We start from the raw sequence: 114124 nt of genomic DNA, 5'->3' as shown, positions 1-114124 counted from the left end.
GCGCCCGCCGCGTGCCGAAGCGAGCGCGGAAGCGAGATGGCGATAGGGGCGAAGACCAGAGGCATGGACGCAAGAGGACATCATGCGCCGGGGCGCTGTCAAGCGCCGCGTGTGCGACCGCAGCATCGGCGCTGCGGCCCTGGCAAACGGTTGCAAAAGTGACTATCGCGCCAAGCCAGGAAACACCACGTTAAGGCCACCAAGCAGGGTGCGCCGAGCGACACGCAACGCCGTCCATGCAGGCCTGCGCGATCGGCGCGCAGGGAACGCGCGACGCCGCCGGCGCCGCGCGTTTTGCGCAACCCTTACTGCTGCTTCTGATCGGTCGGCGGCGGCTGCTGCGGATCCGGGTTGGCAGGATCCTGGGGGGTAGTCGGGCTGGTCGGAGACGTCGTGGTCGGCGGTACGCCCTGCGACGCGTCCTGGCCCTGCATCGTGCCCTGCCCGGTCGCGGTGCCGCTGGCATCGCCGCTGGTGGTGCCAGCCGGGGCGGTGCTGCCGCCTGCCGGGCTGCCGTCGGCCGCTGCGGGCGGGTTGGCCGCATTCGGATCGGTGGCCGGTTGGTCGCCGTCGCGCTTGCAAGCCGCAAGCGCAGCCAGCATCGAACCGACCAGGACCATCTTCATTGCTGTTTTCATCTGTGACTCCTGCTTCGCATAGGGGTGGGAATCGCTGCGGGCGTGCCGGCAAGCCGGCGATCACGCCAGGCCCGAGGCGATCAGGACCGCCGATGCGCGGCGGCGATCGTCCCGCCGCACGGAGTTGCGGTCGGGACGCTTGTGGCGGACGTGGCGGAGGCGACTCCGTCCTCGTCGTCCATCGGCACTGCAATACGTAGAGTTCGCGGCGCGAATCGCCGCCAAGCGCAGTGGCCGACGGACGCAGCCTACGCAGGACGATGCTCAGGCCGCGTCGGCACAAGGTGTAGAGGACGTTATGCAGACAGATCGGACACCGCGCGATTCACCATCGCGGCCGCTGCGCAGGATGGATGGGCAGGCAACGCGATGGCCGCTGGCGGCGCCGCGGCCGCGGCGGACGGCATGCACGAAATGGTGACCCCGGCGCGATTCGAACGCACGACCTGTCCCTTAGGAGGGGACCGCTCTATCCAGCTGAGCTACGGGGCCATTGGCCTGGCGGGGATTCTACGGCATGCCAATGCGTTTTTTTGCGCTCGCCAGCCGCCCCCGCCAGCGGCGGCGGCCGGATGCGTCCGGTCTGCTAAAATTGGCGGCTTCGCGTCCCGCGTCCCCCGCCTGCGGTCGCCTTCCCTGTCGCAACGAACCCAGGAGATTCCATGTCCGCTGACCTGCTCAAGGCGCTCGGCCTCGCCGCTACCAACTCCGGCACCTATCTCGGCAATGGCGAGTGGTCCAGCGCCACCGGCGCCGGCGTGCTGCAGCCGCTCAACCCGTCGAGCAACGACATCATCGCCGACGTCCAGGCCACCACCGAGCAGGACTACGAAACGGTGATCGCCCGCGCCCAGGCCGCGTTCAAGGTCTGGCGCACCACCCCGGCGCCGCGCCGCGGCGAAGCGGTGCGGCTGTGCGGCGAAGCGCTGCGCAAGCACAAGGACGCACTGGGCTCGCTGGTCGCGCTGGAAATGGGCAAGAGCAAGCCGGAAGGCGACGGCGAAGTGCAGGAGATGATCGACATCGCCGACTTCGCGGTCGGCCAGAGCCGCATGCTGTACGGCTACACCCTGCATTCGGAGCGCCCCGGCCACCGCATGTACGAGCAGTACCAGCCGCTGGGCCTGGTCGGCATCATCAGCGCGTTCAACTTCCCGGTCGCGGTGTGGAGCTGGAACGCGTTCCTGGCGGCGATCTGCGGCGACATCTGCATCTGGAAGCCGTCCAACAAGACCCCGCTGACCGCGATCGCGTCGATGAAGATCTGCAACGAGGCGCTGCGCGACGCCGGCTTCCCGGACATCTTCTTCCTGATCAACGACGCCGGCGTGGCCCTGTCCGAGCGCCTGGTCGAGGACACCCGCGTCCCGCTGATCAGCTTCACCGGCTCCACCCAGGTCGGCCGCGTCGTCGCCGAGAAGTGCGCGCGCCGGCTGGGCCGCTGCCTGCTGGAGCTGGGCGGCAACAACGCGATCATCCTCGACGAGAGCGCCGACCTGAAGCTGGCGGTGCCCGGCATCGTGTTCGGCGCCGTCGGCACCGCCGGCCAGCGCTGCACCACCACGCGCCGGCTGATCGTGCACGAATCGATCTACGACACCGTGCTGGCCACCCTGGTCAAGGCCTACAAGCAGGTCGAAGGCAAGATCGGCGACCCCACCGACCCGGCCAACCTGATGGGCCCGCTGAACAGCCGCGGCGCGGTCGAGCAGTTCCTGGACTCGATCGCCAAGGCCAAGGCCGCCGGCGGCACCATCGAGACCGGCGGCACCGCGCTGGACCGCCCGGGCAACTTCGTGCTGCCGGCCATCGTCACCGGCCTGAAGAACAGCGATGAAGTGGTCCAGCACGAAACCTTCGCGCCGATCCTGTACGTGATGAAGTACAGCACCCTGGACGAGGCCATCGACATGCAAAACGGCGTGCCGCAGGGCCTGTCCTCGTCGATCTTCACCCAGAACCTGAAGGCGGCGGAGAAGTTCCTGTCCGCGGCCGGCAGCGACTGCGGCATCGCCAACGTCAACATCGGCACCTCCGGCGCCGAGATCGGCGGCGCCTTCGGCGGCGAGAAGGACACCGGCGGCGGCCGCGAATCCGGCTCGGACGCGTGGAAGGTGTACATGCGCCGGCAGACCAACACGATCAACTACTCCGATTCGCTGCCGCTGGCGCAGGGCATCAAGTTCGATCTGTAACGCGGCGAACGCGGCGGCCCGCACCCTGCGGCCGCCGCCCCTTTCCTTCTGCAAGGAGCGACAGCGATGAGTCAGGTGCGCGAGACCAATTCCCTGGCGGTGGTCAGCCTGGTCGCCGGGATCCTCGGCTGGACCCTGATGCCGGTACTGGGCAGCCTCGGCGCGATCATCACCGGGCATCTGGCCCGGGCGGAGATCCGCCGCCAGCCGCAGCGCTTCCAGGGCGATGGCCTGGCGGTGGGCGGGCTGATCCTGGGCTGGGCAGCGGTGGTGCTGGCCGTGCTGGCGGTACTGGCCTTCGTGCTGTTCTTCGGCGGGCTGGCCTGGTTCGCCAGCACCCAGTCGTGAGCCGGGACGCCGCCGCGCCGCGGGAACGCTTCAGCGACCGCGTCGCCGATTACGTGCGCTACCGCCCCAGCTATCCGGCGGCGCTGCTGGACTGGGTGCACGGCGAGCTGGGCGTGGCGCACGATGCGCTGGTCGCCGACATCGGCGCCGGCACCGGCATTTCCACGCGCCTGTTCCTGCAGGCCGGGCATCCGACCCTGGCCGTGGAGCCGAACGCGGCGATGCGCGAGGCCGCAGTGGCGCTGCTGCGGGACTTGCCGGGCTTCCGCGCCATCGACGGCAGCGCCGAGGCCACCACCCTGGCCGATGCCAGCGTCGACCTGGTCAGCGCCGCGCAGGCCTTCCACTGGTTCGACCTGGAGGCGGTGCGTCGCGAATGGGCACGCGTGCTGCGTCCGGGCGGGTTGGCGCTGGTGTACTGGAACTCGCGCCTGCTCGACGCCACGCCGTTCCTGGAAGACTACGAGCAGTTGCTGCTGGAGTACGGCACCGACTACAGCGCGGTGGCCGAGCGCTACCACGACGATGCCACCATGCAGCGCTGGTTCGGCGCCGGCCTGCGCGGCACCGCGCAGTTCCCCAACGCGCAGCGCATGGATTTCGAGGCGCTGCGCGGACGCCTGCTGTCCTCCTCCTACGCGCCGCTGCCCGGCCACCCGCAGCATGCGCCGATGCTGGACGCGTTGCGCGCGCTGTTCGACCGGCACCAGCGCGACGGCGTCGTCGCGTTCCACTACCGCACCCGCGCCTTCGCCGGGACGCTGAACTGAGCCACGCCATGTACTCCCTCGCCCGACCGTTCCTGTTCGCCTTCGACGCCGAGCGCGCGCATGCCCTGGGCCTGCGCGCGATCGAGCTGGCCTACCGCACCGGCACCAATCCGCTGCTGGCGCGCACGATCGCGCCGATGCCCACGCGCGCCTTCGGTCTGGATTTCCCCAACCCGGTCGGGCTGGCTGCGGGCCTGGACAAGAACGGCGAGCACATCGACGCGTTGCTGGCGCTGGGCTTCGGCTTCGTCGAGATCGGCACGGTCACCCCGCGCGCGCAGGCCGGCAATCCGCAGCCGCGCATGTTCCGGCTGCCGCGGCAGCAGGCGGTGATCAATCGCATGGGCTTCAACAACCTGGGCGTGGACGCGCTGGTGCGCAACGTCGAGCGCGCGCGGCGCCGGCGCGGCCTGCTCGGCATCAACATCGGCAAGAACAAGGACACCCCGAACGAGGACGCCGCGTCCGACTACCTGCATTGCCTGGAAAAGGTCTATGCGCTGTCCGACTACGTCACCGTCAACATCTCCTCGCCCAACACCGCCGGCCTGCGCGAGCTGCAGGAGGAACAGGCGCTGCGGCAGCTGATCGCGCGCCTGCGCGAGGCGCAGGAAGCGCTGGCGGCGCGCCACGGCAAGCGCGTGCCGATGCTGGTCAAGGTGGCGCCGGACCTGAGCGACAGCGACATCGACGCGGCGGCGCGGGTGCTGTCGGACCTGCAGGTGGACGGGGTGATCGCCACCAATACCACCGTCGCCCGCCCCGGCCTGGAACACGAACCGCTGGGTGGCGAAAGCGGCGGCCTGTCCGGCGCGCCGCTGCTGGGCCAGTCCACCCTGGTGCTGCGCCGGCTGCGCGCGCGCCTGCCCGAGAGCATCCCGCTGATCGGCGTCGGCGGCATCCTCTCCGGTGCCGATGCGGTGGCGAAGATGGCCGCCGGGGCCGCCCTGGTGCAGTGCTACAGCGGGCTGGTGTTCCGCGGGCCGGAACTGATCGGCGAGTGCGTGGAGGCGATGCGCCGGCGCCGCGAAGCGCCCAGCCGCGGGGACGTGGTCGTTTCATGAGCACGACGGCCTGGTCGCTCACCGCGCAGGCGCCGCTGCAGGCGCTCAACACCTTCCACGTCGCCGCGCAGGCGCCGTGGCTGCTGCAGATCTTCGCGCCCGAGGCGCTGCCCGAGGCGCTGCTGGCGCCGGAGCTGGCCGGCGCCGCGCTGCTGCCGCTGGGCAGCGGCAGCAACATGTTGTTCGCCGGCGACGCGCCCGGGGTGGTGCTGTGCTTCGCCAACCGCAGCATCGACACCCTGGAGCACCGCGCCGACTACGCGATCGTCCGCGCCGGCGCCGGCGTAGGCTGGCACGAGCTGGTGATGTGGTCGCTGGCGCAGGGCCTGTCCGGCCTGGAGAACCTGGCGCTGATCCCCGGCACGGTCGGCGCCGCGCCGATCCAGAACATCGGCGCCTACGGCGCGCAGATGGGCGAGTTCGTGCACGTGGTCGAGGCCTACGACCGCGCCGATGCGCGCTTCGTGCGGCTGGACGCGGCCGCCTGCGAGTTCGGCTACCGCGACAGCGTGTTCAAGCGCCAGCCCGACCGCTACCTGATCGCCGCGGTGGAGTTCAACCTGCCGCGGCTGCACGCGCTGCGCCTGGACTACGCCGGCATCGGCGAGGAACTGCAGGCGATGGGCATCGCCACCCCCGGCGCACCCGACGTGGCCCAGGCGGTGATCAACATCCGCCGGCGCAAGCTGCCCGACCCGGACGTGCTCGGCAACGCCGGCAGCTTCTTCAAGAACCCGCTGCTGCCGCTAGAACAGGCACTGGCGCTGCAGCACGAACACCCGGCACTGCCGGTGTTTCCCGGCGACGACGACAGCCAGCGCAAGCTGTCGGCGGCGTGGCTGATCGAGGCCTGCGGCTGGAAAGGCTACCGCGACGGCGACGCCGGCGTGTCCGCCGCGCACGCGCTGGTGCTGGTCAACCACGGCCAAGCCAGCGGTGCCGAGCTGCTGGAACTAGCGCGGCGCATCACCGCTTCGGTGAGCGAGCGCTTCGGCGTCATCCTTGAGCCGGAGCCGCGCATCGTCGGCGCACAGTGGTAGCCGCGCCCACGCCGCTGCGCGCGGCGCTGCTGATGTCAGAGCGTGTTATGCCCTTCGAGCCGAGATGCGTTGGTCGTCCGCGGTGCGGAGATGGTGTCGCGTGGTGCGGCCTTGGCTGGCGCCAAGGCAAACCGCGCGGCGCCGGCTCCGCGCCGCGGACGGCCAACCCGTAGGGAAGCGGCCTGTGGCACGCCGAGACTGCGTTGCGCGCCTTGCCCAGGCGGCTAGCCTGGGCCACGGCGCACGCCTTGTCTCAACGCGCCACAGTCCGCTTCGCACTCGGCTCGAAGGGCATAACACGCTCTACCAGCACCATGGCCTTCGGACTGATGGTGGTCGCGATCCGGCTGGCGTCCGCGCAGCTGTCCACGCTGCAGATCGCCTTCTTCCGCAACCTGTTCGGCCTGCTGTTCCTGTTGCCGATGCTGCTGCGGCCGGGCCGGCCGTGGCCGCGCACCGCGCAACTGCCGCGTTACCTGCTGCGCACCGCGATCGGCCTGGTGTCGATGCTGGCCGGGTTCTGGGCGATCGGGCATCTGCCGCTGTCGCAGGCGATCGCGCTGTCCTACTCCACCCCGCTGTTCGCGACCCTGGCCGCCGCCCTGTGGCTGGGCGAGACGGTGCGCCTGCGGCGCTGGCTGGCGGTGCTGTGCGGCTTCGTCGGGGTACTGCTGATCGTGCGTCCCGGCGCCGCCGCGTTCAGCCCCGGCACCCTGGTGGCGGTACTGGCCGCGGTGATGAGCGCCCTGGTCGCGATCCAGATCAAGCAACTGGCGCGGGTCGACGCCGCCAACACGGTGGTGTTCTACACCTATGCGTTCTGGGTGCCGATGTCGCTGCTGCCGGCGCTGTTCGTGTGGCGCTGGCCGCACGGCATCGACTGGCTGTGGCTGCTGGCCACCGGCCTGTTCGGCACCCTCGGCCAGTTGCTGTGGACGCATGCGCTGCGCCTCGGCGAGGTCTCCGCACTGACTCCGATCAGCTTCACCCAGCTGCCGCTGGTGGCGCTGTTCGGCTGGTGGCTGTTCGACGAGACGCCGGACGGCGGTACCGTGCTGGGCGCGCTGGTGATCCTCGGCGCCAACGCCTACATCGCCCACCGCGAGGCGGTGCTGGCACGGCGCGCAGCGTGCGCCGGGGCCGGCACGCCGCCGACCCTGGACGCCTAGCGGTGCGCGTGACGCCGCGTCGCGCCGCGGCGTCCCGACGATCGCCGACACAGGCACAGCGCGCGGTCGCCGCACGCGACCGATGCCGCTACCATCCTTGCGCACTCGACATGGCGGCAAGCGACGCACGATGAAGACGATCGGCATGATCGGCGGCATGAGCTGGGAATCCACCCTGCCCTACTACCGGCACATCAACGAGACGGTGCGCGCACAGTTGGGCGGACTGCACTCGGCCAAGCTGCTGCTGCACAGCGTGGACTTCCACGAGATCGCGCAGTACCAGCGCGACGGCGACTGGAATGCGGCCGGGGCCGCACTGGCAGCCTCGGCGCGCGCGCTGCAGGCCGGCGGCGCCGATTTCCTGGTGCTGTGCACCAACACCATGCACTGCGTCGCCGACGCGATCGCCGCCGCGGTCCCGTTGCCGCTGCTGCACATCGCCGATGCCACCGCCGATGCGTTGCAGACCGCCGGCATCGTCCGCGTCGGCCTGCTCGGCACGCGCTTCACCATGGAGCAGGCGTTCTACCGCGAACGGCTGCAACGGCGCGGCTTCGACGTGCTGATCCCGGATGCGCCGGCGCGCGAGGACGTGCACCGCATCATCTACGAGGAACTGTGCCAGGGCGTGGTGCAGGCGCCGTCGCGGCTGCGCTACCGCGAGGTGATCGCAGGGCTGCAGGCGCAAGGCGCGGAGGCGGTGATCCTGGGCTGCACCGAGATCGGATTGCTGGTCGGCCCTGCCGACGCGGCGGTGCCGCTGTTCGACACGACCGCGCTGCACGCGCGAGCCGCCGCCCTGTACAGCCTGGCCTAGCGATGCGCAGCCAGGCCGCACATGCCGCCGCCAGCGTTCCGCGCGGCTGGACGCCGTTCCGGCTGAGCGCCCTGCTGGTGCTGGCGTTGCTGCTGTGGCCGGCGCTCGGCCGCTGCGCCGTCGCCATTCCGCCCTACACGCCGAACGTGGTCGACCCCGCCGGCACGCTCAGTGCGGACGACACCCAGCGGATCAACGCGGCACTGCAGCGCCTGCGCGAACGCCAGCACATCTGGGGCGCGGTCTACATCGTGCCGTCGCTGCAGGACGAACCGATCGAGGCTCTGGCCGAGCGCGCCTTCCGCACTTGGCGGCTCGGCCGGCAAGGCAGCGACAACGGCCTGCTGCTGGTGCTGGCGATGCAGGACCGACGTTCGCGCTTCGAAGTCGGCTACGGCCTGGAGGGCGCGCTGCCCGACGTGGTCGCCCGGCACGCGCTGGACGATTACCTGGCGCCGCGCCTGCGCCAGGGCGATACCGCCGACGCGATCGTCGCCGCGTTCGACTTCATGGGCCGCGCCGCCGCGCAGGATCCCGCCGCCGTCGCCGAACTGGCGCAAGCGGCCGACGACGGCATGCACTGGCAGCGCGGCGCCGTCGCCTGGGCGGGCCTGCTGGCGCTGGTGTGGCTGCTGCTGCCGCTGCGCCAGGCCTGGACCGGCTATCTGCGCAGGCGTCTGCTTCGGCGGCATCCGCGCCTGTCGGACAAGCCCGAGGAACTGGTCCAGGACACCGCGCGCGGCGGTTTCTGGGCGTGGTTCATCCGCCTGTTCCTGAGCGCCAATCCCGGCATCTTCGTGGTGCTGCTGTCGGCCAGGTCGATGACGATGACGGTGATCTTCCTGGCGCTGGAACTGCTGATCCTGGTGTTGACCCTGGCCATCGCCGCGCAGCGCTACCGCTCGCCGCAGCGCTACAGCCGCTTCCTGCAGGCGCTCGCACGGCGGCGCAATGCGCTGATCCGCAAGGGCCATATCGCCGAGACCGCGCCCGGCGTGTTCGCCTACACCGCCAGCTACCATGCCGCTCAAGCCGCCAGGGAACGCGCCGCGGCCGAGTCCGCGGCATCGTCCTCATCCTCCTCGTCCTCCAGTTCCAGCAGCGACTCCTCCTCCGGCGGCGGCAGTTCCGGCGGCGGCGGCGCCAGTTCGAGCTGGTAGCGGAGACTGCAGCGAACGCTCGAGCAACATCAGCAGAGGAAATACTTCTCCCGTTTTACAAATAGTGAGTGGACCGCTTTGCACTTACATAAAGCGCTGCCCGCACCATGAGGCGGAAGAAATCAATTCTCTCCATTGGACGGACGTTCGCGAACAGCAGCTTCGAACCTTTCAGGCTGAGGATTGCCATGCGCGAGCCAGTCACATCCGAAAACCGCCATTTGCGCCCTACCCAACTCTTCTGCAGTGGCCCCAATAAAGCCGCTTCCCGGCAAACCCGACTCCTGCTGTACGACTATCGCTGTGAGCGGGGGCAGCTGATTTAGCAAGCAATACGACTGAATAGGCTCAAGTAGCTGACCGAGACCCGCGCGATGTGCGCCCGTGAGTGCGGCCAACTGGGAGTAGGTTAAAGACTGGCGATGGCGTGCCGCCCACGCCAGCACTGCCCAAATCTGACACGCTCGCTCGGATCTGGTCATGTGTTCATCCTTCGCAGGTTTTGGAGGCGACGGCACAGCGAGCGCCAGCAGTGTGGATTGGCGGCGTACTGAAAATCATGCCAACGCGCGCCGCGCGCGCCAGCGCGGCCGGCGCTCGCCGCGGAACAGCAGCAAGTACAGCCCCACCACCCACACCAGCGCCGCGCTCCAGCCGCCGAGGATGTCCGAGGGGTAATGCACGCCCAGGTACACCCGCGACACCCCGACCAGCAGGGTGAAGCTGCCGGCCAGCCACAGTACCGGCCAGCGCCAGCGGGTACGCCAGCTCAGCGCGATCAGCACCGCCGCCAGCGTCATCGAGCCCATCGCGTGCCCGCTGGGGAAACTGAAGGTGTGGTGTTCCGGCGCGATCGACTCCCACAGGCTGGGCCGGTCGCGCTGGAAGAACTGCTTGGCGCCCATGTTCAGCAGCGCCGAGCCAATGAAGGACAACGCGGCGAACAGCGCCTCGCGCCAGCGGCGCAGGCCCAGCAGCACCAGCACGATCAGCGTGTCCAGCGGGATCACGCCGTACTGATAGCCGGCCTCGGTGACCACGGTGAAGAAGCGGTCCCAACCCGGGCTGGTCAGGCCGCGCATGCTCCACAGCAGCGGCTCGTCGAAATACAGGTCTTCCAGCGCATGCACTTCGTCGGCCAGGGCCACGAACACGCCCAATGGCAGCAGGACTCCGGCGAACAGCAGCAACACGCGCCAGGCATTGAGCCGCAGCCAGCGGCGCAGGCCGGCTGCCTCGGCGGCGGACTCACCCGGTGCGGCGGACATAGGTGCGTTCGACGTACTCGTCGATCAACGCCACGAACTCATGGGCGATGTTCTCGCCACGCAGGGTCACCTTCTTCTCGCCATCGATGAACACCGGCGCGGCCGGCGCTTCGCCGGTGCCCGGCAGCGAGATGCCGATGTTGGCGTGGCGCGACTCGCCCGGCCCGTTGACCACGCAGCCCATCACCGCCAGGGTCATGCTCTCGGCGCCGGGATGGGTCACCTTCCACTCCGGCATCTTCGCGCGGACGTGGTTCTGCACCACCTTGGCCAGCTCCTGGAAGAACTCGGAGGTGGTGCGGCCACAGCCCGGGCAGGCGGTGACCAGCGGAGTGAAGGCGCGCTGGCCGGTGGTCTGCAGCAGTTCCTGGGCGACGATCACTTCCTGCGTGCGCGACTGCCCCGGCTCCGGGGTCAGCGAGATGCGGATGGTGTCGCCGATGCCTTCCTGCAGCAGCACCGCCAGCGCCGCGCTGGAGGCGACGATGCCCTTGCTGCCGATGCCGGCCTCGGTCAGGCCCAGGTGCAGGGCGAAGTCCGAACGCTGCGCCAGGTCGCGGTACACCGCGATCAGCTCCTGCACGCCGCTGACCTTGCAGCTGAGCACGATGCGGTCCCGGCCCAGGCCCAGCTCCACCGCGCGCTCGGCCGAGTCCAGCGCCGAGCGGATCAGCGCCTCGCGCAGCACCCGGCCGGCATCCCACGGCACCTCGCGCCGCGAGTTCTCGTCCATCAGCTGCGCCGCCAGGGCCTGGTCCAGCGAACCCCAGTTGGCGCCGATGCGCACCGGCTTGTCGTACTTCAGCGCGAACTCGATCAGCTGCGCGAACTGGGTGTCCTTCTTCTTGCCGAAACCGACGTTGCCGGGATTGATCCGGTACTTGGCCAGCGCCTCGGCACAGGCCGGCTCCGCCGCCAGCAGTTGGTGGCCGTTGTAGTGGAAGTCGCCGATCAGCGGCACCTCGATGCCCATCATCCGCAGCTTGTCGACGATGCGCGGGATCGCCGCGGCCGACTCGGGATTGTTGACGGTCAGGCGCACCAGTTCCGAGCCGGCGCGCCACAATTCGGCCACCTGCTTGACCGAGGAGGCGACGTCGGCGGTGTCGGTATTGGTCATCGACTGCACCACCACCGGCTTGCCGCCGCCCATGGTGACGCCGCCGATGCGGACCGGCTGGGTGAGACGGCGCGCCCAGGGCGCGGCATCGGCGGGAGGCGTGGGGCGGCTGACGGCATCGTACATGCGCCCATTTTAGCCTGCGCGGCCGCTCCTGCCGCACGCGCCGGCACCGCCGATTCAGCCAGGCGGCACCGCTGCGACGGTTTGTCGCAGGCAGCCCCCGGGTCCAGCGCATACGATGCGCAGCATGGATTCCACCGACGCCTCCTTCCTGCGCACCCTGTGCAGCCTGCGCTGGCTGGCCACCGCCGGCCAGGCCGCGACGATCCTGGTGGCGACCTGGCCGCTGCAGTTGCCGCTGCCGCAGGCGCCATTGTGGGCCGGCGTGGCGGTGCTGGCGCTGTTCAACCTGTACGCGCAGCTGCGCCTGCGCCATGCCGACTCGGCCGCGCCGGCCACCGCCTTCGGCCACATCCTGGTCGACGTGACCGTGCTGACCTGGATGGTCGGCTGGAGCGGCGGCATCGGCAACGCCTTCGGCTCGCTGTTCCTGGTGCTGATCGCGCTGGCGGTGCTGGCCCTGCCGCTGCGCTGGGCGCTGGCGGTGGCGCTGGCCTGCGTGGCCGGCTATGCGGTCAGCGCGCTGTTCGGCCTGCCGCTGCCGCACGGCCCCTACCAGGCGCTGGACCTGCAGCGCTGGGGCATGGCCGCCAACTTCCTGCTGTCCACGGTGGTGGTGCTGGTGTTCTCCACCCGCCTGGCGATGGCCATGCGCGAACGCGAACGCGAGCTGGCGCTGCTGCGGGAGCGCTTCACCCGCAACGAGGGCATCGTCGCCCTGGCCACCCATGCCGCGTCGGTGGCGCACGAGCTGAACACACCGTTGGCGACGATGACCCTGCTCACCGACGACATCGCCGAACAGAGTACCCAGCCGGAGTTGCGCGAGGACCTGGACACCCTGCGCGAACTGCTGGTGCAGTGCCGCGAACGGGTGCTGGCGCTGGCCGCACCGGCGCAGCGCGCCGGCGGGCAGACGGTGTCGCTGGCGCAGGTACTGCACCAGTGGCAGCTGGTGCGGCCGACCGTGCGGCTGCGCCGCAACGACGACGCGCCGCTGCAGTTGCGGATGGAAAGCGCCATCGGCCATCTGCTGCAGGTCTTGCTGAACAACGCCGCCGACGCCGGCGAACGCGCCGGCCACCCGCAGGTGGACCTGAACGTGCGGGTCACCGGCAGCGAACTGGTCGGCGAGGTGCGCGACTACGGCGGCGGCTTCGACGCCAACCAGGTCGGCCTGCCGGCCACTCTGTTCCGCAGCGGCAAGCCCGAGAGCATGGGCGTGGGCCTGGCGCTGTCGCATGCGACCATCGAACGCCTGGGCGGCGAGTTGTGGACCGAGCCGGCGCCGGACCACGGCGCCCGGGTCGGCTTCCGCCTGCCGCTGCTCGCCCTGGAGACCTCCGCATGAACACCGACACCCCGCTGGGCCTGCTGGTCGACGACGATCCGCTGTACCTGCGCACCCTGCAACGCACCCTCGCCCGCCGCGGCCTGGAGACGCGCACCGCCGACAGCGCCGCCGCCGCACTGGCGCTGGCCGCCGAGGCGCCGCCGGACTACGCGCTGATCGACCTCAAGCTCGGCGATGAATCCGGCCTGGCGCTGATCCAGCCGCTGCGCGCGATCCGCGCCGACATGCGCATCCTGCTGGTCACCGGCTACGCCAGCATCGCCACCGCGGTGGAGGCGATCAAGCTCGGCGCCGACGACTACCTGCCCAAGCCGGCGACCGTGCCGATGATCCTGCGCGCGATCGGCCTGGAAGCCGAGGAAGAGGAGGACGAGGACGGCAGCGACGTGCCGGACGCGATGACCCCGCTCAGCCGCCTGCAGTGGGAGCACATCCAGCAGGCCATGCACGAGACCGGCGGCAACGTCTCCGCCGCCGCGCGCCTGCTCGGCATGCACCGCCGCTCGCTGCAGCGCAAGCTGGCCAAGCGGCCCAGCCCGCAGCGCGACCCGCCGCGCTGAGCGTGCGTCGGGGCGCCGCGGCAGCCTGAACCGCCCTTCCGACCGGCGCTCAAGTCCCCTGGTACCGGGCCGATAACCCGGCATGCTGAAGTCTCCCCCACCCGCCTTGCTGGACGAGCCGCAACGGCTCAGCGCCCTGCGCCAGATGTGTCTGCTGGACACGCCGGCCGACCAGGTCTTCGATCTGGTCACACAGTTGGCGTCCCGCTACCTGCGGGTGCCGATCGCGCTGGTCTCGCTGATCGACGAACAGCGCCAGTGGTTCAAGTCCCGGGTCGGCCTGGAGGTTCCGCAGACGCCGCGCAGCCAGGCGTTCTGCGCCTACGCGATCCACAGCCCGGAACTGATGGTGGTGCCCGATGCCCGCCAGGATCCGCGTTTCCGCGACAACCCGCTGGTCACCGGCCCGCCGTTCATCCGCTTCTACGCCGGCGCGCCGCTGCTGATGGCCGATGGCGCCAGCCTGGGTACGCTGTGCGTGATCGACAGCGAGCCGCGCCACGAGTTCGACGAGGTCGCGCGCCGCACCCTGCAGGACCTGCGCGACCTGCTGATGGTGCGCATCGACACCTTGCGCAACAGCGGCTTCGTCGACGCGCTGACCGGCCTGCCCAACCGCAGCCGCTTCAACGACGACCTGACCATGTGGCTGTCGCTGCAGACCGCCGACCACCACGACACCGCGGTGGCGATCGACGTGTGCGGCATCGACTATTTCCGCGACATGGTCAAGGCGCTGGGCTGGGAGTACGCCGAGGGCTACCTGCTGGCCACCCGCGACCGCCTGCGCAAGGCGCTGGGCAACCTGCCGCTGTACCGCATCGACACCACCACCTTCGTGTTCATCATGGAAGGCAGCGACACCGCGCATCTGGAGTACTGGTGCGAGCACCTCTGCGACGCCTTCGCCGCGGCGATCGACCACCAGGGCATTCCGCATGCGGCCAGCCCCTCGCTGGGCGCGGTGCGTCTGGACGGGGCGCTGAGCGCCAATCACACGGTGCGCTCGCTGACCACCGCGGTGGACATGGCGCGCCAGCGTGGGCAGCGCTGGAGCCTGTACGAGCGCAACCACGACGCCAACCAGCGCAATGCCTTCCGGATCCTGGCCGCCTTGCCCGAAGCGCTGGAGGCGCGCGGCCAGCTGAGCCTGCACTACCAGCCACGGGTGAGCCTGCGCAGCGGCGAATGCGTGGGCGTGGAAGCGCTGCTGCGCTGGCAGCATCCGCTGCTGGGCACGGTGGCGCCGAACGACTTCATCCCGCTGGCGGAAAAGACCGCACTGATGAGCCGCATCACCGCCTGGGTGCTGCGCGCCGGCATCGCCCAGGCGGCGCTGTGGCAGCAGCGCGGCTATACCTTCAGCGTGTCGCTGAACGTGTCGGCGGTGGACCTGGAACAGGCCGACTTCATCGCCCGGCTGCAGGCGCTGCTGCAGCAGCATGCGCTGGCGCCCGGCGCGTTGGAGATCGAATTCACCGAGAGCGCGATGATCCGCGATCCGCAGCGGGTGGCCGAACAGCTGCAGCAGATCAGCGCGCTCGGGGTGAAGATCGCCATCGACGACTTCGGCACCGGCTACAGCAACCTCGGCTATCTCAAGAACATCCCGGCCAGCGCGCTGAAGATCGACCAGTCGTTCATCCGCGCCCTGCCCGGCAGCCGCAGCGACGGCATGCTGGTGCCGTCGATGATCCATCTCGGCCACGACTTCGGCCAACAGGTGGTGGCCGAGGGCATCGAGAGCGCAACCGTGTACCGGATGCTGCGCGACTGGGGCTGCGACGAAGGCCAGGGCTACTGGATCGCGCGGCCGATGCCGGCCGAGGCGCTCGACGCCTGGCTGGCCGAGCCGTGGCAGGGCGACGACGCCTGAGCGTGCCGCGCCACGGCCCGCCCGTGGCTCACCAGAACACCGCGTACAACGCCACCAGGATCGCGATCACCGCCGCGGCGCCGAGCTTGAAGCCCAGCGTGGTGCCGTAGCGCACGTCGTCGGTGCGGATCAGGTCGCGCGCCGGCGCCTGCGGGGTCAGCAGCGACACCAGCACCGCCGCCACCAGCGACAGCACGAACACCAGCCCGATGCGGTCCATGAACGGCAGTTCCGGCCACAGCTTCTTCAGCGCGAACGACAGCAGCACCGAGCCGATCGCCGCGGTCAGCGCGCCGGCCTCGTTGGCGCGCTTCCAGAACAGGCCGAGCATGAAGATCACCACCACGCCCGGAGTGAAGAAGCCGGTGAATTCCTGGATGAACTGGAAGCCCTGGTCGAAATTGCCCAGCAGCGGCCGCGCGGTGAGGATGCCGATCAGCACCGAGGTTACCGCGGCCACGCGGCCGACTCGCACCAGCTGCGGCTGGTCGGCCTGCGGGCGGAACTTGGCGTAGAAGTCCAGGGTGAAGATGGTCGCCACCGAATTGATCTTGGATGCCAGCGAGGCCACGATCGCCGCCACCAGCGCGGCGAACACCAGGCCGAGGATGCCGCTGGGCAGCAGCTGCATCATGGTCGGATAGGCCTGGTCGGGCTTGGCCAGGTCCGGCGCCAGCACCACCGCGGCGATGCCCGGCACCACCACCACCACCGGCATCAGCAGCTTCAGGAACGCGGCGAACACCATGCCCTTCTGCGCCTCGCCGATGTTCTTGGCCGCCAGCGCGCGCTGGATGATGTACTGGTTGAAGCCCCAGTAGCTGATGTTCATCACCCACAGGCCGCCGAGCAGCACGCTCAGGCCCGGCAGATCCTTGTAGAACGGGTTGTCCTTGGACAGGATCATGTGGAAGTGCTCGGGGTGCGCGTTCCACAGGTGGCGGAAGCCGGCGAGCACGCCGGCGCCGTCGCCGATCCGCGAGAGGGTCAGTCCAGCGACCAGCAGGCCGCCCAGCACCAGCAGGGTGACCTGGACGATGTCGGTCAGCGCCACCGCCTTCAGCCCGCCGTACAGCTGGTACACCAGCGCGAACACGCCGATCAGCGCCAGCGCCAGGGTCTGGTCCATGCCGGTGACCTGGCTCACCGCGATCGAGCCCAACCACAGGATCGAGGTCAGGTTGACGAACACGTACAGCAGCAGCCAGAACACCGCCATCAGCGTGCGGATCCACTTGCCGTAGCGCTGCTCCAGGAACTGCGGCATGGTGTAGATGCCGTTGCGCAGGAAGATCGGCAGGAAGAACTTGCCGACGATCAGCAGGGTCAGCGCCGCCATCCACTCATAGGAGGCGATCGCCAGACCGATCGCGTAGCCGGAACCGGCCATGCCGATGATCTGCTCGGCGGAAATGTTCGCCGCGATCAGCGAGGCGCCGATCGCCCACCACGGCAGGGTCTTGCTGGCCAGGAAGTAGTCCTCGGCACTCTTGCGGTGCCCGGCCTTCTCCCGCGACACCCATTGCGCGAGCAGGAAGATGCCCGCCAGGTAGACCACCACGATCGCCACATCCAACGTCGCCAACCCCACTGCCTTCTCCTACGGGCCGCAGCCCTGTCGCACCGTTGTCCATGACGCCGCCCGCGTGGGCGGCGCCGCTCTTTCAAGAAAACCGTTCGTCGCCGCTCAATGCAGCGGGCAGTCGACCACGCTCTGCGCGTCATTACTGCTACCCAGCGCGATCCGCGACAGCGACAGATCCAGTGCGCCGTCGCTCTCGATCTCCGGCAGACGCTCCAGCCGGGTCAGGTCGGCGCCGGCCGCCGCGAAGCACTTCAACGGCACGCCCAGCGTGCGCCACTCGCCCTTGGGCAGCGCGGCCAAGGCCTTGCCCAGGTCCACGCGCGCGCCGCAGTCGTGGCCGCAGGCCACGCCGATGCGCGCGGCGGCGCCGGGCGCCGCATCCACCTTGACGGTCAGGATCAATTGCACGTCGCCATTGCTCTCGCGCGACACGTCCAGCGGCTTGGGCAACACCAGCGCCAACCCGGACGTGCCGCTGCCGGACCAGACGAAGCGTCGCGCATCCTCCTGCGCCTTGTGGTCGATCGCGGTGACCTTCAGCGATCCGTCGGCCAGTGCCGCCGGGAAGGTCGCCGCCGGCAGATTGGCCTGCGTGCCGCCGAACAGGATCAGGTTGATGCCCGCCGCCGGCTTGCCGCGGTCCAGGTACACCCCGCCCACCGCCTGCGCACCGGACACGCCCGACACCTCGGACAGCCGGCTCAGATCGCCCTTGTCCTCGTAGGTGAGGCCATAGCCGAAGGCGAACTGCGGGCTGTAGTTCTTCTGCCCGACGTTGTTGGCGAACTGCACCGCGGTGCGCGGCCAGGAAAAGCTCAGCTTGCCGTGGAAGTCGTACTGCACGCTGCCGTCCGCCTTGCGCAGCAGCACGTCGGCGATGCCGGCGCCTTCCGAACCCGGCAACCAGGCCGCGACGAAGGCGTCGGCGGCGTTGATCTCGCGGTTCACCCACAGCGGCCGCCCGCTCAGGAATACCGCCACCACCGGAATGCCCTGGGCCTTGAGCGACTTGATGAGTTCCAGGTCGCTGTCGTCGCCGGGCTTGTACAGCAGCGTGGCGATGTCGCCCTGGAACTCGGCGTAGGGATGCTCGCCGAACACCACCACCGCCACGTCCGGCTTGGTCGCGAACTTGCCGTCCACCGCCAGCTCGGGGCTGCCGCCGGCGGCGCCGACCTGCTGCTGCAGGCCTTCCCAGATGGTGGTGCCGTTGGGGTAGTCGGCGCGCTTGGTGCCGGTGCCCTGCCAGTTGAGGGTCCAGCCGCCGGCCTGCTTGCCCATGTCGTTGGCGCCGTCGCCGGCCACCAGCAGCTTGAGCTGCGGCTTCAGCGGCAACAGCTGCCCCTGGTTCTTCAGCAGCACCAGCGATTCGCGCACCGCCTGCCGCGCCACCGCGCGGTGTTCGGGCGCGCCGAGCAGCTCGAACTTGCCGCCGAGCGGACGCTGCGACGGCTTGCCGGCCTCGAACAGGCCCAGGCGCAGCTTCACCCGCAGGATGCGCCGCACCGCATCGTCCAGCCGCGCCATCGGGATCTGCCCCGACTTCACCGCCTTCAGCGCGTTCTCGTAGACGCCCTTCCAGCTGTCCGGCGCCATCAGCATGTCGACGCCGGCGTTGAACGCGGCCGGGCAATCGTCGTTGCGGCAGCCGGGGACCTGGGCATGGCCGTTCCAGTCGCCGACCACGAAGCCGCCGAAATGCATCTGCCCCTTCAGCACGTCGGTCAGCATGACCGTGTTGCCGTGCATCTTGACCCCGTTGACGCTGTTGAACGAGGCCATCACCGTTTGCGCCCCCGCCGCGATCGCTGGCGGATAGCCGGCGCCGTGGATGTCGCGCAGCTGCTGCTCGCTGATCCGGGTATCGCCCTGGTCCTTGCCGTCGGTGGTGCCGCCATCGCCGAGGAAGTGCTTGACCGAGGAGATCACGTGCGACCCGTCCAGGAAACCCGGCATGCCGGGCACGCCCTGCAGCCCCTCGACCACCTTGCCGGCGAAGCTGGCCACCACCTCGGGCGACTCCGAATAGCCTTCGTAAGTGCGGCCCCAGCGGTCGTCCTGCGGTACCGCCACGGTCGGGGCGAAGGTCCACTCCATGCCGGTGGTACGCGTCTCGGCGGCGGTGATCTCGCCGATCTTGCGCATCAGCTCCGGGTCGCGGGTCGCGCCCAGGCCGATGTTGTGCGGGAACAGGGTGGCGCCGACGATGTTGCTCTGCCCGTGCACCGCGTCGATGCCGAAGATGATCGGGATCGCAGGTCCGGCACCGTCGGTCTGCATCGACGCCGTGTAGTAGGCATCGGCCAGCGCCAGCCACTGCGCCGGGCTGGCATCGTACTTGCCACCGGGATCGGAATTGCCGCCGGCCAGCACCGAGCCGATGTGGTACTTGCGCACGTCCTCCGGGGTCATGCTGCCGATGTCGCCCTGCACAGTCTGCCCGACCTTCTGCTCCACCGACATCTGCGCCATCAGCTTGGTGATGCGCGCTTCCAGCGCCGGATCCTCCTGCAGCGGCCAGGCCGGCGACGGCCACCGGTCCGGGTGGATCGGCGGCGGCGGCGCGGCCGCCGGTGCGACCGGCACGGAGCGACCGGGAACGGCGGCGGCCAAGGCGAGCAGGCCCAGCGCCGCGGCAGCGGCCAGCGCAGTGCGAAGCGGCGCGCGCGCGCCAGCAGGCTGTGTATGCAAGAGACTCCCTCCCAGGAACGGCGAACGCATGCCATGTCGCGGCCGGACCGCCCACGCCGAGGTGCGGCCGGCGCCTACGCTTCCCGAATCGCCCCAAGCCTGTCAACCGCGGCGCGAGGTATGCCCCGATGTCGGCGGGATATCGGCTGACGCTATAGCGATGGAATACCGGGTTTGCTTGTGCGGGGCTGCGTCCGGGTCGTCGACCGCGCTCCCCCGCGGCATCGGCAGCCGCCGCGTTTGCTGCGCCGCAATATCGCCCGACATGCGCACTGCGCAAGGGCGGCACCGCATTTGGCGCAGTGGCTGCCGGCCGCGACCGCTCGCAGGTTTCAAACGAATGTCACCAAGCGCGCCTAGGTTGGACCGCGCCGGCACGAGGGGGAGTGACCGGTATCCCGTCCGTTCTGGAGAGTCCCCCGATGTCGCATCTCCCCGATTCCGGTCGCCGCCGCGCCCTGCGTCTGCTGGCCGGCACCTCCCTGCTGCCGCTTGGCAGCCTTTCCTCTGCCGCGTTGGCGAGCGACCCCGCGGCCGCGCGTCTGCCGCCTCCGCCTCCGCCGCGGCCAGGCCGCCCGCCACGGCCGCGCGTGCGCGCGGTCAGCTTCGACGGCATGGAGGCGCCTTCGCTGGCCGAGCCGGCGGCGATGGCCACCACCAGCGTGCGCTCGCATGTCGAGGTGATCCTGCACGATGGCAGCCGCCAGCGGTACGCCCTGGCCTACCGCCCGTTCTTCCTGACCGGCGACCAAGTCCCCGACGGCGCCGGCGGCAGCGTGCTGGCCGGCGGCTACTACGACATCCACAACCGGCCGATCCTGGACCGCTCGGTCCCCGGCAGCGAACGGCCGTTCTTCTCGGATTGTCCCGACGGCTCGTCGCTGCTGACCCTGCCGCACGCGCACGTGCCCGGCGTACGCGGCAATACGGTGTTCGCGGTGGTGCAGTTCGAGTACACCACGCGCGATCTGGCCGGCAACGGCACCTATCGCCAGTTGCCGGCGCCGATCGCGGTGCTGACCCTGGACCAGGACCCGCGCAGCGGCCACCTGCGTCTGGTCAAGTACCACAACGTCGACACCTCGGCGGTGCACGGCCTGTGGACCACCTGCGGCGCCAGCCTCTCGCCCTGGAACACGCACCTGTCCAGCGAGGAATACGAACCCGATGCCGCCAGCATCGCCGGCAACACCCAGTTCCAGCGCTTCAGCGAACACCTCTACGGCGATCCCACGCGCGCCAATCCGTATCACTACGGGCACCTGCCGGAAGTGACCGTGCACGCCGACGGCAGCGGCAGCACCCGCAAGCACTACTGCCTGGGCCGCATCTCGCACGAACTGGTGCAGGTGATGCCGGACCGGCGCACCGTGCTGATGGGCGACGACGCCAGCAACGGCGGCCTGTTCCTGTTCGTCGCCGACCGCGAGTGCGACCTGTCCAGCGGCACTCTGTACGTGGCGAAGTGGCGGCAACGCTCGGCCATCGGCCCCGGCGCGGCCACCCTGGACTGGATCCGCCTGGGCCACGCCAGCAGCGACGAGATCGAAGCGATGGCCGACGTGCTGCGCATCGGCGACATCATGGACGTGGCCACGCGCGATCCGGGCGACCCCGGCTACACCCGCATTCCCTACAGCGGCGGCTTCAACTGGGTGCGGCTGCGCCCGGGCATGGAACAGGCCGCCGCCTTCCTGGAAACCCACCGCTACGCCGCGCTGGTCGGCGGCAGCCTGGGCTTCACCAAGATGGAAGGCACCACGGTCGACACGCGCGATCGCATCGCCTACTCGGCGATGTCCTACATCCAGGGCAGCATGCTCGATGGCTCCGGCGACATCCGCGTGGAAGGCCCGACCGCCGGCGCGATCTATGCGCTGCCATTGCGCGACGGCCAGCGCGACCATCTCGGCCAGCCGATCCGCAGCGAGTGGGTGCCGGTGTCGATGAGCGCCCCGCCCGCGCTGACCGGCCGCGACCTGCCGGCGGCCGACGCGCTGGGCAATCTGGCCGACCCGGAGCGCATCGCCAATCCGGACAACATCAAGTTCTCGCAACGCCTGCGCACACTGTTCATCGGCGAGGACAGCGCCATGCACGTGAACAACTTCCTGTGGGCCTACAACGTCGACACCGGCAAGCTGTCGCGTCTGCTGTCGGTGCCGGCCGGGGCTGAATCCACCGGCCTGCACGCGGTCGACGAGATCCACGGCTGGACCTACGTGATGAGCAACTTCCAGCATCCCGGCGACTGGGAAAGCCCGTTGCACGACAAGGTCAAGGCGCAGCTGGATCCGCTGGTCCGCGCCAACTACAAGGACCGCTACGGCGCCGCGGTGGGCTATCTCACTGGCGACCCGGTCGGATTGCGCCTGGACGAAGTCTGAGCGCAGCGTCCAGCATCACTGACCAATCGCGCGAGCCAGCCAGGCTCGCGCGATCGGAGGCTGCTTCGCTCAGCCCTGCAACCGCCCCAGCACCGCGCGCGTCACCGGGTCGGCGATCTCGGTGGACTGGCCCTGCAGCGCCGGCAGCAACTGGCTCGCCAGCTGCTTGCCCAGTTCCACGCCGAACTGGTCGAAGGCGTTGATGCCCCAGACCACCGACTGCACGTACACGCTGTGCTCGTACATCGCGATCAGCGCGCCCAGCGCCTGCGGGGTCAGCGCGTCGAGCAGGATCAGCGTGCTCGGGCGGCCGCCAGGATAGTCGCGGGCCGGATCGTCGCTGCCCTGCCCGTTCGCCAGCGCTTCGGTCTGCGCCAGCAGGTTGGCCAGCAGCGCCTGGTGGTTGACGGTGTACGGGTCGTCGTTGCGGATGCAGCCGATGAAGTCGGCCGGCACGATGCTGGTGCCCTGGTGCAGCGCCTGGAAGAAGCTGTGCTGCACGTCGGTGCCGGCGCCGCCCCACCACACCGGCACGGTGTCGGCCTCGACCGGGCTGCCGTCCAGACGCACGCGCTTGCCCAGGCTCTCCATCACCAACTGCTGCAGGTAGGCCGGCAGCAGCGCCAGGCGCTGGTCGTAGGTCATCACCGCCTGCGTCGCATAGCCGAGCAGGTTGCGGTTCCACAGCGTGGTCAGGCCATGCAGCACGGCCACGTTGCGCTCCAGCGGCGCGTTCAGGGCGTGGTCGTCGAACTGCGCGGCGCCCTCCAGCAGCTGTTCGAAGGCGTTGGCGCCGATCGCCAGCGCGATCGGGAAGCCCACCGCCGACCACAGCGAATAGCGGCCACCGACCCAGTCCCACATCGGCAGCACGCGGCCGGCGGCGATGTCGAAGGCCTTGGCGGCGCGCTCGGGGTTGGCGCTGACCGCGTACAGGCGCTCGCTGCCGCCCAGCCAGTCGCGCAGGATCTGGCCGTTGAGCAGGGTTTCCTGGGTGCCGAAGGTCTTGGAGATCAGCACGCCGGCGGTACGCGCCGGGTCCAGCGTGGCCAGGGTGCGCTGCATCGCTGCGCCGTCCACGTTGGAGACGAAGTGCACGCGGAAGCGCGCGCCGGTGACCGGACGCAGCGCGTCGGCGACCAGGCGCGGGCCGAGATCGGAGCCGCCGATGCCGACGCTGACGATGTCGGTGACCTCGGTCTGCGCCAGGGCGTCGATCAGCGCGCGCATGCGCTGCTGCACCTCGCGCGCGCTGGCGTGGGCCTGGCTGGCCACCGGTGCGTCGGTGAGGTTGCCGCGCAGCGCGGTGTGCAGCGCGGCGCGGCCTTCGGTGACGTTGACCGTCTCGCCCCGGAACAGACGCTGGAAGGCGCCGGCCAGGTCGTGGTCGGCAGCCAGCGCCAGCAGCGCGTCGAGCGCGGCGCGGTCGTATTTCTGCCGGGCGAAATTGAAGTACAGCGGTCCGACCTGCAACGCCAACGTCTCGGCACGGCCGGGTTCGGCCGCCAGCAGGTCGGGAAGGCGCGCCCCGCGCAGGCGCTGGGCGTGGGAATGCAGTGCGTCGAAACCGGTGGACTGTGTCATGCGGCCTGCTTTGGGATGGTGGTGTTGGTGTGGGTGATTTTGTTGGCGCCGTCCACGTAGACCAGGGTCGGCTGGAAACGCGCGGCTTCCTCTTCGCTCATGCCGGCGAAGGCGGCAATGATGATCAGGTCGCCGACCTGCACGTGGCGCGCGGCGCCGCCGTTGAGCGAGATGATGCCGCTGCCCTCGTCGGCGCGGATCGCGTAGGTGCTGAAGCGCGCGCCGTTGGTGACGTCCCAGATGTGCACCTGCTCGAATTCGCGGATGCCGGTCGCGTCCAGCAGCAGCCCGTCGATGGCGATCGAGCCTTCGTAGTTCAGCTCGGAATGGGTGACGGTGGCGCGGTGGATCTTGGTCTTCAACAGGCTCAGTTGCATGGCACGGGACTGCGGTCAGGAAAGACGCGCAGTTTAGCAGCCGAGGGTTAGGTGGCGGTGGTGAGGGGCGGCCTCAAACCGTCGCAGGAGCGGCTTCAGCCGCGACCGGCGATCACGGGAAAGCCCGGTCGCGGCTGAAGCCGCTGCTACGACGACGGTACCGCGGCCTGCCGCGCTCAGAATTCCAGGTTGTCGATCAGACGGGTGCGGCCCAGGCGCGCGGCGATCAGCGCCACGCGTGGGCCAGCGCCGTCCTGCGGCTCGCTCAGGTCGGGCATGCGCAGCACGCTGTAGTCGACCTCGAAGCCGGCCGCCTGCAGCTGCGCGGTCGCCGCCGCCTCCACCTCGGCGCGCGGGCGCCCGGCCAGGTGGGCCTCGCGCATCGCCAGCAAGGTGCGGTGGATCTGCGTGGCACGCGGCCGCTCCTCGGCCGACAGGTACTGGTTGCGCGAACTCATCGCCAGGCCGTCGGCCTCGCGCACGATGCCGCCGCCCAGGATCTCGATCGGGAACGCCAGGTCGGCGACCATCTGCCGGATCACCGCCAGTTGCTGGTAATCCTTCTTGCCGAACGCGGCCAGGTCCGGCTGCACCTGGTTGAACAGGCGCGCGACCACGGTGCACACGCCATCGAAATGGCCGGGCCGGCAGGCGCCTTCCAGCACCTCGCTGACGCCCGGGGTGTGCATGCGCAGCGCCAGCTCCACGCCCAGCGGATACATGCTCTCCACCGTCGGCAGCCACAGCACGTCGCAACCGGCGCCTTCCAGGCCGCTGGTGTCGGCCTCGGGCGTGCGCGGGTAGCGGGTGAAGTCCTCGTTCGGGCCGAACTGGGTCGGGTTGACGAAGACGCTGGAGACCACGCGGTCGGCGTACTGCCGCGCCAGCATCACCAGCGAGAAATGCCCGGCGTGCAGGTTGCCCATGGTCGGAACGAAGGCCACGCGCAGGCCCTGCCGCTTCCAGCCGGAAACGATGGCGCGCAGTCGCGCCAGGTCGGTGACGGTCTCGATCATTTGGCGTAGGCGTGTTCGGCGTCGGGGAAGGTGCCGGCGCGGACCGCGTCGGCGTAGGCGCGGGCGGCACCGGCGATGGAACCGCCTTCGGCCAGGAAATCCTTGACGAAGCGCGGGCGGCGGTGGCCGCTGTCCAGGCCGAGGAAGTCGTGCATCACCAGCACCTGGCCGTCGCAGTCCGGACCGGCGCCGATGCCGATGGTGGGGATATCGATCTCGGCGGTGATGCGCGCGGCCAGCGGCGACGGCACGCATTCCAGTACCAGCAGCGCGGCGCCGGCCGCGGCGACCGCCTTGGCGTCGGCGAGCAGTTTGGCCGCGGCGGCTTCTTCGCGGCCCTGGATCTTGTAGCCGCCGAAGGTCAGCACCGACTGCGGGGTCAGGCCCAGGTGCGAGCACACCGGGATGTCGCGTTCGCTGAGGAAGCGGATCACCTCCAGCTTGTGCCCGGCGCCCTCCAGCTTGACCATCTCCGCACCGGCCTGCAGCAACCGGGTCGACGCGTCCAAGGCGCGCTCGGGGGTGGCATCGGACTGGAACGGCAGGTCGGCCACCAGCAGCGCGCGCTGCAGCACCCGCGCCACCGCGGCGGTGTGATAGGCGATGTCGTCCACGCTCACCGGCAGGGTCGAGTCGTGGCCCTGCACCACCATGCCCAGCGAATCGCCGATCAGGATCAGATCCACGCCGTTGGCGTCGAAGGTCCGCGCGAAGCCGGCGTCGTAGGCGGTCAGCATCACCAGCTTCTGCTGGCGGCGCTTGGCCTCGGCCAGGGCGGGAACGGTCCAGGGCTTGCTGTCGGCGTGACTGCTCATAAGCTCATGTGCTGCGGTAATGAGCCGAGCATTATCTACCGATTGGCACGATCCCGCCGGTTTCGATGCGGTCGCGTACGTCACGCACCGTTCCATGGCCCGGAATGACCGCGTCGGCGGCGATCTCGGCCAGCGGCAGCAGCACGAACGCACGCTGGTGCAGGAACGGGTGCGGCACCTGCAACCCCGGCAGATCGATCACCGCGTCGGCATACAGCAGCAGGTCCAGGTCCAGCGTACGCGGGCCCCAACGCTCGCCGGGCAGGCGCTGGCGGCCGTGGCGGTGTTCCAGGTCCAGCAGCGCCTGCAGCAGGTCCGGCGCCGACAAGGTGGTGGTCACCAGCGCCGCGGCGTTGATGAAGTCCGGCTGGTCCTCGCGGCCCCAGGCCGGACTGCGGTACAGCTGCGAGGCACGCAGCAGGCGGGTCTGCGGCAGCGTGTCGAGCGCGGCCAGGGCCGCGCGCAGGATCGCCGCGGCGTCGCCAAGGTTGCCGCCCAGGCCGATGCAGGCCTGGACCGGGGCCGGTGTCGCGGCGCTCACTCGACGGGCGTGGCGGCGTCCGGGCGGCGGCGCCGGCGCCGACGGCGCTTGGGGGTCTCTTCGCTGTCGGCCGGCGGCGCGAACGCCAGCTCGTCGCCGGCGTAGTCCACCTCCGGATCGAAGCCGCGCGGCGGCGGCGCGTAGCCGGGCTGCTGCTGCAGTTCGCGCCAGTAGGCGATGTCGGCCGCATGCTCGTCCGACGCGGACTGGCGCACGATCAGGAAATCGAACGCAGCGCGGAAGCGCGGATGCGACAGCGTGCGCACTACCCGCTTGCGCTGGCGCGAGGTGAAGCGCGACTGCAGCAGCCAGATCTCCTGCATCGGCAGCGAGAAACGCCGCGGCAGCGCCACGGTGCTGAGTTGGTGCAAGGTCACCCGGTCGGCGGCGCGGCGTTGCGCCTCCTCCATCTGCATGCCCTGTTTCTGCAGGGTCATCAACGCGCGGCAGTAGGCCGGCCACAGCAGCAGCGCGAACAGGAACGCCGGCGACACCGGCTCGTCGTTGGCGACGCGGTTGTCGGTGTTGCGCAGGCCTTCGATCAGCATCCGCCGCAGCGCGCCGCTGCGGTTGGAGCGCAGCGCCGCCGCGCTCTCCGGGAACAGCGCGGCGAGCAGACCGTGCCGCTCCAGGCCCTCGAAGCTGGCCACGCCATGGCCGGACAGGAACAGCTTGAGCACTTCCTCAAACAACCGTGCCGGCGCGGCCTCGGCCAGCAACCCGGCCAGGCGCGGGATCGGCTCGGCGGTGCCGGCCTCGATCTCGAAATCGAGCTTGGCCGCCAGGCGCACCGCACGCAGCATGCGCACCGGGTCCTCGCGATAGCGCTGCTCGGGGTCGCCGATCAGCTTCATCAACCGCGCCTGCACATCCTCGAAGCCGCCGACATAGTCGCGCACCGAGAAGTCCTCGATGGCGTAGTACAAGGCGTTGCAGGTGAAGTCGCGGCGCACCGCATCGTCCTCGATGCTGCCGTAGACGTTGTCGCGGACCAGGCGGCCGTTGTCCACCTCGCGGTCGCCGCTGCCGTCGTCGACGTTGGCGCGGAAGGTGGCGACCTCGATGATCTCGCGGCCGTAGACCACGTGCGCCAGGCGGAAGCGGCGACCGATCAGGCGGCAGTTGCGGAACAACTGCTTGACCTGCTCGGGGGTGGCGTCGGTGGCGACGTCGAAATCCTTGGGCTGGACCTGGACCAGCAGATCGCGGACCGCGCCGCCGACCAGGTACGCGCCGAAGCCGGCCTCGCGCAGCCGGTACAGCACGCGCAGGGCGTTGGGGCTGATGTCCTTGCGCGAGATGGGATGCTGATCGCGCGGGATCGCGCGCAGGGTGAATGGCGATGGAACTGGCGGATTGATGATGGCGCTTCCGTATCGGGTTGCGGGATTGCCGAAGGGCGGCGAGACCCATATACTAGCGCGCTGCAATCGACGCGACCAAACGCTCCCTTCGTCTAGTGGTTAGGACGTGGCCCTCTCAAGGCTAAAACAGGGGTTCGAGTCCCCTAGGGAGCGCCATCCTCGCCTCGACTGCAGCGCGACACAGCAAAAACCCCGCCTTGGCGGGGTTTTTTGCGTTTCGGCGCCGGCCACGGCCCGACGCGTCTCATTCCTGGTTGCGCGGGTGTCGATCGCCCTCGGCCAGACGGCTGCAGACGCCGGCACGCCGACCCAAGCCTACCCGGAACGCCGAGGCGGCCCGGGCGACGTGCGCGATCCGGCCGGCATCAGTGCGCACATGCGGACCACCCGCAAGCCGGGGTCAGGCCTGCGCCAAGTCAGGGGCGGCCTCCCCGGCCATGACCGCCACCGGCGCCGATGCGGTCTCCGCCACCGCATCGTGCGCATGCAGGCTCTCCAGATGCCGCACCTGTACCTGCACCTCGGCGTAGCGCGCACCCAGCGCCTGTTGCAGGCGGCGCGCGGCGTCCTCCACGTACATCAGGTTCTCGCCGTTGCGGCGCGCGAACGCCTGTTCGTCGGCACGCCGCACCGCCGCCTGCACCGGCGTGGCCAGGGCCTGCTCGGCGAGCGCGATCACGCCCTCCGCGTCGAAGCGCACCGCCCGCGCCGACACGCCGACCCGCACCGAGGCCACGCTGCGCTGGCTATGCGGGGTGGCGTGACTGCCGTGCCGGAGCAGCCAGTCCGCCACCGCCTCCCGCGATAGCGAGGCCTGTTCCGGGTGCTGCTGCACGAAGGCCTCGCTGAGCAGTTGCCGCGCCAGCGCCGCCGAACACGGGCAGGTCGAGGAATACAGCAGATCCACGCCGAGTCCGAGCCGGACCACGCCGCCACGCAGTTCGGCGTCGATCCGCAGCGGATACGCCCGCCATCCAGCCAGCCCCGGGCTGCGCAGTGCCGGGCTGCGACGCAGCAGTTCCAGGCGCAGCGACACCCGCGCCGCGGTCGAGGCGCAGTCGGCATGGCTGTGCACCATCGCCCGCAGCAATTGCGACAGGCGCGACGGCGACAGCGGCTGCTGCGCGCTTTCGTCGAGGAGGCGGTACAGCCGCGACATATGAATGCCCTTGACCTGCGCAGACGGCAGATCGACGGCAAGCGCGGCCTGCGCCGGCACGGGTGTCGCAGGCGCGCCCTCGCCCATGTCCAGACTGATCGGCAGCGCGATGCCGTCCATGCCCACCCAGTTCAGGGGAGCGGCGATCTGCGAAGGTTCGTCGGCAGCGACATCGGGCAATGGCGAGGGGATCTGCAGGTTCATCGGAACGGCGGGAGCGGCAAGGGAGCGAGGGACGGCAAGCAAGGCGGAGTGACAATTGTTATAAAGTAACACAACAAGCGCACACCGATGGGACCATCGATCGCACACCTCAGCCGTTGGGAGTGCCCGGCACCATCGCCGGGAGGACATCAATGAACGTCTGTGGGCTGTGTGGACCTGCTCGCAAGGATTCGCCCGGACCCTCATCCGCACCCGCGGCGCACCTTCCCCCGAAAAGGGGGCATGGTCCCGGCGGGAGAAGGGAAAGTCCAAAGCCCCTCTCCCACCGGGAGAGGGGTTGGGGTGAGGGTACGACACGCGCAGCGCCACCACCGATCCGGCAATACCTTCAGCCGCTCGGCTACAGACACACCGATCCAGAGACGGCACGCGCGCCGCACCGCGTGCGCCTCAGCCTCAGCCCTGCATCTGTTCCAGTTCCTTGCCCTTGGTCTCGTACACGTAGCGCAGCACGAAGAACACCGACAGGAACGCGGCGACGGTGTAGATGCCGTAGGCGCCGGCCAGGCCGATGCTGCCGAGCAGGACCGGGAAGGTCACGGTGATGGCGAAGTTGGACATCCACTGCGCCGCACCGGCCACCGCCAGGCCGGAACCGCGGATCTGGTTGGGGAACATCTCGCCCAGCATCACCCACATCACCGGGCCCCAGGACATGTTGAAGAAGACCACGTAGACGTTGGCGGCGATCAACGCCAGCCGGCCCATGCCCGGCGACAGCGCCAGCTTGCCGGCCGCATCCAGCGAGGCGCTGGCGAAGGCGATGGTGACCAGGGCCAGCGACACCGCCATGCCGGCCGAGCCGATCCACAACAGCGGCTTGCGCCCGACCCGGTCGATCAACACCACGGTGATCAGGCAGGCACCGATGCTCAACGCACCGGACAGCACGTTGATCAACAACGCATCGCTCTCGGAGAAACCCACCGCCTGCCACAGCACCGCGCCGTAGTAGAACACCACGTTGATGCCGACCAGTTGCTGGAAGGTGGCCAGGCCGATGCCGATCCACACGATCGGGCGGATCTTGCCGGTGACCTTGCTGACCAGGTCCGACAGCCGCGGCGTGTGCTGGTCGGCCGACAGCGAGGCGGAGATTTCGGTCAGCTTGGTCTGCGCCGTGTTGGCGCCGTACAGCCGGGTCAGCACCGCCAGCGCCTGCTCGCGGCGGCCCTGCACCACCAGGAAGCGCGGGCTCTCCGGAATCGCCAGCAACAGCAGCAGGAACGCGGTGGACGGCAGCGCCTGCATCCAGAACATCCAGCGCCAGGCCGGCTGCCCCAGCCACAGCGCCTCGGTGGACGCGCCGGCGGCCTTGGCCAGCAGATAGTTGCTGAGGAAGGCGCAGAACAGCCCGCCGATGATGGCGATCTGCTGCACCGTGGCCAGGCGCCCGCGGTAGCGCGCCGAGGCGACCTCGGCGATGTAGGCCGGCGACATCACGCTGGCCGCGCCCACCGCGAAACCGCCCATCATCCGCGCCAGCACGAACACCGCCGAGTTGTGCGCCGCGCCGGCGCCCAACGCCGACAGCAGGAACAGCGCCGCCGAGACGATCAGCACCGTGCGCCGGCCCCAGCGGTCGGCGAGCGAGCCGGCCAGGAACGCGCCGATCGCGCAGCCCAGCAGCATCGAGGCGACCTCGAAGCCAGTGCCGGCGGAACTGGACTGGAAGGTCTGCTTGAGGCCATCGACGGTACCGTTGATGACGCCGCTGTCGAAGCCGAACAGGAAGCCGCCGATGGTGGCGACGCAGCTGATCAGGATGATGAGGCGGGTGTTCTCGCCGGCATCGGCATGGCGATCGATCGGAACACTGGACATGGGTTCACCTGGTGGCGTGCAAGAGGGAGACGGCCGGCGCGCGGGAAGAAGCGTGCGCGGCGGCGGCACCGGGCCGCCGCCGCGCACCGGTTCAGCGCAGCAGGTACTGGTTGATCAGGTTCTCGTAGGCTTCCTGGCGGCCGCTGCGCTGGGTCGGCTCGCCGGCCTGCGCGGCGTGCGCGGCCAGGTCGGCCAGCGTGCTCGTGCCGGCGGCGAAGGCCGCGCCGGCACCGCTGTCGAAGCTGGCGTAGCGCTCGCGGCGCCACTGCTCCAGCGGCGAGGCGGTGAGCAACGCGTGGGCGACTTCGAGGCCGCGCGCGAACGCGTCCATGCCGCCGATGTGGGCGATGAACAGGTCCTGCGGATCGGACGACTCGCGGCGCACCTTGGCGTCGAAGTTGAGCCCGCCCGGGGCCAGCCCGCCCTGCCGCAGCACCACCAGCATCGCGCCCACGGTGTCGTAGAGATCGACCGGGAACTGGTCGGTGTCCCAGCCGTTCTGCGGATTGCCGCGGTTGGCGTCGATGCTGCCGAGCAGGCCGGCGTCGCTGGCCACCTGCAGGTCGTGCTCGAAGCTGTGCCCGGACAGGGTGGCGTGGTTGGCCTCGATGTTGAGCTTGAAATCCTTGTCCAGCCCATGCTGGCGCAGGAAACCGACCACGGTGGCGCTGTCGAAGTCGTACTGGTGCTTCATCGGCTCCATCGGCTTGGGCTCGATCAGGAAATTGCCCTTGAAGCCGATGCTGCGCCCGTAATCGCGGGCCAGGGTCAGGAATCGCGCCAGATGCTCCTGCTCGCGCCGCATCTGCGTGTTGTGCAGGCAGGCGTAGCCTTCGCGGCCGCCCCAGAACACGTAGTTCTCGCCGCCCAGTTCCACCGTCGCCTCCAGCGCCGCCTTGACCTGCACCGCCGCACGCGCGACCACGTCGAAGTCCGGGTTGGTCGCCGCGCCGTTCATGTAGCGCGGGTGCGAGAACAGGTTGGCGGTGCCCCACAGCAGCTTGACCCCGGTGTCGGCCTGGCGCTGCCTGGCGATGCCGACCATGTGCTTGAGGTTCTTTTCGTACTGGCCGATGTCCTCGGCGTCCGGCGCCAGGTCCACGTCGTGGAAGCAGTAGTACGGCACGCCGAGCTTGGTGAAGAACTCGAACGCCGCATCGGCCTTGGCCTCGGCGCGGCCCAGCGCATCGCTGCCGGCATCCCAGGGATAGGCCCGCGTGCCCGGGCCGAACGGATCGGCGCCGTTGCCGCAGAAGCTGTGCCAGTAGGCCACGGCGAAGCGCAGGTGCTCGGCCATGGTCTTGTCGCCGATGCGCTTGCCGGCGTCGTAGACCTTGAACGCCAGCGGGTTGTCCGAGGCCTTGCCTTCGAACGGGATGCGGCCGATGCCCGGGAAAAATTCCTTGGCGCCGGTGTAGACGGAAGTGCTCATCACGAAGTCCTGGTGCGTTGCGGGGGAAAGGGAATCACGCGGCGTACAGCGGGCCGATGGCCTGCAGATGCCGCTGGAAGCTCTGGTAGTGCGCCTGGTACTGCGCGCCGCGCTGCGCATCCGGCTGCGCGGAGCGCGTCGCATCGTCCTGCTGGTGCTGCAGCACCACCTCGGCCAGGCTGGCGCGGTCGCCCTGCGCCCAGCCGTCGGCCCACAGCGCCTGCAGCGCGGCGCCGAATGCCGCGCCCTCGGCCTGCGCCGGCACGTGCACCGGAAGCCCGAACAAGTCGGCGATGAGCTGGCGCCAGCCGGCGCTGTTGCTGCCGCCGCCGGTGAGGGAGATGGCATCGAACTGCAGGCCGGCGTCGACGAAGGCGTCGAAACCGTTGCGCAGGCTGTAGCTGGCGCCCTCCATCGCCGCGCGATAGAAATGCGCCGGCGTCGTGTTGTGCAGGTCCATGCCGGTCAGGCAGCCGCGTGCGGCCGGCAAGTTCGGGGTGCGTTCGCCGTTGAAGAATGGCAGCAGCACCAATCCGTCCGCACCGGGCGCGGTGGCGGCGAGCAACGCCTCGCCCTGCCCGGTTTTGATGCCGAACAGACGCGCGATGGTCTCGGTGGCGACCGTGCAGTTCATGGTGCAGATCAGCGGCAACCAGCCGCCGCTGGAGGAGCAGAACGCGGCCCAGCGTGCGTCCGGGTCGACCACCGGGCGCTCGGCGTAGGCGAACAGCGTGCCGGAGGTACCCAGGCTCATGCTCAGGCGTCCCGGCACCACGTTGCCGGTGCCGATCGCCGCCATCATGTTGTCGCCACCGCCGGTGGCCACGCGGACCTCGCGCGGCAGGCCCAGCGTCTGCGCCGCCGCGGCGGACAGGACGAAACTGGTCTCGGTCGGCACCAGCGGCGGCAGCGCCGCGGCCAGGTCGCGCTGCGGATCGATCGCCTGCAGCAGCGGCGCCGACCATTGCCGGGTGCGCACGTCCAGCCAGCCGCTGCCGGATGCGTCGCCGACTTCGGCATAGCGCTCGCCGGTGAGCCAGAAGTTGACGTAGTCGTGCGGCAGCAGCACTGTCGTCATCGCCGCGTAGGCGTCGGGACGATGCTTGCGCGTCCATGGCAGCTTGGAGGCGGTGTAGCCGGCCAGGATCGGATTGCCGGCCAGTTCTACGCAGCGCTGCGCGCCGCCGACCGCCTCCATGATCTCCTCGCACTCGCGCTGGGTGCTGGTGTCGCACCACAGCTTCACCGGCGCGGTGACTTGGCCCTGGGCGTCGAGCGGCACGAAGCCGTGCTGCTGCCCGGACACCGCGATGGCCCGCACCTGCGCCCGCTGTTCGGCGCTGAGTGCGGCGAAGCAGGCGACGATGCCGTCGATCCACCACTGCGCCTGCTGCTCGCGGGTGCCGTCGTCGCGGCTGATCAGGTCCAGCGCGTGGCCGTGGGTGGCCACCACCTGCCGGCTGTCGGCATCGTAGGCGAGCAGCTTGACGCTCTGCGTGCCCACGTCCAGGCCGATGTACAGACTCATTGCCCTACCCGCCACATCGTGCACACACCCAGTTCCATCATCGCTCCAGAAGAAAGGCCGGCGTGCGGGGACCACCCGCCGTGTCGCCGAGTGTAGTGCGCACCGCACGCATCACGCAGCGAAGCATGATGACGCTGAGTGCCGCGCGCTGCCAGCGCGACCCAGGCGATGGCGTACGCACGCACCGGACCCAGCCACCCTGCAGCCAATTCACGGTCAACGCATGCAGAAGCGGGACAAGGATCGAGCCAACGGATGTCACTGCGCGCATTGATGGCCCGTCGCATCCGCGACACGATGGCGACTGGCGCGGTCTCGCCTCTGCGCAGGCTGTGTCTACACACGGCGCCATCTTGATGCGCTGCATCAAACCTGCGCGCAAGGCGGGAGCATGTTGCGGCGGAGCGCGTTCGATGCATCCCTTCTCCCCGCGGACCATGGTCCTCTTCGGGGGAAGTACCCCAGGGAGCGGATGAAGCGCTGCGCTCCGTACCCTCACCCCAACCCCTCTCCCGAGGGGAGAGGGGCTAAAGCGCGCCGCTGCCGCTTCTTTGCCGTCATCTGGGTCGTACCGTCGCTTGCGAACTCGCCTTCCTTCTCCCGTCGGGAGAAGGTGCCCCGCAGGGGCGTATGAGGGTACGGGCGTAGCGCGCATGTTTTGCTGCATCGCGCCCCAGTCGGCACGCCACGACCGCCAGCATGCGGCAACCGACGTTGGCAGCATCTCGCCTCCCGCCAGACTCATCCGGCCCGCGCCGCGACGGCATGGCCGGTCCGCTTGCGCGGTACCTCCAGGGGCTGGCCGCGATACTCGACGCTGGCGTCGGCCGCGGGTTCGAGCACGCCGGCATCGTCGCGCGGGCCATCGACAAAGCGCACATGGATGGTGCGCCGGTCCTGCATGCCCGGCCAGCGCCCCTCGCGCGCGCCGATGCGCAGCACGCCCCTGGCCTGGTCCCACTGCAGCGGGATACGGCTGAACTCGCCCTGCTCGTAGCCGTAGCCGGTGCCGTCGTCCTCGTACAGCGAGAAGCGACCGTCGGCGCCGGTATAGACCACCACGGTCAGCGGTGCGTCCGGGATCTGGTCGACGTACTGCTGCACTTGGGTCATCGGCACGATGGCGCCGGCGCGCACGAACAGCGGCATGCGCTGCAGCGGCGCGGCGGCGTCGATGGTCTGGCCGCCGGCGTGGCGCGCGCCACTGTTGAAGTCGATCCAGCTGGTGCCCGCCGGCAGGTAGACCTTGCGCGAGGTCGCGCCGAAGCGGGTCACCGGCGCCACCAGGAACGCCGGGCCGAACAGGTACTCGTCGTCGATGTCGGCGACCTTGGGGTCGTGCGGGAAGTCCATCGGCAGGCCGCGCATCATCACCCCGTCGTGGTGATAGGTGTCGCCGGCGAGCGTGTAGATGTAGGGCAGCAGCGCGTAGCGCAGGCGGCTGTAGTAGGCCATGCTGGCGTAGTACGGCGTGCCTTCCGGCGCGATGTTCCAGATCTCGCGGTACGGAAACTGGCCGTGCGAACGGAACAGCGGCACGAAGGCGCCGAACTGGAACCAGCGCGTGTTGAGTTCGCGCCACTCGGGCAGGTGCGCCGGGTCCTGGCGTTCGTAGCGCTTCTCCACGGCGAAGCCGCCGATGTCGAAGGTCCAGTTCGGCAGGCCCGACATCGACAGGTTGACGCCGGCGGAGATCTGCTCGCGCATGTCCTCCCAGCGCGAGGCGATGTCGCCGCTCCACACCGCCACGGCGTTGCGCTGGATGCCGGCGTAGCCCTTGCGCGAGAGGATGAACACGCGCTTGCCATCGGCGGCGCGATCGCCGGCGTAGACGCCGTGGGTGTGCGGCAACGGATAGGCATTGAAGAACTCGGTGGACGGCCCCAGCGCGGTCGGGGTGGTGCGCGCCTTGCGCTCGGCGATGTCCAGGTTGGAGTGCACGTCGGGTTCGTCGGCATCCAGCCACCAGGCATCGATGCCCTTGCGGTTGAGTTTTTCGTCGATCTGCCGCCAGTAGATCGCCTGCGCGTCGGCCGCGTACGGATCGTAGAAGGCGTTGGTGTAGCCCTTGCCGATCCAGTCCAGCTCGCCCACCTCGACGTTGCGCCGGTAGATGTGCCCGGCCGCGTCCAGTTCCTTGTAGTGGTCCGTGCTCGGGTAGAACTTCGGCCAGACCGAGATCATCAGCTGCGCGTGGCTGGCGTGCACCGTGTTGACCATGCCGTCCGGGTCGGGAAAGCGCGCGCGGTCGAAGGCGTGCGAGCCCCAGGCGTTCTCGGGCCAGTACGACCAGTCGAGCACGATGTTGTCGATGGGCAATTGCCGACGACGGTACTCGGCCAGCGCGCCGAGCAGCTCGTCCTGGGTCTTGTAGCGCTCGCGGCTCTGCCAGAAGCCGTAGGCCCACTTCGGCAGCAACACGGCCTTGCCGGTCAGCGTGCGGTAGCCGGCGATGACCTGGTCGGCGTTGTCGCCGGCGACGACGTAGTAGTCGATCATCTGCCCGGCTTCCGACCACAGCGACAGGTCGCCGGCTTCGGCCGCCGGCAGCGGGTCGCGATGCAGCAGTGCGATGTAGCTCGGGTCGATCAGATCCCACTCAACCTTCAGCGTATGCCGCTGGCCAGGCTGCAGCTGCAACGCGAACTCGTGGTGCCAGGGGTTCCAGTTCTGTCGCCAGCGGTCGACGAGCAGCTTGCCGTCGACCCATAGCCTAGAGTACTCACTGGCATACAGCGAAAAAGTATGCGTGCCGCCGCGTTCGGCCTCGATCTGGCCTTCCCAGCGCACCTGCATGCGGCGCTTGTCGCCGGGCTTGGCCGCGGCGGGGAATTTCGCCAGGTCCTTGATGTACTGATAGCCGATGTCGGCTTCGCGACGCTCCAGCACCGGCTTGCCGTCGATCGCGTAATGCGCGGTCAGCGCACCGGGCTTGCCGTGCGCGTCGTACAGGCGCAGCGTCGCCGGCAGCGGCTGCAGCCCGCGCGGATCGCCGAAGCGGGTGATCGCGTTGTTGTCCCACAGGATCCCGTAGTTGCGGCTGGACACGAGGTACGGCACCGCCATGTCGAGATTGCTCTGCAGCAGTTCGATATCGTGGCCCTTCTGGTTCATCCAGCCCTGCTGGTGCTGGCCGAACCCGTAAAAGGCCTCGTCGGGCGGCGAGACGAAGCGCTGGCGCAGGCTCAGATAGTGGCGGCCCTCGACCTGCAACGGCGCGAAGCTGCGCCCGCCCGCCACTTCCGCCAGCAGCGGCGTGCCCTGCGCATCGGTGAAGCCGACATGGCCGTCGACGGTGGACACCTGCGCGGTCATCCGCGCGGTCTTGAGCTGCACCGTGTCGCCGCGCTGCTCCAGCGTAAAGCCGGTGTCGCCCTGCACCGGCACCCGCATCAGGCTCGGTGTGCGCTGAAACGCGCCGGTGGGATCGGCGCTGACCCGGACGATGCCGCGGTCGATCACCTGCAGGCGTACCGGCGCCGCGCCCCTGGCGCTGGGATGCACGGTGACGCCCTCGGCATCGCGGGTCACCTGCTGCGCGGCGGCGGACGCGGCGACCGCGAGCAACGCCAGCGCCAACAGGCGTGGCAACGAAGGCGGCAGGCAACGGTTGGCGTGGTGCATGGTCACTCCCTTGGAAAGTCACGCGGCATGGCGCGTCTGGCGCCGCCGCATGGTCAATAAGTCGCCAGGGTGACGCGCAGCAACTGCGGCACGTCGGAGAAGTTGAGCCCGTAATCGGTCTGGTCGCCGTTCCAGTTGCGCCGGAAGCGCCATTGCTCGCCGTCGTACACGCCCTCTTCGACCCGGTCGTAGAGCATGTTGGCGGTCGCGGCGCTGGCCGGATGCAGGGTCACCCGCGCGTGCTGGGCGGTGATCAGGAAGGTGTCCGGGCCGAGTTCGGCGATCAGCGCCGCACCGATCGGCGCGGGATTGCCGGGCGGCTCGCCCTGGAACCAGAACTGCGGCACGCCATAGGTGACGGTGGCGCTCCAGCGCGCGTTGAGCGGCAGCTCGTGCACCGCCTGGCCCGGTGCCTCGGCGGTGCCGTGCAGCTTGCCGGCGGCCGCGGCGCGGGCGAACGCGCGCATGCCCATGCCCACCGCGCGATAGCCCAGCGCGAACGGCGCCAGTGCCTGTGCGTCCACGCGCTTGGCGCCGAGCGGATCGTTGGAGTAGCCGCTGTAGTCGATGCCGAAGGTCGACCAGCCGATGCCGTCGTGGCCCAGCGCCGGAAACAGGTAGCGCGCGTACTCGGGGCGGTTGCCGGTCTCGGCGACGAACAGCGCGTTGTCGGGGCGTGCGTAGCGCTGCAGCACCGTGGTGTACAGCGGGTACTCGGGCATGTAGATGTCCGGCGCCAGCAGGTCGATGTGCGGCGCCGCCGCCTTCCACACGTCGAGCACGTTGTCGGTGGGGCCGCCGCTGGCGTACTGCCCGGGCTGGCCCGGATTGAACGGGCCGCGCAACGCCGCATTGACGTAGATCGGCAAGGGATACGCGGCCTTGCCGGCCTCGGCGATACGGTCGATGAAGTGCGCGATGTGCCACGCATGGAAGATCTCGTCGGCATCGGCGCCGAACACCTGCGCCCAGCTGCCCGGCGGCTTGCCGAGCCGCTGCAGCAACGCCTGCGGCACCGGGCCGTCGAACACGCGCTGCGCCATCGGCGAGAAGTCGCGCGCACTACCGTAGGTGCCCGGCTCGTTCTCGGCCTGCACCATGATCACGGTGCGCTGAGGGTCGGCCTGGCGCAGATGCCGCATGAAGGCGACGAACGCTTTGCGATCGGCCTCCAGCGTGGCTGGCGCCAGCGGCGACAGCGAATCCAGGCGCCGTCCGTCGCGCGCGACCACGCGCGGGAAGCGCGCATCGTCGGTCTTGACCCAGTGCGGCGCGTAGTTGGGGCCGTTGTTCTTCCAGGTGCCGAACCACAGCAGCACCAGCCGCACCCGCTGCGTGCGCGCCTGCGCCAAAAGAGTGTCGACGAAGGAGAAATCGAAGCGACCCTCTTCCGGTTCCACCTGTTCCCAGGCGATCGGCACCTGCACGGTGTTCGGCCCCATCGCGTGGATCGCCGGCCACACCTGCGCCAGCGCCGCCGGATAGTTGCTGGAGTTGTTGACCTGCGCGCCGAGCATCAGGAACGGTGCGCCGTCGACCAACAAGGCATGCCGACCGTCGCTGCTCACCAGGCGCGGGATCGGTGCCTGGGTCGGCGCCGATGTCGCGGCAGCGGGCGTGTGCGCACCAACCGACGGTGCATCCGGCGCGGCCTGGCAGCCGCTCAGCAGCAGCGACAGCAGGACAGGCAGCCGCCATGCGGTGCGCAACGCGCGCGACGGCGATCCGATTCTCCGCACGTGGCCGGCGCCCAGCCTCACCAGTCGTCGCTGCGGAACGGGCCCACCGGCAACTGCTCGCGGTTGACCAGGTTGGCGTCCTCGGGGTTTTCGCTCCAGGCGTAGCGCAGCGCCTGCGGCTGCGGCACCGCATCGCTGCGGACCACCACCTGGTCGCCCTCGATGCGTGCCTGCGCCGGATGGAAGCGCCGATCGGCACCGGCCAGGGCGAAGCCGTGCACCACGCTGCCGCCGCCGCGCACCGCCAGGGTGCTGCCCATCAGGTCGAACATCACCCGCGCCTGGCCATCGGCGAACATGGCGCGCGCGAACACCGGCGCGCTGTAGACCAGGGTTTCGCCGTAGGCGACGTGGCGTGCGACCAGCGCCAGGCGATGGCCGACATCCTGCTTGTTGGGGGGATGGATGTTGTCCGGCGTGCCGATGTCGATGGTCACCGCCTGCCCGGTGGCCGGCAGCGCCAGCGTCCTGGTCTGCGATTCGCGCAGTTGCGCCCACGGACTCAGGTCGCCCTGGTCGTTGCCGGCCTTCCAGTTGGCCAGTTGCACCCACAGGAACGGCAGCTGGGGCTGTGCGCGCTCCTGCCGCCAGCGCCCGATCAGCGACGCGAACTGCTCGCGGTAGCGCAGCGCACCATACGGGTAGGCGTTGCTCTCGCCCTGGTACCAGATCACGCCCTTGACCGGGAACGGCTGCAAGGGATGGATCATCGCGTTGTACAGCAGCGTCGGCACCTGGTTCTTGTCGTCGTTGGCGGCCAGCGTGACCTTGGCCGGGCGGAACCGCCAGTCGCCGGCCAGCGAGCGCGGCTGGCCGCCGTCGGGCTGCACGAAGAACGCCGCCGCATCGCCGGGAATGCCGCCGAAGCCGCCGGTATCCAGGATGCGGATCGCGATGTGGTTGACGCCGGCGCGCAGCGCTGCCGGCGGCACGCGGTAGCGGCGCGGTTCGGTGTAGCGCCCTTCGGTATGGCCGACCTCCACGCCATTGACGTAGGTGGTGTCGGCATCGTCCGCCGGGCCGATGCCCACGAAGGCGCCGGCCTTGGCTTCGGCTGCACTGAGGGTGAAAGTGCTGCGATACCAGGCGACGCCGTCCATGCCGACGTAGCCATGCTGTTCCCACAGCCCCGGCAGCGGCTGGCGGTCCCAGTCGCGGTCGTCCAGATCGGCAGCGGCCCAGCCGGCATCCGCATCCGCGGTGGTCGGCTGTGGCCAGCGCGCCAGGCGCCGCCGGGTCTCGCCAAGGTCCTGTGCGTCCTTGGCCTGCATCTGCGCGATGCGCGTACGTACCTGCGCCGCGTCCACGCCCGGCGAGGCCGCGTCCATCCAGGCCTCGATCGCGCTGCCACCCCAGGTGCTGTCGATGATGCCGATCGGCACGCCGGTGTGCTGGCGCAGGTCGCGCGCGAAGAAATACGCCACCGCCGAGAATGCGCCGGCGGTGGCGGGCGTGGCCGCAACCCAACTGCCGCCGGGCAGCCGCGGCTGCGGCTGCGCCGACCAGGCCTTGGGCACCTTGAAGTCGCGCAGTTGCGGATCCGTCGCCGCCGCCACTTCGCGCGCGCCGTCGCGCGCCTGCGCCAGCGGCCACTCCATGTTGGACTGGCCGCTGGCCAGCCACACGTCGCCGATCAGCACGTCGCCGATACGGCGCTGGCTGCCGTCGCCCTGCACCTCCAGCACGTACGGGCCACCGGCCGCATGCGCCGGCAACTGCAGTTGCCAGCGGCCATCGCGGCCTGCGACCGCACTGGCGCTGGCACCGTCCAGGCGCGCCTGGATGCGTGCGCCAGGCGTGGCCCAGCCCCAGACCGGAATCGGTGCATCGCGCTGCAGGACGGCGCCGTCGGCGAACAGCAACGGCAGTTGCAGTTCCGCCGCGGCCGGCCATGACGCGAACGCCAGCGCCAGCAGCGCCAGGCGAACGGTGGGATGCAGCGGTCTTGCCATGAGCGGTTCCTGCGTCGGGAGGAAAAACCGGCGGCAGCCACCCGCCTCGCCGCAGGCGGACCGCGCGCCGGAGACGGCTGCGCGCCTACCAGTTGGCGCGCAGCACCAGTGAGTAACGACGATCGTTGACGAACCAGCTGCGCGTGTACAGGTGCCGGTCGACCTCGCCATCGCTGTAGGAGGTCGGCCCCATCAGCACCTTGGTCTCCGCGTTGGTGATGTTGTTGGCCTGGATGCCCAGTTGCAGGTGCGGCGAGAACCGATAGAACACCGAGCCGTCGAGCTGGCCGTAGTCGTCCGACCAGGTCGGCAGCTTGGTTGACACGTCGCTGGCGGTCAGCAGATAGCGCGAACGCCAGTTGTAGGCCAGGCGCACCGACAGCGGACCCTTCTCGTAAATGCCGGCGAAGTTGTAGCTGCGCCGCGACAGGCCTTCCAGCGGCAGCGCCACGCCAGTGACGGTGGTCTTGGTGTAGGGATCGGTGGCCGTATTCACGCCGCCGCTGCTGTCGACGAAGGTGAAGTTGGCATTGACGCCGAAGCCGCTCATCCAGCCCGGTAGCGAATCGAAGAACTGGGTGTAGCCGTACTCGAAGCCGCGGATGCGGCCCTTGTCCATGTTGTACGGACGCGTCACCAGGAAATCCTGGCCGCCATAGTTCTCGGTGACGGTCTGGTTGGAGAAGTAGTCCTTGACGCTCTTGTAGAACAGCGTCACGTACATCATGTCGCTGCTGTCGAAGTACCACTCCAGCGCGGCGTCGTACTGGTCGGCCTTCATCGGCTTGAGGTTGGGGTTGCCGGCGGAGCCGGTCCAGTCCTTCAGCGAGCCGTCGTCGTTGACGGTGGCGGTGAGCAGCAGATACGGCTGCAACTGGGTGTAGTCCGGCCGCGCCATCGCCTTGGACGCGGCCAGGCGCAGTTGCAGCGCATCGGAGAACTTGAAGCGCAGGTTCAGGCTCGGCAGCACGTCGGTGTAGCTGCCGCGCGCGTCGTTCGGGAAGTACTGTCCGTAGTACTGGGCCTTGAGCGCATCCGAGGCCGAGGTGGCGGACAGGTCCGGATACTGGCCGTAGCCCGAGGCCTCGGTCCTGGTCTGTACCACGCGCACGCCGATATTGCCGTCCACCGGCACGCCCAGCGCGGTGTCGTTGCCGAAGTACATCACCATGTACGCGGCCTGGGTGCGTTCGAACTGGCGGTTGGTGTCCTGCAACTGGTACTGATCCGGCGCCCAGCCATAACCGCGCAGTGCGACGATCTGCTCGATCAGCGCCGAGGTGCCGGCGTAGTCCTTGACCGCGCTGTTGCGCGGGAAATACAGGTTGTTGGGCACGCGCACCTTGCCGCGCAGCAGGTTCGAAAAGGAATACAGCGACGAGGACGCGGTCATGTAGCTGGCCAGGTCGGCCAGGCCGGTGGCGGTGCCGGGGATGGTCGCCCAGTTGTCGCTGATCACGCCCCAGTTGTAGCCGGAATTCTTGTTGGTCTGGGTGCGGTCGGTGGCGCGGATGCCGGCACGGAAGGTGCGCAGCCACGGGTTGTCGTCGTAGCTGTATTCCAGGTCGAAGCGCGTGGCCAGTTCGCGGCCGCGGTTCTTCGCCAGGTGATCCATCGCCGCGCTCCAGAAGTAATTGGAGGGGTCGGCGGTGTAGCTCGGGTCGGCCAGGGTCACCGCAGGGTACTTGCCGCTGAGGTCGAAGGTCAGGCCCGGCAGATAGATCGAACTGAACAAGGTGAAGTCCAGGGTGTCGCTCTGCGACTGCACCAGTTGCATGTCGCCGCGCACGGTCAGCCGGTCGGTCAGGCGATGGGTGAAGCCGCCGGACAGGTCGGAGGTGGTGGTGCTCTGCCGGGCGTAGCGGTTGTCGGTGTAGAAGCGCACGCCGTCGTTGCCGGTGACGTTGCCGCGCCAGGAACTGGACGCCGGCGACCCGCTGACGAAACGGCCTGCATCGTCGTAGGTGAAGGTGGTGCCCGGCGCCGGCGCGATGGCGTTGGTGTCGTCGTTGAAGAACGCCGCGCGCTCCTGCCAATTCATGTCGTAGGACGAACGCAGGTATTGCACGTAGAGGTCGGTGGCATCGCTGGGCCGCCACTGGAAGGCGGCCGCCACGCCCTTGCGCTTGCGTTCGAACTCCAGCTGCCGCCAGTTGACGCCACCGGGCACGTAGACCTTGTCGAAGCTGGTGCCGGCCAGCAAAGCGGGACCCGTGCGGCGCACGAACGGTTCGACCTGGATGCCGTCGCTGCGCGTGGCCAGTTCCGAGTGCGCGACATCGAGCATGAAGCCCATTTCGCCCAGGCCGGTGTTCCAGCGATCGCTGAACAGGAACGAGCCCGACGGCTTGTAGGTCTTGCTCAGGTCGCCGTAGTTGACGTCGGCGGTGAAGCCGACGACCCGGCCCGGCTGGTCGAACGGCATGCGCGTGCGCAGGTTGACCGTGCCGCCGAGGCCGCCTTCGATGATCTCCGCCGAGGGATTCTTGTACACGTCCACGCCGGCCATCAGTTCGGCCGGCACGTCCTCGAAGCTGAGCCCGCGTCCGCTGGCGGCGCTGAAGCTGTCGCGGCCGTTGAGTTCGCCGCGCACCTGAGTCATGCCGCGGATCATCACTCCGCTGCCTTCGGCCGAGAAGTGGTCCGGATCGTTGCGCGCCATGAAGTGATCGATGGTCACGCCGCTGACCCGCTGCAGGGTCTCGGTGACGCTGCGGTCCGGCAGCGCGCCGATGTCCTCGGCGCTGACCGAATCGACGATCTGCTCGGCATCGTGCTTGATCGACTGCGACTTGATCAGGCTGCCGCGCACGCCCTTGACCTCGACCGCGTCGAGCTGGGTCACCGGGTCGCCCTTCTTGCGCGCGGCAGGCGGTGCGCTCGCAGACTCCGCCTCCTGCGCCAGCGCCTGTGCGCTGAGCAGCAGGCCGATGCTCAGCGCGATGAGCGAACGCGGCAAAACACGGGGACGACGTGACGCTGCGGTCGGCAGAGCCGGACCACAAGAATGCTGCGATGCCATGCGGTTTCCCTCCCAGGAGACATGCACACAGACACGGGCGACGGTCGCACCAGGGCGCCGTCCTGCGAGTTGTGACGGCGTCGGTCTCAGCCGCTGCCGTATCGGATGGCGCCGCTGCGCAGAGTGGCAGGTCGGTCGCTACCGCGATCGGCCGAGACTAGGAATGCACTTGGCGTGAAACAAATGAAAAATTCCCGTCAAGCTATGCGATTCCCGACTAGCGGGATGCGCACCACGGCATGTCTACGAAATCGTCCGTCTGCGACATGGCAGCGCCTGCGACGACATTCAAACGCTCGCCGCCCGCTCGGGATACAGCCGCTTGGCCGCATTGCGCAACGCCAGCAACACGCGTTCGGCGCCCGGCGGCAACAGATAGTCGCGGCGGCGCACGATGCCGAACGATTCCATGCGCACGCCCAGCGTGATCGGCAGTACCGTCAGCAGCTTGGCCTGTACATACGGCGCCACCGCCTCGGCCGGCAGCGCAGCGAGCAGGTCGCTGCCGCGCAGCAGGCTGGTCATCACCGGCAGCGACGAGGTCTCGATGACGTTCTGCGGCGCCGGCACCGCATGCTCCAGGAACATCGCGTCCAGGCGCGCGCGCAGCACGCTGTCGGCCGGCGGCAGCACCCAGCCGTAGCGGGCCAGGTCGGCATGGCGCAGGTCGGCGCGGGTGGACAGCGGGTGGCCGGCGCGGGCGATCACCGAGTGCGGCTCGTCGGCCAGCGGCTCGAACTCCAGCGCCTCGGCGCCGTAGGGGCCGAGGATGCGCCCGATCACGATGTCGAGCTGACCATCGAGCAGCTTGGCCACCAGCGGCCGGCTGTAGTCCATCTCCACCCGCACCAGGATGCCGGGAAACTCGCGCTTGACCTCGGCGATCGCCTGCGGCACCAGGTTGGTGCCCGGATTGACCACGGTGCCGATCGAGACCTGGCCCATGCGCCCTTCGCACAGTGCGGCGATCTCTTCCTGGGCACGGCCGATCTCCGACATCGCCGCGCGTGCGCGGCGGATCAGCACCTGCCCGTACCAGGTCGGTTCGACCCCGCGCGCGTGGCGCTCGAACAGCTTCACCCCCAGCAGGTCCTCCATTTCCGCCAGCAGCTTGGACGCCGCCGGCTGGGTCATGCTGGCCGCCTCGGCCGCGCGCAGCACCGAGCGATGCTCGTGCAACTGCAGCAGCAGCAACAGATGCCGGGTCTTCAGGCGCGCGGCATTGAACCAGGGATTGGCAGAGGCATTCATCGTGGGCAGGCGTCCTGGGGGAGCGGAGCCGCGTATTCGGCGGCGGAATAGAATATGCCTAAAATTTCATTTGCAGAGCATAGCTCACGCGCGCAGGCTACGGCCCATCGCGCCCCCGCTGGCGCCGTCGTCGTCGGGCACCGGCCCGCCGGCAGCGGAGGCTGTCGGGTGGAGCCAGCGCGCCGACGCATGGCGCGGACTGCAGCGGCCCCGCCGTCCGGTCCCGCCGCTGCGCCGCGCTGGCCCGGCGCTTCCGTCACCGTCGTTTCCGCCAGGTATCCCGATGTCCGCCGCTTCCCCGTTCCGACTCCCGCTGATCGCGATCCTGCGCGGTCTCACCCCCGAGGACGCGCTTGCGCACGTCGGGGCGCTGGCCGATGCCGGCTACGACGCGATCGAGATCCCGCTCAACTCGCCGCGCTGGGCCGATAGCATCGGCCCGGCCGCGCAGGCGTTCGGGCAGCGCTGCTGGATCGGCGGCGGCACCGTGCTGCAGATCGGCGACGTCGACGCCCTGGCCGATCTGGGCGCACGCTTCATCGTCACCCCCAACACGCGCCCGCCGGTGATCCGCCACGCGGTGGCGCGCGGCCTGCAGGTGGTGGCCGGCTTCGCCACCGCCACCGAGGCATTCGACGCGCTGGATGCCGGCGCGCAGATGCTCAAGCTGTTCCCCGCCGCCACCTACGGCCCCGGCCACGTGCGCGCCCTGCGCGCGGTGCTGCCGGCGCAGGTGCCGCTGTTCGTGGTCGGCGGCGTCAACACCGAGACCCTGCACGACTACCTCGGCGCCGGCGCGATCGGCGCCGGCATCGGCGGCGAGCTGTACCGCCCCGGCCAGTCGCTCGCACAGACCCAGGCGCATGCCGCCGCCTTCCGCCACGCCTATCTGGACCGCGCATGAAGATCGTCCGCCTCACCACCTACCACGCCGCGCCGCGCTGGCTGTTCCTGAAGATCGAGACCGACGAGGGCATCACCGGCTGGGGCGAGCCGGTCATCGAAGGCCGCGCGCGCAGCGTCGAGGCCGCGGTGCGCGAACTCGGCGACAGCCTGATCGGCAAGGACCCGGCACGGATCAACGACATCTGGCAGATGCTCTACCGCGGCGGCTTCTACCGCGGCGGCCCGATCCTGATGAGCGCCATCGCCGGCATCGACCAGGCGCTGTGGGACATCAAGGGCAAGGCACTGGGCGTGCCGGTGTACGAACTGCTCGGCGGGCGGGTGCGCGACCGCATGAAGACCTACCGCTGGGTCGGCGGCGACCGCCCGGCGGCGACCATCGCGCAGATCCAGGGCTACCGCGACCTCGGCTTCGACACCTTCAAGTTCAACGGCACCGAGGAAATGAAGCTGATCGACGGCCCGCGCGCGGTGGATGCCGCGGTGGCCAAGGTGGCGCAGATCCGCGAGGCGTTCGGCACCGCCATCGACTTCGGCATCGACTTCCACGGCCGCGTCGCCGCACCGATGGCGCGCGTGCTGCTGCGCGAACTGGAGCCGTTCAAGCCGCTGTTCGTCGAGGAACCGGTGCTGCCCGAGCAGGCCGAGTACTACCCGCGGCTGGCCGCGTCCACGCCGATCCCGCTGGCGGCCGGCGAGCGCATGTTCTCGCGCTTCGACTTCAAGCCGGTGCTGCAGGCCGGCGGCCTGTCGCTGCTGCAGCCGGATCTCTCGCACGCCGGCGGCATCACCGAATGCCTGAAGATCGCCAGCATGGCCGAGGCCTACGAGGTCGGCCTGGCGCCGCACTGCCCGCTCGGCCCGGTGGCGCTGGCCGCCTGCCTGCAGGTGGATTTCGTCTCGCACAACGCGGTGCTGCAGGAACAGAGCATCGGCATCCACTACAACGAAGGCGCCGACCTGCTCGACTACGTGCTCAACAAGGACGACTTCGCCTGCGACAATGGCGGCAGCATCGCCGCATTGCCCAAACCGGGCCTCGGCGTGGAAATCGACGAGGAGCGCCTGCGCCATGCCAACGCCAACCCACCCGACTGGCACAACCCCATCTGGCGTCACGCCGACGGCAGCATCGCCGAGTGGTGAGCCGATGAGCGTGTCCACTCCGCCCCGACACACCGCCACGCTGGCGGTGGACAGCCGCTGTGCGCATGGTGAGGGCATGCTGTGGTGCGAGCGCCGCGGCGTGCTGTTCTGGGTCGACATCAGCGGCCGCCGCCTGTGGCGCCACGATCCCGCCAGCAACGTCAGCCGGCATTGGGACCTGCCCGATCGTCCCGGCTGCCTGGGCCTGTTCGACGACGGCCGCCTGCTGCTGGCGCTGGCCAAGGGCGTGTACGCCGCCGATCCGGATGCCGCCGCCGAGGCCGACAGCGCGCTGCCGCTGCAGCACCTGGCGGACGTGGAACCGGAACGCGACGACACCCGCAGCAACGACGGCCGCGCCGACCGCCACGGCAACTTCGTGTTCGGCACCATGAGCGAGCGCGACGACCAGGCGCCGGTCGGCAGCTTCTACCAGTGGTCGGCGCGCCACGGCCTGCGCCGCCTGCCGTTGCCGGGCGTGGCCATTCCCAACGCGATCTGCTTCAGCGCCGACGGCTGCACCCTGTACTACTGCGACTCGGTGCAGCCGCGCATCCTGTGCTGCGACTACGACCCGGACAGCGCGCACACCGCCAACAGCCGCGTGTTCGCCGAACTGGACCATGCCGGCGCCGAGCCGGACGGCGCCATCGTCGACGCAGAAGGCCACCTGTGGAACGCGCAATGGCGCGCCTGGCAGGTGGTGCGCTACCGCCCCGACGGCAGCGTCGAGCGCCGCGTCGCCCTGCCGGTCAAGCATCCCACCTGCCCCGCCCTGGGCGGCGCCGACGGCGGCACGTTGTACCTGAGCACCTCGCGGCAGGACCACAGCGAGGACGAACTGGCGCGCACGCCGCAGGCCGGCGGCGTGTACGTGGCCGCGGTCGGCATCGCCGGCCTGCCCGAAGGACGCATCGCCAGCGCATGATCGTCGTCGATTGGGGGACCAGCAGCCTTCGCGGCTATCGGCTCGACGCCGACGGCGGCATTCTCGACCAGCGCCGCAGCGACCAGGGCATCGCCGCCTGCCAGGGCCGCTTCGCCGCGACCCTGGCCGCCCTGATCGACGGCTGGGACGGCGACATCGTCCTGTGCGGGATGATCGGCAGCCGCAACGGCTGGATCGAACTGCCGTACGCGCCCTGCCCGGCCGACGCCGCCGCCCTGGCCGCGGCGATGCAGCCACTACAGGATCCGGCGCTGCCCGGCCGCACGCTGTGGTTCGTGCCTGGCGTGGCCAGCGACGCCGACGCCGTGCCGGACGTGATGCGCGGCGAGGAGACGCAGCTGATCGGCCTGCTCGCGTTGCTCGCGCAGGAACCGCCGACGGCCGAGATCCACCACGTCTGCCTGCCCGGCACCCACAGCAAGTGGGTGACCCTGCAGGACGGGCGCATCGCCTCGCTGGCGACGATGATGACAGGAGAGCTGTACGCGCTGCTGCGCACGCACAGCCTGCTGGCGCGGCTGATGGACGCCGACGACGGCGTCTTCGATGCGGCCGCGTTCGACGCCGGCGTGCAGCGCAGCGGTGACCCTGGCGGGGTGTTGCACCATCTGTTCGGCGTGCGCAGCCTGGGCCTGTTCGAACGCCTGAGCGCCGCCGCGGCACCGTCCTACCTGTCCGGCCTGCTGATCGGCCACGAACTGCGCGCGAACCCAGTATTGCCGCCGGTAGTGCACCTGGTCGGCGGCAGCGGCCTGCTGGCGCGCTATGCGCATGCGCTGGCCGCACTCGGCAGCCGCGTGCGCACCCATCCGGAGGACCTGGCCGCACGCGGCCTGTATCGGCTGGCGCAGCAGCACGGCGGCCTCGCCGGCTGAGCCGCGCGCGCCGCCCGCCTCCTGCCCCGCACACACGGCGGCGGCGGCCGCTTTGCATTAGAATCACCGGGTTAATCGCCGGATCGAGCCATGCCTTTCGTCGTCACCGAAAACTGCATCAAGTGCAAATACACCGACTGCGTGGAAGTGTGCCCCGTGGATTGCTTCCACGCCGGCCCGAACTTCCTGGTGATCGATCCGGACGAGTGCATCGACTGCACGCTTTGCGAGCCGGAATGCCCGGCCAATGCCATCTATCCCGAGGATGACGTGCCCGCCGGCCAGGAAAGCTTCGTCGCGCTCAACGCGGAACTGGCCAAGGCCTGGCCGGTCCTGACCACGCGCCAGGAACCGCTGCCCGACGCCGCCGAGTGGGACGGCAAGCCGAACAAGCTGCCGCTGCTGCAGAAGTAATCCCGCCGCGGATTCTGCCCGGGTACTGCCCGCCGATCAGTCCATACAAGCGGCGGCTTCAGGGCGCCTCCAACTCGCTTTGCCTCAGTGCAACCGGACACGTGATTACACCCTGGTAGGACGCGAGGCTTCGCCCGTACCCTCATCCGCCCCTTCGGGGCACCTTCTCCCGGCGGGAGAAGGGAGAAGCCGAAGCCCCTCTCCCCTCGGGAGAGGGGTTGGGGTGAGGGTACGGCGCGCAGAAGCAAGGAGCGGCTCTTATTGCCTTGTTTGAATCAGACGCCACGCGCATCTCGCAGAGCCCATCGCGGCCAACGCCGCTCCTTGCATCCACAAAGACGCAGCGCAGTGTTCTTGCCGAACGAAAACGGGCGCACTGGGCGCCCGTTTCGCGTTCTGCAGCAGATCCGGCGCAGGCGCCGGACCACACCGGCTCGGCTCAATGACCCAGCTTGGCCTTCAACGCCGCGATCAGCTTGACCGGCGCTTCGCCGGTGGCCGGCAGGCCGCGCGGGTCCACCGCCGAGACGTAGACGCCGGCATCCACCGCCACCACGCGCACCAGGAAGTTGCTGCCTTCGTAGGCCACGTCGTAGGAGCCCAGCAGCTGCGCGCGGCTGGCGATGGTGACGCCTTCGATGCCGCCCAGCGCGTCGCCGACCTGGCCGAATACCTGGTCGCGCGTCCCCGGCACCACGAAGCCGCTGTTCGACGCCGCCGGGGCCTGGCCGGCCGGGGCCGCAGGACGCTGCGCCGAGGCCAGCGCCGGCACCTTCATCGCCGCCGAGGTATCGGGCGAGGTCAGATCCGGCGGTACTTCCAGCGGACGCATGTCGGGCGCCAGCGCGTAGTCGCCGCGCGGCTTGCCCTTGTGGAACCAGCTGCAACCGCTGGTGGCCGCGACCAGGGTGGTCGCCAGCACGGCGGCCGACAGCACGCGGACGTAGGGAACGGAAGCACGCATCAATCAATCTCCTGGAGTCAGGCCGCGAGCGTTTCGCGGCTGGATAGGTCTTCCAACGCGGCAGCGTCGGCGGCAAGTCGGTCGGCCGTGGCATGGTGCGCCGCGGACAGCGGCAGCAGCGGCAGCCGCAGGCCGTGGCCGATCCCGGCGCGCTGCAGCAGCGCTTTGACCGGAATCGGGTTGGATTCGATGCCGCAGAACGCATGGAACGGCTGCAACCGCGCGTCCCAGGCCTGCGCCGGCTCGGCCTGGCGCGCACGCGCCAGGTCGCAAAGGCGCCGGTAAGCGCGCGGCAAGGCATTGGAGGCGACCGAGATCAGCCCGTCATAGCCGGCCAGCATCGCCTGCGCGGCGCTGCCGTCGTCGCCGCTGAACACGGCAAAGCGATCGCTGCGCAGGGCGGCGAGCGCGGCGATGCGCTGCGGGTCGCTGCTGGCATCCTTGATGCCGACGATGTTCGGGTGCTGCGCCAGGTGCGCCACGGTCTCCGGCAGCAGGTCGCAACCGGTGCGGCCGGGCACGTTGTACAGCACCACCGGCAGGCCGCCCTGCTCGGCGACCGCGGTGTAATGCGCGACCAGCCCCGCCTGGGTCGGGCGCACGTACGGCGGCGTCACCACCAGCGCGTACTGCGCGCCACCGGCGGCGGCGCGCTGGGTCAGCGCCACGGTCTTGGCGGTGCCGGACAGGCCGGTCCCGGCCAGCACCGGTACGCGCCCGCCGATCGTCTGCACCGCCTCGCGCAGGATCCGGTCGTACTCCTCGTCCAGCAGCGTGGCCGCCTCGCCGGTCGATCCCGCCACCACCAGCCCCTGCACGCCGCCGTCGAGCTGGCGTTTGAGCAGCCGCTGCCAGGCGTCGAGGTCGAGGTCGCCATTGCCCTGGAAGGGCGTGGCCAGGGCGGTGATGATGCCGGAGAGGGACAAGATGCCGGGTGCTCGCTGGGAGAAGAGGGCCGCGCAGGCTGCGCGGACGGGTCGGCCCCGCACGCGGGGCAGGGTCGCCCCGCATGTTACTTGCGGCCCGAAAGCGCGGGCAAGTATGCTGCACACCATGCCGGGCGACCGCCCGGATGCCGTTCAGCCTTACGCAATGCCGGAAGCCCCTTTGACCGACACCACGCCCCGGCCCGCGCCGACCGAAAACCACCTCCTGATCAACGCCTACACGACGCATCCGGAGTCGCCCTTGTTGCCGGTGACGCGTCGCATCGCCGACAGCGGCTGCAATCTCGTCGATGCGCGCCTGGCCACGGTCGGCCGCGACGTGTCGGTGACCGCGCTGGCGACCGGCTCGTGGGATTCGGTGGCCAAGCTCGAAGCCATGCTCACCCGCCTCGACCGCGAGGAAGGCATGAAGCTGGTGTGGTACCGCACCGGCGCCAAGCAGGCGCAGTCCAATCTGCTGCCGTACATCGTCGAAGTCATCGCCGCCGACAAACCGGGCATCCTGTTCCAGCTTGCCGACTTCTTCGACCGCCAGGGCATCACCATCGAGAACCTGCAGAGCACGCGCTACCGCGCCATGCAGACCGGCGCGGAGATGTTCTCGGCGCAGGTGACGATCGGGGTGCCGGCGAACATGCACATCGCCGCGCTGCGCGACGACTTCCTCGAGTTCTGCGACCACCTCAACCTGGACGCGATCATGGATCCCATGAAGTTCTGAGTGCGCCGCGCTGGACACCGACGCAATCGAACGCAGATGATGGCGATGCACGCGGAGGACACCCCATGAAGGACGGCGACACCCTGGACCGCACCACGCTGGCCTTGCCGCTGGCGCTGTCCGGCGGCGCCAGCGCCACGCTCGGCGATTACGCCGGCCGCTGGCTGGTGCTGTATTTCTACCCGAAGGACAGCACGCCCGGCTGCACCACCGAGGGCATCGAGTTCAACGCACTGCTGCCGCAGTTCGAACAGGCCGGCGCCACCGTGCTCGGCGTGTCGCGCGACTCGGTGAAGTCGCACGACAACTTCTGCGCCAAGCAGGGCTTCCGCTTCGCACTGGTCAGCGATGCCGACGAGGCGCTGTGCCGCGCCTTCGACGTGATCAAGGAAAAGAACATGTACGGCCGCCAGGTGCTGGGCATCGAGCGCAGCACCTTCCTGCTCTCGCCGACCGGCCAGCTGGTCCGCAGCTGGCGCAAGGTCAAGGTTCCCGGCCACGCCCAGGCCGTGCTCGACGCGCTGCAGGCCGCCGCCCAGCAGTGATCACCGCCGTTTCCCGCACCCCGCATCGCCCTGCCCCGCAGGCAGCGATGGCGCGTCCCTGCTCCTCTTTCAGGAATCCATGATGACCCGAGGCAAGCGCATCTACGTGCTGGATACCAACGTGCTGATGCACGATCCGACCGCGCTGTTCAAGTTCGAGGAACACGACGTGTTCCTGCCGATGCAGGTGATCGAGGAACTGGACAATGCCAAGAAGGGCATGTCCGAAGTCAGCCGCAACGCGCGCCAGGTCAGCCGTTTCCTCAACGAGCTGATCGAGGGCGCCGGCGCCGAGCAGATCGAATCCGGCATTCCGCTCAGCCATCCGCAGGGCATCCAGCTCAAGAGCACCGGCGCCATCGGCCGGCTGTACTTCCAGGTGCGCCCGGTCGAGCCGGGGCGCAGCTTCGGCAGCGTGGCCCCGGACAACAAGATCCTTGCCGCGGTGCTGGCGCTGCGCGAGGAGCACCCGGAAATCCCGGTGATCCTGGTGTCCAAGGACATCAACCTACGGATCAAGGCGGCGATCAGCGGCCTGGTCGCCGAGGATTACGAGAACGACCGCGCGCTCGACGATTTCAGCCTGCTCTACACCGGCGCGATCGAACTGCCGGAGGATTTCTGGCAGAAGCACAACCAGGACCTGCGCAGTTGGAGCGACAAGGGCCGCACCTGCTACGAGATCGCCCTGGCCGCCGACGAGGACTGGTATCCGAACCAGTACCTGTACCTGCCGGGCGAGGACGAAGTGGAACTGCGCGTGGTCAAGGTCAACGCCGAGCGCAAGGCGACGCTGGCGCTGGTCGACGACTTCCGCAGCGGCCAGCACGCGGTGTGGGGCATCGCCGCGCGCAACCGCGAGCAGAACTTCGCGCTCAACGCGCTGATGGACCCGGAAATCGACTTCGTCACCCTGCTCGGCACCGCCGGCACCGGCAAGACCCTGCTGGCGCTGGCCGCGGGCCTGGCGCAGACCATGGACCAGCAGCGCTACCGCGAGATCATCATGACCCGCGCCACGGTCAGCGTCGGCGAGGACATCGGCTTTTTGCCCGGCACCGAGGAAGAGAAGATGACGCCGTGGATGGGCGCGCTCACCGACAACCTGGAAGTGCTCACCCACACCCAGGAAGGCGGCACCTGGGGCCGCCAGGCCACCAACGACCTGCTTGCCAGCCGCATCAAGATCCGCTCGATGAACTTCATGCGCGGGCGCACCTTCCTGTCGCGCTACCTGATTCTGGACGAGGCGCAGAACCTGACCCCGAAGCAGATGAAGACGCTGATCACCCGTGCCGGCCCCGGCACCAAGATCGTGTGCCTGGGCAACGTCGAACAGATCGACACGCCGTACCTGACCGAGACCACCTCCGGCCTGACCTACGCGGTGGACCGCTTCAAGGCCTGGCCGCACAGCGCACACATCACCCTGCGCCGCGGCGAGCGCTCGCGCCTGGCCGACTACGCCTCGGAGGTCCTGTGAACGCGGCGGCCGGCGTGCGCCTGGCAGGCATGGCGCTGGCCATGGCCCTGCTCGGCGCCTGCGCCACCGCGCGCGGGCCGGCCATGGTGCCGACCGCGGTCAAGGCCGGGCAGTCGTGGATCGTCACCCGCAACAGCACCGCGACGCAGGTGCTGGACACCTGCTCGCGCGACAGCCCGGCGCGCCAGGACGGCGCGGTCACCGGCTACTGGATTCCGACCCCGGAGCAGATCGCGCAACTGGAAGCGCACCTGGCGCAACTGCAGCCGCAGATCGCCGACCCCACCGCGTCCGATCGCCAGTACGTCGGCATCCTGTACCGCGGCAAGCAGGCGATCTACGTCAACGCCTTCGCGCCGGACGACAGCAGCGAGCGCGACCCCACGGTCGACGCGGTCAAGGCCTGCGGCGGCGGCAACCGTTTCTGGGGCGCGGTCTACGACCCGGCGAGCGCCCGCTTCTCCGAGATCGCGGTCAACGGCGCACGTTGAGATGGCTGCGGTCAGGTGCCACTGGCGGCGTGCCGGGGCGGCCGCGCACCGCGGTCGCCGCGCCGCGGCCGCATCGCGCGCGGCATGAACCTGGAACTGCCCCGCTGGGCCTGGGCCTTCGCCGGCACGCTGGCCGCGGTCGCCGGCATGGTCAACGTGGTCGGCTATCTCGGCTTCGAACATCAGGCGGTCACCCACCTCACCGGCACCACGACCCTGCTCGGCGCGGCGCTGGCCGATGGCGACGCCCGCGCGATCGCGCAACTGGTCGGCGTAGTGCTGGCGTTCCTCGGCGGATCGATGCTCGGCGGCTTCATCGTGCAGGACAGCCGCCTGCGCCTGGGCCGCCGCTACGGCGTGGCGCTGGCGCTGGAGGCGCTGCTGCTGCTGGCCGCGATGCAGGCGTTCAAGCAGCAGCAACTCGCCGGTGCCGTGCTCGCCGCGATCGCCTGCGGCCTGCAGAACGCCACCACCACCATCTACAGCGGCGCGGTGGTGCGCACCACCCACCTCACCGGCATGTTCACCGATCTGGGCATTGGCCTGGGCCAGGCGCTGCGCGGCCTGCCGCTGCCGCGCCGGCGCATCCGCCTGAGCCTGCTGATCATCGGCGGCTTTCTGTGCGGCGGCGTGCTCGGCGCCTGGGCCTATCGGCAGGTCGGCTTCGACGCACTGCTCGGCCCCGCCGTGCTGACCGGCACGGTCGGCACGCTGTACGCGCTGCAGGCGCACTACCGCAGCCGCGAGCGCTGAAGGCGCGGCCGAGTGCATAACCCGCGCCGGCCCTGCACAATCGGCGCATGAGCGAACCCACCGTCGTCTCCGCACTGAGCATCGCCGGCACCGATTCCGGCGGCGGCGCCGGCATCCAGGCCGACCTCAAGACCTTCGCCGCGCACCGCGTGCACGGGCTGGCGGCGGCCGCCGCGCTGACCGCGCAGCACACCCGCGGCGTCACCGCGGTGCACGTGCCGCCGCTGTCGTTCCTGCGCGCGCAGATCGATGCCTGCTTCGCCGACTTCGACATCGGCGCGGTCAAGCTCGGCATGCTCGCCAACGCCGAGGTGATCCACCTGGTCGCCGATGCGCTGCAAGAATATCGCCCACCGTGGGTGGTGCTGGACCCGGTGATGGTCGCCACCAGCGGCGCCAAGCTGCTGCAGGACGATGCCCTGGATGCGCTGCGCCAGCGCCTGCTGCCGCTGGCGACGCTGGTGACGCCGAACGTACCGGAAGCGCAGTTGCTGCTCGGCCGCCCGATCGACACCGCCGACGACGCCGAGCACGCCACCGCCGCGCTGCTCGAGGCCGGCGCGCAGGCGGTACTGCTCAAGGGCGGCCACCTGAAGGAAGGCCAGCGGGTGATCGACCGCTACGACGACGGCGTCAGCCGCAGCGAGTTCAGCCATGCGCGGCTGACGCTGGACGCGCACGGCACCGGCTGCACCCTGGCCGCGGCGATCGCCGCACAGCTGTGCCAGGGCCTGGCGCTGCCGGCCGCCTGCGAAGCGGCGATCGACTATGTGGCGCGCGCCCTGCGCGGCAGTTACCGGCCCGGCCGCAGCGACGTGGCAGTGCTGGATCACTTCGGCGCGGCGCGCGGCCCATGAGCGCAGCGCCCATCGCCGCGGCGGCGGTCGCCGAGCACGCCCTGCCCGTCGCCGCGGCCGACGGCCATCGCTGGAGCTTGCTGGCGCGCGTTCCCGACGCACCGCGGCAGGCGCTGCTGTGGCTGCCCGCGCTGGGCGTGGCCGCGCGCCACTACCTGCCGTTCGCCGAAGCACTGGCCGCACACGGCGTCGCGGTGTTCCTGCACGAATGGCGCGGCAACGGCAGCAGCACGCTGCGGCCGTCGCGGCAATGCGACTGGGGCTATCGCGCCCTGCTGCACCTGGACCTGCCCGCCAGCCAGGCGGCGATCGCCGGGTGCGGGATCGCGGCGCCGCTGCTCGTCGGCGGCCACAGCCTCGGTGGACAGCTCGCCTGCTGCTACGCCAGCCTGCAGCCGCAGGCCTTCGCCGCGCTGTGGCTGGTCGCCAGCGGCACGCCGTACTGGCGCCGTTTTCCCGCGCCGCGCGGCTATCTGCTGCCGTTGGCGTACCGCCTGCTGCCATGGCTGGCGCAGCGGCAAGGCGTGCTGCATGGACGCCGCCTGGGCTTTGGCGGCACCGAAGCGCGCGGCCTGATCGCCGATTGGGCGCGCGTGGGCCGTAGCGGCCGCTACGCCGCGGCCGGCCTGGCGATCGACCTGGAGGCGCAACTGGCGCATCTGACGCTGCCGGCGCGTGGCGTGGTACTGCAGGACGACTGGCTGGCGCCGGAGAGTTCGCTGCGCGGCCTGCTCGACAAGCTGGCCACGCCGGCGCCGCAGATCCGCTGCCTGGACGCCACGCAACTGGGCGTAGCCGCCGACCATTTCGCCTGGATGAAGCGGCCTGCGGCCGTGGCCGCAGCGTTGCTGGCCGGGGATCGGTGAAATTTTTCCGGAAAGAGCATTGACGGGCCCGATCGACTCCCGCATAATTCCGCTCCTGACGACGCGCCCGTAGCTCAGTTGGATAGAGTACCTGGCTACGAACCAGGCGGTCGGGAGTTCGAATCTCTCCGGGCGCACCAGTCAGATGAAAAACGACAAGCCACCGCTTGTCGTTTTTTTTTGCCCTGCCGCCGCAATGCGATCGCATCGAGACCGCTCCGGGAGCGCACTCGTTCGCGATTCGTCATGCCGACGACACGCAGATGTAGACGAATCGCCGCAACTCGTGAATAATCCCGCGCCTGACAACGCGCCCGTAGCTCAGTTGGATAGAGTACCTGGCTACGAACCAGGCGGTCGGGAGTTCGAATCTCTCCGGGCGCACCAGTCAGATCAAAAACGACAAGCCAGCGCTTGTCGTTTTTTTTTGCCTGCGTGATTCCGATTGCACGACGCGCGCAACGACGAGTGACGCATGCACACGGAAGATGTGCCGATCACGGCACCGCCTCGCGCATCGGCACTTCAACTCCAGCGCCGGCGATCCGCCAGACATTACGAGGCGGCGGCGCGCGCCGCCTCGGCCTCGCGTGCGCGAATGCAGAGCCCCCTGCCCGGCTCAGGCGATGGTGTCCACCACGCCGCCATCCACGCGCAGCGCCGCACCGGTGGTCGCGGACGCTTGCGGCGAGGCGACGTAGACGCAGAGATTGGCGACCTCTTCCACCGTCGCGGCGCGGCGGATGATCGAGCTGGCGCGATGCGCCTTGACGAAGTCGGCAGCGACCTCGTCCAGCGGCTTGCCGGACTGCTGCACCTGGTCGGACAGCATGGCGGCGACGCCTTCCGTCAGCGTCGGCCCGGGCAGGATGGCATTCACGGTGACGCCGGTGCCGGCCATGCGCTTGGCCAGCCCGCGCGACAGGGCGAGATCGGCGGTCTTGGTCACGCCGTAGTGAATCATCTCGACCGGGATGTTGAGCCCGGACTCGGACGAGACGAAGAGCACACGCCCCCACCCCCTCTCCGCCATCGCCGGCAGATACGCGCGGGAAAGCCGCACGCCGGACAGCACGTTCACCGCCAGGAAGCGCTCCCATTCCGCGTCGGGCGTGTCGAAGAAATCCTGCATGCCGAAGATGCCGGCGTTGTTGACCAGGATGTCGACGGCGGGAAGCGCCGCGACGATCGCCTCGCAGCCGGCCGCGGTCGCCACGTCGCCCACCACGGCACGCACGCGGGCATTGACGAGGTCGCGCTTGAGGGCAGCCACCGCGGCCTCGGTGCGGGCCTGGTCGCGACCGTTGAGCGCGACCTCGGCGCCCGCCGCGGCCAGGCCCTTGGCGATGCCGAAACCGATGCCGGCGGTGGAGCCGGTGACGAGGGCGGTTTTACCGGATAGATCGATGTGCATGGCTGTCTCCCAAGGATGAGGTTGAGGATGAGGAGTCGCTTCGGCGCACGCCCTGCGAGGTCGTCGCCGCAGACACGGGCTGGCCGCGCCGGTCGCTCTGTCGATTCGTTGTGTCGATTCATCATGTGCGCCTCCAACCGCAAGGCAAGGAACGGCAAGTGAACGTCGCGACGTGAAGCTTGCCCATTGCAGCGGGTCGCCGCATCAGCGAGGCGCAGACGGCGCAGGCAACAGGATCAAGCGCATGACGGCACAACTTGCCTCGCCGCGCACAGCCGCCCGCGCGCGCCCACGGACAACGCACCCGCCTGCATCAGCCGGCGCGCACGCACGGCTGTGCATCGCAGGCGCCATCGACAGGCATGACGCCTCCGCCACACCGACTCACGCCGCGATCGTGTCGCCCTTCGGCGGCGGCGCCACGGCAGCCGCAGCGTCCAGCGCGACCAGCGGATGGCCCGCCGCACGCCACGCATCCAGGCCACCGCGCAGCGGCAGCACGCCTTCGAATGCGTGCTGGCGCAGACGCTTGGCCAGGATCGCGGCCGACACCTCGTTCGGGCAGGCGCAGTAGATGACGATCCGGCGGTCGCGCGGCAAGCGCGCGACGAGCGCATCGACCTGGCGATCGTCCACTTCCAGCGCACCGGGGATGGCATACGGCTCCAGCGTGCGGTAGCCCGGCGCACGAATGTCCAACACCAGCGGCGGAGTCTCGCCCTGCAGCAGCGCATGCAGATCGTCGACCTCGATGCGCAAGGTCTCCATTGCCTTGCGCAGCGACTGCCGGCGCCAGGCGCGGTAGCCGACGTACAGCGCCAGCAGGCCGACCAGCAGCAACGCCGCGCGCCTGCCGAGCAGGCTCAGCCAGTCCAGCAAGTCCTGCACCTGGTCGGCGAAGCACAGGCCCAGCAACAACCCGACACCTGCCCACAAGGCCGCGCCCAGCGCGTCGTAGCGCAGGAAGGCCGTCGGACGCACGCGCATCGCGCCGGCCATCGGCACCGACACCATCGACAGGCCGGGCACGAACTTGGCCACCGCCAGCACGCGCACACCCCAGCGCGCATAGAAGCGCTCGGTGCGCTTCATGCAGGTGTCGCGCGACAGCGACAGCCGGCACAGCGACTGCAGCGTGCGATTGCCGTAGCGGCGGCCGGCGCCGAACCACAGCAGATCGCCGAGCAAGCTCGCCGCGATCGACACCGACAAGGCGCCCAGCAACGCACTCCACATCGCCGCGCCATCGAGCAGCGCATAGGTCGCCCCGACCAGGATCAACGTGGGCAGCGCCGGCACCGGCAGGCCCAGCGACAAGGCCAGGACATTGACGAAGACCAGCCCGAGTCCGTAGCGCGCAATCAGGTCCTGCATGGCGTGGCGGGCGGAAAGAAGAAGATGCCGCGCATTATCCTCCCGTCGCCCACCGCGCGCGCAGGCAGCAGGGCATCACCGGCGGAACAGACCCATCCATCGCCGCCGTGCAGCACGCGGTGCCGTTGCCCCGCACGCCATCATCCGCCCTCGTCCAGCCGCGCCGCCATCTGCGCCAGCCATGCCGCGAACACGCCCGGCTGGCGCATGCGCGCGCGCCACCAGGCCAGCGCCGCGCCCTCCTCGCCGCTGCGCCAGGCCAGCTGGAACACCTCGTCCGGCTTCGGCTCCTCCACCGTCTTGCGCACCAGCGTGCCGCGCGCCAGCGCGGCGCGCGCATAGGGCTCGGGCAGGAAGCCGAAGCCGAGCCCGGCCAGTTGCAGCCGGTACTTGCTGCGCATGTCCGGCACGGTCAGCGCGTCCTGGCCGAACAGCAGCCCGACCGTGCGCGGCAGCAACCGCCTTGCCGAATCCGCCACCGCGATCGCGCGATGTGCGCTCAGCTGGCTGCGGCTGAGCGGTTCCGGCGCCTGCGCCAGCGGGTGATTGGGCGCGACCGCGAACACGAACGGCAGCGTGCCCAGCGGCTCGGTCACGTAGCCGCCGCCGCTGGGCCCTTCGCCGGCCGCCCCGACCAGCAGATCCACCCGCCGGTCCAACAACGCCTCCCAGGTGCCGGACAGCGATTCCTGCACCACCCGCAGCCGGGTCTGGTCGGCAACCGCATAGAACGCCGCCATGTCCTGCGCCAGGCATTCCGGCGCGAACACCGCATCCAGGCCCAGCGCGAACTCGGTCTCCCAGCCGGAGGCCACGCGGCGCACGCGCAGTTCCAGGTCGCCAGCGGCGCGCAGCAGGTGACGGCCTTCGCGCAGCAGTTCGGCCCCCGCGGCGGTCGGCACCGCCTTCGGCCCGATCCGCTCGAACAGTTGCACGCCCAGGTCCTCCTCCAGCTTGGCGACGGTGTAGGAGATGGTCGACGGCACCTTGTGCAGCGCCTTGCCGGCGGCCGAGAACGAGCCGCGACGGTCGATGGCGTCGAGGATCTGCAGGGCATCGAGGCTGAGCTTGAGCATTCGAATTTTTCGATGATGGATGCCGAATCTATCCGTTTTTCAAACCCGGCGACAGCACCGATACTTGTTTCCAAGCCGAAGCGCACGCGAAATCAACCCGCGCGGCGCTTTCGATCCACTTGCACATCAACGCCACCAAGGAGCCTCCCATGCTGCAGATCCGCCCCGCCAACACCCGTGGCCGCGCCGAACACGGCTGGCTGTCCTCGCGTCATACCTTCTCCTTCGGCCACTACCACGACCCGCGCCACATGGGCTTCGGGCCGCTGCGGGTGATCAACGAGGACCGCGTGCAGCCGGGCCAGGGCTTCGGCACCCACGCCCATCGCGACATGGAGATCCTGTCCTACGTGGTCGAGGGCGCGCTGGAGCACAAGGACAGCATGGGCAACGGCTCGGTGCTGCGCTACGGCGACGTGCAGCGCATGAGCGCCGGCTCCGGGGTCACCCACAGCGAATTCAACCACTCCGCCAGTGAGCCGGTGCACTTCCTGCAGATCTGGGTGATGCCCGAGCGCGCCGGGATCGATCCGGGCTACGAGGAGAAGCACTTCGCCCCGGACAGCAAGCGCGGCCAGCTGCGCCTGATCGCCACCCCGCAGGGCGAGGACGGTGCGGTGCGCATCCATCAGGACGCGCGCATCTACGCCTCGATCCTCGACGGTGATGCGCGCCTGGACTACCCGCTGGCGGCCGGGCGCGGCGCCTACGTGCAGGTGGTGCGCGGCACGCTGAGCGTCAATGGACAGACCCTGCAGGCCGGCGACGCGGTCCAGGCGGTCGACGAGGCCAGCCTGCAGTTCGCCGATGCCCAGGACAGCGAGTTCCTGCTGTTCGACCTGCCGCGCTGAGCAGGTCAGGCCAGGTCGCGCCCGCGGCCCACTGGACCGGGCCGCGACGGTCTCGCGAAATCCGCCCACGCAGCGGCGCCACGGCGTCGCTGCGTGGGTCGCTGCATTCGCGGCAATGCCAGCATCCTCACGCCATCCTCGGCACCCCGTAACGCGTCCTGCACGGCCTCCACGTCAATGCTTCCGCTCTCCCTCCCCTACTGCCGGCGTGCCGGCCGAGAGCCTGCCGATGCGCCACCCGACCAGCGCCGCCTATGCCACCCCCTCGCGCATCCGCGAAGGGCGCCCCTTCCCCCGCGGCGCCGTGTTCGACGGCCAGGGCACCAACTTCGCGCTGTTCTCGGCGCACGCCACGCGCGTGGAACTGTGCCTGTTCGACGAGGCCGGCACCGAAACGCGCCTGGACCTGCCCGAATACACCAACGAAATCTGGCACGGCTATCTGCCCGACGTGAAGCCCGGCCAGCGCTACGGCTATCGCGTGCACGGCCCCTATGAACCCAGCGAAGGCCACCGCTTCAATCCCAACAAGCTGCTGCTGGACCCGTACGCGCGCGAACTCGAGGGCGACCTGATCTGGGCCGACGAACTGTACGGCTACACGGTCGGCCACCCGGACGGCGACCTCAGTTTCGACGAGCGCGACAGTGCGCCGTTCATGCCCAAGTGCGTCGTGGTCGAGGACACCTACGACTGGGAGGACGACCAGCGCCTGATGACGCCGTGGAGCGAGACCCTGGTCTACGAGACCCACGTCCGCGGCTACACCATGCGCCACCCGCAGGTGCCGGACGAGCTGCGCGGCACCTGCGCCGGGCTGGCCCAGGAGCCGGTGCTGCGCTACATCAAGGAACTGGGCGTCAGCGCGGTGGAACTGCTGCCGGTCCACGCTTACCTCGACGACCAACACCTGCTCGACAAGGACCTGCGCAACTACTGGGGCTACAACACGCTGGGCTTCTTCGCGATCAAGTCGCGCTACCTGGCCAGCGGCCACCGCGACGAGTTCCGCGACATGGTCAAGGCGCTGCACCGCCAGGGCCTGGAGGTGATCCTCGACGTGGTCTACAACCACACCGCCGAAGGCAGCGAGCTGGGCCCCACCCTCTCCTTCCGCGGCATCGACAATGCCAGCTACTACCGGCTGGCCGAGGACAAGCGCTACTACATCAACGACACCGGCACCGGCAACACGCTCAACCTGAGCAACTCGCGGGTGATCCAGTTCGTCAACGACTCGCTGCGCTACTGGGCCGGCGAGATGCACGTGGACGGCTTCCGTTTCGATCTGGCCACCATCCTCGGTCGCGAACCCACCGGCTTCGACCAGCGCGGCGGTTTCCTCGACGCCTGCAACCAGGATCCGCTGCTGTCGCAGGTCAAGCTGATTGCCGAACCCTGGGATTGCGGCCCCGGCGGCTACCAGGTCGGCCACTTCCCGCCCGGCTGGTCGGAATGGAACGACAAGTTCCGCGACAACGCCCGCGCGTTCTGGAAGGGCGACGAGGGCAAGCTCGCCGAATTCGCCACGCGCTTCACCGGCTCGGCCGACCTGTTCGATCGGCGCGGGCGCCGACCGTGGGCCTCGGTGAACTTCATCACCGCGCACGACGGCTTCACCCTGCACGACCTGGTCAGCTACAACGGCAAGCACAACGCAGCCAACGGCGAGGACAATCGCGACGGCTCCGACCACGACAGCTCCTGCAACTACGGCGCCGAAGGCGAGACCGACGACGCCGGCATCCTGCACCTGCGCGAGCGGCAGATGAAGAACCTGCTGGCGACACTGCTGCTGTCGCAGGGCACGCCGATGCTGCTGGCCGGCGACGAACGCGCGCAAACCCAGGGCGGCAACAACAACACCTACTGCCAGGACAACGACATCACCTGGATCGACTGGGAGCGCGACCCCACCGAGGGCCGCCTCACCGCCTTCGTCAAGGCGCTGAGCGCGCTGCGCCAGCGCTACCCGATTCTGACCCGCGGTCGCTTCCTCAACGGCCAGTACAACGAAGATGCGGGCGTGCGCGACCTGACCTGGCTCAACCCCGGCGGCACCGAGATGGACGATGCGCACTGGACCGATGCCGGCGCGCGCTCGGTCGGCCTGCTGCTGGAAGGCAAGGCGCAAACGTCCGGCGTCAGGGAGCTGGCCAACGACGACACCTTGCTGATCGTCATCAACGCCTACCACGAGGGCGTCAGCTTCGTGCTGCCGTCTTCGGAAGAGGAATTGCACTGGAAGCTGGTGCTGTCCACCGACGACGCGCTGCAGGTCGACAGCATGCCGGCCGGTGCCAGCGAGTTCCTGGCGCCGCCGCGCAGCATCAGCGTGTTCGAGTGTCAGACGGCGCGCGCATAGTCGCCACTCGCCACTTCGGATTGCGCGCGGACTGACGCGTCCGCGCCTGCATTACGTCGCCAGCGCTTGCCGCTGGCGACGCGCGATGCTGACATCTGCATCTTCCCTACGGCTCGCTGCATTGCATTGGTCTACATGGCCTTTGGCACAGTGCTCGATGGCGCATGCTCGCTAGGCTGAATGCCCGCTTCCTTCCAGGTCAGGCATGCAGCACTCCGCGCAAGGCAACACCCACGCCACGTCTTACACCTCCTTCGTGCGCCACCCGCTGCTGCGTATTGCGCTCAGCGCCGCGATCCTTGCGCTGGCGTCCTATGCATGGCTCCCGTTTCCGTGGCGCATGCCCGTGGTCGGCCTGCTCGGTCTTTGCCTGGTCTGGATCGAGACACGTTCCTCCAAGGCCTGCGGCGTCGCACGCCCTCGCCTGGTGTCCGTGATCGGCTGGACAGCGCTGCTGGTGTTGTTGACCGTCGGCTTCATCACACCGGTGCTGCAACCGCTGATCGACACCATCACCGGACACAAGACCGACTACAGCGCCTACGGCGCACTGAAGGGCAACGTCGACGCCACCCTTCACCTGATCGGAGCAGCATGGCTGAGCGCGGCGCTTGGCGAAGAACTGGTGTTCCGTGCCTTCCTCATGCATCAGCTCGATGCCCTGCTGGGTCGCCTGCGCGGCGGCCGCTGGATCGCCGCGCTGGCCGGTGGCGTGGTGTTCGGCCTGATGCACGCCGCGCAAGGCGCGTCCGGCATCCTGCTGACCGGCGTGGTCGGCACGATGTTCGGCTATGCCTATCTGCGCTCCAGGCGCAACCTGTGGGCCATGATCCTCGCGCACGGCCTGATCGACACCTGGGGCGTGACCACCCTGTATCTGGGCTGGTACTGAGCGCGCAGCGCGGTCGAGGGCCGCCAGCAGGCAGATGAAAGGACATGTCGCCGTGCTCGTATTCCCGCGATGAAAGCACCGAGCACGAAAGCCCGGACAGGGCACCGTGACGCGCGCGGTCGCCGCTACAGGCCTCGGCACCCAACCCGTCCGCTGCCTAAATGATGGAGCGCACGTCCGCTCAATTTCACTTGCACGCCACCGGCCTGCGCGCAGTTTGGCGATGCCCACTTGAGGGCATCCCTACTGCGGAGTCAACGATGGACAAGAATCGCACCGAAGGCGCCAAGAACCAGATCAAGGGCACCATCAAGGAAGTCGCCGGCAAGGTCACCGGCAACAAGCTGAAGGAAGTCGAAGGCAAGATGCAGAAGAACGCCGGCAAGGTACAGAGCGAAGTCGGCAAGGCGCGCGACCAGGCGCGCGGCTGAGTTCCAGGTTCTCGTGCTCCCCTGCCGCCAATGGCAGGGGAGTTGTTGCGAGCGACCTGCACCTCGCCGACTCGTTGTCGATTCGCCTGATGCGCAGCTCCACGGGGTGCACACAGGCCTCCGCAATGACCAACGGGTGGACTGGAGTAGCGAGACGCAGTACAGCGTTCAACAAGCTGCCACGGCATCAGTCCTCGACAGCAAGGCGATCGAACACGGCACATCCAGGAGCGGTTTGCCGACAGCGCTACCAGGCGCATCCCAAACGACCCGATGCGCTGCGCACTGTGGACTCGGATCGACCCGCAAACAGTCAATTACACGCCCGATCAGATCGACGCCGAACTGTTGCGCAGGCACCACCCTGACGTCGCTTGGCGCATGCCAGTCCGGAAGCGCTGGCGCCACCCCATGCATCCCACCATACTGAGGCTCACGTCGCGCTGCATCGGGACAAACTCGCCCGATGCGCAACGCACTGTGTGATCTGACAGCCCGCGGATGTGTACAGGCTCCCGACCACGAACACGAACACGCCCCTGATGTTTCCGCCCCCACTCAAAGCATCGATGCACACGATTACCTCCCCCAGAAGAGCAGCGTTCTTGCTTCTCCTGCTGCTTCCTGCCGCCCAGGCGGATATGACTGCTGCGGCAGCAGCTCGCGCAGCACCTGCCGAAATGACCGAAAGCGACTTCGCCGTAGCCATCAACAACCACTCTTTCGCCCTGGGTGAACGCTGGAGCGAGCAAACCAGGACGCAGGCAGGCACCCAGATCAGCGAGAGTTTTGTAGGAGACGTGCCCGCCGGGGAGACAAGCTACAAGTACTACCAGCATCGCTATGCCGGGTTTGACATCTATACGGCAAACCTATCCTGGCAAAAAGAGCAACGCGACATCGACAGCTACGTCATTGCGCAGATCACCATCAACGTACCCGCGATCAGAACGGCTAGAGGTATCGCGATCGGCGACACGCAGAATGTGCTGATCAACACCTATGGCCAAGGCACGACGGATGACAGCGATGGCCAGCACTGGCGCTCCTATGAGACCAAAAACAAGCGCCTCTCGTTTCAGCTTGAACATGGAAGAATCATCCACATCATGATGACCCTCGACACGGACAGCTGAAATCAGCGCTGTGTCATGCGCCACCAATGCCAATTCGGGCGTCAGGCGGCCCCTCCCTGTGCTCGCCCGGAATAGAAACATGGCGAAACACGCTTCTTGCCGGAGACCACTGGTCCAGTTTGTCTTTCTTGTTCGCAGATCAAGACTCGGCGGCGCCGAGACTGTCAGGACGGCCTTTCTACGCCTTGCGAGCGCGATGCAGAAAGTATCCCGTTCCAAGCAAGGCGATCAATCCGATCATGGCACCAAGCCGGCCATTCTTGCGCCGGGCCTGGAGCGCCTGCTCAGGTGTGACGACGACGTCATCGCCCAAGCGCAGTCCCCAGATGGATCTGTGTCTACAGGTCAGCAGGAACGCGCAAACGAACGTAGTAGCGGCCGGTCTCGCCGCGCGTGAGGTAGTGCGCTACTCGCATGGAAGTGTCCAAGCGAGTGTCCAAGGTGGCGAAAAAGAAAAACGCCCACAAATCGTTGATTTGCGGGCGTTTCCTTGACACTGGCGGAGTGAGAGGGATTCGAACCCTCGATAGAGCTTTTGACCCTATACTCCCTTAGCAGGGGAGCCCCTTCAGCCACTCGGGCATCACTCCGGATTTCTGCGCTGCGGATATTCCGCGACCGGGCGCGAAGAATACCGGGTTGTGGGGTCTCAGGTAAACCCTTTCGACGCATCAATCGGCAGATTGGTCGCCGTGACCGCCGCCGTGGGAGTTCGGCTCGTCGCCGCGCTGGATGCGCTGGTAGATCTCTTCGCGATGCACCGCAACGTCCTTCGGCGCGGTGATGCCGATACGCACTTGATTGCCCTTGACCCCAAGCACCGTCACGGTGACCGAATCGCCGATCATCAAGGTTTCGCCTACCCGGCGAGTCAGGATCAACATTTTTAGAATTCTCCAGGGAACCGGTGGGTCTCACCGGCACGGCGCCCGCGCTGCGGCACGCCCCATAATGAAAGTGAAAAGAGGGGTGATGTTACGGGAAGCCGCGCCCTGCCAGCAAGGCGCGGCGTTCGGATGTTCAGGGGAGATGTTGCTTGACCCAGGCGGGGACGCCGGCGAGTGCGGGGGCAAGGGCGGGCCCGTCCTCGCCACCACCCTGGGCGAGGTCCGGGCGGCCGCCGCCCTTGCCCGAGATCTGACCGGCGATATGGCTCAACAGTTCCCCGGCCTTGACCCGTCCCATTGGGCTGCCGTTCACGCCGGCGACCAGGGCGACCTTGCCCTCGCTGGCGCCGGCCAGGACGATCACGCTATCGCCCAGCTGCTGCTTCAGACGGTCCATCGCCTCGCGCAGGGCCTTGGCATCGAAGCCTTCCAGTCGCACGGCGAGGACCTTCACACCGGCCACGTCGATCGCCGAGCCGGCCAGGTCGGCGGTGGCGCCGGACGCCAGCTTGGCCTTCAGCGCCTCCAGCTCCCGCTCCAGGCGCTTGTAGCGGTCGCCGAGCTGACGGATCTTGTCGACCACGTCATGGCTGTTACCGCCGACCAGGTCGGCCGCCTCGCGCAGCCGGGCCTCCTCGGCCGCCACGTAGTCCAGCGCGCCCTGCCCGGTCACCGCCTCGATGCGGCGGACGCCGGCAGAGACGCCGCCTTCGCTGGTGATCTTGAACAGGCCGATGTCCCCGGTCCGGCCGACGTGCGTGCCACCGCACAGTTCGGTGGAGTAGTCGCCCATCTTCAGCACGCGCACGCGCTCACCGTACTTCTCGCCGAACAGCGCCATCGCGCCGAAGTCCAGCGCTTCCTGCATGCCCATCTGGTGCACTTCGGCCGCATTGTTGGCGCGGACCTGCTGGTTGACCTTGCGCTCGATCAGCGCCAGTTCCTCGGCCCCGATCGACTGGAAATGCGAGAAGTCGAAGCGCAGCCGATCCGGCGCCACCAGCGAGCCCTTCTGCTGGACGTGGGTGCCCAGTACCTCGCGCAGGGCCGCATGCAGCAGGTGCGTCGCCGAGTGATTGAGGATGGTGGCGCCGCGGCGCTCGGCATCGACCTCACCGGCGAGCACGTCGCCGAGCTTCAGGCTGCCTTCTTCCAGGGTGCCGACGTGGCCATGGAACTGGCCGGCGAACTTCTGCGTGTCGGTGACTGTCACCCGGGTGCCGGCGGCAGTCAGTGTGCCGAGATCACCGACCTGGCCGCCGGATTCGGCATAGAACGGCGTCTTGTCGGTCAGCACGATCACCGCATCGCCGGCCTGGGCCGACTGGACCGGACGACCGTCCTTGAGCAGGGCGACCACGCGCAGGCCGTCGGCCTGCAGGCTGTCGTACCCCAGGAACACGGTCGGGGCCAGCGTCGCCACCAGATCCGCCGGCAGCTGCACGCCGCCGCCGAACTTGCCGGCTTCGCGCGCGCGCCGGCGCTGCTCGTCCATCGCCGTCTCGAAGCCCTGCTCGTCCACGCGCAGATCGCGCTCGCGGGCGATGTCCTGGGTCAGGTCCAGCGGGAAGCCGTAGGTGTCGTACAGGCGGAAGGCGTCCTCGCCGGCGATCATCCCGCCCTGCGCCTTGGCGGCGACGTCCTCGAAGATCTTCATGCCGGCATCGAGGGTTTCGGCGAAGCGCTCTTCCTCGGCCTGCAGGGCGCGCAGCACGGTGTCCTGGGCGGCGGTCAGTTCCGGATAGGCCTCGCCCATCAGTTCCACCAGGGTCGGCACCAGCTTGCTGAAGAACGGCTGGCGCACGCCGAGCATCCAGCCATGGCGCAGGGCGCGGCGGATGATCCGGCGCAGCACGTAGCCGCGACCTTCGTTGGACGGCAGCACGCCGTCAACGATCAGGAATGCGCAGGCACGGATGTGGTCGGCGATCACGCGCAGCGACTTGTTCTCCAGGTCGGCGGTACCGGTCAGCTCGGAGGCCTTGCGGATCAGCGTCTGGAACAGGTCGATCTCGTAGTTGGTGTGCACGTGCTGCAGGATCGCGGCCAGGCGCTCCAGGCCCATGCCGGTGTCCACGCAGGGGGCCGGCAGCGGCACCAGGGTGCCGTCGGGCTGACGATCGAACTGCATGAACACCAGGTTCCAGATCTCGATGAAGCGATCGCCATCCTCGTCGGGCGACCCCGGCGGGCCACCGGCGATGTGCGCGCCGTGGTCGTAGAAGATCTCGGTGCATGGGCCGCAGGGACCGGTGTCGGCCATCTGCCAGAAGTTGTCCGAGGCGTAGGGCGCGCCCTTGTTGTCGCCGATGCGCACGATGCGCTCGGCGGGCACGCCGATCATGTCGCGCCACAGGCCGTAAGCCTCGTCGTCGGTATGGTAGACGGTGACCAGCAGGCGCTCGGCCGGCAGCTTCCAGACCTGGGTCAGCAGCTCCCAGGCCCAGGCGATGGCGTCCTTCTTGAAATAGTCGCCGAACGACCAGTTGCCGAGCATCTCGAAGAAGGTGTGATGGCGCGCGGTGTAGCCGACCGAATCGAGGTCGTTGTGCTTGCCGCCGGCGCGCAGGCAGCGCTGCACGTCCGCCGCGCGCACATAGCTGCGCTTCTCGGCGCCGAGGAACACGTCCTTGAACTGCACCATGCCGGAATTGGTGAACAGCAGCGTCGGATCGTTGCCGGGCACCAGCGGTGCGGACGGCACGATGGTATGGCCCTTGCCCTTGAAGAAGTCGAGGAAGTCGCTGCGGATCTGGGAGGTGGAGAATTTGGCGGGTGCGTTCATGGGCTGGCTATAGACGAGCGGACGGGCGTCCTGGCGCTCCCTCGTAGATGAGGGCGCCACGGAAACCGGACAAGACAACTCGCCAAGGGTAGCAGGCCCGGCCCGCTCAGTCCTCCGCAGCGTCGCGCACCGCGGCGCGGATGCTGTCCCCATCGAAACCGCGCCGCGCCAGCAGATCGGCGGCCTTGCGCTGCTGCGGCAGGTCCATCGCCCCGGCAGTACCGAAGCGGCGCCGGACCAGATCGCGGGCGTTTTCGGTCCAGTCGCCCTCGAAGGCCCCCATCGCGGTGGCGATGGCCTCACTGTCCAGGCCGTGGGTCCCAAGCTCGGCACGGATATGCAGCGGGCCATACCCTGCCCCGGCGCGGCTGCGCACCAGCAGTTCGGCAAAGCGCCCGTCGTCCTGCCAGCCCTCGCCGCTCAGGCGTTCCACTGCCTCCGCGGCGGCGTCGGCTTCCACGCCACGCGCACGCAGCTTGCGGGTCAGCTCCTTGCGCGAATGCTCGCGCCGCACCAGCAGACCCAGCGCCTTCTGCAGCGGCGTCTGTTCCGGTTGCCGGCGACGCCGACGTGGTGCTTCTTGTGCCTGTTCGTCGCTCATGGGCGATGCCACCCCATTCAAAATGCGCCGTCCCTGGCGCGCGCCCTCCTGGCTTGCTCAAGACTGCCGAGGGAGACGAGCGGCACTGACTCCACCGCTCCCCCGGCAGAAAACCATTACGCGTCCTCGTCTTCCGCCTCGGCCTCGCTCGGGGCGATTTCCGTGGGCTGGAACTTCTCGCGCAGCTCGCTTTCCAGCTTGGCCGCGACCTGCGGGTTGTCGCGCAGGTAACCGCGGGCGTTGTCCTTGCCCTGGCCGATGCGCTCGCTGCCGTAGCTGTACCAGGCGCCGGCCTTCTCGACCAGCTTGGCTTCCACGCCCATGTCGATCAGTTCGCCCTCGCGGCTGATGCCCTCGCCGTAGAGGATTTCGGTGACGACCTGCTTGAACGGCGGCGCCAACTTGTTCTTGACGACCTTGATCTTGGTCTGGTTGCCGATGATCTCGTCGCCCTTCTTGATCGCGCCAATGCGGCGGATGTCCAGGCGCACCGAGGCATAGAACTTCAGCGCGTTGCCGCCGGTGGTGGTTTCCGGGCTCTGGCCCGGCATCATCACGCCGATCTTCATGCGCAACTGGTTGATGAACACCACCAGGGTGTTGGAGCGCTTGATGTTGCCGGTGAGCTTGCGCAGCGCCTGGCTCATCAGCCGGGCCTGCAGGCCCGGCAACTGGTCGCCCATCTCGCCTTCGATTTCGGCCTTGGGGGTCAGCGCGGCGACCGAGTCGACCACCACGATGTCCACCGAGCCCGAGCGCACCAGCATGTCGGCGATTTCCAGCGCCTGCTCGCCGGTGTCCGGCTGCGACAGCAGCAGCTCGTCGACGTTGACGCCCAGCTTGGCGGCGTAGATCGGGTCCAGCGCGTGCTCGGCGTCGATGAACGCGGCGGTGCCGCCGTTCTTCTGGCACTGCGCGATGGCCTGCAGGGTCAGAGTGGTCTTGCCCGAGGATTCCGGACCGTAGATCTCGACCACGCGGCCCTTGGGCAGGCCGCCGATGCCCAGCGCGATGTCCAGCATCAGCGAGCCGGTCGGAATCACTTCCACCGCTTCGATGACGCGATCGCCCATCCGCATCACCGAGCCCTTGCCGAACTGCTTCTCGATCTGGCTCAGGGCGGCGGCGAGCGCGCGCTTCTTGTTCTCGTCCATTGTGGTGTCCTTGGAAGGTGATGAGGATTTGCGGAGTGAGGTCAATGTAAGGGCCTGGTATCGCACGGACTGAGACAGTGCGTGGCGAGATGAAAATAATTCGTCCGGACCGGGCGACGGCAGCGGCGAATGGCGATATCCGGGGTCGGAAAAGTCCGGCCGGCGCTGTAGTGGATGCCCTGCTCCACGCGCGGCATCAGCGGTTGGGGCGCAGCAGGCCGCAGTACAGGCCTTCGATGGCGAACTCCTGGTCCGGCAGCACCTCGATCGGTGCGTAGTCCGGGTTGCGCGGGAGCAGGCGGATGCGGTCCTTGCCGATCTTCAGCAGCTTGACCGTGATCTCCTCGTCGATGCGCGCCACCACGATCTGCCCGGAGCGGGCATCGCGGGTGCGGTGCACGCCGATCAGGTCGCCGTCGAAGATGCCTTCGTCGCGCATGGAGTCGCCCTGCACCTTCAGCAGGTAATCGGGTGCCGGCGAAAAGAACACCCGGTCCAGCACCACGAAGTCGTCGGAGCCGATGTCCGCGCCGATCGGCAGGCCGGCGGCGACGCGTCCAAGCACTGGCAGGCGCAGCACGTCGGCGCTGTCCACCTGCGGCGCGGGGGCCGGGGCGGCTGCCCCACCCAGCAGGCGGATGCCGCGCGCCTGCCCGGGCACCCGGCGGATCGCGCCGGCCTGTTCGAGCGCTTCCAGGTGGTACTGGGCCGCGCGCACGCCTTTGAAGCCGAAGGCACGGGCAATCTCGGTCTGCGACGGCGGCACGCCGTCGTGTTCGATGCGCTCGGCGATCAGGTCGAGGATCGCCTGCTGGGTTTCGGTCAGGTCCATGGTTAGTAGTAATACTACTAAATTAGCTGGCGAGCAACTGGCGCGTGGGTCTGGAGTGCCGGCGCGCTTCGCTGCCGCCAGTGATGGATGCTCCGCGCGACCGCCCGCAATGCCGTCGTCGGCAGGCGCGAGGCTTCTGATCCTGGAGGTCTTTTGGGATCCCGCATAGCGTCAGTGCGATGCGTACCGGGGGATTCGAGTGCATCGCGTCGGGGCTGAAGCCCCTCCCACAAGTGATCGCTTGCGCGCCGACACGCCTGTGAAGCGGGGCGCTGCCTGCGGACCAGCCGCCTCACAGCTTCCGGCGGATCGTGCTCGAGAGCATGCGCCGCGCTCAGCGCCCGCTGCGCCAGATCGAGAACAGGATCCACACCCCCGACAGTGCCGCGCCGACGAAGCCGCAGACGCCGATCGCCAGCAGCCAGCGGCTAGAGATGCCGCCGACGCTGTTCATCACGATCGACGAGCCGATTATCAGCGCGGCGGTGACGATGCCCATGGTCAGGCGGTTGGCGGCGCGGTTGACTTGGTCGCCGAAGCCCTTCAGCGAGCCGGTCTCCACGTTCAACTGCAGGCGCCCGCGCCGCGCCGCCTGCAGCAGCCGGCGCGTGTCGCGCGGCAGGTCGCCGAGCAGTTCCAGCGCGCCCAGCACGGTGCGGCGGCCGCGCCTGGCCATCGCCCGCGGCGCGAACCGCTGCAGCATCACCCGCTCCAGGTACGGGGCGGCGGCGCCGGCCATGTCGAAGTCCGGATCGAGCTGGCGCCCGACCCCTTCCAGGGTCAGGAAGGTCTTGATCATCAGCGCCAGGTCGGCCGGCAGCGCCAGCGCGTGCTGGCGCAGCAGCGCGGTGACGTCGCCGAGCATCGCGCCGACCCGCAGGTCCTTCAGTGGCACGCCGCGGTACTGGTCGACGAAGGCGGCGATTTCCAGGTGCAGGCGCGCCTCGTCGACCTCGACGTCGCCGTCGGTCCACTCCAGCAGGATGTCGGCCACCGCCTCGGCGTCCTGAGTGACCAACCCGTGCAGCAATTGCACCACCTGGTAACGGCGCTGCTCGGAAATGCGCCCGACCATACCGAAGTCGATCACCGCGATGCGCTCGCCGGGCAGGTAGAAGATGTTGCCCGGATGCGGATCGGCGTGGAAACAGCCGTCCTCCAGCACCATCTTCAGCACGATGTCGGCGCCGGTGCGCGCCAATTGGCGACGGTCCAGGCCGGCGGCGTCGACCGCGGCCAGGTCGCGGCCGCCGATGCCGTCGACGAAGTCCTGCACATTGAGCGTTTCGCAGGTCCACTGCCAGTGCACCCGCGGGATCACGATCTCGTCGTGTCCCTGGAAGTTGGCGGCGATGCGCTCGGCATTGCGGCATTCGCCGGCAAAATCCAGCTCGCGGCGCAGCGACAGGGTGAACTGGTGCACCACCGCGGCCGGGTGATAGCGCTTGAGGTCCGGCGCGCGCGCTTCGACGATCTCCGCCAGCCGCGCCAGCAATCGCAGGTCGGCCTCGATCACCTCGCGGATGCCGGGGCGGCGCACCTTGATCACCACGGCGGTGCCGTCGTGCAGCCGGGCGCGATGGGTCTGCGCCAGCGAGGCGGCGGCCAGCGGGGTTTCCTCGACCTCGGCGAAGATCGCCGTCGGCGCCTCGCCGAGCGCCTCGATCAGCTGCGGCAGGATCTGCGGGTAGTCCAGCGCCGGCGCGGCGTTCTGCAGTTCGCCCAGTTCGTCGATCCACTCAGGCGGCAGCAGGTCCACGCGCGTGGCCAGCACCTGGCCCAGCTTGACGAAGGTCGGGCCGAGATCCTGCAGGGCGCGCCGCACCCGCTGCGGGGCCGACATGCGCAGCATCTCCTCGGCGTTGTGCCAGTGCAGCAGGCGCCCGGCGCGCTCCAGCACGTCGGCCATGCCGATGCGCCGGACCACGTCGCCGAACCCGTAGCGGATCAGCACCGAGGCGATTTCCTGCAGGCGTCCCAGGTCGCGGACGGTGCTCAACGCCTCCCACATCGCGCTCATCCTCGGGGAAGGCGCGCGGCCACGATCACAGCAACGCGTCCAGGCCGCGCAGGGCCGCCGCCACGGTCTGCCGGCGCACCGCGTCGCGGTCGCCCGGGAACTGGAACAATTGCGCGCTGGCATAGCCGCCGCGGCGCTTCCAGCCCAGCCAGACGCTGCCGACCGGCTTGTCCGCGGAGCCGCCGCCCGGCCCGGCGATGCCGGTCACCGCGACCGCGACGCTGGCGCCGGAATTGACCAGCGCGCCGGACACCATTTCGATCACCGTCTCGCGACTGACCGCGCCGTGGTGCTCCAGCGTCTGCGGGCGCACGCCCAGCAGCGCCTGCTTGGCCTCGTAGCTGTAGGCGACGATGCCGCAGTCGAACCAGGCCGAAGACCCGGCGACGTCGGTCATCACCTTGGCGATCCAGCCGCCGCTGCAGCTTTCGGCGGTGACCAGGCGCTCGCGCGCGGTGCGCAAGCGATCGCTGAGCGCGGTGGCCTGTTGCAGCAGATCCGAATCGGTGGGAAGCGTCATGGCACAGCTCGGGAAACCAGTGCGCTTTGTAGCCCAATTCGCCGTGGCTGTCGCGCCTGCGCGTGCCGGCGGATGGCCGGCCGTCAGCCAACGCCGCGCATGGGCCGCGACCACGCCGGCCCGCCGATCGGCGTCGAGCGTGCCGACGCCAGCGTCGACGCGGCACTCAGCGCTGCTGCCACTCCTCCTGCTCGCGCGGCGGCAGCAGCGCGCGGATCGGCGCGCCGTCGGCCGCGGCGGCCAGGCGCTCGGCCTCGGTGATCGGGATGTCCACCTGCAGCAGCCAGCCGTCCTCGTCGGCCTGCTCGCTGCGGATCACCTGCAACTGGTGCAATTGCGAGCGCAGGCGTCCGGCGCTCGGCGGCAGGCGCAGGCTGCCCTGCACGTGGCGCAGGCCCAGGCGCTGGCCGAGCACGTGCTGCAGCAGGTCCAGGCCGCGCCCGTCGCGCGCGGAGATCCACACCCGCTCGCGCCGCGCGGTGTCCGGCACGCCGTCCTGCGCATCGTGACGCACCTCGGCGCCCTCGATGCGGTCGATCTTGTTGAACACCAGCAACTGCGGCAGTTCGCCGGCGCCGACCGCGTGCAGCACCTCGTCGACCTGGGCGATGCGCTCCTCGCGCAGCGGATCGGCGGCGTCGACCACGTGCAGCAGCAGGTCTGCCTCCCGCGCCTCGGACAGGGTCGAGCGGAACGCCGCCACCAGCTCATGCGGCAGGTTGCGCACGAAGCCGACGGTATCGGCCAGCATCGCGTTGCCGCCGGGCAGCGCGATGCGCCGCACGGTCGGGTCCAGGGTCGCGAACAACTGGTCGGCGGCGTAGGCTTCGGCGCCGGTCAGCGCGTTGAACAGGGTCGACTTGCCGGCGTTGGTGTAGCCCACCACCGCGATCCGCGGCAGCTCGCTGCGCACCCGCGCGCGGCGCATCTGGGTGTGCTGCACCTCGACCTTATCCAGCCGCTTCTGCAACTGCTCCACACGCTTCTGCAGCAGGCGGCGATCGGTTTCCAGCTGGGTTTCGCCGGGGCCGCGCAGGCCGATCGAACCGCCGCGCTGGCGCTCCAGGTGGGTCCAGCCGCGCACCAGCCGGGTGGCCATGTGCCGCAACTGGGCCAGTTCGACCTGCAGCTTGCCTTCGTGGCTGCGCGCGCGCTGGGCGAAGATGTCCAGGATCAGCCCGGTGCGGTCGATCACGCGCCGCTCCAGGTATTTCTCCAGGTTGCGCTCCTGGCCGGGGCTGAGCGCATGGTTGACCAGAACCAGGTCGGCACCGCTGGCGTCGGCGGCGGCCTTGACCTCTTCCAGCTTGCCGCTGCCGATCAGCGTCGCCGGACTCGGCTTGTCGATGCGCGCAGTCACGGTGGCGGCGATGCTGGCACCGGCCGAGCGCGCCAGGTCGGCGAACTCCTCCAGCACATCGTCTTCCAACGGACCGCCCGCGTAGGGCTGGATCAGCAGTGCATGTTCGCCGCGGCGGGACCGATCAAACACCCGCGGCTCCGCACTTCGTTACGGTACTACTCGACTTCATCATCACCCGCACTGCCACCTTCGTTCTGCTGCACATAGCCGCCGCCCGGTCCCACGCGCACGTTGCGCGCCGGCACCACGGTGGAAATGGCGTGTTTGTAGACCATCTGGCTGACGGTATTGCGCAGCAGGACCACGAACTGATCGAACGACTCGATCGTGCCCTGCAGCTTGATGCCGTTGACCAGATACACCGAGACAGGGACCCGTTCGCGACGCAACGCGTTGAGGAAAGGATCCTGCAAGGATTGCCCCTTGGACATGCTTCACTCCCAAATTATTGTTTTTATTGTCCGGGACGGCACTGCAGCTCCCCTGCCGTGGTCCGGAACGTCGATGTTACACAACCGCGGGCGCCAGCACAGCGCGGCGGCGCCCGATCAGCCGAGGAAGGCGTCCAGGGCCGCCTGCAGGCGCCCGGCGTCGCGCGCCGGGTCGAACCAGCGCGCATCCTGCTCGCCGCGCAGCCAGGTGAGCTGGCGCTTGGCCAGCTGCCGGGTGGCGGCGATGGCGCGGACACGGAAGTCCGCCGCATCGCCGACGCCGTCCAGGTACTCCCAGGCCTGGCGGTAGCCGACCGCACGCACCGCCGGCAGCGCCAGCGGCTGCGCCACTGCCTGCATCCCGGGCAGCGCGCGCAAGGCGCGCACTTCGTCGAGGAAGCCCTGCCCCAGCATCGCGTCGAAGCGAGCCTCGATGCGCCCGTGCAGCACACTGCGCTCGGCCGGCGCCAGCACCAGCTTCAGCACCCGCAGCGGCAGCCGCGGCGGACCCGGATCCGCCTGCCAGGCACTGATCGGCCGGCCGCTGAGCCGGTACACCTCCAGCGCACGCTGGATGCGCTGCGCGTCGCCGGGGCGGATGCGCTGCGCGGCCAACGGATCGATCCGCTGCAGTTCCGCGTGCAATGCCGCCCAACCCTCGGCATGCGCCTGCGCGGTCAGCGCCGCGCGCAGTTGCGGGTCGGCCGCCGGCATCGGCGCCAACCCTTCCAGCAGCGCCTGGAAGTACAGGCCGGTGCCGCCGGCCAGGATCGGCAGGCGGCCGCGGGCCACGATCGCCTCCAGCGCGGCGCGCGCGTCGGCGGCGAACTCGGCCGCCGAATACGTCTGCCAGGGATCGCGCAGGTCCAGCAGGTGGTGCGGCACCCGCGCGCGCTCGGCGGCATCGGGCTTGGCCGCGCCGATGTCCAGGCCACGGTAGACCAGCGCCGAATCGACGCTGACGATCTCGCCGCCGCAGCGTTCGGCCAGGGCAATCGCCGCGGCGGTCTTGCCCGAGGCGGTCGGGCCCATCAGCGCGATCGCGCGCGGGCGCCGGTCGGCCGCCATCAGTCCTCGTCCGGCCAGCGGATCGTCGCCGCGGCCGACGCTGTGGCGGCGCGCGGCAACGGCACGGCCTGCAGCGCCTGCCAGACCTTCAGCGCGTCGACGGTGGCAGCGACGTCGTGCACACGCAGCAGCGCGGCACCGCGCTGTGCAGCCAGCAGATGCGCGGCGACCGAGCCGGCCACCCGCTGCTCCGGCACCTCGCGCCCGGTCAGCTCGCCGATGCTGCGCTTGCGCGACAAGCCGGCCAGCACCGGCACGCCCAACTCGACCAGCCGCGCCAACTGGGCCAGCAACTGCAGGTTGTCGGCGGTGCTCTTGCCGAAGCCGAAGCCCGGGTCGACCAGGATGCGTCGCTTGTCGATGCCGGCCATCTCCGCGGCGAAGATGCGCTCGGCCAGGAACCGGTGCACCTCGCCGACCACGTCGTCGTAGCCGGGCGCGCTGCCGGCGGCATAGGCGTCGGCGGGCATGTGCATCAGCACCACCGGCACCCCCAGTTCCGCGGCAGCGTCCAGCGCGCCGGGCTGGCGCAGGGCCTGCACGTCGTTGATCATGCCGGCGCCCGCCGCGACCGCGGCGCGCATCACCTCCGGCTTGAAGGTGTCCACGCTCAGCGGCAGCGCGGTCTGCGCGGCCAGCCGCTCGATCACCGGAATCACCCGCCGCAGTTCTTCTTCCACCGGCACCGGCGTCGCGCCCGGACGGGTCGACTCGCCGCCGATGTCCAGCACGTCGGCGCCCTCCCCGGCCAGGCGCAGGCCGTGCGCCACCGCCGCGTCCACGCTGGCGTGGGCGCCCCCGTCGGAGAACGAATCCGGGGTGACATTGACGATGCCCATCACCCGCGGGCGATCGAGCAGCAGCCGGTGGGCGCCGCACTGCAGGCTGGGCGAGGTGTCGAACATCGGTGAGTCTCCTGGTAGTGGCCGTGGCGGGCGGCGGAATGGCGCTGCGCAGCGCCATGCGGCATCGGCGACACACGCATGGCGGCAGCGGCGTGCGCGGCGTTTCCGCCGCACACCGCATCGACGCGGCGGCCAGCGCAGTGCCATTGTCGCCCACGCGCACGCAGGCGGCGAGTCGACATCGGACGATGCGACCGGCCCCGCACCGCCGCCAACAAAAAAGCCAGGGATCGCTCCCTGGCTTTTCAGCGCTTGAAGGGCGCTCCTGCGCTTACACCTGCTCGGCAGGCCCGGCGATCGGCGGCAGCGGACGCGAATTGCCCTTGTCGTTGTTGCCGCCGTCCTTGCCGGACTTGTTCCAGCCCATCGGCGGCGGCGGATCGCGGCCTTCCATGATCGCCTCGATCTGCGGCGCGTCGATGGTCTCGTACTGCAGCAGCAGCTGCGACATGGTGTGCAGCTTGTCCAGATTCTCGGTGAGGATCTGCGTGGTCTTCGCATACGCCTTGTCGAGGATCGACCGCACCACTTCGTCGATGCGCCGCGCGGTGTCGTCGGAGACGCTCTTGTGCTGGGTCACCGAACGGCCCAGGAACACTTCGTCGTCCTCCTCGCCGTAGGCGATCGGCCCCAGCTCGTCGGACAGGCCCCACTTGGTGACCATGTTGCGCGCCATCTTGGTCGCGCGCTCGATGTCGTTGGACGCGCCGGTGGTGACCTTGTCGGTACCGAAGATCAGTTCCTCCGCCACGCGGCCGCCGTACAGCGAGCACAACTGCGACTCGATCGCCACACGGTTCATCGAGTACTTGTCGCCTTCCGGCAGATACATGGTCACGCCCAGCGCGCGGCCGCGCGGGATGATCGTGACCTTGTAGACCGGGTCGTGCTCGGGCACCAGGCGGCCGACGATGGCGTGGCCGGCTTCGTGGTAGGCGGTGAGCGTCTTCTCGTCCTCGCTCATGGCCATCGAACGACGCTCGGCACCCATCAGGATCTTGTCGCGGGCACGGTCGAAGTGGTCCATGCGCACTTCCTTGACCGACTCGCGCGCGGCGAACAGGGCCGCCTCGTTGCACAGATTGGCTAGGTCGGCGCCGGAGAAGCCCGGCGTGCCGCGCGCGATCACCATCGGCTCGATGTCGTCGGCCAGCGGCAGCTTGCGCATGTGCACCTTGAGGATCTGCTCGCGGCCGCGCACGTCCGGCAGGCCCACCACCACCTGGCGATCGAAGCGGCCCGGGCGCAGCAGCGCCGGATCCAGCACGTCCGGACGGTTGGTCGCGGCGATCACGATCACGCCCTCGCCGCCCTCGAAGCCGTCCATCTCCACCAGCAACTGGTTGAGGGTCTGCTCGCGCTCGTCGTGACCGCCGCCCAGGCCGGCGCCGCGATGGCGGCCGACCGCATCGATTTCGTCGATGAAGATGATGCACGGCGCATGCTTCTTGGCCTGCTCGAACATGTCGCGCACGCGGCTGGCGCCGACGCCGACGAACATTTCCACGAAGTCCGAACCGGAGATGCTGAAGAACGGCACCTTGGCCTCGCCGGCGATGGCCTTGGCCAGCAGGGTCTTGCCGGTACCCGGCGGGCCGACCATCAGCACGCCGCGCGGGATCTTGCCGCCGAGCTTGGTGAACTTGGTCGGATCGCGCAGGAAGTCGACCAGTTCGCCGACCTCTTCCTTGGCCTCGTCGCAGCCGGCGACGTCGGCGAAAGTGATCTTGATCTGGTCCTCGCCCTGCAGCTTGGCGCGCGACTTGCCGAAGGACATCGCGCCCTTGGCGCCGCCGCCGCCACCCTGCATCTGGCGCATGATGAACAGCCAGAAGCCGATGATCAGGATGACCGGCAGGAAGTTCAGCACCAGCGACCAGAAGCCCGGACCGTTGTCGGGCTTCTGCCGGGTGATGTCCACGTTCTTGCTGTACAGCACGTCGATCAGCTTGCCGTCGCTCGGGCCGTACACCGAGCCTTCGCTGCCGTCGGCGCGCTTGAAGCGGATCGCGTTGACCGACAGGTTGGTGGCATCGGTGAAATCGACCGACTTCACCCGCCCGGCGTCCACGTCCTTCAGGAACTGGGAGTAGGTCACGTTGTCGGTGCCCGCGCCGCCGGCGAGCCGCGGCGAGAAGCTCTGGAACACCACCATCAGCACGACGGCAACGACTACCCACAACAGCAGATTCTTGGTCAAGTCGTTCATCCTCATTGGCTCCGGTGTCCCTTCAACTCTGTCTCGATGCGTGGCATTGCGGATTCAGCCTTGCGTTCAGCTTACTTGATCTGGGCGCGCTTGCCCTGTCCGAGGGCGTAGACCTCCGGCGAGCGCTTGCGCGACGCGGCCGGCTTGCGGATGGTCACCTTCTCATAGCGGCGGCGCATGTCGCGGATGTAGTCGTCGAACCCCACGCCCTGGAACAGCTTGATCAGGAACGCGCCGTTCGGCTTCAGGTGGCTGTCGGCGAACGCCATCGCCAATTCCGCCAGATGCATCATCCGCGGCTGGTCGACCGCATCCATTCCGCTCTTATTGGGGGCCATATCCGACAGCACAAGGTCCACCGGGGTATCGCCCAGCATGGCCTCGAATTGCGATAGCACCGCGTCCTCCCTGAAGTCACCGTGAAGGAACTCCACGCCGGCCAGCGGCGGCATCTCCAGAATGTCCAGGGCCAGCACGCGACCGCGGTCGCCCATCGACTTGCGCACCTGCTGCGACCAGCCGCCCGGCGCGGCGCCGAGATCGACCACCACCATGTCCGGCTTGAGCAGCCTGTCGCGCTGCAGCAGTTCCTCCAGCTTATAGGCCGCGCGCGAGCGCATGCCTTCGGCCTGGGCCTTCTTCACGAAGGGGTCGGCGAAATGTTCGCGGAGCCAGCGTTGGCTGCTTTTGCTGCGGGTGGCCATGGACGCACGGTCGGGAGGGGCGGCCATGATACCCTGATCGCCCTTGCCAACCCTGCTCCCACCTGCATGTCGATCAGCCTGACCTCGGCCCAGAACCGCTTCCTGCGCGGCCTGGCCCACGACCTCAAACCCCTGCTGCAGATCGGCAGCAAGGGCGTCACCCCGGCCTTCCTGGCCGAACTGGACGAGGTGCTGGAGCGCCACGAACTGGTCAAGGTGAAGGTCGGCGGCGACGACCGCGAGGCCCGCGACGCCGCCATCGGCAGCATGGTGGAGCAGTCGCACAGCGTGCTGGTGCAGCGCATCGGCCATACCGCGATCCTGTATCGCCCGGCCAAGGAAGACCGGCAGATCGTGCTGCCGCGCGCCTGAGCGCGCTCCGGTGACCCCATGCAACTGACCCAGGACCTGCCCGACTACGCCTATGCCCTGCGCATGGCCGACGGCCGCCAGGCCAAGGTGAACGACCGGCTGTTGACCCGCAGCTTTGTCCTCGCGCCGGACACCCTGGTCGAGGACTGGCAGGCCCCGCCGGCCGGCGACCTGCAGCCGCAGCATCTGCAGCCACTGCTGGAGCTCAACCCGGCCCTGGTGATCCTCGGCACCGGCGAACGCCAGGTGTTTCCCGCCGCGGCGGTGATGGCGCTGTTCCTGACCCGCGGCATCGGCATCGAGGTGATGAACAATGCCGCTGCGGCGCGCACCTACAACGTGCTGGCCGCGGAAGGCCGGCGCGTGGCGGTGGGGTTTCTGCTCGAAGGCTGAGCCAGGCGTCGCGGGCCGGGCACTGCGACCTCCTCATCGTTGACCTCAGCGGCCTCAACCACGGCCTGGCCGCGCCGCGGACAACATGCGATCGAGGCAGAGAGGACGCCTGTCGTTCCTTTCGTCTCTTGCAGATCGCTGCGCGGCGTCTGCCGCGCGATGCGAGCACGGCGCGTCGGGGCTGAAGCCCCTCCCACAAAAGAATGCATGCACGGTGGCACCCCGGGTGAGCCGGCGGCGCTTGCGGCCCACTGGGCCGCGCCGATGGCGAACGCCCGGCGCGCTGCGCCGGGCCGGGGATCCGCCCGCGTAACGACGCAACCGGTTACTTCGGCGGCAGATACAGCAGCGGGTCGACCGGCTTGCCGTTGTAGCGGGTGAGCCGGCGGCGCTTGCGGCCCACTGGGCCGCGCCGTTGGCGAACGCCCGGCGCGCTGCGCCGGGCCGGGGATCCGCCCGCGCAACGACGCAACCGGTTACTTCGGCGGCAGATACAGCAGTGGGTCGACCGGCTTGCCGTTGTAGCGGATCTCGAAGTGCAGCATGTCGCGCGCCGCGCCGCTGTGGCCCATTTCGGCGATCTGCTGGCCGGCCTTGACGTTCTGGCCTTCGTTGACCAGGCGCTTGCGGTTGTGGCCGTAGGCCGACAGCCACTGTTCGTTGTGCTTGACGATGATCAGTTCGCCGTAGCCGACCAGGCCGGCGCCGGAATAGACCACCACGCCGTCCGCCGCGGCGCGCACGGCCTCGCCGTTGCTGCCGCCGATGTCGATGCCCTGCTTGGTCGCCTCGCCGCCGACGAAGCGGCTGACCACCACGCCATCGGCCGGCCAGCGCCAGGGGAAACCGCTGCTGACCGGCGCCGGCACCGGAACGGACGGCGGCCGAGCGGCGGCGCCGGCACCGGAGGCCGGCGGCGTCACCGGGCCGCTACCGGGCCGCACGGCGACTGCCCCACCCGGCGGATACAGCTTCAGCGACTGCCCCGGATAGATGGTGTACGGCGGCTGCAGACCGTTCCAGCCGGCCAGGTCCTGCGGGGTGATGTTGTTGGCGCGGGCGATCGCGTACAGCGTGTCGCCGCGCCGAACGGTGGCGCTGACTCCGGGCTTGGGCACGGACACGCGAGGCGCCGAGGCAGCAGCGGTGCCGCGCACCGGCGCGCCGCCCGGCGTGCGCACCACCGTGGCGCTGCTGCAGGCGCCGAGCGCCACCGCCACCAGCACCCCCAGGCCGCAACGCAGGCCGTTCCGCACCACCCGATCCACGCTCATCCGACCTTCGCTCTCCATATGACCCACACCACCAGCAGCGCCAGGATCGCCGAGGCGACCCAGCCGAGCGGCTCGATCCAGCGGCGCAACGCGGCTTCCGCGCGCGGCCCGCCGAGACGGATCGCCCCGGCCACCAGGTACACGCGCTTGCCGCGCCCCACCAGCATGCTCGCCAGGAACGGTAGCAGCGGCACCCCGACGATGCCTGAGGCCCAGGTGAATATCTTCAGCGGGATCGGGGTGAAGCCGGCCAGCACCAGCAGCCAGAACGCACGCCACGGCGACTCGGCGATGACCTCGCGCAAGTGGTTCACCTGCGCGTCGATCTTCTGCGTCCAACCGAGCCATTCGATCAGCGGCTGCACCGCGGCGAAGGCGAAATGCCCGAGCAGATAGCCGATCACCGCGCCAGCCAGGGAGCCGAGCAGGCTCAACGTGGCGAACCACAGCGCGCGCCGCGGCTGTGCCAGCGACATCGGCGCCAGCATCACTTCCGGCGGCACCGGGAACACGATGGCCTCGGCGAAACTGAGACCGGTCAGCAGGGCCGGCGCGCGGCGATGCCGCGACCAGGCGATGGCGCGTTCGTACAACGGCCCGAAAATCTTCATCCAGTGCGGCTCCGGGAGGTCAATCCAGCATGCCCGACAGCAACGGGACGAAGGTCACCGGCGCCAGGACGTCTTGTTCGATCTGGCCGTCGGCGGCGCGGCGCAGGCGGATCAGCGATTGCGCGGACGGGCCACCGACCGGCGCCACCAGGCAGCCGCCCGGGGCCAGCTGTTCGATCAGTGCGTCGACCAGCGCCGGTGCCGCCGCCGTGACCACGATCGCGTCGAACGGGCCATGCTCGGGCCAGCCGATGCGGCCGTCGTCGTGCTTGCTGCGCACGTTCATGCCGAGCTGGCGGAAACGCTTGCGCGCCTGCCGCAGCAGATCGCCGATGCGCTCGACGGTATGCACTTCCAGACCCAGCGCGGCCAGGATGGCCGCCTGGTAGCCGGAGCCGGTACCGACTTCCAGCACCCTCTTCGGCGCCGCTTCCAGCACCGTCTCGGTCATGCGCGCCACCACCCACGGTTGCGAGATGGTCTGGCCGTGGCCGATCGGCAGCGCGGTGTCCTCGTAGGCGCGCGAGGCCAGCGCCTCGTCGATGAACAGATGCCGCGGCACGGTGCGCACCGCGTTGAGCACGCTCTCGTCGCGGATGCCGGCCTCGCGCAGGCGCTCGACCAGGCGGTCGCGCACGCGCTGCGAGGTCATGCCGATGCCGATCGCTTCCGGCTGCAGGCGCAACCGCGGGGTCATGCCGGGCGGCCCAGCGCGGCGGTCAGGCCGCCGACCCAGCTGGCGACCTTTTCCAGTGCCTGGTAGCGGGTCAGATCGACCTGGATCGGGGTGATCGAGATGAAGCCGGTGCGTACCGCGTGGAAGTCGGTACCGGGACCGGCGTCCTGCTCGCGCCCGGCCGGGCCGATCCAGTACACGGTGCCGCCGCGCGGGTCGGTCTGCGGCAGGCACGGTTCGGAGCGGTGGCGGTTGCCGAGCCGGGTGACCTCGAAGCCCTTGATCTCCTGCCACGGCAGGTCGGGCACGTTGACGTTGAGGATGGTGTCGGCCGGCAGCGGATCGGCCTTGAGCTGGGCCACGATCTCCACCGCGGCGCGTGCGGCGGTCTGGAAATGCCTGGGGTCGTGGTTGTGGCTGACCAGCGACACCGCCACCGCGGGCAGGCCGAGGAAGCGGCCTTCCATCGCCGCCGAGACGGTACCGGAATAGATCACGTCGTCGCCGAGATTGGCGGAATTGTTGATGCCGGAGACCACGATGTCCGGGTCGAACTCCAGCATGCCGGTGAGCGCCAGATGCACGCAGTCGGTGGGCGTGCCGGCGACGCTGCAGGTGTAGTGGTCGATGCGCTTGAGCCGGATCGGCAGATCCAGGGTCAGCGAATTGCTGGCGCCGGACCGGTCGCGGTCGGGTGCGACCACCGTCACCTCGTGGCCGGCGCCGCGCAACTGCTCGGCCAGCATGCGGATGCCGGCGGCGTCGACGCCGTCGTCGTTGCTCACTAATACGCGCATGGTGCTCCTCGAAAACCGGGGGCATGATACCGGATGCGCCCTGCCAGGTCGCTGACAGCGCGACGACGACCGCGGTGACGGCCATCGCGCCGCGCACTGGAGCGGCGTCGCGCCGTGCGACCGCAGCGCAGTGGTCCGCACGCCAGACGCTGCCGGCAACGCCGCGCTCACCTCAAACCGCGCCGCACGCTCTAAGCTGTGCGCATGGCGCATTCCGACGACGAAGATCCCGCCGCGCTGTTCCGCGCGGCCATCGGCAAGGTGGCCCCGCTCAACGCGACGCCGCCGGCCAATGCCAAGCCGCGCCCCAAGCCGCGCGCGCGCATGGCCGAACGCGACGACGCCGAGGCGCAGGGCGAGTTCCAGCAATTGCTGCGCCAGAGCACACCACTGGAAGCCGGCGACGTGGCCAGCTACCGCCGCGAGCATCTGCCGGCGCGGGTGTTCCAGCGCCTGCGCAAGGGCCAGTTCTCGGCCCAGGACGAACTGGACCTGCACGGTGCCACTGCGGCGCAGGCCGAGACGCTGCTGCGCCAGTTCCTGGCCGAGGCGCACGCGCATGAGTTCGGCTGCGTGCGGATCGTGCACGGTAAGGGCCTGCAATCGGGCGGCGTGCCGCTGCTGAAGAACCTGGTGGACCGCCTGCTGCGCCAGCGCAACGACGTGCTGGCCTTCCATTCGGCGCCGACCGCGCAAGGCGGCACCGGCGCGATGCTGGTGCTGCTGGCGCGGCGCTGAGCGGCGCCGCAACTGAGGGCACCGCGGCTCGCTGGCCCGATCGGGAACCTTTGCACTGGCCGAGGTGGAGGGCGCCGGATCGTGGCGCCGCCGAATCCGGCATCGCCCACTGATCTGTCATTCGCGTGCAAGAGCGGCTTCACCGCGACCGGCGTGAACGGGAACGCCCGTCGCACGCCCCCCGTCGCCTGCCCGACGCAGATCCGGCCAGGCCGGGACGCCGCGGACGCGGCCGAGCACCGCGCGTGCGGACCCATTTCAATTTTCGCTTCTTGAAACGTCTTGTCAGAGAGCGCCGTCCCTCTGCGAGCCGAACGTGACCGAAGCGACCACCGAATTCTTCCTGCAACCCACTGATCTGGTGGACGTTTCCGCGAGCGCCGCAGCGTTCGAGTCGGCGCCGACCCGCCTGGCCCGGCCTACGCTGCCGCCCCGGCCGAGCGCCGATGCCGCACCGTCACGGTGGTGGCCGCTGTTCCTGGGCTCGTTCCAGGGGCGCACGGACTGGCACGGCAACCGCCTGCAGCGCGGGATCAAGGCGGCCAAGTACCTGCTGCGTTCACTGCGCATGCCTGCCGCGCATCTGCGTTTCCTCGACGAACTGTGCCGCGACCCGCGCATGCGCGGCTACGCCGAGCGCGATCCGCGCCTGCTCGAGCGCCACCTGCATCGTTTCGTGAACACCCGCTGGAGCAGCAAGGCGCGGCTGCGTCACCTCCGGCAGCACTATCGCCTGATGCTCGAGCGCCTGCCGGCCGCGTTGTTCGACGCCATCTACCGGCAAGGCCAGGCGGACCTGGGGACGCTGCCGCTGCACGATGGCAGCCTGCTGACGCTGTCGCTGCTGCCGCCGGCGCCGATGAGCTGCGAAGGCGAGCTCTGGTTGCAGCTCAGCGACGCGGCGGGACGCGAACTGTATCGCCTGGTGCTGACCGTGACCGGCGACGACGCCCATCCGACAGTACTGATCGGTTGCCTGCAGGGCCCAAAGGGTGCCGACGCCCGCGACGTGGTGCGCGCGCTGACCAAGCAGATGCACGGGCTGCGGCCCAAGCAACTGATGCTGTCCCTCGCCTGCACCTTCGCCGAGCGCCTCGGCGCGCACGCGATCCGCGCCGTCTGCAATGGCGCGCATCCGCTGCAGCGCAAGCGAGACGTGTTCCTGTCCGACTACGACGCGTTCTGGATCGAGCAGGGCGGTACGCCCATCGTCGATGGCTGGTTCGCGCTGCCGCTGACCCCGGCACGCAAGACTGCGGCCGATGTACCCAGCCAGCACCGCGCGGCGTTTCGCCGCCGCGAGGCATTGCGGACGCATGCGGAAGGCTTGCTGGCCGCGGCGCTGCCGGCCGCTTGCGGTGCTGCGTCGCGTGGCGGCCAGTGAGCCTGGCTATACTGCCGCGGCCGCTTCCCTCCAGGAGCATCAGCAGTCGTGAGCCGGGCCGAGCACACCGAGGGCGCGCCGTCGCCGGAGCAGGCGCCTGCGCACCAGGTCGACGCGCTGTTCAAGGAACATCACCGCGCCCTGCTCGCGTTCCTGCACTGCAAGCTCGGCTCGATGGCGGACGCGCAGGACGTGGCGCAGGAGGCGTACATGCGCATCGTGACGCTTGAGCGTCCCGACGCGCTGGCATCGCCGCGCGCCTACCTGTTCCATGTCGCCTCGAACCTGGCGGTGGACCGGCTGCGCATGCGCAAGGTCCGCGAAAACGCCGCGGTGGAGCTGCCGGAGCACGATCTGCCGCTCCCGCCGGTTCCCGAGCGGCACGCCACGGCCAGCGAGCAACTGCGCGCGCTGACCCGGGCGCTGCAAGAACTTCCCGCCAAGACCAGCCGCGCCTTCGTGCTGCACGTGATCGAAGGCAAGGACTTCGGCATGATCGCCAAGGCGATGAACGTGAGCGAACGGATGGTCCGCTACCATGTGGCCAACGCGCTCGCGCATTGCCGCAAACGCTTCGACGAAGCGGAGATCCCGTAATGGACAGCGGCATCGACCAACACATCCTCGACGACGCCGCGCGCTGGTGGGCCCTGCTGCGCGAACCCGACAGCAACGAGGACACCGTGGCGCGCTGGCTGGACTGGACGGAGGCCGACCCGCGGCATCTGCAGGCGTTCGAACGCATCAATGCGCTCGGCGGCGACCTGGCGACGCTCGATGCGGCAGCGCGGGACGAGGTGGTGCGCAGGTTCGCGCCGCCGCGTTCGCGCTGGCGGCCGCTGCAGGTAGCGGCCTGCGTGGGCGTGCTGGCGCTCGGCGGCGCCCTGGCCTGGCGGCAGCTGCACCCGCCGCCGCTCACCCAGGTCTACAGCAGCGCGACCAGCCGCCACCAGGACATCGTGCTGGCGGACGGCTCGAAAATCGCGCTCGGCGGTGCATCGAAGTTGAGCACCCGCTTCAGCGCCGCGCAGCGCCACGTGGAGCTGATCGCCGGCGAGGCCTTCTTCGACGTGGCGCATCACGCCGGGCGCCCGTTCGTGGTCGACGCCGGCGGCGTGTCGATCCTGGACTTGGGCACCGCCTTCGACGTCAGCCGCGACGGCGAACGCGTCGAAGTCGCGGTCACCGAAGGCCGGGTCCGCATCTACGGCGCCGGCCAGGTGCCGGCCGACGGCAGCGGCGGGCTGGAAGCGGTGGCCGGACAGCGCGTGTCCTACGATCCGGCCAAGCCCGCGCTGCAGGTCAGCCAGATCGACGTGGCGCAGGCCACCGCCTGGCGCGATCACCGGCTGGAGTTCGTCGATACGCCACTGGACACGGTGATCGCGCGGGTCAACCGCTACAGCGACCGGCCACTGCGCCTGGACGACCCGGAGCTTGCACGACTGAGCTTCACCGGCACCGTCGACACCCAGGCGACCGCGCAGTGGATCGAGGCCTTGCCGCAGGTGTTCCCGCTGCGGGTGCGCCAGGGCAAGGACGAGATCGTGCTGAGCCGCCGTTAGGCGATACCGCGCGCCGCCCGGGCTTAGGGGCGGCGGGCGCCCGCGTCGGCATCACCGCGCGTGGCATAATTCGCGCTTCCGCTGGGGGGCGACGGGCAGTGCGTGGGCTGAGGCGACTGATCATCTGCGGCAGCCTGGCATTGCAGCTCGCACCCTGCCCCCCTGCCCTCGCCGTGCCACTCGCACCCGACGCACGGCAGATCGGGTTCTCGATCCCGCCGCAGGCGCTGTCCACGGCGCTGATCGCGTACGGCAAACAGGCTAACATGCAGGTGCTGACCGCCAGCCCGACCCTGGCCGGGATGCGCAGCGACGGGCTGCAAGGCATGTTCACCCCGGACGCGGCGCTGCAGCGCCTGCTGCAATCGAGTGGCCTCGCGTACCGCATGCTCGATGCGAACACGGTGGCGGTCACCCCCGCCCCCACGGCGCCGGTCGATCCTGCTGATGCCGCCGATGCGCACCGCGCCGGCGCGCCAGCCAAGCTGCTGGAACAGGTCGACGCCGCGGCGCTGACCGAGCACGCCATGGGCGACGTGCCAGCCTATGCCAGCGACGCGCTGCGTTACGCCGCCGATTCCATCGCCGTACCGCAGTCGGTGAACGTGGTCGCTCCGCATCTGCTGGCCTCGCAACAGGTGCGCACCGTCGCCGACGCCCTGCGCAACGTGGCCAGCGTGCAGCAGATCGAAAATCCGTTGCGCGCGCCGCTGTTCAAGATCCGCGGCATCTACACCGGCAACGGCATGACCGACGGGATGCCGAACAGCTTCGTCGGCCTCGGCGGCTACCCGCCGATGATCGGCGTGGAGCGGGTCGAAGTGCTCAAGGGCCCGGAATCGATCCTCGGCGACAGCAACGGCGGCGACATGAGCGGACTGATCAACGTCGTCACCAAGCAACCGCTGCGCACACCGAAGCGCGAACTGAGCTACGTCCTCGGCGAGCGCGGCGACGTGCAGGCCGGGCTCGATACGACCGGACCGATCGGCGCCACGCCGCTGAGCTATCGGCTCGTCGTCTCCGGCCAGCATGCCGATTCCACGGCGCAAGGCTACGGCCCGCGCAATGCCGCCTACCTGGCGCCGGCCATCGCCTGGCAGGGAGACGACAACCGCCTGGTGCTCGGCGTGCAGCGCGTGACCGATCGGCAGCCGGCCGCCGACCATGCCCTGCTGCTGCGCAACCGCGTGTCGGCGATGACGCCCAGGAGCTTGCGGCTGGGCAACGCACAGGACCACACCGCCTACCGCACCCAGCGCGCCTATTACCTGTTCGATCAGCGGCTCAGCGACCGCTGGCAACTGCGCAGCCGCGGCCAGTACGTGACCCAGGCGATCGACGCGCGCAACTGGGGCATGCTGTCGCCTTCGCCGAAGGGCGCCGTGCGCGCCTATGCCGAGGCGTACCGCAATACGACGGCGTACTACACCATCCAGAACGACCTGGTCGGCAGCTTCGGCGACGGGCCGCTGCGGCAGACCGTGACCCTGGGCCTGGATTACACGCGCGCGCGGCTGGGCAGCAGCGATTACTTCATCCGCATGCACCGCAACCGCTACGACGTGTTCGGCGACGAGCGGCTGGGTCCGGTGCACTGGCCGCATTCGCGGCGCGGGATTCTGCATTACCCCGGCAGCCCGTGGTCGAGTCGGAGCGGCATCCTGCTGCAGGACCAGATCAGCATAGGCGAACGCTGGGACGTACTGCTGGCGCTGCGCCGCTCGGCGTACGAGATTTCCAGCTACGATGCCAAGGGCAAACTGCGCCAGTTGCGCCGGCGCCGCTGGGTGCCCAACGTCGGCGTGGTCTACAAGCTGACCCCGGAGGCGTCGCTGTACGCCAGCACCATGAACGGCTTTGCGCCAAGTGCCGTGCTCGGCAAGAACGGCCGGCCATTGCCGCCCGCGTTGTCGCGGCAAGTGGAGGCGGGGGCGAAGATCGATCTGTTCGAGCACCGGGCGCGGCTCAGCGCCGCCTACTACCAGATCACCGTCGACCGCAGCTTCGACCTGGTGCTGGCGCATCCGTCGTACTTCGCCAGACCGATCGACAGCCAGAGCAACCACGGGCTGGATCTCGACTTCGTCGGCGCCCTCGCCCCCGGCCTGGAACTGAGCAGCAGCCTGGCGCTGGCCCGCATCGGCCGGCGCGACGGTACGCCGACCCTCGGCGTCCCGCGCACCCGTTTCACCCTGTGGAGCAGCTACCAGTTCCAGGACAGCCGCTGGAGCGGCTGGGGCGTGGCCGGCGGCATCCTGGCGCGCGATCACACCCTCGGCCGCCGCCTGGCCGGCGGCTATTTCAAGATTCCCGGGCAGGCCAGCGTGGACGCGAACGTGTCCTATCGCACCGAAACCTGGGGCGTGACCGTGGGCATGCGCAACGTCTTCGATCGGCGACTGTATGCCGACGAGTTCGACGAGACCTTCGTGCCGCTGCCGGACGGCCGCAGCCTGCTGCTGACCGGCAGCTATCGGTTCTAGCACGCGTTGTCGCGACCGACGCGGCAGGCGTCGGCTGCGCTCAGGCCTCGGTGGAGGCCTGCGGCGCCTCTTCGACCTGGCCGAGTTCGTGCAGCAGTGCCGTGGCGTAGCTGCCCGGCGGCAATGCGAAGCGCAGTTCCAGCGCGTCGTCCTGCCCGTCCAGCCAGCGCCATTGCAGGTCGGCCACGCGCAGGCGGGTCGCCCGCCGCTCCTGCTTCAGGCCCTCGCGCTCCAGGCCGTCGCGCAGGCGCTGCGCGACCGCCTCGTCCAGCACCGCCAGTTCCAGCGCACGCGCCGCCTCGGCGCTGCGCAGCTCGCCGGCGCCCCACAGCGGCGCGGACGGATGGATGTCGAAGCGCTGCAAGCGCTCGGCCAGCGCCTCCGACCACGGCTCCGGACCGAACACGCTGCGGCTGCCGTCGAGCATCCACACTTCGCCGTCCAGCGCGCTGTCCCAGTTGCCGGCGGCCACGCGGGCGGCCAGCACCCGGTTGAACAGCTCCGAACGGGCCGCCGACAGCAGCAGCGAGCGCTGCTCGCGGCGCACGCGGCGGCCGCCGAACATCGCCAGCGCGGCGCCGACGTTGCCGCCATCGCGGCCGAAGCGCTGTTCGCCGAACCAGTTGGGAATGCCGCGCGCGGCGATCTGCGCCAGCCGCGTCTCGATCGCGCCGCGCTCGCCGCGCACCTCGCGCAACACCAGCACGAAGCCGTTGCCGGCCAGCGCGCCACGCGGCAGCTTGCGGTTGTGCCAGTGCGCTTCCAGCACCTGCAGATCCGCGTCCTGCAAGCTGTCCAGCGCCGGCGCCACACGCTTGGGCAGATGCACCGAGAAGCGCTGGGTGGTGACCGCATGGCGGTCCTTCATGCCGGCGTAGCCGATCGCCAGTTCCGCCACCCCGGCCCACTGCGCCAGGCGGCGCGCGGCGAAGGCGGTGTTCATGCCGCGCTTGCGCACGGTCAGCAGCAGGTGCTCGCCCTCGCCGCTGGGCGCGAACGCGGGCAGTTCGTCGACCTGAAAATCCTCGGCGGTGCTGCGCATGCGCGCCTGCAACGGCGCGGCGCCGAACGCACGCGGCAACTCGCTCACAGCGCCACCAGCAGGGCCACGGCCTGCGCCGCGATGCCTTCGCCACGGCCGGTGAAGCCGAGCTTCTCGCTGGTGGTGGCCTTGACGCTCACGCAGTCCAGTTCGACCTGCAACAGCGCCGCAAGGCGCTCGCGCATCGCCTGCGCATGCGGGCCGACCTTGGGCCGTTCGCAGATCACGGTGATGTCGGCATTGCCCAGGCGCCAGCCGCGCGCGTGCAGCAGGCCGACGCAGTGATCGAGAAACTGCGCACTGTCGGCGCCCTTCCAGCGCGGATCGGACGGGGGGAAATGCTGGCCGATGTCGCCCAGCGCCAGCGCGCCGAGCAAGGCGTCGCACAGGGCGTGGATCGCCACGTCGCCGTCGCTGTGGGCGAGTACGCCGCGCTCGTGCGCCACGCGCACGCCGCCGAGCATGATGTGGTCGCCCTCGCCGAAGGCGTGGACGTCGTAGCCCTGGCCGATGCGGAAGGGAGGAACGGAAAGGGAATCGTGTGACATGGGAATCCTGTTCGTAGAAGCGTCGACGCCGTCCGGCGGTCAGACGCCGGAGTGCAGCGTGCGCACGTAAACCGGGAGCGGCTCGGACGCCGGCATGGCCTCTCGTTCGTCCGCTGCGCCCCACAGCGGGTTGAGCCAGTCGTCATGGACGATGCGTTCGACCAGCGCCGGCAGCGGCGTGTGCCGGGTCGGCACGCGGAACGGCAGACGGCCGTGCGCCGACGACACCAGGCTGAAGCGCAACTGCCGCGCCTGGCCATCATGCCAGCAGTAGAAGGTCATCGCCGGCGCCGCCTGCGCGCGCAGCGTGGCCTGGCGATCGTCGGCGGCCGCCTCCACGAACCGCGCCACGCTCGCCACGTCGATGCCCGCGGCGTGATCCTCGCGCGGCGAGAACGCCCACAGGTTGGCATTGGCCTCGTGCTGGATGTCGTCGCCATCGACCACGATCGCAGCGTTCGCGGCCTGCTGCAGCCAGGCGTGCGCCACCGCGTCCTCGAACCGCATCAGCCGCCCTGCCGCTGGAACAGTTCGAACTCGAAACGCGCCAGGTCGGCCGGTGTGGTGACCTTGAAATTGTCTTCGGCGCCCTCGACCAGCAGCGGCCGCAGCCCCAGCAACTCCATCGCCATCGCGTCGTCGGTGACCTCGACCCCGGCCGCGGCGGCCTGCTCCAGGGCCCGGCTCAGTTGCATGCGCCGGAACAGTTGCGGGGTCAGCGCGCGCCACAGGCGCTCGCGCGGTTCGGTGCCATCGATGCCGCCGTCGTCGCCGGCGCGCTTGAGCGTGTCGCGCACCGGCGCGGCCAGGATCGCGCCGACCGGATCGCCGCGCCCCGCCTCCAGCAGCCGGTCCAGGTCGGCCAGCGCCAGGTTCGGCCGCGCCGCATCGTGCACCAGCACGAAGTCGTCCGCCTTCACCGACTCCGGCAAGGCATGCAACGCGGCCAGCACCGAGCCGGCACGGCTGCCGGCGCCCAGGCAGGTCAGGACCGGCTTGCCAGCCAGTTCGGTCCAACCCGGCCACTGTGCATCGTCCACGCCCAGCGCCACCATCGCCCCGGCCACCGCCGGATGCGCCAGCAGCGCTTCCAAGGCATGCGCCAGCAACGGGCGCCCGCCCGCCTGCAGGTACTGCTTGGGCGTGGCGCCGCCGAAACGGGTGCCGCGGCCAGCCGCCGGGACCACGGCCCAGACGGTGGCCATCAGGGCTGCTCGCCCGGCGCCGGCGTCACAGGCGCCGGCTGCGCGCCGGCTGCCGTACCGGCCGGCGCGGTCGACACCGGCGCGTTCTCGACCACGCGGTAGAACTTTTCGCCCGGTTTGATCATGCCCAGTTCGCTACGCGCGCGCTCCTCGATCGCCGCCTCGCCGTCCTTGAGGTCCTTGACCTCGGCGGCGAGCGCGGCGTTGCGTTGCTGCAGACCTTCGTTGTCGCGCTTCTGGTGCTCGACCTGACTTTCGAGCACCAGCACTTCGCCGGAATTGCCCGGGCCGAGCCAGAAACGGTACTGCAGCCACGCCAGCAGTCCCGCCAGCACCAGCAGCAGCCAGCGCCAGTTGCGCACGGCTTATCGCTTGAGCGAGACGAACGCGTCGCGCCCGGCGTAGCGCGCGGCGCTGCCGAGCGCTTCCTCGATGCGCAGCAGCTGGTTGTATTTGGCCACGCGATCGCTGCGGCACAGCGAGCCGGTCTTGATCTGGGTGGCGGTGGTGGCCACGGCGATGTCGGCGATGGTGGTGTCCTCGGTCTCGCCGGAACGGTGCGAGACGATGGCCGCGTAGCCGGCCTTGTCGGCCATGGCGATGGCTTCCAGGGTCTCGGTCAGGGTGCCGATCTGGTTGACCTTGATCAGGATCGCGTTGGCGGTGCCGGACTCGATGCCCTGCTTGAAGATCTTCGGATTGGTCACGAACAGGTCGTCGCCGACCAGTTGCACCTTGCTGCCGATGCGGTCGGTGAGCAGCTTCCAGCCGGCCCAGTCGTCCTCGGCCAGGCCGTCCTCGATGCTGACGATCGGATACTGCGCGGCCCAGTCGGCGAGGAAGTCGACGAACTGCTCGCTGGTCAGGCGCTTGCCCTCGCCCACCAGGTGGTACTTGCCGTTGTCGTAGAACTCGCTGGAGGCCACGTCCAGGCCCAGCAGCACGTCCTCGCCAGCGGTGTAGCCGGCCTTGCCGATCGCTTCCAGGATGGTGTCCAGCGCTTCCACGTTGCTGCGGAAGTCCGGGGCGAAGCCGCCCTCGTCGCCGACCGCGGTGGACAGGCCGTGGCCCTTCAACACCGACTTCAGCGCGTGGAAGATCTCGGTGCCGGCGCGCAGCGCCTCGGAGAACGAGGCAGCGCCGACCGGCAGCACCATGAACTCCTGGAAATCGACGTTGTTGTCGGCATGCGCGCCGCCGTTGATGATGTTCATCATCGGCACCGGCAGCGCCAGGTTCGCGGTGTTGCCCGCGGCCAGCGACTGCCACAGCGGCTGCTTGCGCGAGGCGGCAACGGCATGCGCGTTGGCCAGCGAGACGCCGAGCAGCGCGTTGGCGCCCAGGCGGCCCTTGTTCTCGGTGCCGTCCAGGTCGATCAGGCGGCGGTCCAGGCCCTGCTGGTCGGCGGCGTCGAAGCCCTTCAGCGCGCCGGCGATGGTGGTGTTGACGTTCTCCACCGCCTTGCGCACGCCCTTGCCCAGGTAGCGGGTCTTGTCGCCGTCGCGCAGCTCGACCGCTTCCTTGGTGCCGGTGGACGCGCCCGAAGGCACCGCGGCACGACCGAACGAACCGTCCTCCAGGATGACATCGGCTTCCAGCGTGGGATTGCCGCGGCTGTCGAGGATTTCACGGGCGTGGATGCTGCGGATCGTACTCATGGGCGGGCCGGTTACCTGTAGGAAGAGGGGGCGGAAACGAATGCCGGCTGATTATCCCCGGCCGCCGGTTCCTTGCCAAATCCCGCCTCAGCCGGCGCCCATCAGGCCCAGCGGGATTCCGCTGAGGAAGAGCAGGATCAAGACCAGCATCGCCAGCAGCAGGCCGCCGGCGATGCCGGCCAGGAGGCGGCCGCGGCGCTGCGTCCAACTCAGCGCGGCGGCGATCGTCGCGCCCACCGCAGCCACTGCCACTACCAGCAGGGCGATCACCATCCAGAACAGCATGGCCAGGAAATGGTCGCCGTGGCTGGGCGTGCCAATCCCACTGGCGAAGGCGAACAGCGCCACCGCCAGCGCCGCCCAAGCCAGCAACGACAACAACAAGGCACACAGCCCCCAAGGCCAGGCGCCGGCCCGCTCGGGTGCGGTCATCGCCGCGGCTCCGAGAAGGCGACGAACACCCTGCAGCCCGCACCCGGCCAGGATCGGCACAGCCGCAGCGGCGGCGGCGCGCGCCTCACGCGAAGCGCGAGAACCCGTGTTTCTTGGTCACCGCGTCCAGTTCCATCAGCGTTTCCAGCAACGCTTCCATCTGATCCAGCGGCCACGCATTGGGGCCGTCGGACAGTGCCTTGGACGGGTCCGGATGGGTCTCGGCGAACACGCCGGCCACGCCCACGGCCACCGCCGCGCGCGCCAGCACCGGCACGAACTCGCGCTGGCCGCCGGAACTGCCGCCCTGCCCGCCCGGCAACTGCACCGAATGGGTGGCGTCGAACACCACTGGGCAGCCGGTCTCGCGCATCACGCTCAGCGAGCGCATGTCGCTGACCAGGTTGTTGTAGCCGAAGCTGGCGCCGCGCTCGCAGACCATGATCTGCTCGTTGCCGGTGGACTTGGCCTTCTCCACCACCGGCTTCATGTCCCACGGCGACAGGAACTGGCCCTTCTTGATGTTGACCGGCTTGCCGGCGGCGCACACGTTCTTGATGAAGTCGGTCTGCCGCACCAGGAACGCCGGGGTCTGCAGCACGTCCACCACCGCCGCCACCTCATGCATCGGCGTGTATTCGTGCACGTCGGTCAGCACCGGCACACCGATCTGGGTCTTCACCGCCTCCAGCACCTTCAGCCCTTCTTCCAGGCCGGGGCCGCGGAAGCTGGTGCCGGAGGTGCGGTTGGCCTTGTCGAAGCTGGACTTGAAGATGAAGTTGATGCCCAGCCGGCCGGTGATCTCCTTGAGCCTGCCGGCCACGTCGAGCTGCAGTTGCATCGACTCGATCACGCACGGGCCGGCGATCAGGAACAGCGGCCGGTCCAGGCCGACGTCGAATCCACAGAGCTTCATTGATTACCTTCCGGAGGTTCAGAGGGGCGCGGGAGGGGCGCAGGGACGGAGCCGCCGCCGAACCTGCCGGCAGCCCAGATGAGTGCGCCGATCAGCGCCAGCGGCGCAGATAGCCCCACCGCCGCGATCAGGCAATACATCAGCCCCATCCCATAGCTATCGGCCAAGCCGGTGCTGCTGCGCCAGGAGAAATAGACCAGCAAGGCCGCAGGAAACACCAGCACCGCCGCCGCAAAGAACCAGCGCGCGACCCTGCTCTCGCTGCTGCGCCCGGTCGCAGTCACGCCCTGGCTTCCTTGAGCAGCTTGCCGCCGGCCTTGCGCTCGCGCGCGGCGCGCACGAAGCCGATGAACAACGGATGGCCGTCGCGCGGCGTGGACAGGAATTCCGGGTGCGCCTGGCAGGCCAGGAACCACGGATGCGTCTCGCGCGGCAACTCCACCATCTCCACCAGGGTGTCGTCCATCGACTTGGCGGCAATCACCAGGCCGGCGTCCTCGAGCTGGGTGCGATAGCGGTTGTTGAACTCGTAACGGTGGCGATGGCGCTCGGCGACCACGTCCTTGCCGTACAGCTCGCGCGCCAGCGTGCCCGGCTTGAGCCGCTGCTCCTGCAGGCCCAGGCGCATGGTGCCGCCGAGATCGGACTTCTCGTCGCGCTTCTCGACATCGCCAGTGGCGGTGCGCCATTCGGTGATCAGGCCGATCACCGGGTACGGCGACTGCCGGTCGTTCTCGGTGCTGTTGGCCGCGTCCAGCCCGGCGACATGCCGCGCATAGTCGACCACCGCAGCCTGCATGCCGTAGCAGATGCCGAAGTACGGCACGCCGTGCTGGCGGGCATAGCGCGAGGTCAGCACCTTGCCTTCGAAGCCGCGGTCGCCGAAGCCGCCCGGCACCAGGATGCCGTCCACGTCGGCCAGGGCCGCCATGTCGCTGCCTTCCAGGTCCTGCGCTTCCAGCCACTTCAGGTTGACCTTGGTGCGCTGGCGCAGGCCGCCGTGCTTGAGTGCCTCGCCGACCGACTTGTATGCGTCCTGATGGTCCACGTACTTGCCGACCACGGCGATGGTGACCTCGTCGAGCGGATGCTTGATCGCGTCGACCACGGCTTCCCACTCCGACAGGTTGGCCGCGCCGACCTTGTCGCGCAGCTTGAACTGGTCGATGACGATCTCGTCCAGGCCCTGCCGGTGCAACTCCAGCGGCATGCCATAGAGCACGTCGATGTCGGCGGCGCTGATCACCGCGCGCTCGGAGACGTTGGTGAACAGCGCGATCTTGCGCCGCTCCGAATCCGGGATCGCCTGCTCCGAGCGGCACAGCAGCACGTCCGGCTGGATGCCGATCGAGCGCAGTTCCTTGACCGAATGCTGGGTCGGCTTGGTCTTCAGTTCGCCGGCCGCGGCGATGTACGGCACCAGGGTGAGGTGCATGAACATGGCCTTCTCGGCGCCGCGCTCGGTGCGCACCTGGCGGATCGCCTCCAGGAACGGCAGCGACTCGATGTCGCCGACGGTGCCGCCGATCTCGACCAGGGCCACGTCGTAGCCGGCGGTGGCTTCATCCACGCAGCGACGGATCTCGTCGGTGATGTGCGGAATCACCTGCACGGTGGCGCCCAGGTAGTCGCCGCGGCGCTCCTTGCGGATCACGTTCTCGTAGATGCGCCCGGTGGTGACCGAGTTCTTGCGCGACAGGCGCGTGCGCACGAAGCGCTCGTAGTGCCCCAGGTCCAGGTCGGTCTCGGCGCCGTCGTCGGTGACGTACACCTCGCCGTGCTGGAACGGGCTCATCGTGCCCGGGTCGACGTTGATGTAGGGGTCCAGCTTCATCATCGTGACCGACAGGCCACGTGCCTCGAGAATGGACGCAAGCGAAGCGGCCGCGATGCCCTTGCCAAGCGAGGACACTACGCCGCCGGTAACGAAGATCAGGGGGGTCATGGCTCAAAGGCCTCCCGGAAAGCCATAGTTTAACGGGTGAAGCGGATTTGCCCAAGCGCTTTTGCGCAACAGCCGCCCCACAAAAAAGCGACGCCCCGGGCGACCGGGGCGTCGTGTGCAGGAAACGTTGCGCAAACTCAAGGCTTGCGCGCTTCCTCTTCCTCTTCCTTCTTAGGCGCGGCGGCATCCTTGCCGGCCTTGTGCTCGGCGGCCGCGGCGGCGCGGCGCTTGGCCTTGGCGTCGGCCTCGGCCTTTTCCTTGGCGACCTGCGCCTCGTAGGCGGCGGCACCGGAGGCGGCCGGATCGGCGCTCTGCGCCTGGGCCATCGCGACCGGCACGGCCACCGCGGCGGCGACCAGGGCGGCCAGGGTCAACAGCTTGCGAACGTTCATGGCGGACTCCTTTGGGACGTGCGACGAAGATGTGGGCGACGTCGCGGTTTTTCCAGGGCCAGCGTAGCGTGGAGCCCCCGCACCCGCCCTGAACACCGGCGACGTGCAAAAAACCGCCGCAGACCGCACACTTCCGGATCTGCTTCGCGCCACCTGCTGAGACGCATGAATACCCGCTACAACGCCGCCGACATCGAAGTTCTCTCTGGCCTGGACCCGGTCAAGCGCCGGCCCGGCATGTACACCGACACCGCACGGCCGAACCATCTGGCACAGGAAGTCATCGACAACGCCGTGGACGAGGCGCTGGCCGGCCATGCCCGGCACATCGAGGTGACGCTGTACAAGGACGGCAGTTGCGAGGTGTCCGACGACGGCCGCGGCATGCCAGTGGACATCCATCCGGAAGAGAAGATCTCCGGCGTCGAACTGATCCTCACCCGGCTGCATGCCGGCGGCAAGTTCAGCGACCGCAACTACACCTTCAGCGGCGGCCTGCACGGCGTCGGCGTCAGCGTGGTCAATGCGCTGTCCAATCGGGTGGAACTGTTCATCAAGCGCGAAGGCAACGAGTACCGCATGGCCTTCGCCGACGGCCACGCCGCCTCCAAGCTGGAGATCGTCGGCAGCGTCGGCAAGAAGAACACCGGCACGCGTCTGCGCTTCTGGCCGGATCCGAAGTACTTCGACACGCCGAAGTTCGCGGTGCGCGCACTGCGCCACCTGCTGCGCGCCAAGGCGGTGCTGTGCCCCGGCCTGACCGTCAAGCTGCACGACGAGGCCACCGGCGAGCAGGACACCTGGTACTTCGAGGACGGCCTGCGCGACTACCTGCGCGGCGAACTGGCCGAGCGCGAGTTGCTGCCGGCCGAGCTGTTCGTCGGCAGCCTGAAGAAGGACCGCGAGATCGTCGACTGGGCGGTGGCCTGGGTGGTGGAAGGCGAGCTGGTGCAGGAGAGCTACGTCAACCTGATCCCCACCGCGCAGCACGGCACCCACGTCAACGGCCTGCGCAGCGGCCTCACCGACGCGCTGCGCGAGTTCTGCGATTTCCGCAACCTGCTGCCGCGCGGCGTGAAGCTGGCGCCGGAAGACGTGTGGGACCGCGTGGCGTTCGTGCTCTCGCTGAAGATGACCGACCCGCAGTTCAGCGGCCAGACCAAGGAACGCCTGTCCTCGCGCCAGGCCGCCGGCTTCATCGAAGGCGCCGCGCACGATGCCTTCAGCCTGTGGCTGAACCAGAACGTGGAGACCGGCACGCGCATCGCGCAGATCGCCATCGACCGCGCCAGCGCGCGGCTGAAGACCGAGAAGCAGATCGTGCGCAAGAAGGTCACCCAGGGTCCGGCCCTGCCGGGCAAGCTGGCCGACTGCATCAGCCAGGACCTCTCGCGCACCGAACTGTTCCTGGTCGAGGGCGACTCGGCGGGCGGCAGCGCCAAGCAGGCCCGCGACAAGGATTTCCAGGCGATCCTGCCGCTGCGCGGCAAGATCCTCAACACCTGGGAAGTGGCCTCCGGCAGCGTGCTGGCCTCGGAGGAAGTGCACAACCTGGCGATCGCGATCGGCTGCGACCCCGGCAAGGAAGAGATCGACGGCCTGCGCTACGGCAAGGTGGTGATCCTGGCCGACGCCGACTCCGACGGCCTGCACATCGCGACCCTGCTGACCGCGCTGTTCCTGCGCCACTTCCCCGCCCTGGTGCGCGCCGGTCACGTGTTCGTGGCGATGCCGCCGCTGTTCCGCGTGGACGTGGGCAAGCAGGTGTTCTACGCGCTGGACGAGGAAGAGAAGCGCTCTCTGCTGGACAAGATCGAACGCGAGAAGATCAAGGGCCAGGTCAGCGTCACCCGCTTCAAGGGCCTGGGCGAGATGAATCCGCAGCAGCTGCGCGAATCCACCATCCACCCGGACACCCGGCGCCTGGTGCAACTGACCGTGGACGACGGCGACCAGACCCGCTCGCTGATGGACATGCTGCTGGCCAAGAAGCGCGCCGGCGACCGCAAGCAGTGGCTGGAGACCAAGGGCGACCTGGCGTCGCTGGAGGTCTGAGGCCGGGTGCGCGCGCTGGCGCTTCCAGTCAGCGCGTGCGCGGTGGTGCAGATGCCGCTTCCCCGGCCGGCTCGGCGAGAGCCGTGTCGGGTTTGCACTAGCGGGTTGTGACTGCTCCCGAAAGCATCGTGCGGGAGCGACCTCAGTCGCGACGCGCGAAGCAGGCAGATGCCGGGGCATCATGCCGTCGGGACTGAAGTCCCTCCCACAACATTCCTGCCTGCGCGCCGCACGACCGGCGGATGCCGTCAGTTGCCTGCGCGGCATTGACGCCGCCTGGGCCCTCAGCCACGCGCAGGCGCCGCCGGCACCACGCCGGTGCAGTCGTGATCCTGCAGTTCCTCCGCACCAACCCCATCGCCGGGAAGCGCCGTGGCGGCCAGCAGCACGAAGCCCGGGCGACCATCGAACGCCGCGCCGACCACCGCCAGGGTCTGGTGCACCATGCTCTGCTGCGGCGGCAGGCTGCGCGCCAGCAGCGTCAGCGGATTCGCATCCAGTTCTTCGCCCTCCACGCGCATCGCCCGATAGGCGTGGCCGTGCAGCGGCTGCGGCAACGGCGCCCAGGTAGGGCCGATCGACGCCTGCATCGCCTGCAACTGGTCGCGCACCTGCGGCGCCAGGCAATCGATATGGACATGCAACTGGTCCTGCGAACGCGCCGAGGGCGGGTTGATCGTCAGGCTGGTCAGTTCGCGCGGCAGCGGCCGGTTCAACAACCGCTCGACCCGGGTGCGCGCCTGCCAGGCCAGGCCCAGCCAGTTCGGTGCGCCGGCGGCACGCGCGCGTGGATCTTCGATCCCGCTCACCGGCACCGTCGGAATCAGCAGGTACTGGTAGTCGCCGCGCAGGTCCTTCATCAAGGCATAGCGTTGGCCGGGCTCGGCATGCACTTCGCTGCAAGGGGCCGGATCGGCGCCGGCGCGCGCCTGCGGCAGGCAGCGCGTGCTCAACAGCCGCCACAGGCGCTGGCGATCGTGGGCATGCGGATCGTGCGCCGCCGGCGACTCGGCCACGGACGGCGGCGCTGGCACGCTGGCGCAGCCGGCCAGCAACGCCGCCAGGAACAGGCTTAGCGGCAGGCGAAAACGAAGGACGGGCATGCGCAGCGGACCGGACACGGGACGGACCGGCGATTGTAGCCAGCGCCGATGAACCGGCATGACTAGGGCGTGTCACCCATCCCCGAGCATGCCGCGCCGCGATTGCGCGTGCCTGTGGCAAGGAAGAGCGAGGAAGTGGACGTCCGTCCACGCCCGAGCGATGACGCGGCCACGGGCGCGCGCAACCGCGGCCCTTCGGGTTGGGCCTGGCAGGCGCGCTGCCGGCGCCGCGCGGCTTGACCTGACGGCCAGTCAGGCGCTGCGCCACGCAACGCCGGCAGCGCGCCTGCCAGACCCAACGCGGCATCCTCGGGAATGGGTGACGCGCCCTAGGCCGCGCCGCCACCGACCATGGCTTTGTGCACATCCGCCGCGCCGACGCCGCGGCCTAGCATGCCGGCTCCCTTCCTGCGAGCGACCGCCCGTGCCGACCTTCCCTTCCGTGCTGCTGGCCGTGCTGCTGGCGGCGATGCCGATGACCGCGGCGCTGGCCGCCGATGCCGATGCGGGCAATGCCGACAAGGGCGACAAGCCCGCCGCCGCCGAACCGGCGCCACTGCCGGCCGACGCGCAGACCAGCCAATCCACCCAGCTCGACGGTCGCACCCTGCGCTACACGGTCAAGGTCGGCACGCTGCCGGTGAAGGACAAGCAGGGCAAGGTCGTCGCCGACGTGGTCTATACCGCCTACACCATGGACGGCAAGGACCGTCCGGTCACCTTCGCGCTCAACGGCGGCCCCGGCGCGGCCTCGGTGTACCTCAACCTGGGCGCGATCGGGCCGAAGGTGGTGGCGTTCGGCAGCGAGGGCGACAGCGCCTCGGCGCCGGCGCAGCTGCGCGACAACCCCGGCACCTGGCTGGACTTCACCGACCTGGTGTTCATCGACCCGGTCGGCACCGGCTTCAGCCGCTCGCGCGTGCCCGACGAGCAGGCCAAGAAGCAGTTCTACAACCCGCAGGCCGACATCGAATACCTCTCGCGCACCATCTACGACTGGCTGCTGAAGAACCAGCGCCTGCAGTCGCGCAAGTACCTGGTCGGCGAAAGCTACGGCGGCTTCCGCGGCCCGCGCATCACCCACTACCTGCAGACCAAGCTCGGCGTGGCGATGAACGGCGTGGTCCTGGTCTCGCCGTATCTGAACCCGACCCTGGACGACAACGGCGACGTCTCGCCGCTGCCGTGGATGCTGACCCTGCCGTCGATCACCGCCGCACGCCTGGAACGCGAGGGCAAGCTGACCCCGGAAGCGATGCGCCAGGTGATCGACTACACCCGCGGCGACTACGTCACCGCGCTGCTGCGCGGCCGCTCCGACCCAGCCGGCACCACCCGCATGATCCAGCAGGTGACCGCGATGACCGGCCTGGACCCGGCCTTCGTGCGCCGCGCCGGCGGCCGCCTGGAGACCCAGGCCTACCTGCGCGAGGTGTTCCGCGACAAGGGCGAACTGGGCAGCCGCTACGACTCCAACGTCACCGCCTTCGACCCGTTCCCCAACGCCCCCGAGCAGCGCGCCAACGACCCGCTGCTGGACAGCATCATCGCCCCCACCACCACCGCGATGGTCGATTTCGTGACCCGCGTGGTCGGCTGGAAGGTCGACGCCCGCTACGAGGCGCTGAACTACGACGTGAACCGGCTGTGGGACTGGGACGACGAACTGCGCAAGGGTTCGGTGACGCAGTTGCGCCAGTCGGTGGCGATCGACCCGAAGCTGCGCGTGCTGATCGTGCACGGCTGGAACGACCTGTCGTGCCCGTTCATGGGCTCGGTGCTGACCGTGGACCAGATGCCGGTGATGGGCAACGACCCGACCCGCGTGCAGGTCAAGAACTACCCCGGCGGCCACATGTTCTACAACCGCGCCGACAGCCAGCGCGCGTTGCGTCAGGACGTGATGGCGATGTATCGGGCTAATTAGCGGGGATTGGGCATTCGGGATTAGGGATTCGCTAAGGCGGGTTCCCGGCGTTGGAAGCGGGATTGGAGAGTTGGGATTCGGGATTCGCGACAGCCGCGCCTCGGCTGTATCCCGCCGCAGTGCGGCGGATGGGGATATCAGGCTAGCCGGGAACCCGCTTTAGCGAATCCCCAATCCCGACTCCCGAATCCCCGCCCCACTCACACCCACCCAGCCAAGGCGAATCCGCGGAAAATCAGATACGCCACGCCGGCAGCGGCCGGGATCGTCAGGATCCAGGCCCAGACGATGCGTTCGATGACGCCGAAGCGCAGCGAGCGCGGGTTCTTGGCGAAGCCCACGCCCATGATCGCGGTGGAGATGCTGTGGGTGGTGGACACCGGCATGCCGAAGTGCGCGGCCAGGGTCAGGATCGTGGCCGAGCTGGTCTCCGCGGCGAAGCCGTGGATCGGATGCAGCTTGACCATCTTGTGGCCCAGGGTCTTGATGATCTTCCAGCCGCCGGAGGCGGTGCCGGCGGCCATCACCACCGCGCAGGTCAGCACGATCCAGGTGGCGATGCCCTGCCCCTGGCTGGCGTCGGGATGCAGGAACGCCAGCCACGACGGCAGGTCGTCCAGGGCGCCGGTGCTCTGCGCGCCGATCAGGGTCATGGCGATGATGCCCATGGTCTTCTGCGCGTCGTTGTGGCCGTGCGCATAGCCCATGTACGCGGCCGAGGCGATCTGCGCCTTGCCGAAGAAGGCATTGACCCAGCGCGGCCGCGCCAGCCGCCCGAGCGGGCCGCCCAGCTTGGCCAGGCCGGCGATCGCCGCCCACAGCAGCAGCATCACCGCGATGCCGAGCAGGAAGCCGGCGATCGGCGAGGTGACCATCGGCACGAACACCTTCCACAGCAGGCCCTTGTTCTTGGCCCAGTCGCCGAGGTTCTGCGACCAGATCAGCGCGCCCCAGTTGTTGTGCGCGGCGGCCAGGCCGGCGCCGCACAGGCCGCCGATCAACGCATGCGAGGACGAGGACGGCAGGCCCTTCCACCAGGTGATCAGGTTCCAGACGATGCCGCCGAGCAGCGCGCACAGCACCACCTGCGGGGTCACCGCGACCACGTCGGTGTTCAGCAGGCCGGAGGCGATGGTCATCGCCACGGCGGTGCCGGTCAGCGCGCCGACCAGGTTCATCGCCGCGGCCAGCATCACCGCCCAGCCGGGGCTGAGCACCTTGGTGGCGACCACCGTGGCGATCGAGTTGGCGGTGTCGTGGAAGCCGTTGATGAACTCGAACACTAGCGCCGCCAGGATCACGATCAGGACCAGGGTCAGCATCGGCGCGCCTCCACGCACGCGGCGGCGGCGGCCGGCGCGCGCAGGGCGCCACGGCCGCGCAGGCAGCAACTCCGCAGCGCGTCCATCAGGAGTTCTTCAGCACGATCTGGTAGACCACCACGCCGGCCTCGCGGCAACGGTCGATGGCCTTCTCCAGGATTTCGAAGAACTCCTTGAGCAGGAACATCTGCAGGTTGTCCAGGCGCCCGGAGTAGATGTCGCGGTACAGCTCCAGCATCAGCCGGTCGGCCTCGTTCTCCAGCGAGCGCAGCTTGTCGTTGAGCGCGCTCATCCGGTCCAGGTTCATGTGGCGCAGGTCGTGGACCATCTCCACGACCACCGCCGCGGCCTGCTCCAGCATCGCCGAGCGCGGCGCGAAATCGATGTGCTCCAGGTGCTGGATCGCCAGCGAATAGCGATCGGCGAACTTCTCCACCTGCTTGGGGATCTTGTACAGGGCCGAGCCCAGGGCCTCGATGTCCTCGCGCTCGATCGGGGTCATGAAGCTGTCCACCAGCGCCTGGCCGATCTTGTCGGACGCGGCGCGCTCGCGCAGGCGCGCCAGCTTGAAGCCGTCCAGCGCCGGCTGCCGGTCGGACTCGCGCATCATCGCGTGCAGGGCCTTGGTGCTGTCGTAGGCGGCCTGTGCCGCCTCGTCGAGCAGGGTGTAGAACTGCTTGCCGGAACCGAAGATGGTCTGCAACGAAAACATGCAACGCGCTTCCCGCCGTCGCGGGGAGGACGGCACTGGGGCGGAATTATGACTGTTTGCTGACACCTGCGGGTAGTCGCGGCCCCGGGCCGGCCCTGGCGACGTCGGCGCGGCGTGGACGCGGCCCCCGCCCGGGTTTGTTACCATCGCCGCCGCGCCCTTCGCGGGCGCACCCTATGGACGACCACCCCACACCCCCTCCCCCGCGCCGCAATGGCGCCCATGTCCCCGCTTTCCTTGGCGCCAAGGAGCGCGCGCATGCTTGAACTGTTGATCGTTGCAGCCCTCATCCTGCTCAACGGTTTCTTCGCGATGTCCGAGATGTCGCTGATGACCTCGCGCAAGAGCCGGCTGAAGCAGATGGCCCAGTCCAGCACGCGCGCGGCCAAGGCGCTGGCGCTGGCCGAGAACCCCGAGCACTTCCTGTCCACCGTGCAGATCGGCATCACCGCCATCGGCATCCTCACCGGTACCTTCGGCGGCGAGGCCATGGGCGTGGCGATCGCGGCCAAGCTGCAGGCGCTGTTCCCGGCGCTGGCGGCCAACTTCACCCTGTTCGGCGATCCGCAGCCGTGGTCGGCGCTGATCGGCAAGACCCTGGCGATCGTGCTGATCACCTTCCTGACGCTGATCTTCGGCGAACTGGTGCCCAAGCGCCTGGCCCTGACCCGTTCGGAGGTCATCGCCGGCGTCGTCGCCATCCCCATGGGCTGGCTGGCCAAGGCCGCCGCGCCGTTCGTCTGGGTGCTGTCGCGCTCGACCCGGCTGGTGCTGCGCCTGCTCGGCCTGGGCAAGGAGGAGTCGGCCTCGGTGACCGAAGAGGAAATCCGCATGCTGGTGGCCGAGAGCCACGAGGCCGGCGTGATCGACGCGCACGAGCGCGACATGATGAACCGGGTCATGCGCCTGGGCGACCGCACCGCCGACAGCCTGATGACCCCGCGCAACCGCATCGCCTGGCTCGATGCCAACGCCGAGCCGCAGCGCAACCTGCAGGTGATGCGCGAACACGAGTTCTCGCGCTATCCGGTGTACCGCGGCAGCGACCAGGACATCGCCGGCGTGCTGGAGGTGAAATCGCTGGTCACGCGCATGGACGGCGACGCCACCCAATTGTTCCAGAGCCTGCGCGACACCTTGTTCGTGTCCGAGTCCACCCACGCGATGAAGCTGCTGGAGATCTTCCGCGAAGAGCAGCAATCGATGGCGCTGGTGGTGGACGAGTACGGCGAGATCCAGGGCCTGGTGACGATCAGCGACCTGATGGGCGCGGTGGTCGGGCGCCTGCAGTCGGCCGACAACGCCGACGAGGACGCGCTGGTGGTGACCCGCGCCGACGGCTCGCTGCTGATCGACGGTTCGCTGGCGATCGAGGACCTGCGCGAACTGCTGGGCGGCGCCGAGCTGCCCAGCGCCGAGGAAGGCGACTACAACACCCTGGCCGGCCTGTGCATCTACTACTTCGGGCGCATCCCGCACGCCGGCGAGTTCTTCGACTGGGCCGGCTGGCGCATCGAGATCGTCGACCTGGACGGCGCGCGCGTGGACAAGCTGCTGCTGCGCAGGCTGCAGGACGAGAACAGCGATGACATCACCGGGTGACGCACCCGGCGGTGCGCCGCACGAGGGCGACCACGGCTACAGCGCCGAGGGCATCCGCACCCTGCTCGACACCTTCGTCCTCGGCGACCCGGACGAACACTTGCGGCTGCGGCTGATCCTCGCCGACCTGCAGCAGAGCGCGTTCGGCGTGTTCCTGTTCGTGGCGATCCTGCCGGCGTTCCTGCCGGTGCCGGGCCTGGCCGGCGGCATCAGCGGGCCGCTGGTGACGCTGATCGGCCTGCAAATGCTGATCGGCCTGCGCAAGCCGTGGCTGCCGCGCTTCATCGGCGAGCGCGGGCCGCGCCGCCGCACCATGCAGCGCTTCGTCGGCCGCATCGCGCCGTGGCTGCGACGCCTGGACCGACTGCTCAAGCCGCGCCTGCCGGCGCTGGTCGATACCCTGCCGGCGCGCGCCTTCAGTGGGCTGCTGCTGATCGTGCTGGGGATCCTGCTGTCGCTGCCGATTCCGTTCACCAACTACGCCTTCGGCGCGATGCTGTTGCTGTTCGCGCTGGCGCTGCTGGAACGGGACGGCGGATTGATGCTGCTGTCGTGGCTGGGCAGCATCGCCGTGGCGCTGAGCCTGGGATTGGCCTCGGACCAAGTGGTCGACCTGGGCCGGGAGTGGATGCACAAGCTGCGCTGAGCGCACGCGGCAGTGGAGCGCCCGCTGCCCGCTTACTTCACCAGGTACAGTTCCGTCTCGCTGGCGAACACGTTGCGCATGTGCGACGGCCGCACGGACGCACCCTTGGCGGGGCGTTCCGGCGTCTGGGCGCGCAGGCGCTCCAGGCATTTGCTCATCTGTTGCAAGGCCGCCTCCAGTCCACATTCGTGCACCGGCGCCATCGGATGCTGTGCGTTCATTGCCGATCCCCCCTGTTCGCGTCAGTTGTACGGCCGTGTCCCGAGGCCGAACGCCACGCTGATGCGCGACGCGAAACGATGACATACCCGGGAAAATCAAGACATCGTGAAAGCGGTGCGCGGTGTGATGCCCATCAACGCAAATATGGCAATGAGCGCCCGCACGCGTCTGCGCGTGTAGACACCCGCGCAGATACGCGCATCACGCGGCCGCGGCGACCTGCGTCCAGGCCTCCGACGCCAGTTGGAACGAGCGCAAGCGCGCCGCGTGATCGTGGATGTTGGCAGTCAGCAGCAACTCGTCCGGGCGGTGCCGCGCGACAAAGTCGGACAGCCCCTGTGCGACCGCGTCGGCATCGCCCAGCACTGTGCAGGCCAGTGCGCGTTCCACACCCAGCTTCTCGTGCGGCGCCCAGAACGCCTCGATGTCGTCGATCGGCGGCGGAATCAGCCCGGGACGGCCGCGGCGCAGGTTGACGAAGCTCTGCTGTTGGGTGGTGAACAGACGCCGCGCCTCGGCCGTGGACGCGGCGGCCACCACGTTCAGGGCCAGCACCGCATATGGCGCCTGCAGGCGCGTGGAAGCGCGGAACTCGCGGCGATACACCGCCAGCGCCTCGTCCATCGCGTCCGGGGCGAAATGCGAAGCAAAGGCGAACGGCAGGCCCATCGCCGCAGCCAGGCGCGCGCTGAACAGGCTGGAGCCGAGCAGCCACACCGGTACCTCGATGCCGGCACCGGGCACGGCGCGCACCAGTTGTCCGTCGACTGCCGGCTCGAAATAGCGCAGCAGTTCGGCGACGTCGTGCGGGAACTGGTCGGCACTGTCGAAGTAACGGCGCAACGCGCGTGCCGTGGCCTGGTCGGTGCCGGGTGCGCGCCCCAGCCCCAGGTCGATGCGACCGGGATACAGCGAGGCCAGTGTGCCGAACTGCTCGGCCACCTGCAGCGGCGCATGGTTGGGCAGCATGATGCCGCCGGCGCCGACACGGATGCGCCTGGTGCCGCCGGCCACGTGCCCGATCAACACCGCGGTGGCGGCGCTGGCGATGCCGGGCATGTTGTGATGCTCGGCCAGCCAGTAGCGGTGGTAGCCCCAGCGTTCGGCGTGCTGGGCCAAGTCCAGCATGTTGGCGAAGGCGGCGCTGGTGTCGCTGCCTTCGCAGACCGGGGCGAGGTCGAGAATGGAGATCGGCATCATGGTGAGGCGGGTTCCTGCAGGCGATGCCGACGAGATGGGGGCGCGCGGCGCCGCTTGCAGGGCGCGCGACCGGAACGCTGATTTGCGCTGGGTGTGGGTGTGGATGCGGGTATTGGTGTGGGCAGGAGGATGCTTGGCTGGCGGTCGTACCCTCACCCCAACCCCTCTCCCGGTGGGAGAGGGGCTTTGGCCTCTCCCTTCTCCCGCCGGGAGAAGGTGCCCCGCAGGGGCGGATGAGGGTACGGGCGAAGCCCCGCATCGTCAGATCCGCGCGAGCGCTACGCGCTCCGTCCCCTCACACCCTCTCCCGGTGGGAGAGGGGCTTTGGCTTCTCCCTTCTCCCGCCGGGAGAAGGTGCCCCGAAGGGGCGGATGAGGGTACGGGCGAAGCCTCGTGTCGCCAAACCCCCGCGAGCGCTGCGCGCCGTACCCTCACCCCAACCCCTCTCCCGAGGGGAGAGGGGCTTTGGCGAGCTGCACTACGGCGCTACCACGCCGGTTGCACGGTGCGCCGGCTACGCTGGCGCCCCCTGCTTTCTCCTGGTCGCCGCCATGCCGCTGATTCCGCCGCCCGCCCCCGTCCCAGCCCTGCCCTTACGCGACCGTGTGGTGGTGGTCACCGGCGGCGCCCAGGGCATCGGCCGCGGCGTGGTGCAGGCAGTGCTGGGCGCTGGCGGCAACGTCGTGTTCGGCGATCTCGATGCCGATGCCGGGCGTGCCTGCGTGGCCGAGCTGGACGTCGGCGAACGCCTGCTGTTCCGTCGCGTCGACGTGGCCGCCGAAGCGAGCGTGCGCCGCTTCGTCGATGCCGCGCTGACCCGGTTCGGCCGCATCGATGGACTGGTCAACAACGCCGGGATCGCCGATCCGCATACCGGCCCGCTGGCGCAATTGTCGCTGCGCGAATGGAACCGGCGGCTGGGGGCGAGCCTGGGCGGTGCGTTCCTGTGCAGCAAACATGCCCTGCCGGCGTTGCGCGAGAGCCGCGGCGGCGGCGCCATCGTCAACATCGCCTCCACCCGCGCGCAGCAGTCCGAACCGGACACCGAGGCGTACGCCGCGTCCAAGGGCGGACTGGTTGCCTTCACTCATGCGCTGGCGATCAGCGCCGGGCCGGCGGTGCGGGTCAACTGCATCAGCCCCGGCTGGATCGCCACCGACGCTTGGCGCAAGCCGAACGCGCGACGCACGCCCAAGCTGTCGCGACAGGACCATGCACAGCATCCGGTAGGTCGTGTCGGTACGCCACCGGACATCGGCGCGCTGGCGGTCTATCTGCTGTCGGCGCAGGCGGGCTTCATCACCGGCCAGGAGTTCGTGGTCGATGGCGGGATGACGCGCAAGATGCAGTACGCCTGAGGGCGTGGGGATTGGGGAGTCGGGATTGGGGATTCGTTAAAGCGGGTGTTGCCTTACCTGACGGGCCACGTGCATAGCTGGCAGCAACCCGCCTTTGCCAATCCCCAATTCCGAATCCCCAATCCCGCGGCAATCAGCCGCCCACCATCGGCTCCAACTGCGGATCCAGCGCCACGCGCTCGTCGAAGACGAAGCAGCGGCCGTCGTAGCCTTCGCCCCCCACTTCCTCGAAGTAGCCGAGGATGCCGCCGTCCAGTTGCAGCACGTTGTCCATGCCGTCGGCGCGCATCCACAGCGCGGCCTTCTCGCAGCGGATGCCCCCGGTGCAGAAGCTGACCACGGTGGCGTCGGCCAGCGCCGCGCGATGCGGGGCCAGCGCTTCCGGCAGCTCGGTGAACTTGACGATCGGCAGGGTCAGCGCGCCGGCGAAGGTGCCGTAGGCCACTTCCTGCGCATTGCGCGTATCCAGCAGCACCACGCGCCGGCCGGCATCGTCGTGGCCCTGGCGCAGCCAGCGCTGCAGGATGGCCGGCGCCACCGCCGGCGCGCGTTCTGCCTCCAGCGGCGAGGCGGCGTCGCGGCGGAAGCTGATGATCTCCGGCTTGACCTTGACCTTCAGCCGCGCGAACGGCTGCTGCGCACTGGGGCTGGTCTTGACGCGCAGATCGGCGAAGCGCGGGTCGGCGCCCAGCTGCGCGTAGAAGCCGTCGATCGCCGCCAGCGCGCCGGCCAGGAACAGGTTGATGCCCTCGCCCGCCACCAGCACCGTGCCGCGCAGGTCGCCGTCCTGCGCCCAGGCGTGCAATTGCGCGGCGAGCGCGTCGGGGTCGGCGATGGCGACGAAGTGGTAGGCGGCGGTGTTGGCGATCATCGGCGCATTTTAGAGCCTGCGACGCACGACCGCTGCAGCAGCACGGTCCGCGCCTCCCGCGCACCGGCGCTTCGGCGAAGCGCGTCGAGGCATGCCCCAAAGCGCCAGCGTCGCCT

Annotated in this window: 100 protein-coding genes and 5 tRNA genes; 44 read left to right on the top strand and 61 right to left on the bottom strand. The window is 69.3% G+C overall.

Annotation, left to right across the window (positions count from 1 at the left end; genetic code table 11):
* Positions 1–305: 305 nt before the first annotated feature.
* Complete coding sequence (locus SLW52_RS18855) at positions 306–638, bottom strand: hypothetical protein (RefSeq protein WP_226980490.1); 333 nt, start codon at positions 636–638, stop codon at positions 306–308.
* 415 nt (positions 639–1053) lie between these two features.
* A tRNA-Arg gene (locus SLW52_RS18850) sits at positions 1054–1130 on the bottom strand.
* 170 nt (positions 1131–1300) lie between these two features.
* On the opposite strand from SLW52_RS18850, the gene SLW52_RS18845 reads away from it, so the two are divergent.
* From SLW52_RS18845 to SLW52_RS18810, 8 genes are all read left to right on the top strand, one after another.
* Positions 1301–2833: an aldehyde dehydrogenase family protein gene (locus tag SLW52_RS18845; protein WP_017909982.1), complete on the top strand. Its 1533-nt coding sequence runs from the start codon at positions 1301–1303 to the stop codon at positions 2831–2833.
* Between the two features lie 66 nt (positions 2834–2899).
* Complete coding sequence (locus SLW52_RS18840) at positions 2900–3181, top strand: DUF4190 domain-containing protein (protein WP_017913403.1); 282 nt, start codon at positions 2900–2902, stop codon at positions 3179–3181.
* On the top strand, positions 3178–3951 hold the full coding sequence (locus SLW52_RS18835) for a class I SAM-dependent methyltransferase (RefSeq protein WP_267084346.1): 774 nt from the start codon (positions 3178–3180) through the stop codon (positions 3949–3951). Before SLW52_RS18840 ends, SLW52_RS18835 begins: the two co-directional genes overlap by 4 nt.
* Before the next feature lie 8 nt (positions 3952–3959).
* Positions 3960–5015, top strand: a complete 1056-nt coding sequence (locus SLW52_RS18830) for a quinone-dependent dihydroorotate dehydrogenase (RefSeq protein ID WP_152236845.1) — start codon at positions 3960–3962, stop codon at positions 5013–5015.
* A complete protein-coding gene (murB, locus tag SLW52_RS18825) occupies positions 5012–6055 on the top strand; it encodes a UDP-N-acetylmuramate dehydrogenase (RefSeq protein WP_320740918.1) in 1044 nt (347 codons plus the stop codon). Before SLW52_RS18830 ends, murB begins: the two co-directional genes overlap by 4 nt.
* A 314-nt stretch (positions 6056–6369) precedes the next feature.
* Complete coding sequence (locus SLW52_RS18820; protein ID WP_320740919.1) at positions 6370–7224, top strand: DMT family transporter; 855 nt, start codon at positions 6370–6372, stop codon at positions 7222–7224.
* 130 nt (positions 7225–7354) lie between these two features.
* Positions 7355–8044, top strand: coding sequence for an aspartate/glutamate racemase family protein (locus SLW52_RS18815; protein ID WP_320740920.1), 690 nt, complete (start codon positions 7355–7357; stop codon positions 8042–8044).
* A gap of 2 nt (positions 8045–8046) precedes the next feature.
* Complete coding sequence (locus tag SLW52_RS18810; RefSeq protein ID WP_320740921.1) at positions 8047–9204, top strand: TPM domain-containing protein; 1158 nt, start codon at positions 8047–8049, stop codon at positions 9202–9204.
* Positions 9205–9761: 557 nt separating this feature from the next.
* On the opposite strand, the gene SLW52_RS18805 is transcribed toward SLW52_RS18810, so the two are convergent.
* Complete coding sequence (locus tag SLW52_RS18805) at positions 9762–10472, bottom strand: phosphatase PAP2 family protein (protein ID WP_267099472.1); 711 nt, start codon at positions 10470–10472, stop codon at positions 9762–9764.
* On the bottom strand, positions 10453–11718 hold the full coding sequence (ispG, locus tag SLW52_RS18800) for a flavodoxin-dependent (E)-4-hydroxy-3-methylbut-2-enyl-diphosphate synthase (RefSeq protein ID WP_017909991.1): 1266 nt from the start codon (positions 11716–11718) through the stop codon (positions 10453–10455). Before ispG ends, SLW52_RS18805 begins: the two co-directional genes overlap by 20 nt.
* Positions 11719–11842: 124 nt before the next feature.
* Between ispG and SLW52_RS18795 the strand changes: the two genes are divergently transcribed.
* From SLW52_RS18795 to SLW52_RS18785, 3 genes are all read left to right on the top strand, one after another.
* Positions 11843–13066: an ATP-binding protein gene (locus SLW52_RS18795; RefSeq protein WP_043091040.1), complete on the top strand. Its 1224-nt coding sequence runs from the start codon at positions 11843–11845 to the stop codon at positions 13064–13066.
* Positions 13063–13629, top strand: coding sequence for a response regulator transcription factor (locus tag SLW52_RS18790; protein ID WP_160958516.1), 567 nt, complete (start codon positions 13063–13065; stop codon positions 13627–13629). Before SLW52_RS18795 ends, SLW52_RS18790 begins: the two co-directional genes overlap by 4 nt.
* An 82-nt stretch (positions 13630–13711) precedes the next feature.
* Complete coding sequence (locus SLW52_RS18785; protein ID WP_320740922.1) at positions 13712–15505, top strand: sensor domain-containing phosphodiesterase; 1794 nt, start codon at positions 13712–13714, stop codon at positions 15503–15505.
* 28 nt (positions 15506–15533) lie between these two features.
* On the opposite strand, the gene SLW52_RS18780 is transcribed toward SLW52_RS18785, so the two are convergent.
* Together SLW52_RS18780 and SLW52_RS18775 are read right to left on the bottom strand one after the other, a co-directional pair.
* Positions 15534–17096: a sodium/sugar symporter gene (locus SLW52_RS18780; protein ID WP_026143574.1), complete on the bottom strand. Its 1563-nt coding sequence runs from the start codon at positions 17094–17096 to the stop codon at positions 15534–15536.
* Between the two features lie 96 nt (positions 17097–17192).
* Entirely contained in the window at positions 17193–19811 is a 2619-nt protein-coding gene (locus SLW52_RS18775; RefSeq protein WP_320744254.1) for an exo 1,3/1,4-beta-D-glucan glucohydrolase, read from the bottom strand.
* 392 nt (positions 19812–20203) lie between these two features.
* On the opposite strand from SLW52_RS18775, the gene SLW52_RS18770 reads away from it, so the two are divergent.
* The gene (locus tag SLW52_RS18770; RefSeq protein ID WP_320740924.1) at positions 20204–22168 is read left to right on the top strand and encodes an alkaline phosphatase PhoX; all 1965 of its coding nucleotides are present in this window, start codon (positions 20204–20206) and stop codon (positions 22166–22168) included.
* 69 nt (positions 22169–22237) lie between these two features.
* Here SLW52_RS18770 and pgi read toward each other — a convergent pair whose 3' ends face one another.
* The 6 genes from pgi to pcnB all read right to left on the bottom strand — a co-directional run bounded on the left by pgi (position 22238) and on the right by pcnB (position 27916).
* Positions 22238–23752, bottom strand: coding sequence for a glucose-6-phosphate isomerase (pgi, locus tag SLW52_RS18765; protein ID WP_320740925.1), 1515 nt, complete (start codon positions 23750–23752; stop codon positions 22238–22240).
* Positions 23749–24129 (bottom strand): aspartate 1-decarboxylase, encoded by a 381-nt coding sequence (gene panD, locus SLW52_RS18760; protein WP_017909999.1) that lies wholly within the window; start codon positions 24127–24129, stop codon positions 23749–23751. Before panD ends, pgi begins: the two co-directional genes overlap by 4 nt.
* Positions 24130–24305: 176 nt before the next feature.
* Complete coding sequence (panC, locus tag SLW52_RS18755; RefSeq protein ID WP_267084337.1) at positions 24306–25145, bottom strand: pantoate--beta-alanine ligase; 840 nt, start codon at positions 25143–25145, stop codon at positions 24306–24308.
* Entirely contained in the window at positions 25142–25960 is an 819-nt protein-coding gene (panB, locus tag SLW52_RS18750; protein WP_017916971.1) for a 3-methyl-2-oxobutanoate hydroxymethyltransferase, read from the bottom strand. The genes panC and panB overlap by 4 nt, the downstream gene beginning before the upstream one ends.
* 31 nt (positions 25961–25991) lie before the next feature.
* Positions 25992–26501 carry a 2-amino-4-hydroxy-6-hydroxymethyldihydropteridine diphosphokinase gene (gene folK / locus SLW52_RS18745; protein ID WP_320740926.1) on the bottom strand — a complete coding sequence of 170 codons (510 nt, stop codon included), beginning with the start codon at positions 26499–26501 and terminating at the stop codon, positions 25992–25994.
* On the bottom strand, positions 26498–27916 hold the full coding sequence (gene pcnB / locus SLW52_RS18740; protein WP_026143854.1) for a polynucleotide adenylyltransferase PcnB: 1419 nt from the start codon (positions 27914–27916) through the stop codon (positions 26498–26500). Before pcnB ends, folK begins: the two co-directional genes overlap by 4 nt.
* 30 nt (positions 27917–27946) lie before the next feature.
* On the opposite strand from pcnB, the gene SLW52_RS18735 reads away from it, so the two are divergent.
* Positions 27947–28021 (top strand) — tRNA-Glu (locus SLW52_RS18735).
* A 244-nt stretch (positions 28022–28265) separates the two neighbouring features.
* Here the strand turns inward: SLW52_RS18735 and folE2 are convergent.
* The 9 genes from folE2 to SLW52_RS18690 all read right to left on the bottom strand — a co-directional run bounded on the left by folE2 (position 28266) and on the right by SLW52_RS18690 (position 45621).
* Positions 28266–29216 carry a GTP cyclohydrolase FolE2 gene (gene folE2, locus SLW52_RS18730; RefSeq protein ID WP_193314158.1) on the bottom strand — a complete coding sequence of 317 codons (951 nt, stop codon included), beginning with the start codon at positions 29214–29216 and terminating at the stop codon, positions 28266–28268.
* Between the two features lie 429 nt (positions 29217–29645).
* A complete protein-coding gene (locus SLW52_RS18725) occupies positions 29646–31073 on the bottom strand; it encodes a sugar porter family MFS transporter (protein WP_043091887.1) in 1428 nt (475 codons plus the stop codon).
* A 91-nt stretch (positions 31074–31164) separates the two neighbouring features.
* The gene (xylA, locus tag SLW52_RS18720) at positions 31165–32505 is read right to left on the bottom strand and encodes a xylose isomerase (protein ID WP_320740927.1); all 1341 of its coding nucleotides are present in this window, start codon (positions 32503–32505) and stop codon (positions 31165–31167) included.
* Positions 32506–32539: 34 nt separating this feature from the next.
* A complete protein-coding gene (gene xylB / locus SLW52_RS18715) occupies positions 32540–34033 on the bottom strand; it encodes a xylulokinase (protein ID WP_267084333.1) in 1494 nt (497 codons plus the stop codon).
* Between the two features lie 741 nt (positions 34034–34774).
* Entirely contained in the window at positions 34775–37657 is a 2883-nt protein-coding gene (locus SLW52_RS18710; RefSeq protein WP_320740928.1) for a TIM-barrel domain-containing protein, read from the bottom strand.
* Positions 37658–37710: 53 nt separating this feature from the next.
* A complete protein-coding gene (locus SLW52_RS18705; RefSeq protein ID WP_320740929.1) occupies positions 37711–39366 on the bottom strand; it encodes a DUF5597 domain-containing protein in 1656 nt (551 codons plus the stop codon).
* Positions 39367–39413: 47 nt separating this feature from the next.
* Complete coding sequence (locus SLW52_RS18700) at positions 39414–41348, bottom strand: sialate O-acetylesterase (RefSeq protein ID WP_320740930.1); 1935 nt, start codon at positions 41346–41348, stop codon at positions 39414–39416.
* An 85-nt stretch (positions 41349–41433) separates the two neighbouring features.
* On the bottom strand, positions 41434–44370 hold the full coding sequence (locus SLW52_RS18695; protein WP_320740931.1) for a TonB-dependent receptor: 2937 nt from the start codon (positions 44368–44370) through the stop codon (positions 41434–41436).
* Between the two features lie 288 nt (positions 44371–44658).
* On the bottom strand, positions 44659–45621 hold the full coding sequence (locus SLW52_RS18690) for a LysR substrate-binding domain-containing protein (RefSeq protein WP_017913161.1): 963 nt from the start codon (positions 45619–45621) through the stop codon (positions 44659–44661).
* A gap of 283 nt (positions 45622–45904) precedes the next feature.
* Here SLW52_RS18690 and SLW52_RS18685 point away from each other — a divergent pair, with 283 nt between their 5' ends.
* The 5 genes from SLW52_RS18685 (at position 45905) to fdxA (ending at position 49911) form a co-directional block, all read left to right on the top strand.
* Positions 45905–46525 (top strand): 2-dehydro-3-deoxy-6-phosphogalactonate aldolase, encoded by a 621-nt coding sequence (locus SLW52_RS18685; protein ID WP_041500105.1) that lies wholly within the window; start codon positions 45905–45907, stop codon positions 46523–46525.
* Positions 46522–47673, top strand: a complete 1152-nt coding sequence (gene dgoD, locus SLW52_RS18680; protein ID WP_017913163.1) for a galactonate dehydratase — start codon at positions 46522–46524, stop codon at positions 47671–47673. The genes SLW52_RS18685 and dgoD overlap by 4 nt, the downstream gene beginning before the upstream one ends.
* Positions 47674–47677: 4 nt before the next feature.
* Complete coding sequence (locus SLW52_RS18675) at positions 47678–48601, top strand: SMP-30/gluconolactonase/LRE family protein (protein WP_267120969.1); 924 nt, start codon at positions 47678–47680, stop codon at positions 48599–48601.
* A complete protein-coding gene (locus SLW52_RS18670) occupies positions 48598–49497 on the top strand; it encodes a 2-dehydro-3-deoxygalactonokinase (protein ID WP_320740932.1) in 900 nt (299 codons plus the stop codon). Before SLW52_RS18675 ends, SLW52_RS18670 begins: the two co-directional genes overlap by 4 nt.
* A 90-nt stretch (positions 49498–49587) precedes the next feature.
* Positions 49588–49911 carry a ferredoxin FdxA gene (gene fdxA / locus SLW52_RS18665; RefSeq protein WP_017913166.1) on the top strand — a complete coding sequence of 108 codons (324 nt, stop codon included), beginning with the start codon at positions 49588–49590 and terminating at the stop codon, positions 49909–49911.
* Positions 49912–50350: 439 nt separating this feature from the next.
* Here fdxA and SLW52_RS18660 read toward each other — a convergent pair whose 3' ends face one another.
* Entirely contained in the window at positions 50351–50875 is a 525-nt protein-coding gene (locus SLW52_RS18660) for a hypothetical protein (protein WP_010343910.1), read from the bottom strand.
* 17 nt (positions 50876–50892) lie between these two features.
* Entirely contained in the window at positions 50893–51801 is a 909-nt protein-coding gene (gene dapA, locus SLW52_RS18655) for a 4-hydroxy-tetrahydrodipicolinate synthase (protein ID WP_320740933.1), read from the bottom strand.
* 166 nt (positions 51802–51967) lie between these two features.
* On the opposite strand from dapA, the gene SLW52_RS18650 reads away from it, so the two are divergent.
* From SLW52_RS18650 to SLW52_RS18610, 9 genes are all read left to right on the top strand, one after another.
* Positions 51968–52543 (top strand): glycine cleavage system protein R, encoded by a 576-nt coding sequence (locus SLW52_RS18650; protein WP_087943489.1) that lies wholly within the window; start codon positions 51968–51970, stop codon positions 52541–52543.
* A 65-nt stretch (positions 52544–52608) separates the two neighbouring features.
* Complete coding sequence (locus SLW52_RS18645; RefSeq protein WP_017916955.1) at positions 52609–53088, top strand: peroxiredoxin; 480 nt, start codon at positions 52609–52611, stop codon at positions 53086–53088.
* Between the two features lie 82 nt (positions 53089–53170).
* Entirely contained in the window at positions 53171–54571 is a 1401-nt protein-coding gene (locus SLW52_RS18640) for a PhoH family protein (protein WP_043095042.1), read from the top strand.
* Between the two features lie 29 nt (positions 54572–54600).
* Entirely contained in the window at positions 54601–55062 is a 462-nt protein-coding gene (locus SLW52_RS18635; protein ID WP_320740952.1) for a hypothetical protein, read from the top strand.
* 84 nt (positions 55063–55146) lie between these two features.
* Positions 55147–55815, top strand: coding sequence for a YoaK family protein (locus SLW52_RS18630; protein WP_320740934.1), 669 nt, complete (start codon positions 55147–55149; stop codon positions 55813–55815).
* A gap of 47 nt (positions 55816–55862) precedes the next feature.
* The gene (thiD, locus tag SLW52_RS18625; protein ID WP_320740935.1) at positions 55863–56672 is read left to right on the top strand and encodes a bifunctional hydroxymethylpyrimidine kinase/phosphomethylpyrimidine kinase; all 810 of its coding nucleotides are present in this window, start codon (positions 55863–55865) and stop codon (positions 56670–56672) included.
* A complete protein-coding gene (locus SLW52_RS18620) occupies positions 56669–57538 on the top strand; it encodes an alpha/beta fold hydrolase (RefSeq protein WP_320740936.1) in 870 nt (289 codons plus the stop codon). Before thiD ends, SLW52_RS18620 begins: the two co-directional genes overlap by 4 nt.
* Before the next feature lie 63 nt (positions 57539–57601).
* Positions 57602–57678 (top strand) — tRNA-Arg (locus tag SLW52_RS18615).
* A 170-nt stretch (positions 57679–57848) separates the two neighbouring features.
* Positions 57849–57925: transfer RNA gene (locus SLW52_RS18610), tRNA-Arg, on the top strand.
* A gap of 232 nt (positions 57926–58157) precedes the next feature.
* Here the strand turns inward: SLW52_RS18610 and SLW52_RS18605 are convergent.
* The 3 genes from SLW52_RS18605 to SLW52_RS18595 all read right to left on the bottom strand — a co-directional run bounded on the left by SLW52_RS18605 (position 58158) and on the right by SLW52_RS18595 (position 61402).
* Entirely contained in the window at positions 58158–58952 is a 795-nt protein-coding gene (locus tag SLW52_RS18605; protein ID WP_320740937.1) for an SDR family oxidoreductase, read from the bottom strand.
* A gap of 384 nt (positions 58953–59336) precedes the next feature.
* The gene (locus SLW52_RS18600; RefSeq protein ID WP_320740938.1) at positions 59337–60326 is read right to left on the bottom strand and encodes a DedA family protein/thiosulfate sulfurtransferase GlpE; all 990 of its coding nucleotides are present in this window, start codon (positions 60324–60326) and stop codon (positions 59337–59339) included.
* Between the two features lie 140 nt (positions 60327–60466).
* Positions 60467–61402, bottom strand: a complete 936-nt coding sequence (locus tag SLW52_RS18595; protein ID WP_267094731.1) for a LysR substrate-binding domain-containing protein — start codon at positions 61400–61402, stop codon at positions 60467–60469.
* A gap of 149 nt (positions 61403–61551) precedes the next feature.
* On the opposite strand from SLW52_RS18595, the gene SLW52_RS18590 reads away from it, so the two are divergent.
* The 5 genes from SLW52_RS18590 (at position 61552) to SLW52_RS18570 (ending at position 67077) form a co-directional block, all read left to right on the top strand.
* Entirely contained in the window at positions 61552–62253 is a 702-nt protein-coding gene (locus tag SLW52_RS18590) for a pirin family protein (protein WP_320740939.1), read from the top strand.
* 229 nt (positions 62254–62482) lie between these two features.
* Positions 62483–64618 (top strand): glycogen debranching protein GlgX, encoded by a 2136-nt coding sequence (glgX, locus tag SLW52_RS18585; RefSeq protein WP_320740940.1) that lies wholly within the window; start codon positions 62483–62485, stop codon positions 64616–64618.
* 340 nt (positions 64619–64958) lie between these two features.
* Complete coding sequence (locus tag SLW52_RS18580; protein WP_267116726.1) at positions 64959–65510, top strand: CPBP family intramembrane glutamic endopeptidase; 552 nt, start codon at positions 64959–64961, stop codon at positions 65508–65510.
* Positions 65511–65770: 260 nt separating this feature from the next.
* Entirely contained in the window at positions 65771–65941 is a 171-nt protein-coding gene (locus SLW52_RS18575) for a CsbD family protein (protein ID WP_153750853.1), read from the top strand.
* 569 nt (positions 65942–66510) lie between these two features.
* Positions 66511–67077, top strand: coding sequence for a hypothetical protein (locus SLW52_RS18570; RefSeq protein WP_295911488.1), 567 nt, complete (start codon positions 66511–66513; stop codon positions 67075–67077).
* 497 nt (positions 67078–67574) lie between these two features.
* On the opposite strand, the gene SLW52_RS18565 is transcribed toward SLW52_RS18570, so the two are convergent.
* From SLW52_RS18565 to rlmE, 14 genes are all read right to left on the bottom strand, one after another.
* A tRNA-Ser gene (locus SLW52_RS18565) sits at positions 67575–67667 on the bottom strand.
* Between the two features lie 81 nt (positions 67668–67748).
* Complete coding sequence (csrA, locus tag SLW52_RS18560) at positions 67749–67961, bottom strand: carbon storage regulator CsrA (RefSeq protein WP_010341308.1); 213 nt, start codon at positions 67959–67961, stop codon at positions 67749–67751.
* A gap of 136 nt (positions 67962–68097) precedes the next feature.
* Complete coding sequence (alaS, locus tag SLW52_RS18555; RefSeq protein ID WP_320740941.1) at positions 68098–70749, bottom strand: alanine--tRNA ligase; 2652 nt, start codon at positions 70747–70749, stop codon at positions 68098–68100.
* Positions 70750–70855: 106 nt separating this feature from the next.
* Positions 70856–71350, bottom strand: coding sequence for a recombination regulator RecX (gene recX / locus SLW52_RS18550; RefSeq protein WP_017914259.1), 495 nt, complete (start codon positions 71348–71350; stop codon positions 70856–70858).
* Positions 71351–71466: 116 nt separating this feature from the next.
* The gene (gene recA / locus SLW52_RS18545; RefSeq protein WP_320740942.1) at positions 71467–72504 is read right to left on the bottom strand and encodes a recombinase RecA; all 1038 of its coding nucleotides are present in this window, start codon (positions 72502–72504) and stop codon (positions 71467–71469) included.
* 196 nt (positions 72505–72700) lie between these two features.
* A complete protein-coding gene (gene lexA / locus SLW52_RS18540) occupies positions 72701–73336 on the bottom strand; it encodes a transcriptional repressor LexA (RefSeq protein WP_017910626.1) in 636 nt (211 codons plus the stop codon).
* A gap of 334 nt (positions 73337–73670) precedes the next feature.
* Positions 73671–75347 (bottom strand): 2-polyprenylphenol 6-hydroxylase, encoded by a 1677-nt coding sequence (gene ubiB / locus SLW52_RS18535; protein ID WP_152236382.1) that lies wholly within the window; start codon positions 75345–75347, stop codon positions 73671–73673.
* Between the two features lie 34 nt (positions 75348–75381).
* Positions 75382–75876 carry a CinA family protein gene (locus tag SLW52_RS18530; RefSeq protein ID WP_017914255.1) on the bottom strand — a complete coding sequence of 165 codons (495 nt, stop codon included), beginning with the start codon at positions 75874–75876 and terminating at the stop codon, positions 75382–75384.
* 166 nt (positions 75877–76042) lie between these two features.
* Complete coding sequence (gene hflX / locus SLW52_RS18525; RefSeq protein ID WP_267120978.1) at positions 76043–77368, bottom strand: ribosome rescue GTPase HflX; 1326 nt, start codon at positions 77366–77368, stop codon at positions 76043–76045.
* Between the two features lie 26 nt (positions 77369–77394).
* Positions 77395–77670, bottom strand: a complete 276-nt coding sequence (gene hfq / locus SLW52_RS18520) for an RNA chaperone Hfq (protein ID WP_010341316.1) — start codon at positions 77668–77670, stop codon at positions 77395–77397.
* 117 nt (positions 77671–77787) lie between these two features.
* Positions 77788–78738: a tRNA (adenosine(37)-N6)-dimethylallyltransferase MiaA gene (miaA, locus tag SLW52_RS18515; protein ID WP_267093989.1), complete on the bottom strand. Its 951-nt coding sequence runs from the start codon at positions 78736–78738 to the stop codon at positions 77788–77790.
* Positions 78738–79643 carry a dihydropteroate synthase gene (gene folP, locus SLW52_RS18510; protein ID WP_295964713.1) on the bottom strand — a complete coding sequence of 302 codons (906 nt, stop codon included), beginning with the start codon at positions 79641–79643 and terminating at the stop codon, positions 78738–78740. Before folP ends, miaA begins: the two co-directional genes overlap by 1 nt.
* Before the next feature lie 271 nt (positions 79644–79914).
* Positions 79915–81852 carry an ATP-dependent zinc metalloprotease FtsH gene (ftsH, locus tag SLW52_RS18505; RefSeq protein ID WP_017910619.1) on the bottom strand — a complete coding sequence of 646 codons (1938 nt, stop codon included), beginning with the start codon at positions 81850–81852 and terminating at the stop codon, positions 79915–79917.
* A gap of 71 nt (positions 81853–81923) precedes the next feature.
* Positions 81924–82556: a 23S rRNA (uridine(2552)-2'-O)-methyltransferase RlmE gene (rlmE, locus tag SLW52_RS18500; RefSeq protein WP_017910618.1), complete on the bottom strand. Its 633-nt coding sequence runs from the start codon at positions 82554–82556 to the stop codon at positions 81924–81926.
* Positions 82557–82622: 66 nt separating this feature from the next.
* Here rlmE and yhbY point away from each other — a divergent pair, with 66 nt between their 5' ends.
* Positions 82623–82928, top strand: coding sequence for a ribosome assembly RNA-binding protein YhbY (gene yhbY / locus SLW52_RS18495; RefSeq protein WP_320740943.1), 306 nt, complete (start codon positions 82623–82625; stop codon positions 82926–82928).
* Between the two features lie 18 nt (positions 82929–82946).
* A complete protein-coding gene (locus SLW52_RS18490; RefSeq protein ID WP_017910617.1) occupies positions 82947–83321 on the top strand; it encodes an Mth938-like domain-containing protein in 375 nt (124 codons plus the stop codon).
* A 476-nt stretch (positions 83322–83797) separates the two neighbouring features.
* On the opposite strand, the gene SLW52_RS18485 is transcribed toward SLW52_RS18490, so the two are convergent.
* Genes SLW52_RS18485 through surE form a run of 4 tightly spaced genes read right to left on the bottom strand, consistent with a single transcriptional unit; the run spans position 83798 to position 86679 of the window.
* The gene (locus SLW52_RS18485; RefSeq protein WP_150409700.1) at positions 83798–84595 is read right to left on the bottom strand and encodes a peptidoglycan DD-metalloendopeptidase family protein; all 798 of its coding nucleotides are present in this window, start codon (positions 84593–84595) and stop codon (positions 83798–83800) included.
* Positions 84592–85206 carry a YqaA family protein gene (locus tag SLW52_RS18480; RefSeq protein ID WP_017917495.1) on the bottom strand — a complete coding sequence of 205 codons (615 nt, stop codon included), beginning with the start codon at positions 85204–85206 and terminating at the stop codon, positions 84592–84594. The genes SLW52_RS18485 and SLW52_RS18480 overlap by 4 nt, the downstream gene beginning before the upstream one ends.
* Positions 85207–85225: 19 nt before the next feature.
* The gene (locus tag SLW52_RS18475) at positions 85226–85903 is read right to left on the bottom strand and encodes a protein-L-isoaspartate(D-aspartate) O-methyltransferase (protein WP_017914224.1); all 678 of its coding nucleotides are present in this window, start codon (positions 85901–85903) and stop codon (positions 85226–85228) included.
* Positions 85900–86679, bottom strand: a complete 780-nt coding sequence (gene surE, locus SLW52_RS18470) for a 5'/3'-nucleotidase SurE (protein ID WP_320740944.1) — start codon at positions 86677–86679, stop codon at positions 85900–85902. Before surE ends, SLW52_RS18475 begins: the two co-directional genes overlap by 4 nt.
* 204 nt (positions 86680–86883) lie before the next feature.
* On the opposite strand from surE, the gene SLW52_RS18465 reads away from it, so the two are divergent.
* From SLW52_RS18465 to SLW52_RS18445, 5 genes are all read left to right on the top strand, one after another.
* On the top strand, positions 86884–87417 hold the full coding sequence (locus SLW52_RS18465) for a Smr/MutS family protein (protein WP_017911056.1): 534 nt from the start codon (positions 86884–86886) through the stop codon (positions 87415–87417).
* Between the two features lie 316 nt (positions 87418–87733).
* Positions 87734–88801: a DUF535 family protein gene (locus SLW52_RS18460; RefSeq protein WP_320740945.1), complete on the top strand. Its 1068-nt coding sequence runs from the start codon at positions 87734–87736 to the stop codon at positions 88799–88801.
* Between the two features lie 48 nt (positions 88802–88849).
* Positions 88850–89398, top strand: coding sequence for an RNA polymerase sigma factor (locus tag SLW52_RS18455; RefSeq protein ID WP_017917498.1), 549 nt, complete (start codon positions 88850–88852; stop codon positions 89396–89398).
* Positions 89398–90366 carry a FecR domain-containing protein gene (locus SLW52_RS18450; protein ID WP_320740946.1) on the top strand — a complete coding sequence of 323 codons (969 nt, stop codon included), beginning with the start codon at positions 89398–89400 and terminating at the stop codon, positions 90364–90366. The genes SLW52_RS18455 and SLW52_RS18450 overlap by 1 nt, the downstream gene beginning before the upstream one ends.
* Positions 90367–90539: 173 nt before the next feature.
* Positions 90540–92852, top strand: a complete 2313-nt coding sequence (locus tag SLW52_RS18445) for a TonB-dependent receptor (protein ID WP_267117962.1) — start codon at positions 90540–90542, stop codon at positions 92850–92852.
* A 40-nt stretch (positions 92853–92892) separates the two neighbouring features.
* Here the strand turns inward: SLW52_RS18445 and truD are convergent, their stop codons facing one another.
* From truD to SLW52_RS18390, 11 genes are all read right to left on the bottom strand, one after another.
* Positions 92893–93942, bottom strand: a complete 1050-nt coding sequence (gene truD, locus SLW52_RS18440) for a tRNA pseudouridine(13) synthase TruD (protein ID WP_152236375.1) — start codon at positions 93940–93942, stop codon at positions 92893–92895.
* Positions 93939–94442, bottom strand: coding sequence for a 2-C-methyl-D-erythritol 2,4-cyclodiphosphate synthase (gene ispF / locus SLW52_RS18435; RefSeq protein WP_152236374.1), 504 nt, complete (start codon positions 94440–94442; stop codon positions 93939–93941). Before ispF ends, truD begins: the two co-directional genes overlap by 4 nt.
* Before the next feature lie 39 nt (positions 94443–94481).
* Positions 94482–94949 (bottom strand): hypothetical protein, encoded by a 468-nt coding sequence (locus tag SLW52_RS18430; protein WP_152236373.1) that lies wholly within the window; start codon positions 94947–94949, stop codon positions 94482–94484.
* Positions 94949–95650, bottom strand: coding sequence for a 2-C-methyl-D-erythritol 4-phosphate cytidylyltransferase (gene ispD, locus SLW52_RS18425; RefSeq protein ID WP_193312591.1), 702 nt, complete (start codon positions 95648–95650; stop codon positions 94949–94951). Before ispD ends, SLW52_RS18430 begins: the two co-directional genes overlap by 1 nt.
* Positions 95647–96009, bottom strand: coding sequence for a cell division protein FtsB (gene ftsB, locus SLW52_RS18420; RefSeq protein ID WP_043095785.1), 363 nt, complete (start codon positions 96007–96009; stop codon positions 95647–95649). Before ftsB ends, ispD begins: the two co-directional genes overlap by 4 nt.
* A gap of 3 nt (positions 96010–96012) precedes the next feature.
* The gene (gene eno / locus SLW52_RS18415; protein ID WP_017911066.1) at positions 96013–97305 is read right to left on the bottom strand and encodes a phosphopyruvate hydratase; all 1293 of its coding nucleotides are present in this window, start codon (positions 97303–97305) and stop codon (positions 96013–96015) included.
* Between the two features lie 87 nt (positions 97306–97392).
* Positions 97393–97737 carry a hypothetical protein gene (locus SLW52_RS18410; RefSeq protein ID WP_320740947.1) on the bottom strand — a complete coding sequence of 115 codons (345 nt, stop codon included), beginning with the start codon at positions 97735–97737 and terminating at the stop codon, positions 97393–97395.
* 85 nt (positions 97738–97822) lie between these two features.
* Positions 97823–98653: a 3-deoxy-8-phosphooctulonate synthase gene (gene kdsA / locus SLW52_RS18405; protein ID WP_017911068.1), complete on the bottom strand. Its 831-nt coding sequence runs from the start codon at positions 98651–98653 to the stop codon at positions 97823–97825.
* Entirely contained in the window at positions 98650–98937 is a 288-nt protein-coding gene (locus SLW52_RS18400; protein ID WP_152236370.1) for a hypothetical protein, read from the bottom strand. Before SLW52_RS18400 ends, kdsA begins: the two co-directional genes overlap by 4 nt.
* Positions 98934–100598: a CTP synthase gene (locus SLW52_RS18395; RefSeq protein WP_017912623.1), complete on the bottom strand. Its 1665-nt coding sequence runs from the start codon at positions 100596–100598 to the stop codon at positions 98934–98936. Before SLW52_RS18395 ends, SLW52_RS18400 begins: the two co-directional genes overlap by 4 nt.
* 137 nt (positions 100599–100735) lie before the next feature.
* Positions 100736–100990 carry a hypothetical protein gene (locus tag SLW52_RS18390; protein ID WP_010343426.1) on the bottom strand — a complete coding sequence of 85 codons (255 nt, stop codon included), beginning with the start codon at positions 100988–100990 and terminating at the stop codon, positions 100736–100738.
* Between the two features lie 165 nt (positions 100991–101155).
* Between SLW52_RS18390 and parE the strand changes: the two genes are divergently transcribed.
* Entirely contained in the window at positions 101156–103045 is a 1890-nt protein-coding gene (gene parE / locus SLW52_RS18385) for a DNA topoisomerase IV subunit B (protein ID WP_017911072.1), read from the top strand.
* Between the two features lie 284 nt (positions 103046–103329).
* Here the strand turns inward: parE and SLW52_RS18380 are convergent, their stop codons facing one another.
* Positions 103330–104148: a CDP-diacylglycerol diphosphatase gene (locus SLW52_RS18380; protein WP_320740948.1), complete on the bottom strand. Its 819-nt coding sequence runs from the start codon at positions 104146–104148 to the stop codon at positions 103330–103332.
* Positions 104149–104572: 424 nt separating this feature from the next.
* Between SLW52_RS18380 and SLW52_RS18375 the strand changes: the two genes are divergently transcribed.
* The gene (locus SLW52_RS18375) at positions 104573–106075 is read left to right on the top strand and encodes a S10 family peptidase (RefSeq protein ID WP_017911074.1); all 1503 of its coding nucleotides are present in this window, start codon (positions 104573–104575) and stop codon (positions 106073–106075) included.
* Between the two features lie 200 nt (positions 106076–106275).
* Here SLW52_RS18375 and SLW52_RS18370 read toward each other — a convergent pair whose 3' ends face one another.
* Positions 106276–107397 carry an inorganic phosphate transporter gene (locus SLW52_RS18370; protein ID WP_048488977.1) on the bottom strand — a complete coding sequence of 374 codons (1122 nt, stop codon included), beginning with the start codon at positions 107395–107397 and terminating at the stop codon, positions 106276–106278.
* An 85-nt stretch (positions 107398–107482) separates the two neighbouring features.
* Positions 107483–108109 (bottom strand): DUF47 family protein, encoded by a 627-nt coding sequence (locus tag SLW52_RS18365; protein ID WP_017911076.1) that lies wholly within the window; start codon positions 108107–108109, stop codon positions 107483–107485.
* A 258-nt stretch (positions 108110–108367) separates the two neighbouring features.
* Here SLW52_RS18365 and SLW52_RS18360 point away from each other — a divergent pair, with 258 nt between their 5' ends.
* Entirely contained in the window at positions 108368–109711 is a 1344-nt protein-coding gene (locus SLW52_RS18360; RefSeq protein ID WP_152238037.1) for a hemolysin family protein, read from the top strand.
* A complete protein-coding gene (locus SLW52_RS18355; protein ID WP_017912618.1) occupies positions 109695–110357 on the top strand; it encodes an exopolysaccharide biosynthesis protein in 663 nt (220 codons plus the stop codon). Before SLW52_RS18360 ends, SLW52_RS18355 begins: the two co-directional genes overlap by 17 nt.
* Before the next feature lie 32 nt (positions 110358–110389).
* Here SLW52_RS18355 and SLW52_RS18350 read toward each other — a convergent pair whose 3' ends face one another.
* Complete coding sequence (locus tag SLW52_RS18350) at positions 110390–110578, bottom strand: hypothetical protein (RefSeq protein WP_148829894.1); 189 nt, start codon at positions 110576–110578, stop codon at positions 110390–110392.
* Positions 110579–110780: 202 nt separating this feature from the next.
* Positions 110781–111779 carry an LLM class flavin-dependent oxidoreductase gene (locus SLW52_RS18345; RefSeq protein WP_017915383.1) on the bottom strand — a complete coding sequence of 333 codons (999 nt, stop codon included), beginning with the start codon at positions 111777–111779 and terminating at the stop codon, positions 110781–110783.
* A gap of 551 nt (positions 111780–112330) precedes the next feature.
* Between SLW52_RS18345 and SLW52_RS18340 the strand changes: the two genes are divergently transcribed.
* Complete coding sequence (locus SLW52_RS18340) at positions 112331–113137, top strand: glucose 1-dehydrogenase (RefSeq protein ID WP_320740949.1); 807 nt, start codon at positions 112331–112333, stop codon at positions 113135–113137.
* 133 nt (positions 113138–113270) lie between these two features.
* On the opposite strand, the gene SLW52_RS18335 is transcribed toward SLW52_RS18340, so the two are convergent.
* Positions 113271–114008: a sulfurtransferase gene (locus tag SLW52_RS18335; protein WP_320740950.1), complete on the bottom strand. Its 738-nt coding sequence runs from the start codon at positions 114006–114008 to the stop codon at positions 113271–113273.
* Positions 114009–114124 lie beyond the last annotated feature (116 nt).

The organism is Xanthomonas sp. LF02-5, assembly GCF_034105325.1.
GTDB classification, from domain to species: Bacteria; Pseudomonadota; Gammaproteobacteria; order Xanthomonadales; family Xanthomonadaceae; genus Xanthomonas_A; species Xanthomonas_A sontii.
The sequence above is the reverse complement of the archived record's forward strand: the minus strand, read 5'-3'. Positions and strand labels throughout refer to the sequence as shown.

Bases quoted from the DNA above. Each gene is read 5' to 3' on its own strand.
- SLW52_RS18690 (WP_017913161.1), bottom strand. From the start codon at position 45,621: ATGAATGCCTCTGCCAATCCCTGGTTCAATGCCGCGCGCCTGAAGACC.
- SLW52_RS18660 (WP_010343910.1), bottom strand. From the start codon at position 50,875: ATGCGTGCTTCCGTTCCCTACGTCCGCGTGCTGTCGGCCGCCGTGCTG.
- SLW52_RS18350 (WP_148829894.1), bottom strand. From the start codon at position 110,578: ATGAACGCACAGCATCCGATGGCGCCGGTGCACGAATGTGGACTGGAG.
- SLW52_RS18605 (WP_320740937.1), bottom strand. From the start codon at position 58,952: ATGCACATCGATCTATCCGGTAAAACCGCCCTCGTCACCGGCTCCACC.
- SLW52_RS18650 (WP_087943489.1), top strand. From the start codon at position 51,968: ATGCCGGAAGCCCCTTTGACCGACACCACGCCCCGGCCCGCGCCGACC.
- SLW52_RS18360 (WP_152238037.1), top strand. From the start codon at position 108,368: ATGCTTGAACTGTTGATCGTTGCAGCCCTCATCCTGCTCAACGGTTTC.
- SLW52_RS18395 (WP_017912623.1), bottom strand. From the start codon at position 100,598: ATGACCCCCCTGATCTTCGTTACCGGCGGCGTAGTGTCCTCGCTTGGC.
- SLW52_RS18695 (WP_320740931.1), bottom strand. From the start codon at position 44,370: ATGGCATCGCAGCATTCTTGTGGTCCGGCTCTGCCGACCGCAGCGTCA.
- rlmE (WP_017910618.1), bottom strand. From the start codon at position 82,556: ATGGCCACCCGCAGCAAAAGCAGCCAACGCTGGCTCCGCGAACATTTC.
- SLW52_RS18785 (WP_320740922.1), top strand. From the start codon at position 13,712: ATGCTGAAGTCTCCCCCACCCGCCTTGCTGGACGAGCCGCAACGGCTC.
- SLW52_RS18790 (WP_160958516.1), top strand. From the start codon at position 13,063: ATGAACACCGACACCCCGCTGGGCCTGCTGGTCGACGACGATCCGCTG.
- SLW52_RS18390 (WP_010343426.1), bottom strand. From the start codon at position 100,990: ATGAACGTTCGCAAGCTGTTGACCCTGGCCGCCCTGGTCGCCGCCGCG.
- thiD (WP_320740935.1), top strand. From the start codon at position 55,863: ATGAGCGAACCCACCGTCGTCTCCGCACTGAGCATCGCCGGCACCGAT.
- fdxA (WP_017913166.1), top strand. From the start codon at position 49,588: ATGCCTTTCGTCGTCACCGAAAACTGCATCAAGTGCAAATACACCGAC.
- SLW52_RS18600 (WP_320740938.1), bottom strand. From the start codon at position 60,326: ATGCAGGACCTGATTGCGCGCTACGGACTCGGGCTGGTCTTCGTCAAT.
- panC (WP_267084337.1), bottom strand. From the start codon at position 25,145: ATGATCGAGACCGTCACCGACCTGGCGCGACTGCGCGCCATCGTTTCC.
- miaA (WP_267093989.1), bottom strand. From the start codon at position 78,738: ATGGCGGCCGACCGGCGCCCGCGCGCGATCGCGCTGATGGGCCCGACC.
- panB (WP_017916971.1), bottom strand. From the start codon at position 25,960: ATGAGCAGTCACGCCGACAGCAAGCCCTGGACCGTTCCCGCCCTGGCC.
- kdsA (WP_017911068.1), bottom strand. From the start codon at position 98,653: ATGAAGCTCTGTGGATTCGACGTCGGCCTGGACCGGCCGCTGTTCCTG.
- SLW52_RS18845 (WP_017909982.1), top strand. From the start codon at position 1,301: ATGTCCGCTGACCTGCTCAAGGCGCTCGGCCTCGCCGCTACCAACTCC.
- SLW52_RS18370 (WP_048488977.1), bottom strand. From the start codon at position 107,397: ATGCTGACCCTGGTCCTGATCGTGATCCTGGCGGCGCTAGTGTTCGAG.
- SLW52_RS18820 (WP_320740919.1), top strand. From the start codon at position 6,370: ATGGCCTTCGGACTGATGGTGGTCGCGATCCGGCTGGCGTCCGCGCAG.
- alaS (WP_320740941.1), bottom strand. From the start codon at position 70,749: ATGAACGCACCCGCCAAATTCTCCACCTCCCAGATCCGCAGCGACTTC.
- SLW52_RS18710 (WP_320740928.1), bottom strand. From the start codon at position 37,657: ATGCACCACGCCAACCGTTGCCTGCCGCCTTCGTTGCCACGCCTGTTG.
- SLW52_RS18340 (WP_320740949.1), top strand. From the start codon at position 112,331: ATGCCGCTGATTCCGCCGCCCGCCCCCGTCCCAGCCCTGCCCTTACGC.
- SLW52_RS18530 (WP_017914255.1), bottom strand. From the start codon at position 75,876: ATGACGCTTCCCACCGATTCGGATCTGCTGCAACAGGCCACCGCGCTC.
- ispG (WP_017909991.1), bottom strand. From the start codon at position 11,718: ATGTACGATGCCGTCAGCCGCCCCACGCCTCCCGCCGATGCCGCGCCC.
- glgX (WP_320740940.1), top strand. From the start codon at position 62,483: ATGCGCCACCCGACCAGCGCCGCCTATGCCACCCCCTCGCGCATCCGC.
- ftsH (WP_017910619.1), bottom strand. From the start codon at position 81,852: ATGAACGACTTGACCAAGAATCTGCTGTTGTGGGTAGTCGTTGCCGTC.
- SLW52_RS18620 (WP_320740936.1), top strand. From the start codon at position 56,669: ATGAGCGCAGCGCCCATCGCCGCGGCGGCGGTCGCCGAGCACGCCCTG.
- SLW52_RS18670 (WP_320740932.1), top strand. From the start codon at position 48,598: ATGATCGTCGTCGATTGGGGGACCAGCAGCCTTCGCGGCTATCGGCTC.
- SLW52_RS18725 (WP_043091887.1), bottom strand. From the start codon at position 31,073: ATGTCCAGTGTTCCGATCGATCGCCATGCCGATGCCGGCGAGAACACC.
- SLW52_RS18840 (WP_017913403.1), top strand. From the start codon at position 2,900: ATGAGTCAGGTGCGCGAGACCAATTCCCTGGCGGTGGTCAGCCTGGTC.
- murB (WP_320740918.1), top strand. From the start codon at position 5,012: ATGAGCACGACGGCCTGGTCGCTCACCGCGCAGGCGCCGCTGCAGGCG.
- SLW52_RS18335 (WP_320740950.1), bottom strand. From the start codon at position 114,008: ATGATCGCCAACACCGCCGCCTACCACTTCGTCGCCATCGCCGACCCC.
- SLW52_RS18830 (WP_152236845.1), top strand. From the start codon at position 3,960: ATGTACTCCCTCGCCCGACCGTTCCTGTTCGCCTTCGACGCCGAGCGC.
- SLW52_RS18430 (WP_152236373.1), bottom strand. From the start codon at position 94,949: ATGCGGTTCGAGGACGCGGTGGCGCACGCCTGGCTGCAGCAGGCCGCG.
- SLW52_RS18855 (WP_226980490.1), bottom strand. From the start codon at position 638: ATGAAAACAGCAATGAAGATGGTCCTGGTCGGTTCGATGCTGGCTGCG.
- SLW52_RS18570 (WP_295911488.1), top strand. From the start codon at position 66,511: ATGCACACGATTACCTCCCCCAGAAGAGCAGCGTTCTTGCTTCTCCTG.
- SLW52_RS18580 (WP_267116726.1), top strand. From the start codon at position 64,959: ATGCCCGTGGTCGGCCTGCTCGGTCTTTGCCTGGTCTGGATCGAGACA.
- pgi (WP_320740925.1), bottom strand. From the start codon at position 23,752: ATGACACAGTCCACCGGTTTCGACGCACTGCATTCCCACGCCCAGCGC.
- SLW52_RS18365 (WP_017911076.1), bottom strand. From the start codon at position 108,109: ATGTTTTCGTTGCAGACCATCTTCGGTTCCGGCAAGCAGTTCTACACC.
- SLW52_RS18635 (WP_320740952.1), top strand. From the start codon at position 54,601: ATGGCGCTGGCCATGGCCCTGCTCGGCGCCTGCGCCACCGCGCGCGGG.
- SLW52_RS18595 (WP_267094731.1), bottom strand. From the start codon at position 61,402: ATGCTCAAGCTCAGCCTCGATGCCCTGCAGATCCTCGACGCCATCGAC.
- panD (WP_017909999.1), bottom strand. From the start codon at position 24,129: ATGCAACTGAGCCTGTTGAAGACCAAGATCCACCGCGCCACCGTCACC.
- SLW52_RS18450 (WP_320740946.1), top strand. From the start codon at position 89,398: ATGGACAGCGGCATCGACCAACACATCCTCGACGACGCCGCGCGCTGG.
- parE (WP_017911072.1), top strand. From the start codon at position 101,156: ATGAATACCCGCTACAACGCCGCCGACATCGAAGTTCTCTCTGGCCTG.
- SLW52_RS18380 (WP_320740948.1), bottom strand. From the start codon at position 104,148: ATGCCCGTCCTTCGTTTTCGCCTGCCGCTAAGCCTGTTCCTGGCGGCG.
- dgoD (WP_017913163.1), top strand. From the start codon at position 46,522: ATGAAGATCGTCCGCCTCACCACCTACCACGCCGCGCCGCGCTGGCTG.
- SLW52_RS18490 (WP_017910617.1), top strand. From the start codon at position 82,947: ATGCAACTGACCCAGGACCTGCCCGACTACGCCTATGCCCTGCGCATG.
- SLW52_RS18410 (WP_320740947.1), bottom strand. From the start codon at position 97,737: ATGACCGCACCCGAGCGGGCCGGCGCCTGGCCTTGGGGGCTGTGTGCC.
- lexA (WP_017910626.1), bottom strand. From the start codon at position 73,336: ATGGACCTGACCGAAACCCAGCAGGCGATCCTCGACCTGATCGCCGAG.
- SLW52_RS18345 (WP_017915383.1), bottom strand. From the start codon at position 111,779: ATGATGCCGATCTCCATTCTCGACCTCGCCCCGGTCTGCGAAGGCAGC.
- SLW52_RS18685 (WP_041500105.1), top strand. From the start codon at position 45,905: ATGTCCGCCGCTTCCCCGTTCCGACTCCCGCTGATCGCGATCCTGCGC.
- SLW52_RS18640 (WP_043095042.1), top strand. From the start codon at position 53,171: ATGACCCGAGGCAAGCGCATCTACGTGCTGGATACCAACGTGCTGATG.
- SLW52_RS18575 (WP_153750853.1), top strand. From the start codon at position 65,771: ATGGACAAGAATCGCACCGAAGGCGCCAAGAACCAGATCAAGGGCACC.
- surE (WP_320740944.1), bottom strand. From the start codon at position 86,679: ATGCGCGTATTAGTGAGCAACGACGACGGCGTCGACGCCGCCGGCATC.
- SLW52_RS18630 (WP_320740934.1), top strand. From the start codon at position 55,147: ATGAACCTGGAACTGCCCCGCTGGGCCTGGGCCTTCGCCGGCACGCTG.
- SLW52_RS18775 (WP_320744254.1), bottom strand. From the start codon at position 19,811: ATGCGTTCGCCGTTCCTGGGAGGGAGTCTCTTGCATACACAGCCTGCT.
- SLW52_RS18590 (WP_320740939.1), top strand. From the start codon at position 61,552: ATGCTGCAGATCCGCCCCGCCAACACCCGTGGCCGCGCCGAACACGGC.
- csrA (WP_010341308.1), bottom strand. From the start codon at position 67,961: ATGTTGATCCTGACTCGCCGGGTAGGCGAAACCTTGATGATCGGCGAT.
- xylB (WP_267084333.1), bottom strand. From the start codon at position 34,033: ATGAGTCTGTACATCGGCCTGGACGTGGGCACGCAGAGCGTCAAGCTG.
- yhbY (WP_320740943.1), top strand. From the start codon at position 82,623: ATGTCGATCAGCCTGACCTCGGCCCAGAACCGCTTCCTGCGCGGCCTG.
- SLW52_RS18815 (WP_320740920.1), top strand. From the start codon at position 7,355: ATGAAGACGATCGGCATGATCGGCGGCATGAGCTGGGAATCCACCCTG.
- SLW52_RS18770 (WP_320740924.1), top strand. From the start codon at position 20,204: ATGTCGCATCTCCCCGATTCCGGTCGCCGCCGCGCCCTGCGTCTGCTG.
- eno (WP_017911066.1), bottom strand. From the start codon at position 97,305: ATGAGTACGATCCGCAGCATCCACGCCCGTGAAATCCTCGACAGCCGC.
- SLW52_RS18675 (WP_267120969.1), top strand. From the start codon at position 47,678: ATGAGCGTGTCCACTCCGCCCCGACACACCGCCACGCTGGCGGTGGAC.
- SLW52_RS18645 (WP_017916955.1), top strand. From the start codon at position 52,609: ATGAAGGACGGCGACACCCTGGACCGCACCACGCTGGCCTTGCCGCTG.
- SLW52_RS18480 (WP_017917495.1), bottom strand. From the start codon at position 85,206: ATGAAGATTTTCGGGCCGTTGTACGAACGCGCCATCGCCTGGTCGCGG.
- SLW52_RS18465 (WP_017911056.1), top strand. From the start codon at position 86,884: ATGGCGCATTCCGACGACGAAGATCCCGCCGCGCTGTTCCGCGCGGCC.
- folP (WP_295964713.1), bottom strand. From the start codon at position 79,643: ATGTTCGACACCTCGCCCAGCCTGCAGTGCGGCGCCCACCGGCTGCTG.
- SLW52_RS18700 (WP_320740930.1), bottom strand. From the start codon at position 41,348: ATGGCAAGACCGCTGCATCCCACCGTTCGCCTGGCGCTGCTGGCGCTG.
- ispF (WP_152236374.1), bottom strand. From the start codon at position 94,442: ATGTCACACGATTCCCTTTCCGTTCCTCCCTTCCGCATCGGCCAGGGC.
- hfq (WP_010341316.1), bottom strand. From the start codon at position 77,670: ATGTCCAAGGGGCAATCCTTGCAGGATCCTTTCCTCAACGCGTTGCGT.
- SLW52_RS18805 (WP_267099472.1), bottom strand. From the start codon at position 10,472: ATGTCCGCCGCACCGGGTGAGTCCGCCGCCGAGGCAGCCGGCCTGCGC.
- xylA (WP_320740927.1), bottom strand. From the start codon at position 32,505: ATGAGCACTTCCGTCTACACCGGCGCCAAGGAATTTTTCCCGGGCATC.
- SLW52_RS18475 (WP_017914224.1), bottom strand. From the start codon at position 85,903: ATGACCCCGCGGTTGCGCCTGCAGCCGGAAGCGATCGGCATCGGCATG.
- ubiB (WP_152236382.1), bottom strand. From the start codon at position 75,347: ATGTGGGAGGCGTTGAGCACCGTCCGCGACCTGGGACGCCTGCAGGAA.
- SLW52_RS18355 (WP_017912618.1), top strand. From the start codon at position 109,695: ATGACATCACCGGGTGACGCACCCGGCGGTGCGCCGCACGAGGGCGAC.
- SLW52_RS18795 (WP_043091040.1), top strand. From the start codon at position 11,843: ATGGATTCCACCGACGCCTCCTTCCTGCGCACCCTGTGCAGCCTGCGC.
- recX (WP_017914259.1), bottom strand. From the start codon at position 71,350: ATGAGCGACGAACAGGCACAAGAAGCACCACGTCGGCGTCGCCGGCAA.
- SLW52_RS18810 (WP_320740921.1), top strand. From the start codon at position 8,047: ATGCGCAGCCAGGCCGCACATGCCGCCGCCAGCGTTCCGCGCGGCTGG.
- SLW52_RS18485 (WP_150409700.1), bottom strand. From the start codon at position 84,595: ATGAGCGTGGATCGGGTGGTGCGGAACGGCCTGCGTTGCGGCCTGGGG.
- recA (WP_320740942.1), bottom strand. From the start codon at position 72,504: ATGGACGAGAACAAGAAGCGCGCGCTCGCCGCCGCCCTGAGCCAGATC.